The sequence below is a fragment of the Thermocrinis ruber genome (assembly GCF_000512735.1).
GTDB classification, from domain to species: domain Bacteria; phylum Aquificota; class Aquificia; order Aquificales; family Aquificaceae; genus Thermocrinis; species Thermocrinis ruber.
Genome location: NZ_CP007028.1, coordinates 775630 through 888287, shown reverse-complemented (window position 1 = coordinate 888287; position 112658 = coordinate 775630). Strand labels below are relative to the sequence as shown.

Genomic DNA, 112658 nt, shown 5'->3' with positions numbered 1-112658 from the left:
CTCCGTATCCTTTGCCTTCAGGTAGTTCTTTAGGCTTTTTATAAAACCTATCATCTTTAAAGTCCACCTTGGCAAGCCATTCTTTTACCCACTTGTAGTACTTTACAGCTTCGTGCATCCTTGCAAGGACTCTTACCATAACGCTCGGTCCTATCTTGCTGACTATGTTCTTAAATAGTGGATCTATGGCGTGTTCTAGGCGTCCTGCTGCTGGACATGCCAATTTTGCTTCTTCATAGCCTGCAACTACCTGTCTTGCCAAAGGTCCGGCTTCTAAGGGCACTGGCTTACCATCTATTAGGTACCTTGGGGCTTTTGCCCATGAATACTTACCTTGACGCTTTGCTACCTCTGGGTCAAGGGGCACTGTTTCACCTTCCCAAGGATGTAGCAGAGAAGAACCTTCATAATAAGAATGTGTAACATCCTCCCTTATGTTCATTTGGTCAAACACATAGTATTTACCGTTATAAACCACACCGGAAGGTGACTGTAAGGCTTGGTTCCTTCCTTCAATGGTAGAGAGACAGGGTAAAACTCTGGATCTATATAGGTACCGCATGCTATAAAAGCATTTACACCTGCACCGTACTTATCAAGACCGTTTTCCAAACAGAACCTTATAAACAGTCCACAATCTGAGTTTCTATGGCTTTCACTCTCGTCAAGCCAATTGAGTATGTCATCCCATGTCTTATTCTCTAACCATCTGTCTACAGAACAACCAAGCCATACCTTTTCAAGCCACTCAGTTCTGTATCTTTCAAGAAGAGCGTAAGCCCGCGTTATATGATCAAGCTGAGGCGCACACATTACACCACCAGGAACCATAAAGCTTGAGTGAGGCCACTGACCACCAAACATGGCGTACACCTTTACGGGAAGTGCAGATATCTCAAGCCCTATCTTATACGAGGTTCCCACGAAAGGCGCCCAGCGTTTTACAACTTCATCGTAAAGCTTGCTCTTGGCATAGTTTTTATTTACGAAATCTATAGCAAATATAGCATAGAACCACCTGGGAACAGATTGAAGTGTCTCACAAGCTTGGGCTATATTCCTTATATGCCATGCGTTGGGGGGGACCTCCGTCCTCCAAGCTGTGTCTAAAGCCTGACATGCTTTATAAAGGTGGCTTCCTCCGCATATACCGCACACCCTTGGTGTAACTATAAGTCCTGCGAGAGGATCCTTTCCTCTAAGGATAATCTCAAAACCCCTGAACATGACCGCCTCTACTTGAACATCTACAACGTGTCCGTCCTCTACGAACACGTCTGCTCTCACATCACCCTCTAGCCTGGCTAGAGGGTCTATAACTAAGTGTTGCTTAGTAGCCATGGCACACACCTCCTTAATTTTTTTTCAAACTACAAACATATCTTCAGTAGCCCACTTGGGTGCAGCTATCCTTGCAGTTACCGCATGAAGCATGTAAGTGAATTTATCAGCTTCGTATACTGATTCTTTTGGTATAACTCCAGCAACCTTCTGTGTCTTGAATATGGTTCCGGGTGCCAGGTCAAACCACGGGAAGGCAAATTCTGTACAACCTATGCATGGATGCCCTGACCGCTGTTTTGAGCTAACACCGTTCCAGAGTATTCTATTACAAGGTGCGTGTGTAAGTGGTCCTCTGCACCCAAGCTCGTAAAAAAGACAACCCTTCCTTGTGCCTTGTCCAAACTCTTCCGCAGAGATCTTCCACTCGTGAAATTGAACTCTGGTGCATCCTGTTTGAGAAAAAGTCTTAAAGAATGTAAGGGGTCTTTGGTATTCGTCTAACTGTATGTCCTTAGCTCTTCCTACAGCTAAAGCAACTAGCACTTGCGTTATCCAATCGTAATGTGCAGGGCATCCGGGTATATTTATTACAGGTAGTCCCCCACGAGACACAAAGTGTTCTCCCAAGAAACCGCCCTTCTTTGTTTTGTGAAACTGGAGCCCGGTAGATTCTGTAGGATTAGGTGGTACAGCAGGTATGTTTCCTTGGCAAGCGCAGTTCCCAACAGCCACTACATACTTTGCCACATGGGCAAGGTCATATACCCAATCCTTCATAGGTCTTCCGGCGAACATGTTATACCTACCAGTGCCATTGGGACCCAGTACCACTGTGCCTTCAAAGACAAAAATGTCTAAGGGAATTTTCTCCGCCAGTATGTCCCTCAAAAGTGCCTGCACCTGATTACCCATCTCAAGCCCTGCAGATGGATGCCAGAGGATCTCTATGCCGAAATCAGTAACCAGGTCGCAGACAGAAGGATACTCAGCGTTTAAAAAAGACATGGTGTTACCATTGCAAGCACCACCGTGTAGCCAAAGCAGTGTAGCCATGATACATACCTCCAAATCATTTTTAAGAAAAAAAATACCCATCTACCAAATGAATGTCCATTCAATTTACTTATACCCTCTATAAGGAAAACTTATAGACAGCGAACGATTGTTTGTATATATTTGTAAGAAAAATGGATTAAGGAGGTTAGCCATGAGCTATCACGAACCTACGCTTTTGGAAGGTTTAACAGTAGGTGAAGCAAAAGAACAGCTCAGCCAACTTATAGACAAGCTTGAGATGGTCAATTTTCTACTTTCCTCCCTTGAGGAGTTAATACAAAGAATACCATTCATTCTTGAATCTATAAGTTCTGAGGTTATTCGTTTTAGAGAGAAGTTTAGAGAGTCGGAAGACGGTATTAAAGGTGTGGTCGAGCTTGTTTACAACCTTATGGAATTTCTCGAAAAAGAGAATGTTGCCTCCTTTCTGAACGGGGTGCTTGAAGCTTACAAAGAGGTCAAGGAACATGATTATAGGACAAGCATCACGGGTATAGTAAGAGCTATGACAGACCCAGATGTACAAAGAGCCTTGGCTTTTGTACTTCTTGCCCTTAAAAAGATGGGATCTTCTATGAGGTGAGGGCATGAACAATCGCTATGTCTTTTTGAGAAGACCAGAAGATGAACTTGTGGAAGCGTACTTTAAGAAAGAAGAAAATATAAGGCATCTTACTACTTTCCTAAACAGCATGGATGCGCTCGCGTATTTTGCAGAGATACTACACGTATATGTGGAAGCGAGAGAAGATCTGAGAGTATACATACATGAAACTAATAGGGAAGAGAGAGAAAAGTCTGTAAAGGCTGGAGCAGAGAAATTAGACTTTCTAGTTAAGGAACTTGTAGGCACCCTTGAGCTTGGTAATCTTGCAGACTTTGCAAGGGCTAACTACGAAGCTTACCAATACACAAAGAAAAATCCTAAGAAGGTTGGATTACTTGGCATTTATAGAGAGCTAAGGGATCCAGATGTACAACTCGCCTTAGGTTTTGTATTTACGCTTTTAAAACAAGTTGCTCAGCTTTTCAATGGTAAAGAATAAGCAAAAACTTATAATGGGTTTTTAGAGTATTAGTTAATTGGGTTGTAAAAGAGCATAACAGGGTGGAGGATTATGCAAATTTTCAAGCCAAAGGCTTTATAATCTCCTTTTAATACGTCGGGTGAGAAATTACCCCCATATTTGAGACTTCCTGAAAAAGCTACGAGCCTATAGCGTAGCCATAAAGGTAGGCAAGTAAGGTAATCCCCTTCCTCCACCTGCTTACTCGGTTGAAAAGCTTTATCTGAGAATTTACACCCTCTACCACCTGCCTTATACTATTTTGTTCCTTGCTTTTGCAAACCTCTACATACTCACAACCCCTGTATCCCCTGTCTCCCATAAGCCCAAAACTATCCACTAAAAACCTAAGCCACTTACTCTTTCTATACCTTATCCTCAAAGACCTCAACTCATGATAGCTCGCAGGATGAAACCACAGGTCATACACCATCCCTTCACTATCGCAAACTACCATAACCAAAACGCCATAATACATCTCCTCAAACCTTACCTTCTCTTTGTAATGCTCACTATAAAGGTTTCTCTTTTTCTTGCCCCAAAAGGCTTTACCAGAAAATCGCTTTATCCTTTGTGTCCTTGCCCTGTTTAGGTTTGCTACCTCAAGAATAGTTCCACCCACTATAAGCTTTACCTTTTTTTTCCAAGCAGCAGTTTAGCAAACAAAATGCTAAGAATTCTTCTGTTTCTGTATTCTTTCAAAAGTCTATACACTTTTTGGGTTCTTGTTTTTCGGAAGAGATGATAGGACTTGATATTGGGGTCAATCAAGGATTTAGCCAATGTGAAGACTGGAGTGTTTGTGATATAGGATAGGATGAACAAGGCACAGAGTTGGAGGTCAGAGACTTTAGGAGGTCTGCCTGCCCTTTTCTTTTCCTGATCAACTCCAAGGTAGGAGGTTATGGACTTTAAGACCATTTGGTATAAACTATAGATGTGATTTTTCATGTTATTGCCTCTTTGGTGGGTGTAGTATAAATTATAAGAAATATAAAAATGAATAACTATTCGGAGGTAAACCATGTGTAAAGAATGCGGGTGTGGTGAGGAAAACCACAGAGCAGACAGGAAAGTAGTTCAGGCTTTAACCAAGGTCCTTGACGCAAACGATAGACAAGCTCAGGAAAATAGAGAACACTTTGAAAAGCATGGAGTTTATGCCATAAACCTTATGAGCTCTCCGGGTGCGGGAAAGACAAGTTTGATAGAAGCTACAGTAGAAGCTCTTAAAGATCAGGTAAGAATAGGAGTTATAGAAGGGGACCTTGAAACAGACCTGGATGCACAGCGCATAAAAAATAAAGGAGCTCCAGCTTATCAAATAACCACCGGGGGTGCTTGTCATTTGGATGCCTTTATGGTTCATGAGGGAATTCACAACCTACCTTTGGAAAATTTGGACATTGTGTTTATAGAAAACGTGGGAAACTTGGTATGTCCTGCCTCCTATGATGTAGGTGCCCACATGAATGTGGTCCTTCTGGCAGTTACAGAGGGGGATGACAAGCCTGAGAAATATCCCGTAATGTTTAGGAACGCAGACCTACTTGTTATAACAAAAACAGACCTCTTACCCTATGTGGATTTTTCCATAGAGAGGGCGGTAAAGTCCGCAAGAAAAATAAAGCCAAACATAGATTTTATAGCCCTCTCCTGTAAAACTAAGGAAGGTTTAGAAGATTGGCTTGAGTATATAAAGCTTAAGGTTAGAATTGCTAAGAAGAGCTTTATGGCATGAAGCTCGTTTGGGTTCATGGAATAACCTGCTGTGGAAACACACATTCTTTCCTGAATTACGAGTATTTAGATAGTCTTTTGAAAAAGATAGACATCCTTTATCATCCATCCCTTTCCGTCGAAGAAGGTAATGTCCTTGATGCTATACTAGAGGAAAAAATAAAGCTGGATGTGTTGATAGTGGAAGGAGCGGTTTCTAAGGAAGATGAAAAGATAAAAAAACTTTGTCATTTGGCAGACTTTGTTATAGCAGTGGGTAACTGTGCGTGCTACGGGAATATACCAGCCCTTACAAAGGCTGATGTTGGCGGTTTGCAGTTTAGGTTCAAGATTAAAGGCGGTTTGCTCGGAGAGGATTTTGTGAGCAGAGGAGGGTATCCGGTTATAAACCTGTCGGGATGCCCAGCCCATCCCGATTGGATTGTTGGTGTTTTGCTCTCTCTATACAATGGAGAAAAACTTGAATTGGATCAGTGGAACAGACCTAAGACTTTTTACTCATCCTTAACCCATTGGGGATGCACAAGAAACGAATACTTTGAATGGAAAATCGAAATGGAAAAGTTAGGTTCAAAAAAGGGATGTCTTTTCTACTACTTTGGCTGTAGGGGACCTATGACATATTCTTCCTGCAATAGGATCCTTTGGAACGGCGTCAATTCAAAGACAAGGGCAGGAACTCCGTGCTTTGGATGCACTGAGTTTGACTTTCCTAGAATAGGGCTGTTTGAGACAAAGCTGTTTGCTGGTTTGCCTGTGGAACTCCCTATTGGTGTTTCAAAACGAGGTTACATAATGCTTGCAGGAATTGCAAAAACCTTTGCTCCCGAGAGGCTAAAACTTGAGGATTGAAAAGAAAGTTCTTTTGAGAGTTGAGGGACATGCCCAGTTAGAATTGGAATGGAGGGATGGCGTAATAGTAGATGCAAGGGTTCGTGCATTAGGTTCAAGGGGAATAGAGAAAGTTTTAGAAGAAAGGCCCTTAATGGACGCCATGGTTATAACTCCAAGGGTCTGCGGAATATGTGGTCATGCCCATCTGATGGCAAGCGTCAAAGCGGTAGAAAATTTGCTGGGTTGGGTTGAAATACCCGAAAAAGCCAAAATAGTGCGCGAAATAACCCTTTCCCTGGAAAGGATACAAAATCACATCAAGTGGTTCTATCTTTTTTTGATGCCTGATTTTATTAGGCTTGGAGAAAATTTGCCAGACCTTGAACCTTATCGCGGTTTAACATGGAAAAGGGCTATTCACGTATCTTCTGAGGTGGCGAAGGCTATCGCCCTCTTTTCAGGGCAATGGCCCCACTCCTCTTACGCGGTTCCCGGCGGAATAACGTCCCATCCCGACAATTATCAGGTTAATTTAGCCCTCCAGATTATAGGAAAGGTTAAAGACTTTTTCTTGGAAAAAATGGTGGGCATGAAAAGGGATGAATATGAAAAAATAGAAAAATTGGGACTTTGGGAGAGATTGAAAGGAGACATAGGCACCTTTATAGAGCTAACCCTTGAGCACGGTTTAGACAACAAGGGTAAAAGCTACAACAGAATGCTAACTTCTGACTATGTTATACCTTTTCCTTCCGAGAAGAAAATCTTACCAATTGAATACAGCAAAATACAGGTTCATTCCAACAGTCTATATTCGGAAACTAGCATAGTCAGATACAAAGGACTTCCTTATGAGACGGGACCGTTGGCAAGGATGTGTCTTGCAGAAAACCAGATAGTAAAAAGGCTTTTTAGAAATTATGGTTCAACCTTTTTAAGTAGAGTGTTGGCAAGGGTTTTGGAAATATGGAAACTGCTACTTGAAGTAGAGAAGCATCTAAACAGCCTTTTGTCTATAATAGATGAACCTTCCTGTGTGGATTTAATAGACAAGGTTAATAAGTTGAGCGGAGAGAGTATAGGCGTCGTAGAAGCATCAAGGGGAACGCTAATACATAAGGTAAAAGCGGAAAAAGGTAGGATCGTAAAATACAGAATAGTAACTCCTTCCATGTGGAACATAGGACCAAGGTGCAAGAAATTCTTAGGAGTTGCAGAAAAGGCTATGTTAGGCATTGATAATCCTATACATGCAGAGATGGTGCTAAAAAGCTTTGATGTGTGTTCTGTATGCACGGTTAGGTAGGAGGTGTGTTATGGAAAGGGTACTTCTTTTGCATGGCGGAGGAGGAGAGGGCACTTGGAAACTTATCAGGAAAGTTTTCCTAAAGTACTTTGATAACCAATATTTGAGTAAATTGGAAGACGCCGCCATACTTGAGTTAAACGGCAAAGTGGCCTATACCACCGACGGATTTACCGTAAAGCCCATATTTTTTAAGGGAGGAAACATAGGGAAGTTGGCGATAGCAGGAACAGTCAATGACCTTGTGGTTATGGGTGCAAAACCTCTTTACTTGTCAGTTAGCTTTGTAATAGAGGAAGGATTCCCTTTGATGACTTTGGAAAAAATAGTCCAAAGCATGAAAGAGGAAGCCCAGAAAACTGGTGTAGTAGTGGTGGCAGGAGATACTAAGGTGGTTCCAAAAGGAAATTTGGACGGTATATTCATAAGCACATCCGGTATAGGAAAGGTAATATATGAAGGGCTATCCGCATCAAACGTTAAGCCGGGCGACATAATAATAGCTTCGGGAAGTTTGGGTGACCATGGAGCCTGTATATTAGCGGAGAGAGAGGGCTTTGACATAGAAATAGAAAGTGATTGTGCAAGCTTATGGGATTTGGTGAAGAATGTTCTTTCTGTTGGGGCGGAAATTCATGCAATGAGGGACCCCACAAGAGGCGGACTTTCTGCAGTACTGCACGAGTGGGCAAGCTCTTCAAAGGTCTCCTTTGTGATAGAAGAGGAAAACATACCTGTAAAAGAGCCCGTTCGTGGGCTCTGTGAATTTTTGGGCTTAGAGCCTTACCATTTAGCTTGTGAAGGTAGAGTAATAATAGCGGTTAAGGAAGAGGACGCGGAAAAAGTCTTACAAGCCCTTAAAGAGCATCCCCTGGGAAGGGACAGTGCTATTATCGGTAGGGCAGTGCCCGTTGAAAAAAGACCAGAGGTTCTGTTAAAAACAGCCTACAACACACTCAGACATTTGGAACCTCCAACGGGAGAGCTTTTGCCGAGGATTTGTTAACATGCATGAATTTTCAATAGTGCAAAGCTTGATGGGTCTCATTGAAAAATATGTAGAAGAATATAACGCAAAACGTGTTAGTAGAATAGTTGTGAGTGTGGGAGTCCTCTCTGGAGTGGAGCCTCATCTTCTTAAAATTGCCTTTGATACCTTTAAGGAAAATACCGTAGCCGATTCCGCAGAACTTATTTTAGAAATAGAAAAGCTAACCCTTAGGTGTTTGGACTGTGGTATGGTCTCTCAAAAGGAAGAGCTTAATGTGATATGCCCGTGCTGTGGTTCTTTTAACACAATTATAGAAGGTGGTCAGGATTTACTTTTGAAAAGCTTGGAGTTAGAGTATGAGGATGAAGCTTGAAATAATCGGTGCAGTTCAGGGTGTAGGTTTCAGACCCTTTGTATATAGGTTGGCTAAGGAACTTGACCTTAGGGGATGGATTATAAACACACCGGAGGGTGTAAAAATAGAGGTTGAAGGAGAAAACTTAGATGTCTTCCTAAAGAGGCTCCAAGAAGAGAGACCACCTTTAGCCTATATTTATTCAATTTCTTTTGAGTACGCAGAAGAGGTGGGCTACACCGACTTTGAAATAAGAGAGAGCCACTCGGAAGGTAAAAGGGAAGTTTTTATACTGCCCGATGTGGGAACCTGTGATGAATGTCTGAAAGAGGTCTTTGACCCAAAGGACAGAAGATACATGTATCCGTTCACAAACTGCACCCATTGCGGACCAAGGTTTACCATAATTGAAAAGCTTCCTTACGATAGACCAAACACCACGATGAAAGTTTTTAAGATGTGCCAAGAGTGTGAAAGAGAATACAACGACCCAACCAATAGAAGGTTCCACGCCCAACCAAACGCATGTCCCAAATGCGGTCCACGGGTTTTTCTTTACGACAAAGAGGGCAATTTGCTTGGGGAAAGTGAAGAGGCTATAGATTTAGCTATCCAAGCTGTAAAAGAGGGAAAAATAGTGGCGGTAAAAGGTATAGGAGGCTTTCATCTAATATGCGATGCCACCAATGAAAAAGCGGTTAATACTCTAAGGATGAGAAAGAGAAGGCAGGAAAAACCCTTTGCGGTAATGTTTAAAAGTTTGCAACAGCTGAGAGAATATGCTCGCCCAACCAACCTGGAGGAAGCCCTTCTCTCTTCACCGCAGAGGCCTATAGTTCTTATTGAAAAGGTTCAAGATAGCTTGCCAGAGACCATAGCGCCCGGGCTTAAGAGAATAGGTGCCTTTCTGCCCTACTCTCCATTGCATTATATAATTCTTTCAAAGCTTGATGTTCCCATTGTTGCCACATCGGGAAACTATTCAGAAGAGCCTATAGTAAAGGACAATGAGGAGGCGTTGAACAAACTGTCGGAGATCGCAGACCTAATACTTGTTTATAACAGAGAGATAAAAAGAAGATGTGATGACTCTGTAGTTAAAGTGGTTGGAGGCATCCCTTTACCGATAAGAAGGTCAAGGGGATATGCACCTTTGCCTGTAAAGCTCCCTTACAAGTTAAAGAATAAAGTTTTAGCAACGGGCGGTATGCTTAAAAACACCTTTGCTATAGCTTGGAATGACAAAGTGTTTATTAGTCAGCATGTGGGAGATGTAGAAAACTATCAAACCCTAAAAAGCTTTGAAGAGATGGTTTTTGACCTTATGAACCTTTACCAGTTTGAGCCAGAGGTCGTCGTTTGCGATATGCATCCCCGGTATGAAACAACAAAATGGGCAGAGTTTTTCTCGGAAGAGAGAAATATTCCATTGTTAAAGGTTCAGCACCATTATGCCCATATACTTTCCTGCATGGCGGAGAACGGAATAGAAGATGAAGTGTTGGGTATAGCTTGGGATGGAACAGGCTATGGAGAGGATGGAACTTTATGGGGTGGTGAGTTTTTAGTATGCCACTACAGGAACTACAAACGTGTCCACCATTTTAAACCCTTTAGACTTATAGGTGGAGAAAAGGCGATAAAGGAACCAAGAAGGGTCGCATTATCCTTGCTATTAGAACTGTTCGGAGAGAAAGCCCTTGGCTTTAACTTACCCTTTGATAGAAAAGAGCTTGAAATGTTGTTCAATGCTTGGAGTAAAGGAATTAACTCTCCTTTCTCCAGCTCTGTGGGCAGGCTGTTTGATGCTGTTTGTTCCCTTTTGGGCATTAGACACATCAACAGCTACGAGGGTCAATCTGCCATGATTTTGGAAGACTTATACAACCCAACTATAAAAGATCATTATTCTTATTCAATCGAAGGGCAGATTATAGACTGGCGTACAACGATATTAGACATACTGCAGGATAAGGAAAGAGAAAAGGTACCTTCAAGGTTTATAAACACCTTGGCAAAGATTGCGTTGGACATAGCAAGAAGAGTAGGCATAGAAAAAGTGTGCCTTTCGGGAGGCGTGATGCAAAACGACCCATTGGTAAGCAAAATAAAAGAAGAGCTTACTAAGGATGGCTTTTTGGTATATACCCATCAAAAGGTGCCAGCAAACGATGGGGGGCTTTGTCTAGGGCAGGTAGCCTACGTTATTGGCCTAAGTTAGCATTGGGAATGACGCTTTTTATTCTATCTTCAAGGGTTTTTATGGCTTCTTCTACATCTTCCCTTTGGCTCATTGCAAGCATGGGAAAATCTGTTATCTCTATTGTCTCCAAGATTGGTTTTTCATCCCTATCAAAAAACACACCTATCCAAACACCGCTTATTCCCGTCTCTTTCCACTCTACCTTTTGGCTTGCAGATTTGAGAAATATTTTCACCTGACCGTCCCTTAGAACATCCAGTATAACATGCTTATCTTCTTCGGTGAGAGGCAATTTGTTTATATAAATAATGTGTCTTTCACCTTTGTTGTAAAAGTCCTTCAAGGCTTGTAAGATCTCATACAGTATGGCGGGCGCGTTCATCAACATGTTTAACCTCTATATTCCACTCCTTGAGTTGTTCTATTACTGATTTTATCAATTTTTCTAAGTTATCTTTTACAGTCTGCGAAAGTTCCAAAGATACCTCTAAACTTTCTGGCTCCATACCTATGACCACCACCTCTTTGGGATACCTATCGGTTAATTGGGCTATGCCTAAAACCTCCTGAATACCAAGTTCATGGGCAGAGATCTTTCCTTTAAAGTAAGCCTTCACCTCATCCCCGGAAAATTTGTAGAGGGTCCCCGGGGGACCCCCGCCCTTTATCGCATCCACTATTATGAGCTTTTCTGAACCTTCAAGAAAGTAGAGAAGCTCTATGCCAAGAGTACCACCATCCAGTAACTTCACATCTTCCGGAAGAACATAGCCCTCCTTGATCTTTTCTATCACCCTTACACCCAACCCCTCATCGGAAAGTAATATGTTTCCCACTCCTAAAACAAGTATGCTCAAGCTACATCCTCCACATCCACAGGTGTTTCCTTGAAGTTCTTCATTCCATTGAACATAGAAGACACTTCACCTTCCTTTTCTATTGCATCAAACCTTATAACAAGATACACATGGAGGATCACAAAAAATACTATAAGCCAGGCAAACCAATGGTGCCACATATGAACCAAAAACTCTCCACCAAGAAGAGGAACGATCCAGCCAAATAGCTTTGCCCAGAAACCCGAGGGTTTAGAAAGCCCATACATTGCAAAGCCTGTTATTACCATAAAGATAAGGACCAAGTATAGCAGAAAGTAAGCGAGCCTTGCCAATGGGTTCCTTATGTAGGTTTTGTGCCATGGCTTAATAAAAAGGTAGTGAAGAACCATCTCTCCAATGCCCTTCCAAAAATCCGCCCTCCATACCTTGGGAATGATCAACCTGTCTCCCTTGTTAAAGAAAAGGAGGAAAAAGCGGAAGAGGAGCATAACCATTAGCACATAACCCGCCGAAAAGTGGATGAACCTTATAAAGTCCATTGTGAGATTGTGGGCATAGGCGTAAGTGGCTTCAAACCCCTGGGAACCTATGAAGAAGGGATTGCCTATGTAAATACCAGTTATGAACAGAATAGTTATGCATAAGGCATTAATCCAATGCCATATACGCAGTGAGGGACTAAATATATATATCCTTTTTACAAGCTCTTCCCTCATGGCTCAACCTCCTGTAAAGCAGACTGGCACACTACCTTGAACTTTTATGTTGGTTATCTCTTCTCCCTTTGCGTTGTAAATGTGCGTAGAGCACGCCAGGCACGGGTCAAAGGAATGTATCCCTCTTAAGACTTCCAAAGGTTTATCTACCACTTTAAGTGGTGTGTCTTTCATACATTCCTCAAAGGCACCTTGCCCACCCATCGGATCCCTTGGACTACCGTTCCACGTAGTAGGAACTACGCATTGATAATTGGCGATCTTTCCGTCCTTTATTATCACCCAGTGTCCCAAAGCACCCCTTGGAGCTTCCGTAATTCCTACACCTTTTGCCTCTTTGGGCCAAGTGGATGGATCCCACTTTTCCATGTTGGCTACCGAGGTATCCCCCGCCTTTATGTTGTCGTAAAGTTTTTTGAGGAAGTATAGGTTTGCAGCTGCGCCCAGCTGTGCTTCAAGACCCCTTGCAGCAGTCCTACCAACTGTGGTTGTAAGCCATACATGAGGTGGAATATCAAGAACCTTTGACACAAAGTCTATCTGTTTCACAACCATTTCGTCCATCCAGGATGGTTTTATATGACCTTGCTTCACTGCGGTATAAACCACTATGTATCTTGCAAGTGGACCAACCTCACAGGGCTTTCCTCTCCATCTTGGAGACTTTATCCAAGAGTATTTACCCTGCTCGTCTAAATACTTCCAATGAGTCTTTGTTCCTTCCTTCGGTCCTGTGTAGTTTGGTTCAGTTATACCATCCCAAGGATGCAAGCCTTTTTTCTCATCGGGATACTTATACCAAGAGTGTGCCACGAACTCTTGGATAACTTCAGGGTCCGCAAAATCCTTACCCACAAGAGGATAATACTTAGCCTTTTCAACGCCCTCTACAAAGTTTTCTACAACACCGTTAGAGTGATATAGGATTTTGTTGTGATAATCTCCGGTCTTTATACCCTTATAGGGTTCGTCGGGGAATTCACCGTAGCCTATTACCCTTCTCTTTGCAAGACCACCTCCATAAACCTGCCCTTTTTGAACATATATGTGTCCTATTGCCAAAAGGTCTGTAAGGTAGAACAAGTTAACCGCTTCAACCTGGGTATATATTGCATCCTCAACAACCGCCAAGCGCTCCGCGTTGACAGGAGCGTTCATATCATCCAAAGATATGGAGCAGGTCATTCCTCCTACTATGTAATGAGGATGCGGGTTTTTCCCACCAAACACTACCTGTGGAATGAAAAATTCTCTTTGAACATCAAGCATATTGAGATAATGGGCTACAGCCATGAGATGTACTTCTGGAGGCAACAGTTTATAATCGGGATGGTCCCACCAATGAGCAGCGAATATACCAAGTTGTCCGCTTTCTACAAGCTTTTTTATTTTTTCTTGGAATGTCCTGAAGTATCCCGGCGTAGCCTTGGGAAACTTTCTGGGATACGCCCTATGTCCTACGGGATCTGGTAATAGGTCTGCTATAGCACCGTATTTTTCAAGAATTTTGTTCTGGAGTACCGCAGTTTGAACAGGGTCCGCCTTCAAAGCTTCCACGGGAGATACCCAATCAAGGGCGTGAAGATGGTAAAAATGCACTAAGTGGTCATGAACCTGTAAGCTTCCGTACATTATGTTCCTTATATAGTTGGTGTTCTTAGGGATCTGAATTTCAAGGGCATCCTCTATGCACCTGACGGAAGCCTGAGCATGAATAGATGTACAAACTCCACAGATTCTCTGTGCAAAAGCCCACGCATCCCTTGGATCCCTTCCCCTGAGAATGAGCTCAATACCGCGCCACATAGTGCCGGAAGAGACGGCATCCACCACTTTTCCAGTCTTTTCATCCACAATAAGCTCAATTCTTAGGTGTCCCTCAATTCTTGTTACTGGGTCCACCACAATCCTTGCCATGTTTATTCACCTCCTTTATTGTTTTTGCTTCTGAATTTAGAAATAACGCCATGGGCTATAGCACCCGCCGCGGCTGCAGTTGCCACAGCAATTCCAACTTTATCTGCGTTTGCCTCCACATTCGGCACGGGAATTGTGGTAAGCCTTTGATAGAAGGGTCCATTGTCCCAGAAGTTTTCTTCGGAACAGCCTATACAACCATGCCCCGCTTGTATTGGATAAGAAAGTCCGTTATACCACCTTATATTTCCGCAGGAGTTGTATGTCGTTGGTCCCCTGCATCCTACCTTATACAAACACCATCCCTTTTTGGCACCTTCATCGTCAAATCTTTCTACAAATTGTCCGGCGTTAAAGAATGCCCTTCTGTAGCATGTATCGTGTATCCTATTTCCATAAAATTGTTTTGGTCTCCCCTGAGCATCCAAAGGAGGAAGTGAGTCAAAAAGGGCAATGTGCATTATTACTCCAGTCATAACCTCCGCTATAGGAGGACAACCGGGAACTTTTATGATCGGCTTATTCTTTATTACCTTATCAATCGATACAGCAGTCGTTGGGTTTGGCTTTGCCGCCTGCACGCACCCCCAACTGGCACACGAACCCCAGGCAATAACAGCCTTAGCCCCCTCCGCAGATTCCTTTAGGTGTTTTAAAAAGGGCTCACCTGCTACTATACAATACATTCCATCCTCTCCCAAGGGAGGGTTTCCTTCAACAGCCAAGATGTAATTCCCCCAATACTTTTTAATAATTTCCTTTCTGTGGTTTTCTAAAGCTTCCCCAGCTGCAGCAGACAGTGTATCATCGTATTCAAGAGAGATCATTGAAAGTAGCACATCTGAAGCCAAAGGAGTTGCAGACCTTATAAAAGATTCAGAACAGCAAGTACATTCCAGTCCATGGATCCAAAGCACAGGAACGCGCGGTTTTGTCTCCAATGCCTTGACCACCTCCGGAAACATAGAGGGAGACAATCCCATAAGTCCTGTGATGGTAAAGGCAAAACGCAAAAAGTCCCGCCTATTTACACCCTGCCTTTTAAAAGCCTCCCAGAAGGTTTCCATCTTCACACCTCCTTACTTTATTGAATATTCATTCAATATGGTAACACCAGTAAAGATTTTCGTCAAGAAAAAAATTCCTATAATTTCATAAGTATTTCTTATAATCTACAGCACGGTGGCGGTTTTTATTAGCTTAGCAAACTTTACTCCCTTTAGCCCACCTATGCTTATGGATAAAGATTCTATCTCCGTAGGTTTTCCTCTCAGGACGATAACTTCAAGGCAGTTGTGATGGTCTAAATGTATATGGGTGCTACACAAGATTTTTACATAGAATTTGTGCTGAATGTCAAGCATCCTTCTAGTTAGCTCCCTCTGATGATGGTCGTATATTATAGCCAAAACGCCCATGACCTCCTGCCCCTCATCCCATTTTTCTTCTATTAGAAGCTCCCTTATTAGATCCCTTATCAACTCAGACCTTGAGGAGTATCCTTTTTTTATTATCCTTTTATCCAGTTCTTCTAAGAGGTCCTGTGGCAAAGACACACAGAACCTAGCAGTTTCTTGCTTCATAAGTCTTATATTAACGCAGAAGGTTGAAATTTTTCATAACCCTTGACAAACGAACGACTAATCATTAATATTATTTCTATGAAAAAAGTAATACTCAAAGGAGGATGGCTATGAAAGGTATAAAAGGAAAGCTCGGACTTTTTCTCTTTAGTGTATGCTTAGCCTTTTCCCATGAGCTGTGGGTAAAGAGGGAGGGTAACTCTTATACGCTGTATTATGGGCATTTGAACCCAAAGGAAGGAGAGGAGAAATTTATTAAGTATAAGCCAGAGGATGTTTTAAGGATTGAATGCTTTGACCACTTCGGAAAGAGCATACCATTGAAACTTGAAAGAAATTATCCGATAAAGTTCAATGCTCAATGTTATGCGGTATATGCGGTCTATTCTTCGGGCTACTGGACTAAAACTGTGTATGGCTTGACAAACAAACCAAAAAACGAAACAAAGGAACCGTTGGAAAGTTGGTTGTCTTATGAAAGTGTAAAGAGGATTGATGGATGGACTGAAGCCTTCAAAAAACCCTTAACCGACGACTTGGAAATTGTGCCACTGAATAACCCTTTAACGCTAAATGTAGGAGACAAAATAACATTGGTAGTCTATCAAAAAGGAAAACCTGTTAAAGATGTACCCGTAGCATACGAAGATAAAACAGTGGGGGCAACTGATGAAGAAGGGAAAATTAATGTAAGAATAAAGCACAAAGGAATGCAAATTATTAAAGCTTCTGTGAAGGAAAAAGGAGATGGAACTAAGGCTGATTATGTTGTGAAAACCACGAGCCTTGTCTTTGAGGTGAAGTAGGATGTGGTTTTTGAGCTTTTTCTTTTTTATTGGTTTAACTTTCTCTCACGATTTACAGCATAAAATTTTCACGGAAGGAAAATGTGTAATTGTTCATTTTTATTTTCCAGATAATACAAAATTCTCATATGAGAGCTTTGAAATATACAAAAATGACAGTAAAACTCCATTCCAAGTCGGTAGAACAGATGCCTTGGGTAGGGCTGTGTTTTGTCCTGATGAAAGCGGTGAATGGATTGTAAAAGCTTTTTCTGAGGATGGGCACGGCAAAATGGTAAAAGTGTATGTTGATAATGCTACAGCTACTGCCACACCTTCATTGTTCGATCGTTATGAAAAACTCTTTGTTGGAATGGGTTTCATACTTGGCATATTTGGGCTTACAGAAATCTACTTGAGGAGGTTTATAAAATGGTTAGGAAAGCGATCCCATTAAGCCTTCTTATTATGGGCTTTTCTTTTGCTCATCATGGAGTTGCTTCTTTAGGGGCAGCGGGTCTTGAGGGACCTGGGGCTCCCTTGGAGACTTCAAGCTCCGCTACACTACCAGAGGGCAGTTGGCTTTTCTATCTAAAGTTGGACCATGTAAAGTGGAAAAAATACAGCTTTGACCATTTTCCGGACCAAAAGGATAGCTATGACTTTTGGATGTACGGAATAGGATACGGAGTAAAACCTTGGCTATCTGTTTATCTCTTTATTCCCTACTATGTTAAAAAAGAAGTTAAATCCATAAACAACGACCCGAGCCAGGGACAGTATTTTTATACAAACTCTGGGTTTTCAGATATATCCCTTATGGCGGTGTTGGGCTTCAAATACGACAGAGGTTTTAAGCTTGTGCCAAAAAACGAAAGCCTCGATGATTTGATGGATTGGCATTTTACTGTATATGGTGGAATGACCTTGCCCACAGGGGACTCCAATAAGTATGACAGGGCGAGAGATCCAAAAGGTGAGTTTGAGCCAGATATGGCAACCGGTTTTGGAAAGCCTTCCTTTACATTTGGCTTTACCGCCACAAAGCAAATTGTTAGCTTCCCGCGTTTAACTTTTGTCTTTGATGCAAACTATATAAAGTTCTTGGAACACACTTATAATTTTAGGGAAGATCCTAATGGTCCTAAAAAGAAGTTTAAGTTTGGAGATGAGCTAAGACTTAATACTGCACTTGCCTATAGGCTTTACACAAATTTGGAAAGAAAGTTTAGAGCGGATCTGCTTTTGGAAGCGAACTTTCAATACAATCAGAGGGATAAGGAGGATGGCGTAAAGTTAGAAGGTTCCGGTGGGAAAATCCTTTACGGGACAGTTGGCACAAGGTTATATTACAAGAACATCTCCGCAGGTGTAGGAGTAAAACTTCCTGTTTGGAAACGTTTAAACGAAGAAGAACAGCAACAAGGTGCGGAGGGAAAGGAAAAGTATAGACTAATTTTTACACTCTCAACGCTATTTTAGGAGGCTAAACATGCATATACCCGATGGCTTTGTAGCTCCACAGATATACCTACCGGCCTACATATTGGATATTTCACTCTTAGCATACTCTATTAGAAGGATAAAACGTTCGCTAAACGAGAGAGCGATCCCATACCTTTCTTCTGTTTCGCTTCTTTCCTTTGTTATTTCCTCTATAACTATACCTTTACCCGGCGGAACTTCCGTTCATGGGACTGGAATCCCTATCCTTTCAATACTCTTTGGTCCTTGGGTTGCTTTTGTTAGCTACTCTTTGATCCTCTTTCTCCAAGCTGTCCTTTTTGGAGAGGGCGGAATAACAACTTTCCCAATAAATTCTATATCTATGGGCTTTGTTGGTTCTTTTGCAGCTTTTTTTACCTATAAAGCCCTTAGCATCTTTAAAGAAGAAGTTTCTATCGTAATTTCAAGCTTTGTGTCTGTAATGTTATCTGCACTTTTGATAGCTACGATATTGGGAATACACCCTTACCTTTTCAAAAAAGCAGACGGTTCTCCGCTTTATTTTCCTTTTGGTTTATATATTACGATTCCTGCTATACTTGTTCCACACATCTTCGTAGGCTTAGGAGAGGGATTGCTAAGCTCCATTGCGATAAAGGTTCTGAATAGGAGGTTAAAAGTTGAAAGATAAAGCACTTTTTAGCTTCTATCTTTTGTTTATTTTTCTCCTTTCCTTTGGTTCTTCCTTAAAAATATTGGCAATGAGCACATCCCTTCTTCTACTGGCACTTTTGGTTTTACCCTTAGAGAAAAAGATAGATATATTGAGGAAAGCATTTTATGTTTGTTTGCTTTTTAACCTCTTGGTCTCTTTCACATACTTTCTAATAGGTCTATTGTCCGGCCAAAATAGATGGGAATACTTAGTCATGATATCTTTAAGATCTTTTTCCATAGCCCTTGCTACGTTTATTGCTTTTAGACTTATAAACATTTATAAAGTTTTTGACTTTTCAAAAAGTGTTAGTTTTTTAATGATAATAGTCTCAAGTCATATTTTTACTTATCTAAGGCTTTTTGAAGAATTCAAGAACGCTTTAAAAAGTAGGACCATAGGGCACATAGGCAGTAATGTAAAGATGGTATTCATTAGCAGGTTGCTAGAGTTCTTCTTTGAGAAATCCATTCGCACTTCCGAGGAATTATATCAAGCTATGAAGTCAAGGGGTTTCTATGATTGAGTTAAGAAATGTTTGGTTTAGTTATGACGGTGAATTTGTGTTAAAGGACATAAACCTGAAGGTAGAGAAAGGAGAAAGGATTGTGGTTTTGGGAATAAATGGATCTGGGAAAAGCACACTACTTAAGCTTTTAAATGCACTTTTATTCCCAACTAAGGGAACATATCTTTACAAAGGTAAGAATATAGAAAAAAATGCGTTCAAGGATAAAAACTTCATCAAGGCTTTTAGGAAAGAGGTTGTTCTTCTTTTTCAAAATCCTGATGCCATGATTTTTAATCCAACGGTTTATGATGAGATAGCCTTCGGGCTGAGGCAGTTAGGCTTTGAGGAAAAAGTTGTAAAAGAGCGTGTTCTATACTGGGCTGAAGTCTTTGGACTTACACAATATCTTAACAAACCACCCTTTATTTTAAGCGGTGGGCAAAAACAGAAGTTATGTTTGGCATGTTTGCTGGTGCTTGAACCGGAGGTTTTACTCCTTGATGAACCTACCGCTAACTTGGATCCTAAAAGCACAGGATGGTTAATAGATTTTCTAAACGAGCTGAAAGGGGTAACAACGATAACCTCAACGCATAATTTGAGCTTGGCACCTGAGTTAGGGAACAGGTTGATAGTGCTAAGAGAAGGAGGGAGCATAATATACGATGGCGAGGCGGAGGCTTTCCTTAAGGATCAGGAAAAACTCATAAACGCAGGGCTTGTGCATAAGCATAAAGACAAACCATACTATCATTTGCATTGAGTTGGTGGAATGTTATAAGTCTCTTCTATCATCAGTGTGTTTATAAACGTGTATTGCGTGAGCAAGACATGGATCAAAGGAATACGAGAGGTAAGAAGTTACCTTCATACTTGAAACTTCGGTTATGTACAATTCCTCCGCTATCGCAAACTACCATAACCAAAACGCCATACTGCATCTCCTTAAACCTTACCTTCTTGCCGAGACTTCTTCCTAAGAGACTCACAGCTTATCTGAATTTCTCACCTGGCGTGTAAAGAGTTATAATATAAGATATTTTCTTATGGGAAGAAGATTGTTAAAAGAGAAGAAGAAGCTAGATATCATAAGAACCGCTTGTAGGCTCTTTGCGGAGAAGGGATACTACAACACGGTAATCCCAGATATAGCAAAGGCCTTGAATATGAGCGTGGGGAATATTTACAACTACTTTGAGTCTAAAGAGGAACTTGCAAAGGAAATTATGATAACAGTTTCAAATTGGGTTGCAGAAAGGCTAAGAAAGATAAACCAAGAGAATATAAGCACCAAGGAAAAGATCTATAAATATACGGAGGAATTTTTCAAGATTGCCTTAGAAGAACCAGAGCTTATAAATTACTTTCTGAGGGTATTCTTGGTAAATAGAGAGATTTTTAAGGAAGGTTGTGAGGGCTTTGCATGCGTTGGTGAAGTGGTGGCTGAAGTTATGATCCTTTTATCAGACGGTATAGAAAAGGGTGAGTTAAGAAATCAAAGCTTCTTCCCAGCTTTTACAACTATAATGGGTACCCTTGGTGGTATGGTGTTTTTACATAACGAAGGTCTTTTGGAAAAACCGCTTATGGAATACACCCATGAAGTTGCAACTAACATATGGAATGCTCTTAAGGCTTAGATTTTAGTCTGCGATGAATAGCAAGGTATGGAGGAGTTCTAAAGGGTGGTATTCTTCTAACAAAATAGTATCGTGCCACGTGATAGCTTGGGTCAAAACCGTAAAAGTTTAACTTCATCATTTCAAGCTCTTCTTTCCTGTATTCAGAAAGAGGTTTTTGTAGTTCATCCTTTAGTCTTTGAGTTTTTTTATTTTCTATGAATAGTTCATAATCCCTTGAGTCGATAAAATCTTTGAGTTCTCTGATAACCTTTTCCCTAAATTCTTTTTGCGTTCCTTTAAAGACCTTGTCAATCAAACCTATTTTAAAAGCCTGCTTGGCACTTATTGGCATTCTGTTATCCATAATTTTCTTTCCCATTTCCCAACCAACCCTTTTGGGTAGAGTGTATGTCCAAAACTCCGAACCATAGAGATTCCCTATGTTCTTATAGTGAGGGTTCAGCACTACACTTTCCCTTGCATACACAAGGTCGCACGTTAAAGCAAGGAATACGCCACCAGCTCCTGCATTACCTTGCATACAGGCTACTGTTAGCTTATCCGTTGTTCTGAGTATTTCTTCGCATAGATCATCCATGGCGTTTATGTTTCTCCAAGATTCATCTGCGGGACTTTCCGCATTTTCAATGGTATTTAGGTTCATGCCGTTTGAAAAGAAGTCCTCCTGTCCCCAAAGCACTATGGCTTTAACTGGTCTTTTCTTGGCGTACCTAAAGGTTTCCAAAAGTCTTTCACATTGTTCCGTGGACATGGCACCATTGTAAAAGTTAAAGAATATGTGTCCTATCCCTCCCTCTTCTTCGTAGATTATCTCTCTGTAAGTAGCAAAATCCACAATCTCCCAGGGTTTTATAGACTCCTCTCTAATATTTTTCAGAAGATGCCCTATGACTCTTGCTGCCGGGAGTTTTATTGAATCTTTACCTTTTTCTCTTAGATGTGTAATCCAAACCGCACCGTCCAAAGTGCCTATGCATATAGCTTCATCGCGTACCGCTATTATTTCTCCCGGCTTTCCCTTTAAATAGTCTTCTCTATAAGCATTAAAAATATAGTATTCATCATCCCCTAACCGTGCCAAAGCACCGGGTTGGCTGTCTGATGCATAAACTTTCCTTAAAATTTCTCCCGTTGGGTCCTCGGACCAATTTACATACCTATAAGACTGGTCCATCCTCGGATTCCATATTCCTTTTGGATAAAGTTTTTTAGGTTCTTTTCCTTCCAATAGTTGTTCTATGATTTCCAACACAGATTCAACCGCTCCATCTGTTGTTTCATTCCTGTATATACTGGATTTTCTGGCTTTCCTCATTGGAAACGTTCTGTAGCTCCATACCGGACCTGCATCGTATTCATCTACTGCTTCCAAAAGGCTTACTCCCCATTCTTTTTCCTGTCTAAGTATTGCCCAATCCAACGCAGAAGGACCCCTGTCTCCGGGAGGTCCTGGATGTATTACCAGGGTTTTTACCCTGCTCCATACTTCGCGAGGAATTTTGCGTTTCAAAAAGGGTGCAATTATTAAGTCAGGTTTGTAATTATTAACTGCTTCTATTGTAAGCTCAGGATGGACGTCTAGCTCTATGGACACCTCATGTCCCCTTTCAGTCAGTTCACAATAGAGTCGTTGGGACAGGGAGTTGAACCTGTAGCAGAGGAAAAGTATTCTCATAGCCTTTTATATTTGAAGTATGCCGCGCAAGCCCCTTCGGAAGATACCATGCATGAGCCTATTGGGTTCTGCGGTGTGCAAACCGTTCCAAACAGCTTACATTCGGTGGGAAGTGCCACACCCCTTATAACCTTTCCACATATGCAGGCTGGATGCTCCTTAGGTGGCGGAAGTTTTACATCAAAGGATTTTTCTCCGTCAAAGGCTTCAAATTCTTTTCTTATCTTTAAGGCGCTGTAGGGGACAATTCCCAAACCTCTCCATTCAAAGACTTTCCTAAGTTCAAAAACCTCTGATACAAGTTTTTGGGCTTTTATATTTCCTTCTCTGCTAACAAACCTTGTGTATTGATTAACTACATACGCTTCACCTCTTGCTATCTGATTAACAACCAACCACACTCCTTGCATAACGTCCAAAGGCTCAAATCCACAAATAGCAACAGGTTTTAAAAACTCCTCTGAAAAATATTCGTAAGGTCTTGTCCCTATTATAGTGCTTACATGCCCAGGGCCCAAAAAGGCATCAATTTCAACCTTTCCAATATCCCTTATCTCTGGAGAATTAAGTATATGCTGTATTGCTGCGGGTGTTATAACATGGTTTGATACTACATATAGGTTTTTTAGACCCAATTCTTTAGCCTTTAGTAGTAATACCGCGGTTTGGGGAGTTGTTGTTTCAAAGCCTATCGCAAAAAATACAACCCTTTTACCTTTCTCCGAGAGCGCAATGTTTAAAGCCTCTAAGGAGGAATTTACCATTCTCACATCGTATCCTTCCGCCCTCAGGTCTAAAAGGGTTTTTCTGTTTGAGCTTGGAACCCTAAGAAGGTCCCCGTAAGTGCAAAGAATGGTATCCTTTTGTCCTGCAATTTCTATGGCTAAGTCAATCCTTGAAGAGGGTATTACACACACCGGACATCCGGGACCGTGTATGAACCTAATATACCCCTCCAGAAGCTGGTCTATACCATACTTTATTATGGTATGAGTGTGTCCTCCGCAAAATTCCATTATATTGATTGTCCTTCCAATTTTTTCCACGAATTTCTTTATGCTGTATTCTAAACCTTTTAACTTTTCACTATCCCTGAACGCTTTCAGATTAATAGTTTTCATACTGCTCCTCCATTTCTAAAATTTCTTCAAAAAGCTCTAAGGCTTTTAGCGCCTCCTCTTCGTTTAGCTTTGAAATTGCAAAACCTACATGAATTAGTACCCAATCGCCTTCCTTTACTGGTTCTCCAAGAAGTTCTAAGGAAACTAGACGCCTGACGCCCATTGTATTAACTATTGCTGTGTTGTCCTCATTTATCTTCTCTATCTGGCTTGGTATTGCTAAGCACATCACACACCTCCTAAAAGATCATTTTCTTTTATCCTTAAACAGTTTACCCACATACTTCGTCGTTCCTTTGCCTTGCCTACTGTTAAGCCTTCCAAAATAGTAGGTTTATGACAGCGCATAACTACCTTCCTCAAGATAAAAAATATAATGAACAATTGTTCGCTGTCAAGGCGCCGCCTTGGCGGGTTATTATGGTGCTGCAATGCTTTGCTATGTGACGCCCAAGGAGCACTTGGGACTTCCCAATGTGGAGGACGTAAAGCAAGGAGTTATTGCATACAAGATAGCAGCTCATGCGGCAGATGTAGCCAAACGCTTCCCCGGTGCCAGGGATTGGGACTTAGAAATGTCCAAGGCTCGCTTTGCCTTTGACTGGAACAGGCAGTTTGAGCTTGCCATAGACCCAGAGACCGCAAGGGCCTACCACGACGAAACCCTACCCCAAGAGGGCTACAAAACTGCCAAATTCTGTTCTATGTGCGGTCCTGAGTTTTGCGCCTACAAGATATCCCAGCATGTTTCCGATAAGATGGAGGAATTGCTCCAGCAGGAAAACTGGATTGCACCCTGATCAAACAACCCCAAAGGGCTTCCAGCCCTGCGGGGCATTCTAATATTCCTTAAGTCAAATACTTCTCTATCTCCTGCTTTATGGATGGGTCTATGCCCAGCTTCTTGAGGTGTCTGTCCTCCGCCTTTAAAAGCTCATATAAGTTCTCAAAGTTGTTGTAAATGATCTTCTTTTTGACCTCTCCTATGCCCTTTATTCGGTCAAGGATGTCCTTTAGCCCCTCCTTTAGTCTGAGCTTTCTGTTGTAAGAAAGGGCAAAGCGGTGGGCTTCATCCCTAATCTGTCCGAAAATTCTATAGAGTATAGGATGTTCCTTTAGTCTTACCCTCTGTCCCCATTCGGTTAGCAGAATTTCCTCCTCCTTGGCGAGGGAAACTACCTTGATGGGCAAGCCAAACCTGTCCCTTACCCTAATGGCTACGCTCAATTGTCCGAGTCCTCCGTCAATGAGCCACAGGTCTGGCATGGTCTCCTCCCCTTCCTTAAGCCTTCTTGCCCTTCTGCTCAGCACCTCCTCCAGGGAGGCGTAATCGTCAATCTGATTTACCGTTTTTATCCGATACCTTCTGTATCTCTTTTTATTCATAGTTCCCTCTTCCCAAACCACGCAGGATGCCACCGTATAGCCTCCATAAAAGTGGGAAACATCAAAGCCCTCTATGATCCTTGGTGGAGGAATTTTTAGCACTTTCAAGAACTCCTCCTGCCAAAGTTCTGGTGGCATGTAGTGGTGGAGATTTTCTTTGACAAGCTCTTCCAAGCTCTGGTCTATCTTTTGAACGATCTCAACCTTCCCTCTTTCCGAGAGCCACCTTTTGACCTCTTCCGAGAGCTCAAAGTTCAAGAGCAAAACCTCCGGCAATGGATTGGAGTAGTAAAAGCCTATAATGGTCTCTTCCAACTCTTCCTCCGTCTCCAAAAGGAAAACCTCCTTATCCACCAGCTTGAAAGACCTTATCAAAAAGACTCCCAAGAGCCTGCCTATTCTGTAAAAGAGGTCTGCTCTCTGGTAGGGGAGTCCGCTTACACTCTGACCCAAGGAGAGTTTTTCCAAAGCCCTTATTTGGTCTCTGATAAGGGCGCATTTTTCAAACTCAAGCCTTTCCATATGTTCTTCCATCCTCTGGTATAGCTCTGGTAGAACCTCAGAGACCTCCCCCGAGAGCATAGATTGGGCAGATTTCACCGCCAAGGAATAATCCTCTTTGCTAATCAGACCTGCACAGGGACCACTGCATAGCCCCAGGTGATAATCCATGCATGGGCTGGCTCTAGTAGGCATTGGGTCGCAGGTGCGAAGTTTAAAAAGCTTATGGATGAGCCTTTTTACCCTGTAGGCCCTCTTGGCGGTGAAGAAGGGACCAAAGAGCTTCCCCTCATGCTCGGAGCCTCTAACCACCTTTATGGTTGGAAATTCATCCTCCGTTAGCAGGAGGACAGGATAGCCCCCACCGTGCTTGTGCAGGACGTTGTATTTGGGTTTATGAAGTTGTATTAGGTCCACCTCTAACACCAGGGCTTCGTATTCGTTGCGGGTTAGTATCCAATCTATACGGTCCGAACTGTTAACTATGGCATACTCCTTTTTGTTCTCTTGGGCTTGCTTGTAGTGTTGCAACAGCCTCTCCCTTATGTTCTTGGCTTTTCCCACATAAAGGACCTTGTTGCCCTTCTTGAAGAGATAAACTCCACACTGGGTGGGTGCAGACTTTATAAGCTCAAGCATATATGTATAAGATAAACTGATTTATCCTCCCTTGAGATTTGGCTCCAGCCTCTTGGCATAAATGATCGCACCCAAGAGGAAGGAAAAGGTAAGCTCAAGCCATACCAAGAAAGAGAGCAGAGAACCCAAAACTGCGTACAGTGGATTAAGACCTATCAGCTTGATGAAAAACTTACCAAAGATGAAGTTTAAGAGCATCAGGAAAACAAGGAAAAGCACGGAAGTTTCCAGTATACGCATTGGCTTTAGGGTGTCTCTCAAAAAGAACCAGTACATAAAGTATATAAGGGGCAAAAATAAGAGCAGTTTAGAAAGACTAAGGGCAAAGCTTAGGCTCTTGGGAATAAAAGACTGAAGAAGGGACAGGACCGCAGAACCTACCAGTATGAACACAGAAAAACCCAAAAGATAAACTGGAATAAAAATCCAAAGAAGAGTTTCTTTGAGTTTTATATCTTCCTTTAGAACACGAGAAATTGCTTTAGCGAGAGTTTTGGCGTAGCCTACCAAAAAGAAGTAGGAGATAAAAAAGGAGAACACAGAACCTATTTCTCTGTGTTTGTATATTTTCAGAAGCTTGTTGATAAGCACCTCTGCATACGTTGGAGTAAGCTGGCTTATAACCTGCGTAATCTTCTCTTGGTTTAGAAAAGGGAAAAAGCTCGCCAAAAATCCAAAAAAGAGCAAAAGAGAACTGATTACCATCAAAAACCTTAAGGTCAATGCGGAAGCATAGAGACCAACATCTCCCAAAAATATCTCCTTAAGGGAGTAAAACAGTGCCAAAAGCCTACTTTTTACCATCAAAACTCTTGTATATCATACTCTACGAGCTCACCCTGCCAACTCCTAAAAACATGCCTTGTTCCTTCCTTTGCCAAAAGATACTGAGGAAGTAGAGGCACTTTTCCTTTACCACCGGGTAGGTCTATGGCATAGGTGGGTATGGCGTATCCGGAAATTCTACCCCTTAGGTAATCCATTATTTCTAAGCCCTTTTCTACGGTAGTCCTAAAATGCACTGCGCCCTTTATAGGGTCGCAATGGAAGAGATACTGGGGTTTTACTTTGATCCTTATCAAAGACCTCATAAGCTCAAGCATGGTTTGGGGGTCGTCGTTTACACCTTTTAAAAGAACTGTTTGGTTTAAGACGGGTATGCCTCTGCGAAGTATGTTCTCCACTGCTTCCTGTGCCTCTGGGGTGATCTCTTTGGGATGGTTAAAGTGGGTGCTGATCCATATGGGAGAGTATTTTTCAAGGATGTCCAAGAGTTTCTGGTCAAAAAAGCGTTGGGGTGCCAAAACAGGAAGTCTTGTGCCTATGCGTATGATCTCCACATGGGGGATTTTTCTGATTTCTGAAAGTAGTAGTTCAAGCTTTTCGTAGCTTAAGGTCAAAGGATCTCCGCCAGAGAGTAGCACTTCTCTAATCTCTGGATGTGCCTTTATGTATTGGGTGATTTGTTTTATCTGCTCTACGCTTATAGCTCTTTCTCCCTGAGAGAATATTCTCTTTCTCATACAGTGTCTGCAATAGACTGCACAAAAGGTGGTAGTTTGCACCAAGACCCTGTCGGGGTATCGGTGGGTAAGCCCGGGGATCTCTCCCTCCTCCCTTAGGGCATCGGGCTCTCCATGACACTGAACCCTTTCATCCACCTCCACCGCCCTTGGGATAGCCTGAAGCCTTATTGGGTCCTGCGGATCTTGGGGGTCAATCAAAGAAAGATAGTAGGGAGTTATAGCCATAGGATATATTCCCTGCGTTCTTTTTATGCCCTCAATTTCCTCTGGCAAAAGCCTTAAGAACCTTTCAAGCTCCTCCTGAGTTTTAACTCTATTTTGAATTTGCCAATGGTAGCTCCTCCAAAGCTCCTTTTTGACTCGCATTTGAAAAATCATATCAAAAACCGCATACCCACAGGTGGCTGGAAAAGGATAATCACGCTCCACCCATCACCAAATAACCTTTCAACTCCACACGGTACATTAGGAACTCGTTGATGTTATAGACTTTGGCGTTTTTGCTACTTACTTTCAACTCCACACGGTACATTAGGAACCACAATAACCTTAGCAAACACGGGGCACACTGTTCAGGTTGACTTTCAACTCCACACGGTACATTAGGAACACGTGCTTGAAGCAGCAGAAGGAACACTTACGAACCTGACTTTCAACTCCACACGGTACATTAGGAACAAACTGCAGGCTTGAAGGTGCAAAGATGGTTCTATGCTCTTTCAACTCCACACGGTACATTAGGAACATTACGGGTAGGGTAGCCGGAGCAAAGACTACGAAAAATAGCTTTCAACTCCACACGGTACATTAGGAACGAGTGATGAATTATCGTTTTAAGGAGGGTTTAGCTACTTTCAACTCCACACGGTACATTAGGAACTGCTTGCCTCCCCCGTTGGCTGGATTGCTCTTGCTGCTTTCAACTCCACACGGTACATTAGGAACAATGTGAGGGTCTTTATTGAAGCCCTTGATGATTTTATCTTTCAACTCCACACGGTACATTAGGAACACCTGAAAGATACTTACCACCAAAACCTGTATAAAGTCTTTCAACTCCACACGGTACATTAGGAACACCTGAAAGATACTTACCACCAAAACCTGTATAAAGTCTTTCAACTCCACACGGTACATTAGGAACTACCTTCTACCATTGCCAGAAGAAAGCAACAGTCTGTCTTTCAACTCCACACGGTACATTAGGAACTTTTTGGAGTGCCCGGATCAGGGAAAACATATTATGCTGTCCTTTCAACTCCACACGGTACATTAGGAACCCTTTAAGGCTTTTCGTTATCGTGTTCTCCATCCCTTTGATACTTTCAACTCCACACGGTACATTAGGAACCCCAAACGACCACATTAACTAAAATAAGACATATCAATAATTTTGTCAAGAGGGCACCCTTTTCAAATGAAGTTAATTTTCCGAAATCCGAGATCATGCAAAATTGAGTCTGTTATTATCAAATTTAAACCCTTGTCTCCCAATGCTTCCCGCCGCTGACCATAATTACGGCATTACGGCATTACATAATTACGGTTTTACGGTGATACTGCCTCCCAAAAAGCCTGAAAGTCAAGACTTTCTCCCTCTCAAAATTGAAACAGCCCACCGAAAGGACACACTAACCCATATTCAGTTGCCAAGTTGACAAGGGTCCCAACTGGAACCCTCAAAAACCTTGTTTTCTATTATAAACCAGTTTTTGGCTGTTCGGTGGTATAAACTTTTCGTATGGGTGCCTCCATCCCATCCGGTGGATAAGGAAGGTGGAGAAATTTTACCCCTTGACATTTGATAAGAGCAGACTAAATTTTTTTCATAGAAAACCTATAAAGGAGGTGATAGCCATGAGGAGAGGACTTTTGGTGTGGCGTCCTTTTGAGGAGCTTGAGAGGATAAGGAGAGATTTTGACAGGCTTATGGAAGAATTCTTTGCCAAGGAAGAGCCTGTGGAGAGGGTTTTTGCCCCCGCGTTGGATGTGTATGAAACGGACAGTGAGGTGGTGGTAAAGGCAGAGCTGCCCGGTGTGAAAAAGGAAGATGTGGAAGTGCTGATAAGGGACAACAGCCTGATCATCAAAGGAGAAAAGAAGGAGGAAAGGGAAGAAAAGACAGAAACCTACCATAGGGTAGAAAGGGTCTATGGAAAGTTTGAGAGGGTGGTGGCACTTCCGGCGGAGGTCAAGCTTGAGGGTATAAAGGCAGAGTTCAAGGATGGTGTTTTGGAAATAAGGCTTCCCAAGGAAAAGACCTCCAAAGAGGTAAAGATAGAAATTCAATAAGCTCCACTCCCCGCGTCCGCGGGGGCTTATAATTTTCCTTCATGCTAATAATTGCCGGTCCCTGTGTTATAGAAAACGAGGATGTAGTTTTTAGGGTAGCAGAGGAACTCAGCAGGCTTTCCTTGGAGTTTCCTGAGTTTGATTTTTACTTCAAATCCTCCTTTGATAAAGCCAACAGGTCTTCCATAAGGTCCTTCAGGGGTCCCGGTTTGGAGGAGGGGCTTAAGGTCCTTGAGAAGGTAAAAAAAGAGTTTGGGTTAAAAATTACCACCGATGTGCACGAAACTTGGCAGGTGGAACCTACTGCCCAAGTGGTGGATATGTTGCAGGTTCCTGCCTTTTTGAGTAGGCAGACGGATCTGGTTTTGGCTTGTGCTAAGAGTGGAAAGCCTGTGAACGTGAAAAAGGGACAGTTTATGGCACCTTGGGATGCAAAGAATGTAGTGGAAAAGTTAAAGGCGGGTGGTGCGGTGGATTATTACATCACTGAGCGTGGCGTATCCTTTGGATACAACAACTTGGTGGTAGATTTCAGAAGTTTGGTGATCATGTCCCAATTCACCAAGGTGATCTTTGATGCCACCCACAGTGTGCAACTGCCGGGTGGTGCTGGCGATAGGTCTGCTGGTCAGAGGGAGTTTGTTTTGCCTTTGATAAGGGCAGCGGTGGCGGTGGGATGTGATGGTATCTTTATGGAGGTGCATCCAGACCCAGACCGAGCCCTTTCGGACGGACCAAACATGCTTCCCTTAAAGGACCTGAGAAAAGCCCTTGAGACCATAAGAGTTATAAAGGACGCGGTATCTACCTTATCCTCTGAACCTCCTCTTTTACCTCCAAAGGATACTGCCCACTAAAACAGGCGGTGCAAAAGTCCTCTGGGTCTTCCACACAGCTTTTTAGCCCCTCCAAAGATAGATACTTAAGGGAGTCTGCACCTATAAACTCTGCGATCTCTTGGACGCTGAACTTTGTAGCTATGAGTTCTTCCTTTGTGGGTGTGTCTATGCCGTAATAACAGGGACCGATAACCGGAGGAGATGCTATACGCATATGCACCTCCTTTGCCCCTGCCTTTCTTAACATGCTCACGATCTTTTTGGAGGTGGTTCCCCTGACGAGGGAGTCATCTATTACCACCACCCTTTTTCCTTTTAGGACTGCCGGGTTTGGGTTAAACTTCATGAGCACTTTTATGTCCCTCAGCTCTTGGGTTGGTTCAATAAAGCTCCTTCCCACGTAGTGGTTTCTGATCAGTCCAAGCTCCAAGGGAATACCCTTTCTCTGAGAGTAGCCCAGGGCTGGCACTACGCCCGAGTCTGGCACAGGCACCACCACGTCCGCAATCAGCTCATCCTCCTGTGCCAACACCTCGCCCATCTTCTTTCTTACGTTATAAACCCACTCGTTGAATATGTAGCTTTCTGGCTTTGAAAAATAAACAAACTCAAAGATGCACATAGCCCTCTTTGAGGAACTAAAGGGAAAGTAGCTCCTTATACCGCTTTTGCTTACTACCACCACCTCCCCCGGCTTTACCTCCCTCCAGAATTCCCCGGAGAGAATGTCAAAGGCACAGCTCTCAGAGGCAAAGAGTATGGCATCCTTCAACCTTCCCATAAGCAAAGGTCTAAAGCCGTATGGGTCCCTTATGGCTATGAGTCGGTCCTTTAAAAGGAAAAGCACGCTATAGGCACCCTGTACCCTTTTTAAAACATAAAAAAAGTATGGTAAAAGCTGTTCATCCTCGGGATGTAGCTTTAAGCCCTCGGGTGTGTATGTCCCCTTGCAAAGGAGGGAAAGAAACAGCTCTGTGTCGGAATCGTACTCAAAAGCCTCTCCCTCTCGCAAAAGCTCGTCCTTTAGCTCTTTGAAATTTATCAGGTTGCCGTTGTGGGCTACTGCCACTTCACCTATGGGTGTTTTTTTTAAAAAAGGTTGGGCGTTGAAGGCTCCAGACCTGCCTGCGGTTGCATACCTAACGTGGGCTATGGCAAGGTAGCCCTTGGCCTGTTCTAAGTCTTCCTTCTTTATGGCAGATAGCACCAATCCTTCCTTTTTTACCACCTTTATGTTTTCAAAGTCAGAAACCGCAATGCCTACGCTTTCTTGTCCTCTGTGTTGGAGGGCGTATATACCAAAAAAGGCGTACTTTTCGGCGTTCTCCACTCCAAAAATTCCAAAAATACCGCACATAGGGATTAATTTAACTCAAAGGTTCAGTTTATCCCAAATAGCATCTATGCGTTTTTTCACTTCCTCCGACATCTCAATAACCTTGGGCCACTGCCTTGTGTAGCCCTCCTCCTTCCACTTAGTTGTTGCGTCTATTATCATCTTTCCACCAAAGCCCACTTCGTTGGTGCTGTGGTCCAAAACATCTATAGGACCCTTCAGAATTTGCACATCCCTTGATGGGTCCACGTTGTTGCCCCAAGCCCACAGAACCTCTCCAAAGTCATGGACGTTTATATCCTCATCAAAGACCACCACATGCTTTGTTAGGGACATGAGACCAAGCCCGAGCAAGGCGTAGGCTACCTTAAAGGCATGCCCCGGATATCTTTTCTTTATAGACACAAAGCAGAAGTTATGAAAACATCCTTCCGCTGGCAGGTGATAATCCACCACCTCGGGCAGGTTGAACTTGATAAGGGGCAAAAATATCCTCTCTGTTGCCCAGCCGATGTATTTGTCCTCTTGGGGTGGCTTTCCCACTATGGTAGCCACGTATATAGGGTCCCTCCGGTGGAGTATGGCGGTGATGTGCATCTTGGGGTATTTATCCACCGGGGTGTAAAAGCCCGTGTGGTCTCCAAAAGGTCCCTCATCCACCAATGGCTCCTCTGGGTCCACGTAGCCTTCTATAACGATCTCCGCGTGGGCTGGATACTCCAAATCCACCGTTATGCCCTTTATGAGCTCCACGCCCTCTTCCCTTATTAAACCCGCAAATAGGTATTCATCCACCTCCGGTGGAAGTGGTGCGGAAGCCACATAAGAGAGCACCGGGTCTCCACCGATGGCTATGGCCACCTCCAGCTTCTTTTTTAGCCTCTTTGCCTTCCAGTAATGATGGTTTCCGTCCTTGTGGATCTGCCAATGTAGGGCAAGCTCGGTGGGAGAGAGCACCTGAACCCTATAAAGTCCCACGTTTCTTATTCCACTCTCTGGGTCCTTGGTAATCACCTGCCCAAAGGTTATGTACCTTCCGCCGTCTTCAGGCCAGCATTGCAAGATGGGAAACTCAAGGACATCTATCTTTTCCCTCCTTACCACCTCCCGGATGGGACCATCCTTTACCACCTTTGGGAGGGCATCGTTTAGCTTTTTTAGCTCGGGCAGTTTCTTTAGCTTATCCAAAAAGGTATGTGGAATCTCCGGTCTCAAAAGCTTGTATAGCTTCCAGCCTATGTCCTCAAGGTTCTCATAACCAAGGGCTAACTTTACTCTTTTTTCGGAGCCCAGCATGTTGGTTAAAACTGGGATGGAGTAGCCCTTTACCCTTTCAAAGAGAAGAGCCTTTCCGCCCTTGGGCATCTTACAAACTCGGTCTGTGATCTCGGTGATCTCAAGGATGGGAGAAACTTCCTCCCTGATCCTTGCCAGCTCTCCTTCCTTCTCAATCCTTCTTAAAAATTCCCTTAGGTCCTTGTAGGGCATGCTTTACTCCTTCATAAAATTTCTGATGGATTGCCTAACCTTGTATAGCTCCTTTACCTTTTCAGATAACTCCTTTGCCTTTTCCATATCTCCGCCTTGCAGATGGCACTCAAGCCTCCTTATGAGCTTTTCCACCGTCTCATCACAATGCACCAACGCCATGGCGAGATGCTTTAGGGAACACCAAAGGCTCTCAAGCTTTGTGCGGAATTCTTCCTTTTCCTTTTCCCCCTCTATCCTCAGCACTGAAAAGAGCACATCCCCTACCACCTTCCTTTTGTTCCTCAGCCCGTCTATTATGGGCATTAGGTCCTCCAACTTTGTCTCCCCCTCTATCTCCATGAGATGCTGTTCCGATTGGGCAAGGTGGGCTATTAAATAGATGGCTTCTTCCACTAAGGCTTCTTCCCAAACACCAGCCATGTTTTAATTATAAAGTTGAAAGATTGAACATGAGCCCATGAGATATGGTTCCCATCAGTTTGGCATAGAATCTTGCCTTGGCTTGAATAATAGAAATTGTTTAGGTACGGTTTATAATTTTAAACACCATGCATATAAGGATGGCGGAATCTCCCACGGAGGGACATCCGGACAAGGTGGCAGACCTCATTGCAGACGCCCTTTTGGATGAGTTCTTAAGGAAGGACCCTTACAGCAGGGTTTCTTTGGAGGTGATGGTAATATCGGGCATGACCTTTGTGGCGGGGCATGTATCCACCGAAGGCTACGTGGATATTCCGGGAATCGTTAGGAGCACTATAAAGGAGGTAGGCTACAACAGACCGGAGCTTGGTTTTGATGCGGATGCTTCCGCAGTGATCATATCCATAGAGGAGCAAAGTCCAGAAATAGTGCTTGGGCTCTCCCAAGAGGGTGCGGGAGATACTGCGGTGGTGATAGGTTATGCTTGCAACGAAACGGAAAGCTACATGCCACTTCCAATAAGCTTAGCCCACTTTCTTTCTAAAAAGTTGGCAGACCTTCGCAAAACGGGAAGGGCACCCTTTTTAAGACCGGACGGAAAAGCCCTTGTTACAGTTGCTTATGAAGGCACGAAGCCACTCTTTGTGAAAGACATCATACTCTTTGCCCAGCATGACCCAGATGTGTCTTTGGAAAAGCTAAAGGAATACCTGGTAGAGGAAGTGGTAAAGAAGGTGGTGCCAAGCAGGTATATAAGCAAGGAAACCAGAATTCTTGTTAATCCCTCCGGCAGGTTTGTGCTTGGAGGTCCTGTGGCTGACGTAGGGCAGACAGGGAGGAAGATCGTCTCCGACGCCTACGGAGACACCGCCTACTCGGGAGGAAGTGCCTTTTCGGGCAAAGACCCTACAAAGACCGACAGGAGCGCATCCTACTTGGCAAGGATGATGGCAAAGCATGTGGTGGCTGGAGGCTTTGCGGAGCGTTGCCTTGTTCAGTTGGCTTATGCCTTTGGCGTCAGCGAGCCCATTGCCTTTGATATAGAAACTTACGGCACCGAAAAGGTGGAAAAGGAGAGAATAAAGGAAGCCCTGCGGGAAATTTTCCCATTAAACCCAAGGAGGATGATAGAATTTTTGGACCTGAGAAAGCCCATCTACAAAAAGACCGCCTGCTACGGACACTTTGGCAAAGAGGAGCTCCCCTGGGAAAAGCTAACTAAGCTGGAGGAACTAAAGGAAAGGCTTGGAGGAGGTATTCAATGAAAACGGGCATAGTCTATGACAACATATATCTGGAGCACAACGAAAGGGGACATCCCGAAAACAAAGATAGGCTTATAAGCATAGTGCAAGAGATAGAAAACAGCGGGCTTTTTAAGCATCTACAGAAGATCAAGCCAAGAAGGGCAACGGTGGAGGAAGTGAGCTTAAACCACGACATAAGTTACATCCAAGAGATCCACGATTTTTGCGCCTCAGGAGGAGGATATTTGGACCCAGACACCTACGCCAACAGTATGTCTTATGAAACTGCCCTCTATGCGGTGGGTGGAGTGCTTGAGGGCATTGACCGGCTTTTGTCTGGGGAGGTCTCTGCAGTCTTTTGTGCCATAAGACCACCGGGGCATCACGCAGAAAGGTCAAGGGCTATGGGCTTTTGTCTTTTTAACAACATAGCCATCGGCGCCCACTACCTATTAAAAAAAGGCTTTGATAGGATTTTCATAATAGACTTTGATGCCCATCACGGCAACGGCACCCAAAAGAGCTTCTACGAAGAAGACAGGGTCTTTTACTTCTCCACGCACGAATATCCCTTTTATCCGGGCACAGGCTCTGCAGAGGAAAAGGGCGTAGGAAAAGGCTATGGCTACACTTACAACGTGCCCTTGAGCGCAGGGACAGGGGACGCAGAGTATGAGGACATATACACCAACTTGGTACCCAAGCTAATTTACGAGTACTCCCCCCAATTTCTTTTGGTCTCCGCGGGATATGATATCCACAAAGATGACCCGCTAACCTTTTTGAACGTTAGCACACAGGGTGTGGCAAAGATCGTGGAAAGCATTCTAAAGACCGCCAAGAGAATGGACCTGCCCGTGCTTTTTGCCCTTGAGGGAGGCTACAACCTAAAAGCTTTAGGAGAGTGCGTTGCGATAACCATTGAAAAAATGCTGGAGGCTTGAATGCTAAAAAAGGTCAAACACTACCTTTTTCAATTTTTATCTTTCGTGCTGGTGGCCTACGGCTTTTATCTGCTCTTCCTTTTACTCCTTGACACATTTTTAAGGATAAACAGAACCTTGGCATTTCCCATTTCTGCTCTGATAACCTTAGTTTTAATTGCCCTTACAGTTCTCTATTACGTAAAGCACAAGAGGTTGCCCTTATAAGAACATTCAAAAATCCTTATATAAGTCCTTGTTATGCACACTTAAGAAAAAATTAAGATAAGACTGCTAACCAATGCTTATACTTTATTTGTATGATAAACAAGCTCATTAATAGCCTTTTCCTGTTGCTCTTTGCGTGGGTGGGCTTTGCCCTTGCAAACCCAGTAGAGCAGACTATTCAAAGGGCGGTATCCGAAAACAAGCTAATAGCCTTCTACTTCAAAAGTCAGTTTTGCCCATACTGTTCTCAAGTAGAGGAATTTGTTTTCTCTGATGAAGAAGTATCAAAAAAGCTAAGGAACTTTCTCTTTGTGGAACTGGACATTAGGTCCGAGGAAGGGAGCAAGTTGGCAAGAAGGTTTGGCGTGCCCGGAACTCCCACTCTTGTAATATACGACCCAAAGCAAGACAGGGTAGTTAGCCTTATCTTTGGTAGCAGACCCAAAGGAGACTACCTAAACACAATAAATAAAGCTTGCAAACTTTATAGCATAAAAACCTGTTAGGAGGTATAGCCATGAATAGGAGGAAGTTTTTACTGCTCAGCGCAGTAGCAGTAGCGGGGCTTACCTTTGCCCCAGCCATTAAGCCTGCCTTTGCCGCTTCCAAGCTTGAAGAGGAAATCAAAAAGAGGCTTGGAGTGGAGCTAAAGGCAATTAAAGAAACAGCAGAGATCAAGCTAACCGCTCCCACCATTGCAGAATCTGGTGCCAATGTGCCCATCACCGTGGAGGCGGACATACCAGTAGACAAAGTGGAAAGGCTTTGGATCTTCGTGGACAAAAACCCTATTCCTTGGGTAACGGACGTGAAATTCACGCCCCAAAATGGACAGGTGTTCCTGTCCACAAGGATCAAAATGGGAGAGACATCCAACGTTAGGGCTATTTTGCAACTAAAGGACGGCACCTTTGTAATGGCAACCAAGGAGGTTAAGGTAACCGCCGGTGGTTGCGGATAAAATAAGCTAACAAACTGAAAATCCTATAAAGGAGGTGTCCGAATGGCTACAGGAACAGCTATAGTCCGTGTGCCAAAAGAAGTACAGAAGGGACAGGTTATTAGGGTGCAAATGGTCATCACCCACCCTATGACACCCACAAGGAGGGATCCCCAAACCGGTCAGGAAACTCCCGGGCATTTCCTGACCAAGCTCCAGCTCTTTTACAACGACCAGCTTGTAAGCGAAATGAACATGGCAGCAGGTATTAGCGCCAATCCGTTCATAGCTCTGCCCTTAAAGGTGGAGAGCTCTGGAGTGATAAAGATCGCTTACGAAGACAACAGGGGCGGAAAGTGGGAAAAGACTGCGGAGATAACCGTTAAATAAGGAGGTAAAAACCATGAGGAAAATATTTTTGACCTCCGCGGTTTTTGGGCTCGCTTGTGCGGGCCTTTTGGGCTACCAAGCCGTTAAAGCCCAGGATCAAGAGCTGTCTCCCGAAGAGGAGATCAGGCTTGTGCAAGAGTTCAACAGGATGATGGCGGAGGGAATAAACCCCGGTGAGATATGGGCGGAGATGGGTAAGGAAGCCTTCAAGAAGTACAACCTTGATAAGTGCGACTTTGGGCTTGGACCGGGTAAAATAGAGGGTGCGTTGGCACAGCTGCCGAGGTATTTCCCTGACGCCAAAAGGGTGATGGACCTTGAGACTAGGATCGGGTGGTGCCTTCAGCAGTATGCGGGCATGACGCCAGAACAGGTTAAAAAGTTTGTCACACAGTGTTGGGGTAAGAGCCAATGTATGAGTGAATACGACGCCATAGTTATGTATGTGTCTATGGCTTCTAACGGATACAAGATCAACGTTAATCTCAAAGACCCACAAGTTAAGCGTATGTATGAGATAGGTAAGCAGATTTACTACGCAAGGCTTGGACCTTGGGATTTCAACTGTGCTACCTGCCATGCGGGTCAAAAGGAAGTTAGAATAAGGGCAACAGTGCTCTGGAGTGCGGACAGAGGGGAGGCAGGAAAGGCGGTAGGAATATTCCCAAAGTATTTGGTGCGGTGGGCTCAACCCATGACCCTGCACTACAGGTATGCGGAATGTATGAGACAGATGAGATGGCCCACCTTTGAACCCCACTCAGACTTGGCGGTTGCACTGTCTACCTTTTTGTATGGCAACGGCAACGGCACAGAGATAAAAGTTCCAGGCATAGGGAGGTAAAAGAAATGAGAAAAGCACTGTTTTTAGGACTTTTAGCCATTGGCTTGGTTGGTATTTCCCCCGCCCAACAGAAAAAACAACCCACCAAAAAAGAGGCTGGAGTGAAGCCGGAAGAGGTTAGGCAAGTGCTCCTTTCTGGCTTTGAACAGGACCCAAGGTTCCTATGGAAGTTAGAGCAGGACGAGTCCCAAAGGATATGCTCCCAGTATCCCTCAAGGGAAGCCATGCCTGCCCAAGCAATACAAAGAGTTATAGAGCTTGAAAACAAGAATATAAAATATCCTCAGTGGGGCATCGCTTGGGGAGATTGGAAAGAAGGTAAAAAGCTGGTGGATAGCGCAAGGGGTGGAAGGTTTGCGAGCTATGGTTTTTCCGACAAGCCCACCGACAAGGGCGGGAACTGCTACGCCTGCCACCTTATAGAGAAGGGCGTTCCCGGTGGAACCATGGGACCACAGCTAACTGGTTATGGGAAAAGGTATGGCATAACCAAGGAGAATATGAACAGTCCTGAGGGTTTGGAAAAGCTAAAGACGGTCTATAAGATCATTTATAACGCTTGGCATGCCTATCCCTGCTCCTCTATGCCTCGCTTTGGCTATCATGGAGTGCTGTCTCCCGAGGATGTTATAAACATAGCCACATACCTTTTACATCCCGAATCGCCCGTCAATAAGTAAAAGCTTGGGGGCTCTGCCCCCTCTATTTTTCGTAGGAGGGAAAAATGCTATCAAGAAGGGAATTACTCGGATACTCAGCGGTAATAGCCCTTGGCTTTAGTGGGTTGTCCTTTGGCAAAAAGCCAAGCTTTGAGAGGCTTTTGGATACTAAGCCCTACGGTAATGTGTCTTTGATCTTTACTTCAGACATCCATGGGCACCTAAAGCCCGTCTATTTCCCCGAGCCGATGAACCTTATTGCCCCCGAGAACCTAAAGGGAACACCCGGCTTTTTGACGGGTATGGACTTTCTCAGGTATTACAACCTAAAGCCCAACACAGTGGAAGCCTACACTATGACCTGCATGGGCTTTTTGAGGTTAGCCAAGGAGTATGGAAAAACGGGCGGTGCCCCTCAGATGGCAACGGTTATAAAAACATTGGTCAATCAGAGGGGAAGGGACAGATGCCTAATACTTGACGGTGGAGACACTTGGGTGACCTCTGGCATAGCCCTAAAAACCGACGGAATGGCAATAGTGGATTGGCTAAACTATGTGGGCTACGACTACATTGTTGCCCACTGGGATTTGACAGTAGGAAAGGAAAAGTTTTTGGAGATCGTCAATAAACACTTAAAGGCTAAATTTATCTCTTACAACATAACCGACGATACCTTTGGTGACCTCATATTCCCACCCTACGACATAAAAGAAGTTAATGGTGTAAAAGTGGGCATCATAGGAAGCTCTTTCCCATTTACTCCCTTGGCAAACCCGAGGGTTTATACAGAAGGCTGGCGTTTTGGCGTAAGACCGGAGGAACTACAGAACTATGTGAACGAACTCAGGGAAAAGCACAAGGTGGACCTGGTGGTGCTACTTTCCCACGACGGCTTACCCCTGGATATAGCCCTTATGAAGATGGTAAAGGGTATAGATGTGGTGATCTCTGGGCACACCCACGATGTAACGCCCACTCCGGTAAAGGTGGGAGATACCCTAATTGTCTCCCCCGGAAGCCACGGAAAGTTCGTGGGAGTGATGGACCTGGAGGTCAGAAACAAAAGGCTGGTGGGCTATAGGTTCAAGCTTGTCCCCATCCTTGCGGATGTTATCCCCGAAGACAAGGGTGCTAAGGAACTGGTGCAAAAATGGTATAAACCTTACGAGAAGGAGTTCAACGAAGTTATAGCCACCACAAGGACGTTCCTCTACAAGAGAGATACCTTATACAGCACTTGGGACAGGCTCATAGGCGAAGCCTTGGCGGACTATTTCCACGGTGTGGATGCGGTAATGAGCTTGGATGTGGCGACCTCCCCCGGCTACAGGTGGGGACCGGCAGTTTTACCGAACAGTCCCGTAAGGGTTGAGGATGTTTATAATGTGCTCGGAATTACCTATCCTCAAGTATTCTTGCTCAAGAGGAAGGGCAGAGACCTTTTGGTGCTCTGGGAGGATGTGGCGGACAACGTGTTTAATCCCAACCCTCTATACCAACAGGGCGGAGATATGTCAAGGATATACGGCGTAGAGTATGAGCTAAAGGTAAATGCCAAACAGGGAGAGCGTATCAGGAATGTAAGGATCAAGGGCAAACCTTTGGAAGAGAACAAAGAATACCTGGTGGCGGTTTATGGAGGACCACCCCCACCCGGAGTGCAACCAGAGAAGGCGGACATAAGGGAGATTGTAATAAACTACATTAAAAAGAAGAAAGAGTTGGTGGTGGAAAGAAAGCCCAATGTGAAGGTTTTAGACCACCCATACAACACAGACTGCTACTGGAGGTAAAAAATGGCAAAGTTTCTTGTTCTTTTCCTCTCCCTCTTTTTCTTTTCCTTTGGAATGGACCCAATAAAGGTGATGTACCTTACCTACCCTCTGAAGGAAAGGGACTTCAAGAAGGCGGTGGATGATGTAAAAAAAAGAATAGAGGAAAAGGGAATAAAGGTTATAAGGGTCCTTACCATCTCTGACGCCATAAGGGCACGGGGCTCTGAAGACTTTCCTAACTACTATGTGATCTTTGGCTGTGAAATGCCAGAGATGAAAAGCATTCTCCTTAAGGCTCCTGTCCTCAGCAATGTGGTGCCCTGTAGCGTAGTGGTGCATCAATCAAAGGATGGAAAAATCTACGCAACCCTGATAAACGAAAATGTTTTTCTCTCTAAGTATGGCAACAGGCTAAACAAAGAGGAAAGGTTGGCAGTAAGAAAAACCTACGGACAGCTCAGGGCGGTACTCTCCGAAAAGAGCGGGAAAAAGCTAAAGGCGGTTAGAGTGCCCCCACCAAAGGAGGAGCTTGTGTATGAAGAGGAGGTAAAAGGCTTAGGATACGATGAGTTTAAAACCCTCTTCAAGACCTCCTTGGACGGGGTAAACATGAACGTGCTGGATGTGATAGAGGTATCCCAAGAGAGCCCCAAGTTTTCCATATTCTTGGCGTGCAACCTCTCTTACGGAGAGGCAATCCTTAAGGATATTCCTCAGTTTGGCACCTTGGCACCCTGCCGGGTCTATACTTATGAAAAGCCTAACGGGACGGTGGGCGTAGGCTACATAAACATCCCGTTCCTCCTACAAACCTACAGCAAGTACCTCAAAGAGGACAAGGCAAACATCTTCCGCAAGGCGGACCAAGACATAAAGTCTGCCATAAAGGAGGCAAGGGGTGAGTAGGCTTTTTAGCCTACTGCTCCTTTTTCTTTCTATATCTTTTGCAATTCCCAAGCATGTTAAAGAAACTTTAAAGGAGCTTAGCCCGGGCATATACGGGGTCTTTGGTGTTTATGAACAGGTAAGCCCAAAAAACAGAGGCTTTATATCCAACGCCTACTTCATCATCACAAGGGATGGAGTTATAGTCTTTGATGCTCTCAGCACTTACAAACTGGGAAAAGAGCTCGTAGAGACCATACAGACAAAGACCAAAAAACCCATAAAGTATTTGATCATATCCCACTATCACACAGACCACTTTTACGGAGCAAAAGCCTTTAAAGAAAAGGGAGCCATCATCATAGCCCATCCCTACGCCTTGGAGTATTTGGGTAGTGATGAAGCCCAAAGGATGTTCAACGCAAGGTTGGGCGTGCTCGGAAAGGATTTAATGAAGGGCACCGTGCAGTTAGCCCCAGACCTCTTGGTAGATAAAAGCTTGGTGATACTGTTGGGAGGAGAACGGTTTGAAATCCATCACTGGTGTAAGGCGCATACCAATGGAGATTTGGTGCTTTGGATTCCCTCAAAGAAGGTTCTCATATCCGGGGACATAGTCTTTGGTGGAAGGGTCCCCTTCCTTGGCTCGGGTAATTCTAAAAGTTGGATAGAATGCTTGGACAAGATACTTGAGCTGGAGCCAGAAGTTCTCCTGATAGGTCATGGAGAGCCTCTCTTTGGAAAGGAAAACATCAAAAGGCAGGTAGCGTGGACTAAAAAGTACATCCAAGACATAAGGAGCGTGGTGAGAAAGCTCTACGAAGAGGGATTAAGCGTGGAAGAGGTTCGTGCAAGAGCCAACGAAGAGATGCTAAAGATAGACCCAGCTTATTCCCAATTGCCCGTTTTCTTTGATGTTAATCCGGTCAATGCCTATCACCTTTACTTTGAGATAGAGAGGGAAGTGCTCTTTGAGAGCAAATAATTTAGTTCAGCATTGCTAATATCTGATGCCTTAGTATGTGGGCTGGTCTATAGTCTGGGGCGATCTTGATGGCGGTTTCCAGCTCCTGCAGGGCGTCCTTGAACATACCCTTTGCCAGATAGACACGGGCAAGGTTTATGTGTGGATAGTGCCTTGGTTCGTAATTTTTGGCGGTTATAGCCTTTTTCAGCCAAGGAATAGCTTCGTCATACCTTCCCAAAGCGATAAGGTATGAGCCTATATCATTGTAGGGATTGCCAAAATCTGGGTCCAGTTCTATAGCCTTCAAGCACAGTTCTATGGCGGTTTCGTAATCTCCCTTCATGCTGTATGCCCAACCCATAAAGGTGTATATTTGAGCGGTTGGATAGATTTCCGCAGCCTTTTCGTAAAGTTCTATTGCCTTATCAAGCTCGCCCGCCATGTGAAGTATGTAAGCCTTCTGAAACAGTTCTTCTGCAGACCTCTTCAGGTCTTCCATGTTTACTCCTCCTTCTGGATTAAATATAATCTGGCTAATAAAATTTGACAATGGGAAACTAAAATATCTCCAAAGCAAAAGAGCCTAGCTACCACCTCTGCACCAAATGGGTGTTAAATTATTAAGCTGGCAATTGCTTTATCTTTAATATTTTTCCTAAGCTCAACCACCTTACCCACCACCATAACCGCAGGAGGTTTAACATCAGGAGGCTCCTTTGCGAGCCCTTCTAAGGTGCATACCACAAGCCTCTCCTCAGAGGTGGTGCCCTTTTCAATAAAAGCTACGGGCTCCTTTGGGTCCCTTCCCACCTCTAAAAGCCTTTGGGCGATCAACTGCCTCCTTGAAACCCCCATCAGAAAAACCAGTGTATCTATGCCCTTTAAACACTCCCAGTTTATGCTGGACCTCCCTTTCCTTGGGTCCTCATGCCCCGTTATCACCGCAAAGGAGGAAGAAATTCCTCTGAAGGTCAAGGGTATGCCCGCAGAGGTTGGCACTCCTGTTGCTGAGCTTACGCCCGGAATAACCTCAACCTCTATACCATGTTCAGCAAGGAAGAGCATCTCCTCTCCTCCCCTTCCAAAGACGAAGGGGTCTCCACCCTTCAGCCTAACAACCACATCCCTTTTTTGGGCATACTCAAGCAAAAGTTTATTTATTTTTTCCTGTTCTAATGTGTGGTAGCCCTCTTCCTTTCCCACGTACATGAGCTCGCACTCGGGTTTTGCGAAGGTAAGAATTTCTGGATTTATGAGCCTGTCGTAAATGATAACATCCGCAGATTTTATTAGCCTGAGGGCTTTTAAGGTCAGCAATTCTACATCTCCAGGTCCTGCCCCCACTAAATACACCTTACCCATCGCTGAGGACCCTCTCTAAAATGTCCAGGGCGTAAATTAATCTTTCCTTTTCAGGATATAAAACCTTTAGAACTCCATATTTGAATAGCCTTTCCGCGGTAGTATGTCCCATTGCAATTACAGGAAGTTGACCCAAGGCTTTAATAAGCTCTGATCTTTTAGAGTTTTCTTCAGCCCTTTTGAACACATAATCCACCTGATAGGCTGAGGTAAAAAGGACAGCAGAATAAAAGCCATTCATCAACTTTTCTATGAACGCATCCATCTTAGTTAGGTTCACCTGATACTTGTAAACCCAAACTTCAAGCACAGAAGCACCTTTACTTAAAAGAAAGGCTTCCAAATCGGGTAGCTTTTCACCATACATCTGAATAAAGACCCTCAAGTTGGAAAGGTTGGCATCCTTTAGCTTTTCTATTAGATCGTGAGTGCTTTCAACATAAATAAAGTTTTTAAAACCTTCCGATAAAAGGACACCTCTTGCCTTATAGCCCCTTACAAACACTTTACCAGATTCCATTAGAACCTTTAGCCTTTTGTCTAAATTGAGCTCCTTAGCTTTCTGAAAGATTAACTGGGTCCCCTCTCCCGTGGTGAAATAAAACACATCCGGCTCCTGGTCCAGAGCTTTTTTTATGTTCTCCGCCATCACATTTTCAGGCAATTTTTCCATAATAACCACATCCTCTATAAAAGGCTCAAAACCAAGCTCAAGGACCTTTTTGGCTATATCGTCCGCCCTCCTTGTAGCACATATGGCTACCCTTTTATTTTTCATGGCATTTTTACCTCTACTTCTATAAACTTCAGTTCGGGCTCCTTTGAAAAGGGATCTGATTCATCTCCTATTAACGCGTTCACACCTCCGTATCCAAAGGGTGCAAAAAGGTGTCCCCTTTTTACATCTCCAAGGCGCACCCTTAACTGCACCTTTCCTTTATCAGAACTAACCTCAACCACATCATCCTCCGAAACTCCGAGCGCCAAAGCATCCTCTTGGCTCATAAGTAAAAAAGGTTCTTCTTCACCTTTTAGTAGTTCTTCACTTTTTCCTGTCCTTGTCATTGTGTGCCACTGATTTTTTGTTCTGCCAGTGATAAGTATGAACTTTGCGGGTCTGTGCTTATAGGGAGTTGGATACATCTTAGCCCTTCCGTTGTCTGTGGGAAACTTTAGGTCCCAATAAAGCCATCCTCTTCCCCATCTCTTTGGTAGAACATCGTAGGAATAACTTGAAATATCGCACAACCTTCCTTCTGTTAGTTCCTTAAGCTCTTCAAAAACATCCTTAGAGTTCTCATAAGGAAAATATTTTTCAAAACCAAGATGATGGGCAAGCTCTTTAAATATCTGCCAGTCTGGTTTTGCAAAGCCCGGCGGTTCAGAAAATTTTTCACAAAAGGTTAGCGTCCTATCCGACCCTGTCATTACACCCTCCTTCTCACCCATCTGTGCAGCTGGGAGGAGCAAGTTGGCAAAGGAGCAAGCCTCATTCCAGTAGGCATCCTGAACAACCAGAAAGACTTTCTCCAAGGCTTTCTTTACCTTATTAAGGTTGGGCAATGTAAGGGCAGGGTTAGTGCATACTACCCACAGGAATTTGATTTTCCCATCCAGCATAAGGTCTATGGCTTCGGTGATGGTGGGACCTGGCTGGGCTTTGATGGTGCCCTTTTCCAAACCCCAGAAACTTTCTACAAAGGTTCTATCTTCTTCATTCCTTACATCCCTGTATCCGGGCAGTCCGTTGGATAGGTATCCCATTTCTCTACCACCCATGGCGTTTGGTTGTCCGGTCAGAGAAAAGGGACAGCCTTTATCGTTTAATCTTCCTGTGGCAAGATGTAAATTTATTAGGGCGAGGTTCGCATAAGTTCCCTGGGAAGACTGATTCAAACCCTGACACCAGAAGGATATGAGCTTTTTACTAAAGGCATAAAGCTCAGCAAGTTTGTATATATCCCTTACCTCCACATCGCATATTTTTGATGCTACCTCGGGAGGATGGTTAATACACTCTGCGATGGCATCCTCAAATCCTTCCACATATTGTTCTATAAACTGTTTGTTTATCCATCCTTCTCTGTATAGGATGTAAAGCACCGAGTTAAAGAGGACTATGTCTGTTCCAGCCCTAAGTTGTATTTGAATGTCTGCCTTCCTTGCGGTCTCCGTCCTTATTGGGTCAATTACCACCACCTTTGCACCTTCGTTTTTTCTTTTTAATACCCTTTTGAAAAGCACCGGATGGGTCCATGCGGCGTTGGAGCCTGCAAACACAAAGGCATCCGTATCATCCACATCCTCATAAGTGCATGGAGGACCATCGGAGCCAAAGGCTAACTTGTAGGCAACCACTGGAGTAGCCATACAGAGCCTTGAGTTGGCGTCTATGTTGTTTATTCCCAAAAAGCCTTTAACAAACTTGTTGATCACATAAATATCCTCTGTCATCAACTGTCCCGAGACATAGAAATAAAGCCCTTCTCTCTCTATTTCCGTTAGCTTTTGTCTCAAAATTTCGTAGGCGGTGCCCCAGTCAATTTCTACAAAGGGCTCTTTTTTATCCTCTCTATACATAGGTTTAAGAAGCCTCCCCTTGTTCATAACCTTTGGATAGTAGAGAGGCTTTTTACACACATCCCCAAAGTTTGCAGGGTGGTCTTTATCCCCCCTCACCCTCCCCTCCCCCATGAGGAGGCCACAACCCACGCCGCAGTATGGACACTGAAATTTCGCACTCATGCGGTTTTCCTAAGAACTGTAGTTAAGTAGTAGAGGAGCTTTTCTTTTGTTTCTATATACTCCCTTAGCTTTACAATCTCCGCCCTAACCCGCGGTCTTGGGATGTTTACCTCTACCACATCAAAGACCTTTGCAGAAGGTCCATTGCTGAGAACAACCACCTTGTCAGAAAGGTATAAAGCCTCCTCTATGTCGTGGGTCACCATAATGCATGTTAGCTTGCTTTCCTCCCATATACGCAAAAGCTCATCCTGTAAAATAGCCTTTGTAAGGGCATCCAAAGCACCAAAGGGCTCGTCCAGCAATAACACTTTAGGTTCCACCGCCAGAGCCCGTGCTATGGCAACCCTCTGCTTCATCCCACCGGAAATTTGGCTTGGCTTTTTGTGTCTATGCTCATAAACTCCCACCAAGTTAAGGTAATGTTTTACCCTCTCCTCCATTTCCTTTTTGCTCAGACCTTTCAAGACAGACTTTACAGCCACCATAACATTGTCCCATACGCTTAACCAAGGCAAGAGGCTGTAGTTTTGAAAGACCACCGCCCTGTCGGGTCCTGGAGAGACCACCTCCTTACCATCCAGGATCACACTGCCCGTAGTTGGCTCTGTAAGCCCTGCCACTATGGAAAGCAAGGTGGATTTTCCACATCCAGAGTGCCCTATAAGGCTTATAAACTCCCCTCTGTTTATGAGAAGGTTTATGTCCTTGAGCACTGTATAACTTCCAAAGTATTTGCTAACATTAAAAATTTCCAAGTATGCCCTCATATTTGAACCCTCCTTTGGAGATAGCTAAAGAAGTAGTCAAGGATAAAGCCCACAACCCCTATTAGCAAAATGGCAGAGATCACATTATTTAGGTTCAAGGCGTTCCAAGAGTCCCATATGTAAAAACCTATGCCAGTGCCACCAGCCAACATTTCAGCGGCTACTATCACCATCCACGCTATACCTATGCTGATCTTTAAACCTGTTAGCATGAAGGGTAGCGTGTAGGGCACCACCACATACCTGAGGTATCTTAGTGTTGAAAACCCAAAGACCTTGGCTACATTTTTGTAATCCTCTGGCACAGAGGAGGCACCATAGGCGGTGTTCAGTAGCGTAGCCCAAAGGGAGGTTATGGCAATGGAGAAAACCGCAGCTTTGTCGGAGGCTTGAAACACTGCAAGACCAATGGGAAACCATGCGAGAGGAGAAACAGGTCTGAGAATTTGAATTATAGGATTGAACATAGCACGGAGCTTGCCGGACATACCTATCAAAAAGCCAAGGGGAATGGCAATAAGGCTACCGATAAAAAAGCCCGTAAGCACTCTCCTGAGGGAATAGTAGATCTGCCAGCCAATACCTTTATCGTTGGGTCCCGCATCGTAAAAAGGCTTCTTTAAAAGCTCAAAGAGGTTGCTAAATACCTGCGGTGGTTGTGGAAGCTCTTTGACAAGAAAGTATGTTAAAAGCCACCATAAGATGACAAAACCCAAGAAACCAAGCATAGCAAGGAGTATGGACTGTGAATACCTAAATAGCCTCATGTTTAAACCTCCCTAACCGCATACTTCTTTATAGAGCCCTCAGGGTCGTTGGGGTCAAAGACCACACCGTCTATAAAGCCCGTTAAGGGCTTCATGTCATCCTTCGGTATGGGTATGTTCATCTCCTTTGCCACGCTAACATAAAAGTCCTGTTTGATTATGGTATCCACAACAGCCTTGTAGTTGATCTGTTCTTTGACCATTTCCCACCTTCTGAACTGGGCTAAGAAGAAGATGCCATAAGATTTTTTGGGAAAGGGCACCTCTCCGTTTTTATAATAGAGCATATAGTCATCCTTGTAGGTATGCTTTCCAACGCCAAGGTCGTAAATACCTAAGAGCCTAGCTTCTAAGGCATCTGCAGGAGCATTTACATACTTTGCCTGGCTCAAAACCTTTGCAAGCTCTTTTCTGTTTTTCATGTCGTCGCACCATCTGGCAGCCTCCAGCACCGCCTTCGTTATAGCCTTCACCTCTTCTCTGTTCTTTTCAAAAAACTCGTTGTTAAAAGCCAGGACCTTTTCGGGATGGTGCTTCCACACATCTTGGGTGGCAAGGTGTGAGAAACCTACTCCTTCTCTCACAGCTACCGCATTCCAGGGCTCACCAACACAAAAGCCATCCATCCTTCCCACCTTCATGTTTGCCACCATTTGAGGCGGTGGGTTTGGAATAACCCTTACATCTTTGTTTGGGTTTATGCCACAGGCGCCCAACCAATACCTCAACCATATATCGTGCGTTCCTCCCGGAAAGGTCATTGCAAAGGTGCATTCACCCTCCTTTGCTATAATTTCCTGAACTGCCTGTTTTACGTTTTTAATATCCCTAAAGCCCACCTTGCCCTTGAACTTGTTGGCAAGCGTTATTGCCTGCCCGTTGAAATTTATCACCATAACTATGGGTATAACTTTGCCCTTTGGTCCTCCAACGCCCGTATAGACAGAAAGCGGAAGACTGAAAAGAGTGTGGGCGGCGGTTAGCTCACCATTGAGAAGCTTATCCCTAACATTGGGCCAACTTGCCTCCTTAGTCACCTCCACATCCACTCCATACTTTTTATACAGCCCAAGCTCCTTTGCCATAACAACGCTCCCACAGTCGGTGAGGGGTATAAAGCCGATCCTCATTTTCCCCGCACCTTTTGAAATATAAGGACCCATAAGGGTGGCACCTACGCCTGCGGCAAAGCCTTTGACAACCTCTCTGCGTGTTAGCATTGTTTTCACCTCCTACCCTATTACCTGCAAAAACAATACCAGAGGTATAGAATGTTTAAACGCTTGCCTGCCAATAATTTTGTTTAGATCTGGTCATTTTCTATTTTGTATAAATGCTAACAAAAATGTAAAAATGTTAGCAATTCTTACCATGGAACATTCCGGTATCCATTCTCCTAAGCTTTAAAGAAAACTACAACACATGGCATGCTTTTTGCAGAATGTAAGTTTGGAGGTGAAAGTATGAAGGTTGTGATAATAGGTGCAGGAATGGCAGGGAGTGCCCTTGTGGATGAGCTTTTAAGCCTTGAGCCATCCCTTGAGATCCATCTCTTTGGAGAGGAAAGGACGCCCCCTTACAATCGCATATACCTAACAGACCTTCTGGCTGGGGCAAAACTGCCCAGCCAATTACTTTTAAAGAGCCTTCAGAAGTTTGAAGAGGAAGGCATAAAGCTTCATTTGGGAGAAAGGGTAGATAAAATATTCCCAGAATCAAAGAAGTTTATAACCTCAAGGGGTAAAACATACTCTTATGACAGGCTGGTTATAGCCACGGGTAGTTTGCCAAATGTGCCTCGTATATCGGGCTACGAAAAGAAGGGAGTTTTCTTATTCAGAACCCTTGAGGATGTCTTTGGCATACTGGAGGTGGCAAGAATATCAAAGAGGGCTGTGGTGATAGGAGGAGGACTTCTTGGCTTGGAGTGTGCCAAGGCTCTAAGGGACATTGGGCTTGAGGTGTATGTGGTGCATATTCTGAACATTCTTATGGAACAGTGGTTGGATGCAACCGCAAGTGAAATGCTTCAGAAAAAGCTTGAAAGCTTTGGCATTAAGGTTCTTTTGAACAAAAAGACGGAGGAGATACTAGGAGAAAGGTGGGTAAAGGGCGTTAGGTTCGCCGATGGGGAAGTTTTGGAGACAGACCTGGTGGTTATAGCAACGGGTATAAAACCGAACACAGAACTTGCACAGAGGAGCGGACTAAAGGTCCGCAGGGGAATATTGGTAAATGATTTTCTTGAAACTTCCGTCAATTACATCTACGCGGTGGGGGAATGCATTGAGCATAGAGGCAAAACTTACGGCACACTTTATCCCATAATGGAACAGGTAAGGGTATGTGCCAAAAACCTTGTCTATGGCAATGTGGAAAGATACGAAGGGTCTTTAGACTACAGCGTGTTAAAGGTGGCGGGCGTTAGGTTGATGTCCGCAGGAAAGGTCCATGAAGGCAAAGATGATCAGGTATTCCTCTATAAGGATGAGGAAAATTACAGGAAGGCGGTTATTAAAGATGGGAAGTTGGAAGGTTTTATTCTCTACGGCAACCTTAAGGGAAGCGAAAGATTTATGGAACTCTTGCGAACAAAGGGAACCATAGACGACCCCTTCTTCCTAATAAGGGACCTGCTCATAGAAGAAAGGAAGGAATGGAAACCGTCGGACATAATTTGCAACTGCAATGTGGTGAGCTACGGAGAAATTTTAAAAGCCATACAAAAGGGCGCCAAAACATTGGAGGATATCCAAAGGGCTACAAAGGCTTCTACCTCGTGCGGTAGCTGTGCAGTTGTTGTAGAGGAAATTCTTAGAAAGCATGCAACGTTAAAGCCAGCAAGAATAAACAAAGTTGAAGAATACAAAAAGCAAAAACATCCCTTTGAAAGGGGACTTTTGAAAAAGCTTGAAGAGTGGAAGGATTGGCAGGAGAGCCCGGAGGAGGATAGAGACATTGGGCTAAAATGGTATGGCATCTTCTACAGAAAGGCAACGCCCGGCTACTTTATGGTGCGGATAAGAATAACCCACGGAAGGCTCACATCGGAGCAGGCTAAGATAATAGCCCACCTTTCAAAGAAGTTCGGCAAAAATGACGTAGACCTTACCTCAAGACAACAGGTTCAGCTAAGATGGATAGAGCTTAAGAACCTTCCCGAAGTGCTGATGGCTCTACAAACAGTTGGTCTGACAACTTTACAGACTGGAATGGATAACATAAGAAATATAACGGGAGACCCCCTCTCGGGGCTCGTAGAGGAATCGGTTATAGATACCATCCCCATAGCTAAGAACATTGAAAGGCTATTTTTAGGGAAAAAGCAATACGCGGACCTCCCAAGAAAATTTAACTTGGCTATCTTGGGCTCAAAGGTGGACGCTGTTAATTGCAAATATAACGACCTTTGTTTTTACCTAGCCCAAAAGGACGGTCTGATAGGCTTTAATGTTTATGCAGGTGGGAAGATAGGCTCCGGAGGACCCATAGCTGGCTTTGACTTGAACATCTTTGTAAGACCGCACGAAGTCTTGGACATAGCCAAAGGGATTTTTGAACTGTATTCGGATATGGGAAACAGGGAAGATAGGAATAAAAACCGCCTGTATTTTTTGATAAAAGAATTGGGCGTTGATGGTTTTAGAAAAGAGCTTGAGCAGAGGCTCATGAAAAACTTATGGAGAAGGGGAGAGGAGCTTGTCCAAAAGGTTGGTGAGAGATGCGGGATAATAAGGCAAAAGAACGGGCTGTATGCGGTGAGCCTTGTGGTTCCAACGGGCATTTTTACTGGGACCGACCTTGAAAGAGTGGCAGAGCTTGCCAAAAGGTATGGAAGCGGTGAGATCAGGCTTTCTACATACCAAAACCTTTACATAGTTAATGTGCCGGAGGAAAACCTTAACGGGCTTCTTGATGATGAATTGTTTGAAAGATATAGGATCTCAAACAGCCCTTATTTTGAAGGGCTTATGGCTTGTCAGGGAAGCAGGACATGTGCCTTTGGGGTCATAGAAAACAAACCTGACGCCATAAAGCTTGCCAACTACCTTTCGGAGAGATTACCAAGAGAGGAACCCATAAGAATGCACTGGTCTGGTTGCGCCAAGGGTTGCGGACAGCACGGTGCGGGAGACATAGGCTTTGTGGGCACCAAGGTAAAGATAAACGGAGAAGTAAAGTTGGCGGTGGATGTGTTCTTGGGAGGCGAAAAGGTTGGCACAGTGCCTCTGGATGATTTGGATGTGTATGTGGAAAGACTCTTAAAGGAGCGCTCTGTTCATTGAAGAATTCAAAGGTTTAGCAAATTGAACATAAACTCCAAGCTCAGGTCGGAGAAGGATTCGCAGATGGAGGGGTGTGTGTAGTTGTTGGAAAAGAAGAACTGGTCCCAGAGGGCACTTCCGATAATGGCAGAGGCTATGTTCATGGGCTCGCTTACGCACTCACCTAACATAGAAGAGTAAGAGAGCCTTTCTTCTTCGTCCACAATAATGCTGATCATACCGTTCCATCCGTTCACAAAGCTCTTTGTGTTGGCGTTTAAGGTCTTAACTATTCTCCTGCCTTCCTTCATACTTCCCACAAAGCCCAATTCCAATGCAGAGCATATTACTACGGGCACCAGCTCCGGTCTGTAGGGTTGCGGACATCCCATTATACACTGACAGGCACTCTTTGCCTTGGCTATGGCATGGGATGCACCCATAGGCTTTGTTATGTCTCCCACCGCATAAACATTTTGAAGGTTCGTTCTCATGTAAGGTGAAACCTTTACATAACCCTCCTCGTCCCTCTCAAGGAAGGGAAATTCCTCCTCACAGAGGTTTGGGACCCTACCGGTTGCCTTTACAAGAAGGTCTGCGTCTTCGTTGGTTGTGGTGAATTTTACACCGCACATCTCCAACTCCCTTTCAAGCTTTTCAACGAATTCTTCTTCCACTGGATAATCTTTCAAAAGCCTCCCCTCCACCTTTAAGAACACTTCAAAGCCGAAGACGGAGAGTATAAAAGACAGCTCGCAGGCGGTAGCACCAGAGCCCTCAATGAGGATCTTTCCTTTTGGCTTAACTTTGCCCGTTAGAAGGTCCTCCGCGCTTACGCCAGCCTCTTTTTGTCTTGAACCGCAGGCTAAAATAATGTGGTCTGCTTTAAGGTAAGTGTTTCTCCCAACCTTGATGACCTTTTCATCCACAAGCTTTGCGGAACCCTCCACAAGGACAATACCCTCCTTTTTGAGTAAAAACTTTGCGTTTTCTTCTATCTTATTTATCCTTTCTCTAACCTTAAGGAGGGCCTTTTCAAAATCCAAAGGGACAGAAACTCCTAGACGCTTTTTTAGAAAGTGAGCGGAGCGCGCGATCTGATACATACCCTCCTTTGGTATGCAACCCCTCTGAAGGCAAGTACCACCCAGTTTTTCCCTTTCTACAAGTGCTGTTTTAAAACCCTGTCTTGCAAGGATCAAGGCGCTGGTGAAACCACCCGGACCACTGCCCACCACAACCACATCAAAGTGCTTTATCATCCGTGGTCCTCCACTCCGTAGATTTTATGCAAAAAGCGTGCCAACATAGGGTAAAGCTTAAAGCCATGAAAAATCAAGGGCATGTCCTTAGAACTCGCTCAAGGACTGAGCACAGCTGTTCAAAAATTAAGCAATGCTCAATAAAAGCCATCACTGCTTAAGCAGACCACCTATGCCAAAACCAGAAAGCTTCATGAGCTGGGAGTAAAACTCCTTTATGGGTCCCTTAGGAATTATCACCCCTCCGCTCTGAGGAATGTGCGCACCTTTGAAAGGACTTCAGGGTCTATCATTTGGATAACTCCTAAAGTTTTTTTATACCAAGGGGGCACAAGCCCCCAGTTAGATTTAGGTTTTGAAGTCGTTTATGGGCAGTAGGGAGGTGTTCTTGAGCACATCCTGCAGGTTACCCTTTAGCTTTCTTACTGCCACCCTTGAAGCCTTATACCAGGGTATGGTGGTTTTGGGGTCTGTGTAGTCGGTGGTAAGGTGATTGAGGGAACCCTTCCAGTGATACATTATGCCGTATATCGTTCCGGGAGGAGGTGCGTCGTTCACATACACAAGGGCTATGGCGTTGCCCTCCAAGTTATATACCTCTACAATATCTCCGCTCTTAATTCCAAGCCTTTTGGCGTCTTCCGGGTTCATCTCTATGTAGGGCAAGGGTATGGTATAGACCTTCTCAGGCAGATACCTGTCGTTGTAGCCCGTTTGCCAAATTATCTGTGATCTTCCGTTGGTAAACCAGAAGGGGAATTTCTTATCATTTCCATCTTTGAAGTATTTGGTAATCTGGGGTGGGTAGAACTTCATGGGGTCGGGATCCCATGGGTCTGTGCCATACCACTTGAACTTACCATCCGGTGTGCCAAACTTGTGCACATACCTTCTCTTTGTGCCCACAAGCTCTCCCGTCTTGGGGTCTATGCGAACGGGAGTCTGTATGCCCTTTTGTCCTACCTTTCTGAGATATTCGTAGGTCACACCTTTGTAGCACTCTGCGGGTAGCATTGCCTCGTCTGCCTCCGAGACCCTGTTGTTCGGAAACTCACTTGCTCCGTCCAAGAATACTTCCTCCGCACTCTTCCAGTCCATACCCGCACAGTATTTGGCCTCTTCGCGGTTTCCTTCCGCCTCGTATAGTTCCTTCATCCTGGTAGCTATCCTTCCCCAAATCCACCAGTCGGGCTTAGCCTCTCCGGGAGGTGCCATAAATTGGTCTGCGATCCTGAGAAGCCTGCTGTTGCAGTTTATGTGGGTGGTAGGTGTTTCTCCCCAGCCCGCTGCGGGTAGTATGACGTGGGCATCCCTTGCGGTTTCAATCTCATACATGTTTATAACCACCATGAACAGACCGTCCGTCTTTTCAAGACCTTCAAGGATCCTCTTTGCCCTCTCCTCAGAGCCGGAGGGCTCTCCTGCCAGCTTTGCCTGTTCAGAGAGATATCTTGTAAGCGCAAGCGTCCTTTCGTGCACCCTCTTCTTATAGGCTTGAGAGTTTGGTGTGGAGAGATACGGGTCTGTTCCAGCCACGAAATAAACCTTCGCCCTTGGGTCGTTCTTTACATACTCGTCTATGTTGGGTGGTGGTCCTCCTGCGTATATGGAGCCCACAAGTTTTGCCCTGGATTTGCTGTGAGGTCTTACATAGCCTTCTTGGTGTCCGCCCTGCCTTCCACAGCCTGTGCCGGGCTTTCCGTAGTTTCCAGTAAGTGCAGCTAGTTGGGCAATGGCTGCAATGGTGTCGTAGTTCTTATAGCCCCATATTACACCCTTTTCGTATATGATAAGAGTTCTCCTTCTAAAACCTCCTGCTTTGGGCTTGGCGATCCACTCCGCTGCCTTTTCTATGTCTGCCCTTTTGACGCCCGTTAGCCTTTCCACCCTGCTCATAAACTCATCGTAAGGGACATCAAGCATTAGGGATTTCTTCTTGTAATCTTCAAAGGTTTTCAGATCTGTTCTCTTTTCCACAAACTCTTTGTCCCACCATCCCTTTTCCCAGACAGCCCTTGCTATGGCGTTGGCAAGCACATAGTCTGTTCCAAGGTTTGGTCTAAGGTGGAGGACCCTATCGGGTGCCACTGCTTCAGCAACCGTTACGCTGGCAGTTCTCCTGGGGTCCACGATGATCATCCTTGCGGGTTCTGCGGGCTCTCCCTTCAGATACTCTTTCTTCTTTTCCTCTATGGTTGCACCTTGGAGGTTTGGTAGCATGTGCTCTGTGTAGAAGACAGATGCGGTTTCAAAGGAGTTAGCACCCCAAAGCACGATGGTGTCCGCGAGCCTTGCGTCCTCGTAGGTGTAGTTAAGCTCGTGGGTTCCCCTTTCCCTTTGCCCCCAGACCTCGGAGTTATAGGCGGGTCTGTTGTGAATAGAGAGCATTCTGGTGCCCACAGCTACGAAGAAGAACTTTCCTACCGCCCAGTTGTCCTCAAAGCCAGCGCCAGAGTTTCCATGGTCGTGGATCTTCATCGCTATAGAGTCCGGTCCCCATTTGTCCTTGACGCCCTTCACTACCCTTGCGATAAGGTCTATGGCTTCATCCCAGCTAACGGGCATAAACTGATCACCAACCCTTATCAGAGGATAGTGTAGCCTGTTTCTGGTGGGCTTTGTGGGTGAATAGGCTGCCTGTGCGTTGGTTCCACCCCTTATGGAGTAGTTTCCTCTGTTTATGGGCGAGTCCTTCGCGGGCAGTATGAGTATGTTGTAAAGCTTGCCGTCTTCACCCTTTACTACATTGTACATAGTTTCAGTTATTGATTGGGTTTGCAGGGCTACTCCCTGCTTGGTGAAGTCTATACCCAGGGCGTTCTCCTCGGGCTTTAGACCACCCTCCTTGCCTATAGGCCACCTGTAGACATAGTAGCCACAGCCCACATTACAGTATTGGCAGACGGTGACAAATTTTTGGGCATCCTTTGGTGGTATTGGTATGCGGTCCATTCTTGGAAACAGCGCCATGGCTTACACCTCCTTTATTTTTTGGTAGTTTTTGTAGCTTTCAAAACATTTCTAACTCTTCCCCAAATAAGCCCTTCCACTCCCTCCGCGTATATGTCTCCTGTGCTTGGCTCAAAGCGTAAGATTATCTGAGGGAGCCATTCAGAAGCGTGCCCTTGATAGGTCTGTCCGTTCTTTGCGGGATCAAACATAGAGTAGTGGCACGCACACACAAACCGCTTTTTGGAATAGCTAACAGGACAGCCCATGTGGGTGCATAGGGAAGAGAATGCCACTATATCCCCATCCGGTCCCACACCGCCATAAGCCCTTTCTCCAAGCTTGATGAGCACTGCGGGAGAGTGCTCATCTGGGTAGTTAAAGCTAACAGGCTCGCCTACCCTCAGGTTCCTGATGTTTGCCACCTTTACCCTTGGGTAGGGCTGGCTCGTAAGGGCCTTCACCAGCTCCGGCGAGGTCAAGAGAGCGCCCATCATTGCGCTCCCCCCTATGAAGGTCCTTCTGGAAATCTTAGTCATAAACATCATCACACCTCCTAACGGGTTTCGCTTTTTATATACTGCAAACTTCGTGCCAGTTTTAAAACATTGAAAAATCAAGACTTTTCAAAAGGAAACCTCCCCGAGAATGCTCAAATTTTGACAATGGGTGCTCAAAAATTGAGCAGATTTTACTTGAGGTTTCTTAGTCTGCTTTCCAGGGTGTTTCTGGATATTCCCAAAAGGCTCGCCACTTTGGATTTGTTCCCTGAGTATCTTTCAAGAAGCTTTTTTATAAGGTATAGCTCCACCCTCTCAAGGAGGTTTGGAAGTTCCTCCTCTGGCACCGCATCAAGCAAAAGCTCCAAAGCTTTCTCAAAAGAAGAATGTTTTTTTTCCTCCTGAAGGGCAAAGTCCTTTATCCTTCCAAACCTTGTTTCAAGCACTGCCTTATAGACTAAGTTTTTTAGCTCCCTAACATTCCCCGGAAAGGAATAGTCCATGAGTTTTCTTAGTGCCTGCTCCTCCACTCCCTCCACGCTCGTTCCCAACTCGGCGTTGGCAAGGGCTACAAAGTATTCCACCAAGGGTTTTATGTCCTCTTTTCTTTCTCTGAGTGGTGGCACGTGTATTTCCAACTGGCTTATTCTGTGGTATAGGTCCTCTCTGAATTTTCCCTCTTCCACCATCTTTTTTAGGTCCCTGTTGGTGGCAAAGATGAGCCTTACATTTGCCTTCTCCTCCTTTGAGCTACCCAAGGGGAAAAAGCTCTTTCTTTCCACAAAAGCCAAAAGCTTGGCTTGGAGCTTGTAGGGTAAATCCCCTATCTCATCCAAAAATAGCGTTCCGCCCTCCGCCAACTTAGCCTTTCCCTTTTTATCCACCAATGCGCCCGTAAAGGCTCCCTTCACATAACCAAAGAGCTCTGCCTCAAAGAGGTCCCAGGGTATGGCTGGGCAGTGCAGTATTACAAAGGGTCCCTCTCTCCTCGGAGAGTTTTCATGGATGAGTTTGGCAACAACTTCCTTTCCTACCCCCGTCTCTCCTGTTATCAAAACATTCAGATCATTTTGACAGGCTAAGCCCACCTTTTTGAACACCTCAAACATAGCCCTTGAGGAGCCAATTACCTTTAATTCCCTGCTGTAAGAGGGCTCAAGCTTTGGAACAAACTCCAGGGCGTTTTTTACCGCCTGCAAAAGCTCTTGGCTACTAAAGGGCTTTTTTAATACATCTACCGCACCAAGCCTTGAGGCATTTACCACCGCGTCCGCATCCGCATAGGCGGTTATAAAGATCACCGGAATGTTAAAACCCTTTGCCCTCAGTTTCTCCACCACATCCGTCCCCCTCTCACCCTCCAACCTTATATCCATCAAAAGTAGGTTGCTCTCTGGCAGATACTCCTCCAAGCCCTCCGGGGACTGCAGGGCAACCACCTCAAAGCCCTTTGAACTGAGGACCCTTTTTATAGAATGCAAAACCCCAAAATCATCATCCACCACTATAACTCTCATGCCTTCACCTCCACTAAAAAGGTAGAACCTTTTCCTTCCTCGGAGAAAACGCTCAGCTTTCCCTCAAGCATTTGCACATACCTGGCTACCGTAGAAAGACCAAGCCCAGTGCTGTCCCGCTTTGTGCTAAAGAAGGGATCAAAGACTTTCTTTATGTGCTTTTTGGGTATCCCGTGCCCGTTGTCCTTTACCATAAGGATTGTCTTTTCTCCGTCTTTCCTGAGGGAAACTTCTATCCTACCTTTTTCATCTACTGCCTCTATGGCGTTTTTGAGTAGGTTGCTGAGGATGATCTCCAAAGCGGTTTTGTTGGTGTATAGTTTAAAGTCCATCACATCCAAAACCAAGTCTATGTCCTTCTTCTTTATGGCGGGCTCGTAGATCTTTAACACATCCTCCACCAACTGCCAGGAGCTAAACTCTCTTTTTTTCTCCTCTACAGGTCTGGCAAACTGTAAAAAGCTACTCACTATTTTATCAACCCTCTCTATTGAAGCCCTAACCACCTTTATATCGTCCTCGTTCCATTCGCTTACTTCAGATAAAAGCTTCAGAGGGAGGATGGCATTTTTTAGTTCATGGGCGAGGTAGGCGCTCATCTCCCCAAGCAAGGAAAAAACCTCCATCCTCTTTACCAACTCCTCGGACCTTTTTAGCTCCGTTATATCCTTTAGGGTAAAGATAAAGGCATCCACCCAAGGCACCAAGACCGCCAAGGCGTAGCTCTCTTCCCCTTTCTTGTTTCTGAGCTTTACCACGCCCGTGTAGGTTCCTTTCTGCCTTATGCTCTCCCTTACCTCTCTTCTTTCCCTCGGTCCTCCCAAAAGCACTCCCACCTTTCTTCCAAGCAGGCTCTCCACTGAAAAGCCATAGTTCTCTACTGCCTTGTTGCAAAAGTATATGGTTCCCGCCTCATCTAATATTAGAACGATCTCCTGTAGGGTGTTAAACAGGCTCTCATAAAAGTTTCTTGCAAACTCCAAGTTGGAAAAGATACCCTTAAGGTCGCTCAAGCTTTTATGCACAAAGTCTGCCAACTCGGTTAACTCATCCCTCTCCCAAAAATCCTTCTTGGTGGGCATACCTCCCCTTTTAAACTCCTCTATCATTTCCCTCACCTGCCTTAGCCTTTCATTTATTCTAAGGGAAACAAACACTCCCAAGAGCACGCCCACAAGGGTAAAGAAGAAAGTAAAAGCCAAGGTAATAAACCTAAGGGGAGATACGATACCCTCTATGTATTCCCTTTTGATCTGATAGTAGAGATAGCCTATAGTGTATGAATAGCTTTCTATGGGGATTTTTAGGTAATCTGTGCTGCTAGAAAAGTATCTTCCCACTACCTTCTCCTCTGGTTTTGAAGAAGCGATTACGCGGTTGTTGGCATCCACAAGGACCACCTCCTTTACACCTGGTATTTGAGAGAGGGCTTCAATTTTGTTAAAGGCTCTCCAGTAGTTTTCCATAAGGATAAGCTCTATGAGTTCATCCTTTTGAGATTGTACAGACTCTTCAATGGTGTTCATCACATGCTGTTTTAGTTTGTTGCTCAGATAGTTTATGGTTAGCAAAGACATAGGTAGAGAACAGAGGGCGATTACAAAAACAAAAGTGAGGGAAAGTTTTAGTCCTATGCTGGCTTTTCTGAGCCTTTCAGCAAAAGCCTTCATCTAATTTTCTTTATGTAGCTTATCATATGGGCTATGGTTTCGTAATGTTTTGGCTCAAGGTAGGTAAAGCCCAATATGCCCATATTCTTTAGGATTTTCCTTCCCTCCTCATCCTGATGCATCTCTAAAAGGGTTCTCTTTACCACTTTTACTATATTTGGGTCCAGTCTTTTGCTTGCTACAATAGGTGTGGCCGGGAAGGGTCCAAACTTCTGGATAACTTTAAGCTTGTTGGTGATATACGGTGCCACTAAACTGGTATGTTCATAGACTATGCTATCTACGCTGGCACCCTCCACAAATCCCTTATAGACCGCCATTATAGACTCGTAATGGGAGTAAGTGTATATCAAGGGTTTAAAAAACTCAGTGGGAGAGTATCCGTTTTTCAGAAGAAAGTAAGTGGGGGCAACGGAACCTGAGTTGGACTTTGGGTCCGAAAAGGCGTAAGGTTTTCCTTCAAAATCAAGGATTGACCGATAAGATCTGTCTTTTTTGGTTATAACATAGGAATAGTAGTAGGGACCATCGGAGGTAAGTGGGACCGCGACGAGGTAATAACCGTATTTTTTGTGCCCTTCCACATATGGAGCACCGCAGATGTAAGCCAAATCAACCTTTCCGTTGAAAAGATAAAAATCCATTTCATCGTAGGACCTCGCAAAGACTGGACTAAAGCTAAAGCCCGTTTTCCTTGAAAGGTAGTCCAAAAAGTCCTTTATGGTTTTTACATCTTCCCTTGTGATGACCGCGGTAAATCCTACCTTTATATCCCTACCAAAGGCTAAAAGAACACTCAGCAAGAGTGCAAAAAGGACGATCATGGTTAAAAATTAAATTTATGATGAATTTGGTGGTTTTAACGGGGGCGGGTGTGTCTGCGGAGAGCGGTATTCCCACCTTTAGGGGTAAGGAAGGGCTCTGGAAGAACTTCAAGCCCGAAGAGTTGGCAACGCCTGAGGCTTTTAGAAAAAATCCCAAACTGGTTTGGGAATGGTATGATTGGAGAAGACAGCTTATAAGCAAAGCACAGCCCAACAAGGCTCACAAGCTGTTGGCACAGATAGATGCTGTAATAATTACTCAAAATGTGGATGGCTTACACCAAAGGGCGGGCGCAAAGAAGGTCATAGAGCTTCATGGGAACATATGGAGGGTTCGATGCACAAGCTGTGGAAAGGAGTATGAGAATTACGAGGTACCCTTAAGGGAGATACCTCCAAAGTGTAAATTTTGCAATGGGCTTTTAAGGCCAGCGGTAGTTTGGTTTGGAGAGAGCTTGCCAATGGATGCTCTGGAAGAGGCTGAGCGTTTGGCAAAGTCCTGCGAAGTATTTTTGGTGGTAGGAACCTCGGGAGTTGTCTATCCGGCGGGACTTCTTCCCTTTGTGGCAAAACAGCATGGTGCCAAGGTGGTAGAAATAAACCCAGAGAGCACTCCCATATCCGAGATAGCGGACATAGTTATAAGGGAAAAGGCAACGGTGGGAGTTGAAAAGTTTATACAGACCATGTTAAATTTATAGTACAAATGAACAGGAAGGAACAGATACTTGAACTGATAGCAAAGGGATACAACAGTGTTAAAACCCTCGCGGAACACTTTGGCGTCTCCCTCATGACCATATACAGGGATGTTAGGGAGTTGGAGAGGGAAGGAAAGATCATAAGAAGACACGGGGAGCTTCTTTTGAAAAAGGAGGAAGAAAAGCAGGTTCAAGAGATAGGTGTATGTGCTTACTGTGGGAAACTATCCGACAAACGGTTGGAGTTTGTGTATAGGCTTACGGGTAAAACAGTTTACGCCTGCTGTGCCCACTGTGGGCTTCTTCTCTTTAAGGAACTTCAGGGCAATGAAGTCCAATCTTGCATGACCCGAGACTTTATATCGGGCAATCCAATTAACTGCTTTTCCGCTTGGTATGTGGTAGATTCTTCGGCGGTGCCCTGCTGTAGTCCCTCCGCCATAGCCTTTGGCAATAAAGAAGACGCGGAGAAGTTTGCAAAAGGCTTTGGAGGAAAGGTCTTTGATTTTGAGTCTGCAGTACAGGTAGTGGAGGAGCTTATGAAAAGAGGACAAAAAGTGGTATTTGAGGTAAGGTAATGGAAGGTATAGAAAGGCTTCTGCCATCTTTAATAATAGATAGCAATTACCGAATTGTGGCAGCCAATCAAACCGCAAAGAATATGTTTGGAGAAATAATTGGAAAAGAATGCTATAAAGTGCTATACAACTTAGAAACACCTTGTTATCAGCGTGGTATAAAATGCCCTGTATATGGAAAAGAAAGTGGATTTGATATAGTAGATCTTGAATTTGAATCTTATTTAAGAGGATATGGTGTTATACCATGGGGGGGAATGTTTTACGAAAGTGTGGTTAATATAACCAATATAAACAATATTAGGTCTAGCTTCATTGACAATTTAACTCAACTGTATAATAGGAAGTTTATGCTTAATTTCCTTGAAAAAACACACAACCTATGGAAAAGATACAAACAGCCTTATACTTTGCTTTTCATAGATCTGGACAACCTAAAGGAAATAAACGACAATTATGGGCATACCGCAGGAGATGAAGCACTAATAAAAGTTGCATTGTGTATAAGGGCGCACACAAGGTCTTCAGATACAGCAGCAAGATGGGGTGGAGACGAATTCTTGATGGTATTACCCAACACAAGCATAGAGTATGGAGAAAAGGTTGCTTTAAGAATTATTAAATGTGTGAGCGGTATCCAATTTTTTACAAAGTTATCTGTTAGTATAGGTGCAAGCCAACCTTCGGACAATGACAAATCATACTCGGAGGTTTTAGCAAGGGCGGATAAAGCCCTTTACCAAGCCAAGCAAAGTGGAAAATCTAAAGTTGCAGTTTTAAAGGCAGATGGGTTATCCTATCTTATAGATATTAAGGAGGAAAGTGCATGACATCTATAGTTACTATAACAGTAGATGGGAAGACCCTTGAGGTAGAAAAAGGCAAGCCCCTGCTTCAGGCTTTGCTGGATGCAGGTATAGATGTGCCTTACTTTTGCTATCATCCCAGGTTGAGAATAATAGGTGCCTGCAGGATGTGCATTGTATATAACGAGAAGACGGGAAGGCTTATAACCTCTTGCAATACACCCGTGGAAGAGGGGATGGTTATATCCACCAAGCATCCTATGGTGGTGGAAAATCAAAAATACCTCTTGCAAGCCTTCATGACAAGGCATCCCTTAGACTGTCCTATATGCGACAAAGCGGGAGAATGCGACCTGCAAAATTATGGTGCCCTCTTTGGACCTCAAAAACAAATAGTTCCCGTCTCTGCCCTTGAGAAGGAGAGGCATCAGCTGGACTGGGAGAGCGACTTTTTGGAATATTACTCCAACCGATGCGTAGTGTGCTATAGATGCACCCGGGCGTGCGACGATGTGGTGGGTGCAAGGGCTCTGTATGTGGAAGAGAGGGGCTTTCAGGCAAACATAGCACCCGCCCAAAGACCTATGGACACCTCCACCTGTGAGATGTGTGGGATCTGTGTGTATGTATGCCCAGTGGGTGCCATAATCTCAAAGCCCTTCAAGTACTGGACCAGAAGCTGGCTACTGAAAAGGGACCTAACTGCCTGCAACCTTTGCCCAGTGGGTTGTGAGGTGCAAATAGAATACGGCGTGGGAGACTGGAGGTCCAAAGAAAAGGTGTATAGAACGAAGCCTACCGATAGCTTGGATATATGTGCCAAAGCCTTCTTTGGCTACGACCTTTTGAACGACAGCAGGTTAAGAAAGCCCCAGCTTTTTGGTAAAGAGGAGACCTTTGGCAACACCGCCCAGATCCTTGCCACCTACCTAAAGGGTGAGGGCACCAACGCCATAGTTATATCTGGATACCTCAGCAACGAAAACTTAGCCCTTCTTAAGGAGATTGCCCAAAGAAGCTCCGCCTTGGTTAGCACCACATTAACCGCCAACCTCTATCCCTTCTTGCAAACCTACGGAGAGTATAAGCCCATAGGCATTGAGGAGCTCAAGAATTATTCCCAGTTTCTGTTGGTGGGAGAGGACTTAACCTCCACAGCACCGGTGCTCTCTTATTACATAAAGGGTAAGGTCTTCAAGGTGGGCAATGTGGAAAGGGACGCAAAGCTAAACCCAGAGGTGATAAGCTGGGGAGATGTCCAAAAGCTTGATGGCAAAGGTTTGCTGATCTTTAACTTAGAGGGTGTTTTTGGAGAGTCCGCCAAGGAGTGGGGTGCAAAGGTTAGAAAGTTTAAAGAGGAAAAGGGCTGGGATGTTATGCTGGTCTGCAAAGAGGCGAACTTTTTGGGCGTGCTTGGGAACTTTTCTTGGGAGGAGCTCACTCCCATAGAGAGCATAATAAGGCATGTGGAGGAGGGAAGGGTAAGAAACCTTCTGATCTTTGGAGAGGACCTCTTTGACCTTTATGGCTCAGAAAGAATTTCCAAGCTTAGGGAAAAGGTAGAACACTTTGTGGTCTTCTCTCCCTTCTTAGATGGGCTATCTTCCCTGTCCTACTTTAGGGTGCCCATGTTTTTGATGGGAGAGGAGGAAGGGACCTACTCAACCCTCATGGGTAAAAGGAAAACAAAAGGCTTTTTGCCCGAGGGTGGTAGCCTTCAGGAATTTTTAAAGGGCCTTTTGGATAGCCTTCCAAAGGGTGGAAGTATAAGCAGGCTCTCTGAGGAACTGTTCCCTCAGGAAGGTCTGGTGGAGGTGCATCTATACAGGAGCAATTGGCTAACGAGAAGGAGCGCAAACCTTTCAAAGCTTTATGAAAAGAACAACCTTTATGAGGGAGTAAAAAATGTATAAGCTCTTTAAACTTACTCTGCTCTTTGTGGTGCTTGCCTTTGCCTTTGCCCCCGAGATGAAGCTAAAAAGGGTCTCGGGGAACATCTACATGGTTAGAGGTGTGGATGCCCTGCCCTCTTTGGAAAACAGGGGGTTCATGTCCAACGCCTTTGCGGTGCTAACCAAAGAAGGATGGGTGGTGGTGGATGCACTGTCTACTCCTGAGCTTTCAAAGGAGTTTGTGGAGAACCTATACAGGGTCAAAAGGGCACCCATAAAGTATGCCATAATAACCCACTACCATCCAGACCATTGGTATGGTGCAAAAACATACAAAGAGCTTGGAGCAAAGATAATAGCCCACCATGTTTTGATGGAGGAATACAAATCCGGTCAAGCCCAGATGGCTCTGGATGGTGCCAAGCAGAGGTTCAAGGGTCTCTTTGACAATGTGGTTTTGGTGCCACCAGATATAGTGGTAAAGGAAGACACAGAACTAAAGGTGGGAGAATACACCTTTAAGCTTATTCCCCTCAAACACAGTGCCCATACTAACAACGACCTTGTGGTTTATATGCCAAAGGAGAGGGTGCTCTTTGCGGGAGATTTGGTTAGCTACAAAAGGATCATTTTCGCAGGGGACAGAAACGCCAGTGTAGGAGGATGGATAAAGGCTCTTAGGATGCTCAAAGGTATGGATGTGGAGGTTATCCTGGCCGGGCACAACGAACCTCTCAAAAAGGATGCCATAGATGATACTCTGAACTACCTTACCTTTCTTAGGGAGAGGGTAAAAAAGATGAAAGAAGAGGGCAAAAGTGTAGACGAGATAAGGCAAGCACTGGCGGAAAATCCCTTTAAGGACTACAAAATGTATAACGAATTTTACAACGCCAACATCTTTGCGGTTTATAACCAGTTGGATTACGAGGAAGATTGAGGGTCTTTTGGGTTAACGGCAATCCAAACCCAAACTTTGGAGGCACAGAGCTCCACACCGTAAGCATGTTAAAATACCTGAAGGATTTCTTTGACATAACCCTAATATGTGCCAAGGGCAGTTTTATGGATAAAAATACAGACTTTGTAAGAAAGCTTTACATACCCTTTCCCCACAGCCTAACACTGCCGAGCATGATAAAGCTGTATAGGGCAATAAGTTCAGAAAAGCCGGATATTGTAGTAGCCAACAACGGAAAGGAGTATCCAGATGTTCTTTACTGCGGAAAGTTGGCGGGTAGTAAGGTTTTTTTCTTCAGGCACATGTCCCGTATGAGAGAGTGGACAGTCCGGAAGTTTGTCTTTCCCTTTGTGGATAAATTTTTGGCGGTAAGCGAACATGTTAGGCAAAACTTAATAAGGGAAGGCGTGCCACCGCAAAAGGTGGAGGTGGTTTACAACGTCATAGAGGAGGACGGGTTCAAAGCTACTCAAAAACCAAAGAACGGCAAGCTAAAGGTTCTTTTTGTGGGCAAGCTGGATGAAGGAAAGGGTGTCTTTGACTTGGCAAATGCTTGTTTGGAGCTTTTAAAAAAGGGCTATCCCATTGAATGCATCTTTGTGGGCAACGGAAGGGCGGAGGCGGATTTGAAGGCTATGGTCCAAAACTACCGGGAAAACTTTCTCTTTGTGGGCTATACCCCAGAGGTGGAAAAATACTACGCCCAAGCCCATGTATGCGTTATTCCATCAAAGGGAGAGGAAGCTTTCCCAAGGGTTGCCCTTGAAGCGCTAATCAGCGGCTGTGCCTTGGTAGTTTCCGACTCGGGAGGGCAAAAGGAGGCGGTAATAGAAGGTTTCAACGGCTACATCTTTGAAAGAGGAAATCCAGAGGCACTTAAGGAAAAGCTCTCCTTAGCTCTGGAGAACTGGGAAACCTTCTCCCAAAACTCCCAAAAGCTATATTGGGAAAAGTTTTCCGCCCAAAGGACAATAAACAAAATTCTTGAGATTTTCACACATTGAACCTAAAGTACATTATGTCTCCGTCTTGAACCACGTAATCCTTGCCTTCTAACCTTACTAAACCAAGCTCCTTTGCCTTGCTGAGGGATGGGAGGTTTTTGTATTCTTCGTAGTTGATGACCTCCGCCGCTATGAAGCCCCTTTCCATATCCGAGTGAACCTTGCCCGCCGCTTGTGGTGCCTTTGTGCCCTTTTTAATGGTCCAAGCCCTGGTTTCCTTCTCGCCGGCAGTAAAGAAGGTTATAAGTCCAAGCAGACGGTAACCCTCCCTTATTAGCTTATTTAATCCCGGTTCTTCAAGCCCGTAAGCCTTCAAAAGTTCAAGCTTTTCTTGACTTTCTAATCCGATCAAATCTGCCTCAAGCTTGGCGCACATAACCACCACCGGCGCAGACTCTTGCTCTGCGTAAGCCTTTACCTTTTCGGACCACTCATTGCCCTCTGGCAAATCTTTCTCTCCCACATTGGCAACGTACATGATGGGTTTGATAGAAAGCAGAAATAGAGTCTTCTTTGCATACTCTATGGTTTCCTCTCCAAGCTCTTCTTTGTGCCTCCTCAGAGGCTCCATTCTGTCAAGGACTGCCTTTATCTTTTCCAAATGTTCAAGCTCCTCTTTTACCTTTTTGTCTACAAGCCTTGCCATCTTTTGAACCTTTTCTAACCTCCTTTCCACCGTCTCCAAGTCTTTGGCTATAAGCTCCAAGTCTATAATCTGGGCGTCCCTTATTGGGTCAACCTCTCCCTCTACGTGCACCACATCCGGGTCCTCAAAGCATCTCAGAACCTGAACTATGGCATCCACCTCTCGGATGTTTGCCAAGAACTGATTACCCAGACCCTCCCCTTTGCTGGCGTTTCTTACCAAGCCCGCAATGTCCCAAAACTCTATGAAGGTGGGTGTGATCTTTTTTGACCTCTCCTTTTGGGCTATGTGGTAGAGCCTTTGGTCTGGCACCTCTACCACGCCCACGTTGGGTTCGATAGTGCAAAAGGGATAGTTGGCAGACTGAGCCTTTGCCGACTGCAAAAGGGCATTAAAAAGGGTTGATTTTCCCACGTTGGGAAGCCCTACTATTCCACAGCTGAATCCCATGTCAAAGGGAGTTTATTTTATCAGAAATTCTCTTTAGAACTTCCTCCTCATGTGGGTAGGGAATGCCAAGCTCCTTTATTCTCTTTATCAGTGCCAAGGCGTCCTCAAAAAGACCCTTTCGCTCGTAAAGATACACCAAAACCTCAAAGGAGTTGATCTGTGGCAGTTTTCCACCGTTTCTTTCCTTTAGCTCTTCCGCATACTCTGGAAATAGCTCCACATCTCTTTTTGCAACTTCCTCCATCTTCTCAAAGTCTTTGAGTTTTTGATAGAGCAAAAGAAGGTCGTTGAGGATCAGATGTTCCTCGTAGGGTGTGCCTTCTTGCTTTAGGGCTTCCCAATAGAGCCAGTGGGCAGTTTCAAAGTCCTTCTCCAAAAGGGCGGTTTGGGCTAAGCTCCCAAGAAAAGTCCTCTTTGTGTAGGCAGTTTGAACATCTCCGCTGTCAAAGTGCTTAGCCTTGTAAGGAAAGTTCAAGTTCTTTATGGTTTTTAAAGAAAAGTAATACTTTACCTTCTTTTGCCACTTGGGCTCCAAAGACTCATACCAATCCCAAAGGTCCAGGGCTTTGAGTATTCCACCCTTCTCTCTGAAGATTCTAAAGACCCTGTTTAACATACTTTAAACGCTATATATTATCACCCTTCTTTATCCTGTTTATGATCCTGCTCACCTCTTTGAAGTTCTTTACTCCGTATAGCTTCATTACCACACGCCTTTGGAGGGCTGGCTCCAACTTTAAAAAGCCTTCCCTTCCTTCCTCCCTTACCTTCAAAAGGGCAGTCTGGACTAACTTCTCAAGAAGTTCATTCTCCTCCTTTAAAATCTCCCTCATCCTAAGCACGCTCTCTTCCAGGTTTGGGTTTATAGCCTTTAGCTCGGGCACCACCCTGTGCCTTATTCTGTTTCTTGCCAAAGAAAGGTCATAGTTGGTGGAATCCTCCACCCACTCAATGGCTTGCTTTTTGGCAAAATCCTCTATCTCCTGCCGAGTGGCAAGGTAAAAAGGTCTTATAATGTTGCCTTCCATTGGTTCAAAGCCCAAAAGTCCCTCAAGCCCCGTGCCCCGTGTGAGCCAAAGAATTATAGTCTCCACCAAGTCCCCCAGGTGATGGGCAGTTGCTACCAAGTCAAAGCCTTCCCTCTTTCTCACCTCCTCAAAGAGCCTGTATCTTTCCTCCCTTGCGACCGCCTCTATGTTGCCTCCCTTTTTTTTGGCTAAGCTTGGCACATCCACCCTCTCCACAAAGAGCTCTAAGGAGTATTTTTGGGCGAAACTTCTTGTAAAGTTCTCATCCCTGTAAGATTCTTCTCCCCTCAAAAGATGGTTTATGTGTAAAAGGGCTAAGCGTTTGATCTTTAAGGGCTCTCTTAACCTTTGCAGGGCTACCGCTAAAGAGGAGGAGTCTATGCCCCCGGAGAAAGCTACAAGAATAGCACTGTTGGGAGGGATCAGTTTTGTCTTCCTCTGTAGGGTTATAACCTTCCTCAGAAGGCTGTGATATGCCATTACCTTATGAAGGGATACCTTCTTAGAACTGCCCTTACGGGCTTTTCCCTAATTATAAGCTCAACCTCTGCGCCCTCTTGCAGATATTCCTTATCCACAAAGCAGAGGGCTATGCCCTTTTTTAAGGTGGGCGAAAAGGTTCCGCTTGAGACCACACCTATTTCTTTGCGGTTTATCTCTACTCGGTAGCCTTCCCTAGGCACACCCTTTTCTTGCAACTCCAGACCAAAGAGTTTTCTCTGTGGCTCCTTTGAAAACATCTCATCCTTTCCTAAAAAGTCCTTTTCCCTGCTTACAAACCTGTCTAAGCTTGCCATCAGAGGAGAGATATCCTCCGAAAGTTCGTGTCCGTACAGAGGCATACCAGCTTCTATCCTCAAAACATCCCTTGCACCAAGTCCACAGATTTGCACCTCCTTTGAAAGGGCCTCAAAAATTTCAATGCCCTCTTTGATGGGTGCGTAAATTTCAAAGCCATCCTCTCCTGTGTAGCCTGTACGGGAAATTATTACGTTCCCAACTGTCAAGAAGTTGTATCTTTTCAAACCACTAACGTCAAAATACTTCTTCAATTTTTCCTCTGCGGATTTGCCCTGAAGGGCTATTTGCACACTCTGAAAGGTCCAATCTTCCACAGTTAGACCCCAAGAGGCAAGCCAGTTTAAAACCTTCTCCCTGTTTATGCTGTTTACACACAAAAAGTATTCCCCCTCCCCCATCATATAAACAGTTATATCATCCTTTACACCTCCCCTCTCGTTGACCAATAAGTTATACTGCACTTTACCATATTTTAGCTTGTCCAAGGAGTTGGTAGTCAAAAAGTCAAGCTTTTGTTTTACATCTTTTCCCTTAACCCAAAGCCTTCCCATGTGGGATATATCAAAAAGTCCCGCAGAACTCCTGACCGCCATAACCTCTTCTACTATGGAGGAATACTGCAAAGGCATTTGGTATCCCGCAAACTCTGTAAATTTTGCCTTTAATTGGATGTGTAAAGGATGCAAAGGTGTGGTTTTCATAGAAAAATTATACTTTAAAGCTTTGATTCAACTCTGTATATGAGCCAAAATACTACCCCCAAGGCTAAAATCACAAGAGAGAGTGTTATCAACTCCTGAACCTTCTCGGGAGACAAAGAGAGTATCAATACCTTTCTTATGACTGCCGCCAAGGCAACGCCTACAAATACTTTTAAGCTAAGGGCAGAACCTTTTATGTGTTTTATTTCCTCAGAAAGAAGCTCAGAGATTGCATAAAGGATTAAGATAGAACCTAGCACACTCAAACCACCCCTTTCCAAAGGCAACACTCCCGTGAGAATGAGCCAAATTTCGTATATGATCCAAACAATGAGAAAAACACCTACCACTGCCAGGGTAAAAACTATGAAAAAGTCAAAAAACCACGATATCCTTTTAACGTTTTCTATCAGAATTTTTTGATACTTTCCCATTGCATGATATAGGCGCAACTCTTCCTCTCTGAAAGAATTGATCATTACATCAAGGTTTATGTCTAAAGCCTTGTTAATCGAGATCAGTATTCTATTGGTTTCTGCAGAGGTTCCCATCTCTTTATTTATGATGTTCATTAGATAACTTCTTACAAAGTTCATGGATGCTTGCACATAGTGAGGTGGGAGCCCTATCTTGAAATGAACCTCTCCCACACGGTATAGTCCTTTTAGGTATTGAGCATCATACTTTGAAGTGAAAAAGGATGCAAACCATCTTTTTATTTTTTCTTTGTGCCTATCCCTTATCTCTTTGCTGGAAAGATATTTGCTCGCATCCGGGAAATTTTCAAGGTGTCTGTAAAATTCTTCTACAAACTCTTCCTTGTATTTTTCACCTATCCAAGCAACCCTGCGTAGGTTCTCTTCGTCCTCCTCAGTCCAGTTGTAATGAACTTTGAGCTCTTCTATGGTTTCCATGGTGTTCCTGTTTAAGGATTATATTATTGACTTTAATATGGAGGCAGTTTATCAGCCTTCGTATAGTGTTATAAGGTATATCCAGTTTAAGTTTATTATCTCTATTCCTTACTCCTTGCTTTTTATCCTTTCTTTACCAAGCACCAAGCTAAACTTTGCTTATTGGATGCAGTCTAAAGAGCTTGTGTTAAACTTTTCCCAAGCAAGCTAAGGCTTGGCGGGGCAAAGTTTGGATGTAAGATAGACCAAACCCTTGCTTATCCACCTTGCTTAGCACTACCGCACAGCATCAAGCAAGCACTTAACCCTTGCTTGTTTGTTTGGCACCTTAAGATAGACCTACCCCTTGCCTTGCTTTTTAGCTTTGCCCATTTGCTTGGTACCTAACCAAGCACAAAGCTAAACACCTATGCCTTGCTTGTCCTTGCTAACTCTCTAACCGCTTTCTTTTCTTTCTCTTACCGCCACCACCAACTAAAGCATACTCCAAGCCTTGACCTATCTCTTGGCTTGGTTCTTGGCTTAATGTTTGGCTTGGTTCCAAGCTTTGGCTTAGTTCTTTGTTTGGTTCTTGGTTTGGTTCCTTGCTTTGGTTTGGTTCCTTGCTTTGGCTTGGCTTTTGGCTTTGGCTTGGTTCCAAGCTTTGGCTTGGTTCTAAGCAAGTGGAAGAATAAGGTAGATGCCCCGCCAAGCCCCCATCCAAAGCCAAGCCATCGGACTTGGCTCCTTCTGGGGACTTGTCGGGAATATCTTCACACCTTCCCACCTTGCTTAAAACCAATTCCCAAGCTTGTTTATTCAATGTGATGTTTTCATGTTCCCAGCCTAAAAGACTTGCCTTTTCTTGGTTCCCTTGCTCCCTTGCTTTCTCTAACTGGTTTCTTAGCCTTGCCCTTTCCCTTTCTAACTCCTTGACTTTCCAAGCCACCGCTTGGTCAAAGCTTAGCCTATACTTCAAAGCATAATAAACAAGCTCCAGCAAGTCAGTTAAAAACTTGATATACCTTTTCTTTTGATTATTCCCACCGCCAAGCCTTGACCTAAGCAAGTCAATTAATGGCTTGTATGGACTGTTATCTTTGTGGGATTGAAGGAAAAGCATAAAAAACTTGCCCTTAACTTCTGCCCTTGCCTTGTCCGTTTTCATTCTGTTAAGTGAAGTTCCCGAAACTTCAGGATTTGCACCCATAACCATATAGCCAATGAAACTATCCACATCCTTAAACCGTTCTATGTCCCAGTAATAAGCTATCAAGGTAGCAATCAGAATATCGTTCAAGCCATGAAAAGACTTGAGAATTTCATAGTCTTTATGGTTCCTTGCTATGCTTGTTATCTCTTCTTCAAGTTTGCTATGTCAATCCAACACAACCCTAAGCTTGTTTAGTTCCATCAAAGCCAAGCCACTTAATGCATGTGGAGTTTGCTTTAATTCTTGTTCTATCTCATCCAAAGCTTTTAGAAACTTCTTTCTGTCCAAATCACAGTAATTTTTAGTGGGAAAGATAACCGCTAAATACTGGCTTAATCTGTTTGCATGCTTGGTTATGTCCTTTTCATTTCTCATATGTTGCCTAATCAAAGCCCTAAGATGGGCTAACTCTTTGTTAAACCGCCAAACTCTTTTAGGTCTTTCAAAAAAGAAAAGCCTAAGGTAGTATGCATCCGTATAGTCATCTTTCTTTCTTACCGCTTGGTAGAGTTTGAAGTTCTTAAAGTCCTTGCCATCTGCAATATAGACCTTTGCTCCCAAGTCTTCTAAGACTTGCCCCCACCTAAGCCCGTATGCACCCGTTTGTTCTAAAACCACAATGCTGTTATTTACCAGCTTTTGAAGGCTTTTGAAGTTTTCAAGGCTAAGCTTGTATGCTTGATTTCCATCATGGAGTATGATATAATCCTTGCTAACATCACAGCCTAAGACTTTTTCCTTCATTGCCCCGCCTCCTTCCCCTTTTTATACCGCATTTAACCCAAAAAGTCAAGTGATTTAAAAACCGCTTGCAAATGATACTCAATCTCAAAAAGCTTTGAAAAGGACAAACTACCCCCTCGGCAAGCTAAGGCTTGTCGGGATTATAACACTTCCCGCCTATAGAAGTCGGGATAATCTATACCCCCGCCAAGCCTTAGCTTGCTTGGGAAAAGTTTAACACAGGCTCTTTAGACTGCTTGACTTTTTTAAAAGGATGTAAGATAATCTATAAAACTATGGCGAAGTGTTACGTTTGCGGAAAGACTACCAAGGTAGGAAGAAGTGTGACCTTTTCCGGAGAGAGAAACCCGAGACTTTTTAAGGCTAACCTTCATAGGGTTAAAGCGGTGCTTGAGGATGGCACCGTAAAAAGGATATATGTTTGCACTAAGTGTCTAAAGGCGGGTAAGGTAGTTAAGGCAGTAAAGTTCTCTTAGTCTGATGCCTATAAGATTTCTTACTGCTGGTGAGTCTCACGGCAGGGGTTTAGTCTGCATAATAGAGGGTATACCCGCCAACTTGGAGCTCTCCTCCGAGTATATAAACAGGGAATTAGAAAGAAGACAGAGGGGCTATGGTAGAGGGGGCAGAATGAAGATAGAAAAGGACAGGGTCCAGATCCTTTCGGGTGTAAGGTTTGGCAAAACCCTCGGTGGTCCCATAGCTCTCTTCATTGAAAACAAAGATTGGGAGAACTGGAAAGAAAAGATGGCGGTGGAGGGGGAAAGACCGGAAACAGCAGTTCCCTTCACAAGACCAAGACCGGGGCATGCAGACCTTGCGGGTGGTATAAAGTACAACCAGCGGGACCTTAGGAATATACTTGAGAGGGCCTCTGCCCGAGAGACTGCCTGTAGGGTTGCCTTGGGAGCGGTGTGCAAGAGATTCTTGGAAGAGCTTGGAGTATTTGTGGGAAGCTATGTAGTTAGCATAGGTCCATTGTGTCCTCCTATAGAAGAGCAGGACTTAATAAAGAGGCATCAATTGGCGGAACAGTCGGAGGTTAGATTTCCAGATCCAAGCAAAGATAAGGAGTTTATGGAATTGATAGATAGGGCAAAGGAAATGGGTGAAAGCTTAGGGGGTGTTTTTGAAGTTTTTGCGGTTGGTGTGCCCCCTGGGCTTGGCAGTCATGTGCATTGGGATAGAAAGCTGGACGGAAGGATAGCCCAGGCCATGATGAGCATTCAGGCTATAAAGGGGGTGGAAATAGGGCTCGGCTTTGAGGCAGCCAAAAGGTTTGGCTCTGAGGTCCATGATGAGATCGGTTACAGAGAGGGCGAAGGATACTTTAGGTATTCCAACAACTTGGGAGGTTTGGAGGGAGGTATAACCAACGGTATGCCTATAATAGTACGATGTGCCATGAAACCCATACCCACCCTAACCAAACCTCTTAGGAGCGTGGATGTTTTAACAAAAGAGGAAGTAAGAGCGGGAAAGGAGAGAACAGATGTGGTGGCAGTACCTGCTGCGTCGGTGGTGGGTGAATCCGCCTTAGCTTTAGTCTTAGCAGATGCCTTTCTTGAAAAGTTGGGCGGAGACTTTATGGAAGAGGTAAAGGAAAGGTACAGAATTTACTTAGAACATGTTAAAAGTTTTTGAAGAAATAGGCAAGGCGACCCTTCTAACCCTCTGGGCTATATTTTTTCTGTTTAAAAATCCTCCAAGATTGACCCACTTTATAAAACAGCTCACCTACTTGGGGGCAGAAACCACCCCAGTGGTGCTAATAACTTCTCTGTTTAGTGGTGGAGTTATAGCTTTGCAAACCTACAGCACCTTTCACAGGTTCAACGCAGAATTTCTAATAGGGGCAGTGGTGGCCCTCTCTATGGGTAGAGAGCTTGCCCCTGTGCTTACCGCCCTTATGGTGGTTGCACGTGTTGGCTCTGCTATGACCGCTCAGATAGGAACCATGCGCATAACAGAACAGATAGACGCCTTAGAGGTAATGGGTATAGACCCTCGGAGCTATCTTATCACACCCCGAATAGTGGCTGGAACGCTTGGCGTTCCAATGCTAACCGTTTTGTCCAACATAGCGGGTATCTTTGGTGGATGGTTTGTGGCGGTAAAGCTCTTTGGAGTTAACGAATATCTATTCTGGGAAAAGATGAAGGACCTTACTGAACTGCATGACTTCTTAGGCGGACTATACAAGGCTACCTTCTTTGGTTTTATCATCACCGCGGTTAGCTGTTATTTTGGCTTTTACACAAGGGGTGGCACCGAGGGTGTTGGGAGAGCCACTACAAACAGTGTGGTTGCATCCTCTATGTTGGTGCTAATATCCGACTACTTCTTGACAGCGATAATCTTTTGATATAATTATTTTTCTGTATAGAGGGGCGGTAGCTCAGTGGGAGAGCGCCTGCTTGGCGTGTAGGAGGTCGGGGGTTCAAATCCCCTCCGCTCCACCAAAAAACTACTTCTTTTTTGGCAAAAGGGCAAAGGTCAAAAAGTTTCCTTCCTTTTTTGGTGGTCCCTCAAGTTGCCCACAGTCTGAGAGTTCCTCCACAATCCTATTGACCAATCTATCTCCCAGTTCTGGATGGGCATTTTCTCTACCCCTGAACCTTATTCTAACCCTCACCTTGTCCCCATCTTCCAAAAATTCTCTCATGTGCTTTAGTTTTACCTTAAGGTCGTGTTCATCAATACGCAAGGAAAGATTAATATCCTTTACTTCCATAGAGTGTTCCCTTTGTTTCTTCCTTGCCTCCTTCTCTTTCTTTTTTAGTTCATACAAAAACTTTCCGTAATCTAATAGCTTACAAACGGGAGGGTTGGCGTTTGGGGCTACTTCCACCAGGTCCAACCCTCTCTCCTCTGCAATTCTTAAAGCCTCTTGAAGCGGTACTATGCCTATCTGCTTTCCGTCTTGGTCAATAAGCCTAACTTCTTTTGCCCTTATTTGCCTGTTTATCCTATACTCCATCTGCACCTCCAAAAGTTTTTATTAGAATGAAAGTTGAAAGCAAAAAGTTTATAAATAGAAGGGCTGTGGATAACAAAGAAAGTCTTCTGAACTTAATTCTCTTGGGATGATTGTAATCAATCTGGTCTATATCCCCCAACTCCCTTTTGAGATTTTTTAGGTAGAAAGACAGCCCTACGTTCAACGCCAGACCAACCATAAGCAGGAGCGCATATACTTTTTCATCAGCTATTAAAAGATAAAACAAAAGCGTAAAAAATGCAAGTTTATAAAACCTCCAGAGAATCCTTCCATAAAATCTACCCGCAAGGTTTTTGTCCTTTTCGGTCCGCAAAAGAATGGGTGCTACCAAAAAGACTATGGAAAACAGCGTACCTGTGTAAAGGGAAAGGATAAGCCTTTCAAACATCAAAAAGTTCCCTTACCTTTTTGGGAATAGATGTTAGTCTGCCCCCTTTAACAAAGCAGTGCTTAGTTCTTCCCTCCGCCCTTAGGCTGTCCTCTACAGACACCCGGTAGCTAAAGCTGAAAAAATACCTGTCCATACTATCCAATTTTATCTCCACGCACACCTCTTCATCGTAAAAGATAGGCTTTTTAAACCTACACTCTGCCTCCAAAAGGACCACCTCATAGCCCTCTTCCCTCAGTGTGGAGTAGGGAATTCCCAGACTTCTGAGTAGCTCGCCCCTGGCCTCTTCAAAGAGCCTGAAGTAGTTTGAATGATGCATAACACCCTGCGCATCCGTTTCGTAAAATTGTACCCTCCTTCTGTAGATCACTTTGCGAGAACCCTCTCCACTTCAGCTATATCTGTTATTCCTCTACGCACCTTCAGTATTCCCGCCTCATAGATGGTACGCATACCCTTCCTTTTAGCAAGCTCTCTTATGTCTTCGGCAGTGGCACCTCTAACGATCAGCTTTCTCATTTCCTCGTCCACCTCTAAAATCTCATGAACTGCGGTTCTTCCTTTGTAGCCAGTTCCCTTACATTCATCACACCCCTTTGGATTAGCCTTGTATATGGTTATATTCTCGTCTAAGCTTTTCAACACTCCCAATCTAACCAAAGCTTCTTTTGGAGTATCATCTACAAGCTTACACTTGGGACACAGTTTTCTTACTAACCTTTGTGCTACAACAAGTATTATAGATGAACCCACTAAGAAGGGCTCTATACCCATATCAACAAGCCTTGTTATGGAAGATGGAGCATCGTTGGTGTGCAAGGTAGAAAAAACCAAATGACCCGTGAGGGCTGCTCTTATACCTATCTCTGCTGTTTCTGTATCCCTTATCTCACCTATGAGGATTATATCTGGGTCCTGTCTTAAGAAGGCTCTTAGAACTGTAGCAAAGGTAAGTCCTATCCTTTCATTAACTTGCACCTGATTTAATCCGGGGATAGAAACCTCCACCGGGTCCTCTGCGGTCATTATGTTAACATCGGGCTTGTTACGTTCCATCAAAGCGGCGTACAAAGTAGTCGTTTTTCCCGAACCCGTCGGACCAGTTACTAAAATCATACCCCAAGGTGTCCAGATTGCCTTTCTAAACTTTTCAAGGTCATCGGGTTCAAACCCAAGGTCTTCCAACCTCACACTTAAATATTTCTCTGCTTCCTGTATTCTCATAACTATCTTTTCACCATACACTACAGGAACAGTAGAAACCCTTAGGTCTACCTTTTTATTACCTATCTTTGCCCTTATCCTACCATCCTGGGGCTTACGTCTCTCAGAAATATCCAGATTTGCCATTATCTTAAGCCTTGCAGTAAGTGCATCTTTGATATTTATGGGAAACTCATGAAATATCCTTAGCACACCATCTACCCTATACCTGACTACTAGCTTTTTTTCCTGAGGCTCTACGTGTATATCGGATGCACCTAAATTTACTGCCTCCATAATAAGAAAGTTTGCAAGCCTGACTATGGGTGCTTCTCCAGCTTCTTTACTTATAGTATCCAAAGATAGTTCTGATTCTGATGTTTCTATCTCTATTTCGCTAACCTCGCTGATTTCCTCAAGTATGTCCTGTGTTTGTGGATATAGCCTGTTTAGTATATCTTCTATTGTTTTTTTAGGCGCTGCGTAGGATACTATGTTATCAATCTTGCTGGCAAATCTTAGCTCATTTATAGCAGATTGATTGAAAGGATTGACCGTGACTATAGTTAGCTTGCCATCTTGGTAAGAAACTGGCGCAATTAGATGCTTTTTTAGGATATCCTGAGGTATTTTGTTGAGGATCTCGGCGGGTATGTTTATGCTTTTCAAGTCACCTTTCCACAGCTTTTGTGGTGTATATTTTGTGTAAAAATCCAAAAGTTTTTCATCATCCATAAAACCAAGTCTTAGAAGGGTTGTTATAATGTCTTCATTCTTCTCTTTGGAAGAGATTGCTTTTTGGACTTGGTCTTTTGTTATGTATCCGAGCCTGCTGAGAAACTCTAAGAGCTTTGCCTCATCCATAGCTTTCTTCTTCAGAAGGGAAGCTTCCACTTTCTACATCCCTTTTGAACTCTTCCAAAGCCTTTCTAAAAAGCTCCGCGGAGTTCAGGTATCTCCTGACAAACTTTGGCTTTATATCTTCCACTAACCCCACAAGGTCGTAAAAAACGAGAACTTGCCCGTGGCAATAGGGCCCCGCCCCTATGCCTATTGTTATAGATCTAGCGGATTCTGTGAGCTCCTTAGCAAGCTCTGTGGGCATTGCTTCAAGCACTATCATAAATGCACCCGCTTCTTCTAATATTTTAAAATCCTTCTTAACTCTTTCTGCCTCCTCCTCCCTACCAACCACCCTATAGCCTCCTATTGTGTTTATCTTCTGAGGAGTAAAACCTAGATGCCCAACCACCGGAATGCCTATACGTACAAGTTTATAAACCAAATCCGCTATCTCTTCTCCTCCTTCCAACTTAACCGCGTTGGCTCCACCTTCCTTTATTAGCCTACCGCAATTTTCGATGGCTTTTTCTACGCTAACTTGATAGCTCATAAAGGGCATATCTGCTATAATAAAGCTCTCCTTGGCACCCCTTCTAACTGCCTTTGTGTGATAGATCATTTCCTCTACGGTGACCTCCAAGGTGGAGTCTTTCCCCTGAAAAACCATACCCAAAGAATCACCTACAAGTATGCAATCTATACCCACCTGTTCGCACAGCTTAGCAGACAGATAATCATAAGTGGAGATCATGGTGATCTTTTGTCCTTTTTCCTTTTTATTGAAAAGGGTCCGAATGGTGGTTTTCATTAACTGCTACCCTCTTGTGTAGCTACCTCTGCTTCTATGGCGTTCAAGGCATTGACCAACTCACCAGCCAAAGCTCTGATGGATTCAAGGTTTTGCATATCTCTAAGTTCTCTTATCAAGGGAAAGAGAATCTCCAAAAGCTTGTCCTTCTGAGGCCCTTCTCCTACCTTTATCTGATAAGCCCCTGCCACCAGAGGGTTTATAATAGCCTGCGTCAACTCCTTTACTTGACGTTTATCTTCTGCTGTGCTTAGGGCTTGCAGTTCAGTGTATATTTTCTTCAAAAGCCCTATGCCAAGCTCAAACTCCTTTGACATTATACTCCTCCTCTAGGTTTCTTCTTATTGACAACTGCAACCTTTCTTTATTATACCAAGATATAGAGGTAGGCTGTTTTAAAATTTTCCACTGGGACACCTTTTAAACCTCATTTTAAAACTCAACTCTGACCGCTACACCATGAAGCTTGCCGGGAGGAAATCTGTAAAACTCCACAAAGTTTGGTATGACACGCCTTAGAAGACTAAAAAGTTTCTAGATTAACTTATCTGTGTATATGTATTCAACTCCATAGAATATGGCTCTTTCGTAAATTCCAACTGCTTTTAGCTCTATCAATGTCTAATACTTCCATGTATCCGTATCTAATCTCCACAAGCCTAAGTCCCGGCGTGATACTTCCCTTTAAGAAAGTACTTACACCAAAAGGTCCTTCTTTCTTTACCAAAGACAGAAAGACATTGTCCTTGTATAGTATGCTGTCTCTTTCTTTCAACTCCACACGGTACATTAGGAACACTTGGTATCCTGCTTATGCTTTTAGGGATAAGCTGCTTTCAACTCCACACAGTACATTAGGAACCCTCTTTCCTTGCAAAATGCCAAAACGAACTGGAGAACTTTCAACTCCACACAGTACATTAGGAACATTAGCCCACATCCTTTCCAGAATTTCCAACGAGTCAGAGCTTTCAACTCCACACAGTACATTAGGAACGGTGGCGTTCTGATGGTGTCCAGCTGTCGGCGTTTCACTTTCAACTCCACACAGTACATTAGGAACTGTCGGAACGCTTTTGGGACTTTTCACAGCAAGCTACTTTCAACTCCACACAGTACATTAGGAACGACTTTAGGGACAACCTTACCTCCATATTATTTTGCTTTCAACTCCACACAGTACATTAGGAACGACTTTAGGGACAACCTTACCTCCATATTATTTTGCTTTCAACTCCACACAGTACATTAGGAACCTCAGGGTTCAGAGTTTGGCGTTTTTGTGGGTATTTCTTTCAACTCCACACAGTACATTAGGAACCTTCAGGTCTGGGAAGGCTACGCACGAGAGATAGAGCTTTCAACTCCACACAGTACATTAGGAACTGGAGGATGAGGTTATGAGGGACTACATAGTTAAGACTTCTTTCAACTCCACACAGTACATTAGGAACCTTTTAATTGACCTTGACCGCTATGGAGGTCGCTTTGATTTTACTCGTGCTTCTTTCAACTCCACACAGTACATTAGGAACCCCTTTAAGGAATACCTTGCTTTCCTCACTGAAGAGGCTTTCAACTCCACACAGTACATTAGGAACTTTCTTTTTGACCTACGCTTGAAAATTGAAAAAATTGCTTTCAACTCCACACAGTACATTAGGAACCTTTAGCTATACTACTGAAAACCAAAGCTATAAGCTCTTTCAACTCCACACAGTACATTAGGAACCACCTACGATCCGCAGATCTGCAGAGGGTTGAAGTGGCTTTCAACTCCACACAGTACATTAGGAACGAACCCTAAAGCAATTCGGCGTGGCTGGAGAAACCGCTTTCAACTCCACACAGTACATTAGGAACTGGATATGCCCGCCGAGGGGGTAAGTGTTCCCCTCTACTTTCAACTCCACACAGTACATTAGGAACCCCAAACGACCACATTAACTAAGATAAGACATATCAATAATTTTGTCAAGAGGGCACCCCTTTCAAATGAAGTTAATTTTCCGAAATCCGAGATCATGCAAAGTTGAGTATGTTATTGTCAAATTTAAACTCTTGTCTCCCAACGCTTTCCGCCACTGACCATAATTACGGCATTACGGCATTACATAATTACGGCTTTACGGTTTTACGGCGAGAGTATATAATTAAAACCTATGGGACGCAAAAAGAAGAAAGTGGTAAAAACCACAATTTTGCTACCTTCCGATGTACATCAAGCCCTACGCATAGAAGCCATAACCAAGAAAATGTCCATGGGAGAACTCATTGTCCAAAAGCTGAAGGAGTTGGAAGAATACAAGCAAAAATACGGTGGAGTTGTAAATGCAGAGGACTATCTCATTTAGGAAGACTACACCCTCCTTATTCAGTTGCCAAGTTGACAAGGGTCCTTGCGGAACCCTCAGTTCCCCAACGAGGCAAGAAAATCATAACACACTTTCAGTCTAAGGTTTCCAAGTAGCCAAAGCCCTGCCCGGTTCTGACGCCCAAGCCATACTGATAGACAAACCTTAAAAGCTCCTTGCTTTCTGTGTGAAGCCTGAACCTTCCCAAAAAGCTCCTAACATAACCACCGTAGTGCTTTATGAACTCTTCCTTTACGCTTATTGGCTCAATCTCAAGGATTTTTACATTTAAATCTTCTCCTACCAAAGCCCTGTAGCGTTTCTGTGTGTTTTCTAATAGCCACCATTTAAAATCTTTGTCCCTCGGAGTGGCGTATTTTTCTTCGGGATTTTTTGAATTTGTTGACCTTTCCACCACCACAGGAGAAAGCGTTTTAAAAAAGCCCGTTGGTTCGTTCTCCTTTTCAATATTCACACTGACGATTCTAAAATACACATTCTCAAGCTTTGGGTTCATGTTGTGAAGATGGTTTTCTTTGATGAGTTTTAAAACTCCGTTGTAAAAGGATATGGCTGTCTGTGGGTCTCCTGTAGAAAACCTAAAGTTTATACTTTCCACTCCCAGTATGTACTCTCCTTGTATCTTTGCGTTTTTTCCAAGATAGACCGCAAAGGTGTAGGGCTTTGGGCTTTCCTCGTCAAATTCTTTTTCAAAGATCTTCTTTAAAAGGGATATGAACCTTCTCCTGTAGTCTATGCTTATGGGAGAATTGTCCTCCACAGCCCTAACAAGCTTCACCTTAAACCGCATGGGATTATCATAACAGGTTATCCGTAGGGTCTTTGACGTTTGTTAATATTTCCCTTTTGTAATTAGCATTGTCATCAAGGATATAAATTATCAGGGAATCCTTTTCCTTATCTACCACTCTTAGCATTTCGTGTTTTAGTCTTTCTATGCTCGAAATGTTCAGATTTCCCTCAAATACTGATTTTTGAACATGGTTTAAATACTTTCTTGCGGTTTTTAAAACCCTCTGAAGTCTTCTTTGTCCTTCCTTTTCTGTGGTGTCTATATCGTAAAAGAGTATTACCCTCATTTCTTCAAGCTGTGGTAATTCAAAGGTATGTATGGCTCGTTTTCCGTCAGGTGCTTTACTAGTTTATAAAGCTCAAGCCTAATCAGTGTTCTTATTGATACTTTCCTCTTTAGCTTTGGGTAGTACACGGTGGATTTTAAAAGGTTGTCAAAGGCTCTTAGGAATTTTCTCCGTCCATCTAAATTTAGATAGCAATATTCTGTCTCCTCCAAAAAGTCATTTTCCGTTATGGTTCCCGACCTTATAAGCTCAAGGATCAAGCCCTCCGTTAGGATGGGCTTAAAGACTTCTGCTACATCCAAGCAAAGGGAATGCCTCTTTTCCGACGGTTCATGCAAATAGCTAACTGTTGAGTTTAAAGGAGTGTGGTATATTTCCCCAAGCACTTTGGCATAAACCAAGGAGTTTCCAAAGGAAATTAATGCGTTTAAAGGGTTCTGTGGTGGTCTTTTTGTCCTTGTTTCAAATTCCCAACCTGTTAGCTCTTCAAGGGCTTTGTAGCAAAGCTTTCTAAAACTCCCTTCCACTTGCATAACTTCCTGGACGTTGGAAGCCTGCTTTAGTTTTTCCAAGTGCTCGCTTGCGTCTATTTGGTAGAGTTTTTCAGAGTTTATGATGGAACCAAGCACAAAGGTCTTGGCAAGGTAAAGCCTTTTTTCTTTATCAAGATAATGTTCTACTTGCTTTATAAGAACATGTCCAGATGGGTTGCCTTCCCTCGGATAAAAGCTCCCTATGTAATAGCCATAATAGTTAAAAAAGTGGGCAATTATCCCATTTTGGGACAAAAGGCTAAGGAACTTGGTGTTGGTGCTGACCTCTGCCACAATAAAAAGCTCGGAAGTGTTTTCTATGGGTATTTTCTTTTTTATCTCTCCGCTTTCAAACATTATGGTGTTTTCGTCCCTTCTTAGGGTGCCGTTGGTGGTTATGTAGTAAATCTCAGCCATAGCAGTATTCCCAGTAGGCACACTTTTTGCAATACGGTTTATTTATAACCTTTGGTGGTATCTCCTTTCTGACAACCTCATCCATCTTTCTGACAACTTCATTTATAAGTTCCTCATCCTTCTCGTCAAATTCAACCTTTAAAAGCTTTTTCTGTTTAGGATAGTGAATTATTCCATGGGAGACCTTTATTCCTTTTGTTTTTAGGTAGTATATGTAATACTTCACCTGAAGGATGTGGGCCTGCTCCAACGCGGATGAATGCTTTATCTCATGAACCACCAAACCTTCACCTGTGCTAAAAAAGTCTATGCTGACGGGTTCATAAGCAAACTCTTCCCCTTTTTCTCTTGAAAAGCTAATCTCGTCCAAAAGTTTTCCAAGTTGAACATATTCAGATTCTTTTTCAAAGCTTATCCCTTTTGTAAAAAGCCAGAGTTTCCTTTGGCAAACTACATAATAGGCAACCTGTGTACCCCTGAATTTTAGCTCCCTTAGATCCATGTTATATAATGTTCTCCACCTCCTCTGTGTCTGCGGTAGGCTTTAGCACAAAGCCCGTGTCTTCGTTGTAGTCTCCCTCTATATAGTATATGCCAAGTCTATCGTGGATCTTCTGTTTTTCTAACTCTCTAATAGACCATGCGGGAAGAGAAAAGCTGTATTCAAGGATGTCGCTTAAAAGCTTTGCTCTCCTTACGAAATCTCCCTTAGCCTTTTCCCACTCTTGAATTAGGCTTTCTACCTTTTCTCTAAACTTTTCGGGAATAACCTGCACTGCGTTTATATCCCTAAAAAGATCTTGTGCCTCCGATTTGCTCCTTATAAGACTATCCGCTCCCTCCCAAAGGCTCTTTATGTAGTTCTCTGCCTTTCTAAACTTCTCCCAATATTTGGTGCCATACAAAGCGGACTTTGAATAAACCTTTTCCACAAGATCCCATTTAAAATTCCAATCCCACAGCCCGTCTTTAAGGTTCCTTAAAGTGCTCTCGTGCAGATGTTTGTAATACACAGGACCCACCCCTGAACAGTCTTTTGTGAATATAAACACGTTAGGTTGATTGGTTGGTTTTTGTCCTTTTCTGTTGCACCTTCCTATCCTCTGTATCAAGCTGTCCGCAGTGGAAAGTTCCGTGAAAAGATAGTCCGCATCAAGGTCCAAAGAGACCTCCGCAAGCTGAGTGGTAATCCACAAGCCCTTTTCTTGGCTATTAAAGAATTTCATTATCTCTTTTTCCTTTTCCTTTCTGTCTTTGAGTATGAACCTGCTGTGTAGTAGCTTTACGTTTTGAAGTCCAGCCTCTTTAAATTTTTTCTTTAACTCTATTGCCTTTCTTACAGTGTTTACCACCACAAGCACCTTAGCCTTCTGGGAAAGCTCTATCATTTTCTCCACATAATTGTCTATGCTATCGTCTATAACCTGAACATGATGGTATGGTTTTTTCTGGGTGTTGAAAGTTTTAAACTCCACTCCCATTCTTTCAAACCTTTCCCTCAAAAACTCAGGGAATGTTGCTGTCATAACCAAAAACTTTCCACCATTTTGGGCTAAAACCTCCAAACCTTGCACTATAAAAGCTAATGTGATAGGGTCGTAGGATTGAAGTTCATCAATCACAAGCCTTGAGTAAAGGGCAGTTGCATAGTACTTTTCAAAGCCCTTATACCTAAAAACAAAGTGCATAAGTTGGTCTGGAGTGGATATGATTATGGGCTTGGCAAAGTTGCGAGAAAGGAAGTAGTTAAGAAAAGCTACGCCTTCTTGATTATTTTGGATGTCCTCTCTGTCTTCTTCCCTTTCAAACACGTAGCTTAAGGCACTTGAGTGTAAAAGTCCTGCATAATTTCTAAACATTCCCTCTGCCCTCATATAGATGCCATTGGCTGAAACTCTGTAAGGCAACATAAAAAAGCCTTTCTTTTGAATATAGATAAAGCCCGCTTCCGTCTTACCTGCACCTGTTGGTGCTATTATCACAAGATTTTTGTCTCTGTTTTCTCGGACAAAGGTTTGCATCTGATTGGGAGAACTACCCTTTTGTCTGAAAAACTCATCCACAAAGCTTAATGTATCATCAGGCGGTATATCCTCTACGTCCTGCGCATGTTTTGAACTGCTTGAATGGTCTATACGAAGAAGTAGTCCTTTTAAAAGGCGGTAATATGGGATAAGCCCATCCACGGGAATTTTAAACATCTTTGCAACATTGTCCCTTAAATAATCCTCCTCCTTCTTTCTCAGCATAAACCTTATAGGGTTGTTCTCAAATTTAAACTCCTCTTTTAACACTCTTTCCACACTTTCTATAGAAACCTCTTCCACTTCCACAGGATGATGGTGCAAAACCAAAAGCCTAACAATTTTTCGGATAAGTTCATCCTCCACATTCACAAACACAGGAGATAAAAGATTGTGCCTTACCTCCGGAAGTCCCTTTATAGGTTTTACGCTTTTGTTTCCAAGCTTTTCCTGAAATTTACAGTGTATTTTGCCATAATCGTGATACTCACAGGCAAGCTCTAAGATTTCCCAGAATTTTTCTTTTAGCTTAGCAGGAAGACACTTTGGTATAAGCTCTTCTATTTCCTTTCTGTAGTGATCCCTGAGTTTTTGTAGGTTTTCTAAAAGCTTATCTGTGTGCTCTCTTATGTTGGTTCCGTCATCCTTTGCCCAAAGTTCTTTAAGCAGATTCTGAATTTTCTCCATAATCGTTAGCTTGTTCTTCTTTGTTTTTCTCCTCAGAGTTTAGTCCTATCAAAAAGGCGTAGGCAATCATGCTAAAGTTTTTGTCATCCAAAGCTTCCTTGAAAAGATAAGGAATTTCTTTTTCCACCTCAAGGTATGCCCTTATCAGGTTGTGGATGAAGTATTCTTTATCCTTTCTTCTTATAGCTTCAAGCAGTCTGTATGTAAGTGGTTCAAGCTTTTTCTGTGTGCTTTCGTTTTCTTTGTAGAGTTTCTTTAGTTCTCTTCCTGCCCAAAAAGCCCGATCAATGTAACCTTTTTGCTCGTTCATGTTTAGCACCTCCTGAAAGTTTATAAAGAAAAGCAAATTTTGACTTATGTATTTCATATTTCTTCCAGCCTGCAAAATTTTGCTTTCAATGGTTCCTCCTTGTAATTTTTTATAACTTTCCTTTCTGATAAATCCTGACAGCATAAGAAATAGAAATTCATAAAGGGATCGCCCCGTGTAGATGTAGAAAAGAAATTCAGAAAAGATGTCTTGAAGGTTTTTGGGATAATGGTCTATCAGTTTACGGATGGCTTTGGCTAAGTTTGGGCTTATATGAAAGGAGTATATGTTTGCAGTAGCATCTCCCACCATTTCTATCTCCACAAAGTAAATGTTTTGTAAAACCCAACTGCTCTTTTGTTTTTCCAAGTCTAAAACATACCTTACAACGCTCCATACTTTACTAAGTTTTTCCTGTTCTATCTCCTTTTCTGTGCTTAAAATTAGGTTTAGCCTGTAAGTTTCCAAAAGATCATCAGGAACATAGACGAAAAGATACTTTCCTACGTACCTGTAAAATCCTGCACTTGCAAAGTAAAGTAGAAATTCACACTCCTTACATATGGGTATTGGATCCCATATAAAGTTTCTGACTGTTTCAAGGCTTGCAAACAGTGGAGTAAAAGTAGTAGCATCTACATAGTTTTTGGCGTGTCTTTCATGACAGAAAAAGCATATGCTTGAAAGGTCTTTGGTTGTAGCGAGTAGTTTTTTGTAGGCTTCTAAAAAGCTTTCTTTAACTTTTCCCAAGACTTCTTCAAGATTTTCTGAATAAACCCCTTTAAGCCTTTTTATATATTCGTGAGATTGGTTTGTAAACGGGCTATTGCTATGAAAATCTCTTAATCTGCTGTATATAAGTGTATTGTATGGATTGCTATCAGCAGCCTTTTGTCTGTATGAATCTTCCAACGATCTCTTAACACTTTCCTTGTCCTTTAGAAGATAATCCGCGTAAAGCTCAGGCAGATTTTCCCACAAGCTTTTTGGTATTTTTAGAGTTCTCTCTTCCACGTATTTTTTTATATCCTCCCCTGCATTTTCCAAAACCTTCAAAACTCCCACGCATGCACTTGCCATAAGCCAATTTCCTGCATAAAACCTAACGTATTCTTCTCCTTCAGACTTTTTTATTTCCTTTGTTGTCGGCTCAGCCAAGAAAACTGGATTGTTATCTTCATCAAGGATTAAAGAACCGCAAATTTCAGTTCCCTTTTGAAGGTAGTAGGCATCAATCCAAGAGTAGGTTTTTGGCTTTTGGGAATTCTTGTAAAAGTAAGAGAGGCTAAAAAGTACTCCTTCACCGGTGCCTGAAAGGCTAATCTTTTCCTTAAACTCCTTTGGTATGTATGCGTTATAGTTTAGTGTTATTGTTTCTTCTTCAGAAAGACGCTTTTCAAAGCACTTTACCCTTTTTACCTCTTCCACCTTCACCGGATACTCTCCTCCCGACAGAAAGAGAAGTTCCTTTGGCTCTTTTAAACCGTTCTCAATTTCATTCAAAAGTTCTTCGCTTGCCTTTATGTGGATCAAAAGCCACAGGTTATAGAGAATTGGAACCTGTAATGGGAGTCTGCTAAGCTCTTTGTCTTTGAAGTTATGTTTTTTAAACCACACATAGTCCCGGTATATAGCTTGATAATCCCCTTGAATAGAGATTTGGAAATACTCTCCGTTCCACTTTCTTCCCATCGCCCGGTAAATCAGCCCTATTATGGTGGAGTAGGGCGGAAGCGGATAGATCTCTATACCCTTTATGGAAAGAGGGTTTTTGAAAATCCCCGTGGGAGTGTAGAGTTTAACCCTTAGACACTCCATAGATCTCCCCCACCTTGTTCTTTAGCTCTTCAAAGACCTCCTCTACACTCTTGCAATTTAGCTTTTCTCTTATCTCCTGCTCGTTGGCAAAGAATCCAGAAAGCAATCCGCAAAGGGTGTTAGCTCTTTCCTCTTCAGGTATTATTCCCTTGCAGTCAAGAAGTCTGTTAACGTCTAAAAGCAGTTTGCCGTCCTCAGTTTCTTTTGCACTTACGCATCCCATAAAGAACGGATTTTTTACTTTATAAATCCCACCTATAACAAAGATGGGAGAGAGATTTTCATATCTCCCTCTTATTTGCCTTGAAAGGGTTCTTATTATGTCCAAAAGGTCCTTCACTCTTTTTGCCTTTTCTTCTGCCGGAATCACTTCCTCAGTTCCATTTTCAGTTTCCCATACTCCTATTCTGTCCAAGTCTATGGCTATAGTGTAGTAATAGTGTGCGGTATGCTGTTCGGATTGGGTTATTACTTGGGCGTCTTTTTGTTCTATATGCCTTATGTATCTGTTGTAAGCTTCTATGTTGTTCATAAAGTCCATGTCTCCTTGGAATTTTGAGGTGGAATACGCGTAGGTGATTTTAACGGGTGCGGTTCTTTTGACGCTGTCTCCGTAAGATAGTCCTATGCTTTCACCATTTGCCCTTATGAGATTAGTAAAAAGCCCTCCAAACAAGTCAAACTCTTGGTATTCACGTATTAATTTTTTTGCAAATTCATCAACATCCAAAACGTCTTGCATTTCGGTTTCCGTGGATTCTTTTGATTTCTTTTTCTTACCTTTTGTTTCTTTAGGCACCTGAACAATTGAACCTTCAATGAGCTCCTTCACCTTCTCATCCAAAAGTCTCCATCCTTTCTCTTCCTTACCTTTTCTCCTTATGTCGTATTTGAGTGCCTTGTCGGACACATAGGTAATCTGAGAATTGTCTCCTAATGAAAGCTTTTTAAGGATAGATACATTCCCTATGTTTTCTCCGTAGTTTAGGCTTGTAGCCCTCTGGGTTATGAGAGTTAGTGTTAGCATTCCTTTCATGTTTCACCTCCCTACTTTATTATAATGACTCCCCGAGACCTTAAAACCTGACAGTCTTTTTTACTTTTTGATATACCACACCCTCACCCCTACCGAAACGTGGCTGTTTCTCTCCCAAAGGGTTTCCACATTTATAACCTGAATATTGTTTAACCTTATCCACTGATTAACCTGATTTTCCAAAATATCCTCTAAACTTTCTTCTCTGAAGGGTGCCATTTTTCTGTGAAAGTCTTTGTATGCTATCTCCATTGTTTATCTTGTTCTTTTCCTTGTTGGAGTTTTGGGAGTTTTTGGAGTTTCCTTTTTAGGTAGTGGTTCGGGCTCTATTGTTATCTCCAAGTCCTTTACCTTTACGCTTACCATCTCAGCTTTACCCTGTTGAACAGTAAAGCCCTTTATGTTGGACCTGCTCAAAAATTCTCCGATTTTATCGTCCACCAAAACCCCCGCAAGGAAGCCAAGCCCTAGGGTGGAAGGATGCACTATAAGGTTTGCCCTTTCAAAACCAGAAGCCAATATTCGCAAGTCTTGGTTTAATGCCCCTTGAACCTCTTCGTATGGTCTTTCTCCAAAGTATGCAAGGTATATCCAATTTGCCCCCAGGTTCCTTATCTTTGAAGGAAGGTCAGGGTCTGCGCCCTTAAGGTAGTATGCTTCTACGCCCAAGGTCTTTAGGCTTGCCACCAAAGATGCTGCGGTCAAGGCACAGAGGTCGGATGTGTTCATATAAACCACCGCTATCTTGTCGTAGCCCCTATCTTTTAACTGCTTTGCTATCTGGACTGCCACGTTTATACGCATGTTTGCCCTTTCGGGCACGAGGTAAATGTTTTCCTGAGACTTAACCACTGGTGTAGCTATAAAAAGTGCCATAATCAACATAAGTTTTTTCATAGCAAACCTCCCTAAATAGATTATGGAATAGATTATAAACCAAGCTTAGCTATCCCAACTGGAACTGCTCCAGCTGTCCCACGAACTACTTCCCCAATCATCAGACCCACTTGAAGTCCAATCATTCCAGCTAGAACTGCTCCAGTGGTTGTCAAAAATGCTTGACTTATCATTGTCATCGTGGCATATATGGTAGTATATGTTTCCCGGAAGATGGCAATAAGACGGATCTGTGTAAATATCGTCGTCAGAACTGCTTGACCTATCATCATCATCCAAAAAGCTTGAACTGGAGAAACTATCAGCGAACCAGTCATTGTAGCTATCATCTGCCGAACTATGCTTTCTCATCCTGTCTTCTTCATCCTCAGTAGGAACAAAATTAGACTGGTCTTCTTGCTGTTTTTGAATTAACGGATGGCTTAACGGTTTAATGGCAGACATCTCGCTGTTTATCCTCCATGCAAGGAGTATTATGGCAATGATTAGAAGGAGTAGTAGTTCCATTTTATTACTCCTTAATCCATTTCTCCATACCTAAGCAACACACCTTTTACAATCTTTTCCTTGAAAATTTCTTTTGAATTAGTATATTCTTTTATTTTTTCTTTTCCCTTTTCTTTTACAATTTCTTTATAGTAGCTCGTATATTTTATTAAGAATATCCCCATCATCAGTCTTTCTCACCTCTGTTATGTTCCTCTCAAAGCCACAGTGCGCTAAAACATTGCGTGGATGGATTTGTGTATCTTTCTCGTTAGGTTTTTCTTCTAATATATATTTCAACAGTTTCCACTCATTTGTAATTAAATTCTTTTCGTCTTTTTCTGTAAAGTTATTCCGAATTTCTTGGTGTAAATACGGAACGTTAGTTTTAAGCCCAAAATATCCGTAAATACTACTTTCCTCCTCAGCAAATAATCGTCTTATATCCTTCAAATTCACTTCCACTTCTTCTTTAATCCCTTTACATATCTCACGTTTCTCCAACACCCTTATAATTCCTATAGCTAATCCTAAAATTATAAACAATTTTCTTAAATCTTCAAAATTTAAATCAGTGGGTGATTCCTTCAGATTTTCGTCTAATCTTCGCTTTAAAAGATTTACTATTTCTTCAAGCAAGTTTTTAACATCATTTTCTGTATATCTATATTCTTCAAGGGTGCATAAATAGTAAACTACCAGTGGCAAATTGTTCCTGAGGGCTGAATAGAACAAATAGGTTTTGTAAAGCATGTTCATTATCTTTCGTTTAAGTTCTCTATCCTCTTTACCTTTAATAGTCTCACTTAATTTATTAGCGTATTTTGAGAATGCATTTTCGCTGTTTTCTTGTGGCTTTTCAGGAAAGTAGAAGAATCCCTTAACATCTAATTGAAAATCCTTGAAGATCTTATAATACTTTTTATCTTGACTATTTTTATCTTGACCAGATCCTGCGGTTATTGGCTCAGATATAGCTATAAAAACTTTTATATCTTTCTCCTTTAGGAAGTCTTCAAGCTTCATAAGAGTTAAAAACAATCTACCGGCTTCAACCAAAGCATAGGTGTATATGTTATGCCCACTTGAAATATCTAAATACATTTCATCAAAGGGTTCATTTTTATATCTTTCAATCATATCAATTAAGATCCTTAGGACTATGTTTCCTAATGGAGAAGAAAATTTCTCTCCTGAGAATTCACCAATGCTCGGAATTACTATAAAATCATCAGCTTTTTTGAGTGTGGATGTTCCTTTAGATATTCCCAGGGATTTTTTTTATATATTTTTCCTTTTCTCCAGGTTTTTTTACAATACCTTCTATTTTTTCATAAAAGCTTTTAAGATCCTCTTCATCCTTTCTTTCTCCCGCAAGGTTCTTATTTAGTTTATTCTCTATTCCTTTTAAGGCTTTTTCATTTAGTAAAATACTAACAGGATAAACAAGGATAACTTTAGTAGATTCTCCAAAATACTTCTTGAGTGCAAAGGAAGATAGTTCACATGAATAGGGTTTATCATTAATTTCAATTTCAAAGTTTACTTTTTCATCAATAGAACTCTCAAACCTTCCAATTTGATAAATTATCCTTTTAACACTCATGGCTTACCTCCCTACGGTTTTATCTGAAAACCATCCGTATCCTTTACGCTTTTTACTTCCTACTCCAAAGTTTTCAAGCCCCACTTCAAGCAATTTCCTTGCAGTTTCCAATAAAAGTCTCTCTTCATTATCTTCCATCAGTTCAAGAGGTGCAAGCCCCAAGTTGAACTCAAAGACTATGCCCTCTTTTAACGCTAAAAAGTGTATGGGAGTAGGACTTAGCCAATCAGAAGGTGCTTCCTTTTCCGATTGGGATTGGTAATACTTTCCGTAATGAGGGTTCATGATGTCTGCTTCAAAATGTTCTGATGGATTAAAATCAACAGGATAAGCATCAAAGAATATTACCTGCCCTCTTCTTTTCTTGGAACCAAAGATTTTTCTAAAGGTCTCCACTGGGTTTTCTATGGTGTAATCGTCTAAAATTATGTTAATTTTCTCTGGGATTTGATGGAGTATACCTTTGGCTTCCTCTGAAATTTCTTTCTCGGCTTCCTCTGAAAGCACTTCCTCTATCTTGGAAAGCTTAGTTTCTCCTTTTATAGCCTCTACCACTGAGAGTATAAAAACAGCTCTTGCAAGTCCTTTTAAGGTCTCCCCGGGAATGTAAGGAATGCCATAAACATGGTGGAACAAAAAGCCGTTTTCAATAAAGGATGGATAACCTGCCCCGATTACAAGCCTGTAGGCGGTTTTAAGCTTAAAGCTCTCTTGTATAACACAATCCAGCTCGGGTGGTTGAAAAGGTCTTTTTCCCTCAAGATCATCAAAAGGGTTTTTTCCATTAAAAGTTTCTATGAAAGATTTTATATATTCTTGCTTGCTTACATCTTCATCTTTTTTGTCTTTACCTTTGTCTTTACCTTTCTTATCTTTACATTGCTCTGTTAGATCCTGATTTTGGAAAAATTTACATATGTATTGCAAAATCAAAAGCTTGTTAAAAAGCAGTGCGGGATTATCAACCTGAGATGAGGATTTTTTGTTATCAACATTAGATGAAAGTTCTTTATTATCAACTTTAAACAAAAGATCTTTAATCTCCCTTACCTTCATCTTCTATCTCCCCTTCTGCTATTCTTTTTAACCACAGAGAAAAGTCTAAAACCCTCTTGGTTATAAGCCTGTATTCTTGAACTTCAAGCTCCGAAAGGAACTCTATAAAATCCTTATTTTCCTGCTTTATTCCTTCTTCATTAAGGAACTTTTCCAAATGCCCCAGCAACATTTTCCAAGCCAGTGCTTCAACTTTTTCTCCTTTTTCCCTTTCACCCTTTTTTTCTTCTTCAACTTCAGCTTTCGTAGATGCTTTTTTAGCTTTAGCTTTTGCAAAGGTAACCGTTGTCAAAAGTCCATTGTAGATTATCATGGATGGCAATTTTTTTTGCGTAAGATAAATATCTTGATGCAAAATCTTTGCCCTTTTTGTCCATTTTTTCAGCTTCGTCTTTTACTTGCTTTACACACTTGTAAGCCAACTGTGCCAGCTCTTGAACTTTGCTCTTCATTGTTATACCTCCAACTTTTGAACCTTTACAAAGCCCTTGCCGGTGGTAATATCTCCTCCAAGGTGGAAAGTGGGAGGTGGACTATAACTAATTTTCTCACGACCATAATTAATTTCTTCATTAATTTCTTCCAAGAATACAAGGCTAAAGGCAAAAACAGACTCCGCGGGCACATACTCCTCGGTCCATAATGCCCCCTTTTCTTTTTCTATAGTGCCAGTATCTAAATTTATCTTTATGTGAGTTCGCACTTCCGTGTAGTTGCTTACAAAGTCCATAAAGTCCGTATCATTCACGCATACGATCCTTCGTTTATTCTCTTCTCCTACAAAAACGCCCACAAGTTCTACAAATTTTTTAAGCTCTTCAGATTCTTCTGCTTCAAACACGAACTCCTCAAGCAATAGTTTGTTGTTGTTTATTAGATTTTTGTGATCTTTTGTGTTCAGAACCTTTACCTTACCCTCGGGCACATCTTCCACTCTTTGATCAATACCCAAAAGTTCAAAAAACCGGTTTATAACATAAGGGCATGTAGTTAAAGAGAATATCCCCTTTGCAGATTTGACAGGGAAAAGCACGATAAAAGCGTCTGAAAATAGGACTTTACCTGCCCCTACTTCCTTGCCTTTCTCTAATGCCTCTTTGTCTCGCTCTGCTACTTCTCCTGCAGTGCCAAAGATCTTTGCAAGCCTGAGAATATCTATATCTTTCGGATCAAATTTATCTTTGTCTGTTAGCCTTTCTTCCACTTGAGATGGTTTTTCTCCTCTTGCCCTTGCCACTTGTTTAATCTCCAAGTTCCTCAAAGCTCCCTTTAGGCTCGTGCCGGGAATGTAGGGAAAGTTTGTGTGGGCTTCTCTAACTATTGGCAAATCTACATGCCCAAGCCCTTGACCCGCACCTATGTGCAGTGGAGTTAGCACCTTAAGTAAATAATACTCTTTTCTCATCATTAACCCTCCTATACCTTTATTTCACCGTTTTTTATTTTTTCGTAAAACTCAAAACTCATTGTCCCACCTCCAAAAGTATTCCACTATTCCAACCTCTTTTAAGTAAATCCTTTGTTCCTCCGTTGTACTTAATAACCTCACTACCGGAAGAAACCTGACACAACCTTTCACACATCCCATCCTCCAAAGCCCTAAGCCACAGCACTGTTCCCGGTCTTAGCATGTAAAGGAAAGGTTTTTTGTAGCCGGATACCCACTCGGGTGGCAAGGAGGATACCCATTCAACCTTGAACTTTATATTTCCGTTTAGCTTGATTTCGCTTTTCAAATCTGCATAAAGGTGCGTGGTGGAGTAGAATTTGTAAAGTTTGTCTCTTTTGATATCAACAGACTCTTTCAAAAAGTTTATAAGTTCGTCTTCAGCAGGCTTGATTTTGGCATACTTTCTTTCTCCTCCTACAGTAGAAAAGAAAGCTTTATTTATATCATCTTCCACCAAAAGCACAATGTGGGAGTTTTTAAACCTAAGGTAAATCCTTGAATATAAATGCCTATCCTCCGAAACCCTTTTGTCGTAATTTAGCTTTACCCCCACCCTTTCCTCCTCTTGGAAAATCTCTTTGTATTTTACCTCAAAGTTTTCACCTTTGGCATAGTGCTCCCGAAAGTCCGAAAAACTACAAAAACCCTCTGCCTGTTCAAGGTTTAAAAGTTCCACCTTATCCTTTTCTCTTTCAAAAGGTTCTATAAAGGGTCTTTTTAGTTCTTCATCCCATTTTGGCACGTAGATTTTTTCTGTTTTTTCCTTTCTCTTTTTCAAGCAATCAGCTGGCAATGGGAGAAATAGCTCTTCCTGATGCTTTATAAAAACCCCCGCAATCTTTAAAGGCTTTAAGCCTTGTTCTTTACCCAAGGAGAAAAACCTCATTATGGGCGGTGGGAAGGTGGTTTGTTGATAGTGGGACTCACCGGCAGTGAAGTTTTTCAAGCTCCCAAAAGTTAGTGCGTCCTCAGGTGTTAGCTCCAACAGTTTCATGTTTCTTTTCCCTCCTTTCCTTTGCTACAAAGCGTGCAGTGTAGAAAAGGCTGGCAAGGTTTTCAAGGTCTGAAATTTTTAAAAGCTCCCTCAATCGTTCCAAGTATTCCTCAATAAAAACCCTTTTTTCCTTTCTTAAGTGTTCCTCTAGCTTATTTTCATCTACCCTTCTTTTCAGCATTCCCCTCAAAAGGGCTAAAACGATTTCTATAGGCTTTTCTTTACTTACTTCAAGTTTACCAGCTATATCCTTTATGTCGTAGACAGTCCTGTCTCCTATGATTTCCCTTTCAAAGTACTCAACCGTATCTTTAAATAGGCTCAAAAACTCCCATTTTGCCCAAAAGCTTACGGGTCCTCCTCCCCTTGGGATGATGGTTATACAAAAGGCGGACTTCCCTTCTACGCTTTTTGCCTTTTTCTCTGCCTTTCTTGCTTCATTTAACAGGTAGGCAAGATTGTCCTTTTGGTGCCCTATAACTATTCCTGCGCTGACGGAAGCATCCTTCCCTACTTTATTCTTAAAGGTGGGATTTAGCTTTTCCGCAAAGTCTAAAAACTCTCTCAAATCTGCCACTGCAAGCACATCATCCCCACCTGCATAAACAATTTTTAAGCCAAACTTTTCTTTGCTCTCCAAACTTTTTATTTCCCTTGCATAATCGGAAAGGGCTTTGGAGAATTTTTCGTGAAAGGCTCTTTCTAATTTATCTTTCCTTCTTTCACTCTTCAGTCCAAGCCAATCTCCCATGCTGTCCCCGTCGGAAATGATAATGGCAAAGTAGTTTTTGGAAGGCTTGCTCAAAAGCTCGTTGTTGTATATCCAACGAAGTTCTCTAATTAAATCATCAATCATAAGACTTAAGTCTTCTTCTTCTCTTTTTATTCTCTCAAGTTCTTATATATCAAAAAGCTCTGCGTTGTATTCCCAGAGGTGATCTCTCGGTTTTTCTTCGCCCATGTACTGTTGAAGCAAGGACTTTAGCTCACTTGCACGGTCTTTATGCCTTTGTTCAAAATCTTTCAGTTCCTCTTTAAACTTTGCGTTGGCTATATCATGAACTGATGGAAAGGTTTGTCTTTTAAGGCAGTAAAAAGCAAATCTTTTTACAAGACATACGCCGCAGAGTCTTTCGCCTTCCTTCAGGTAGTGTTTTATGTACTTTATGCGGTCTTGTTTTTGGAGGTTTTCTATTAACTTTTTCCAATCTACCGCAAGGTGTGCCCTTTCTCCACAAAGGGTGCACCCGTCGGGATACTCTTTTCCGTTGTAGGTATAAGCATCCATCAAAGGCTCATAATGCTTTTTAGACTTCAACGCTCCAAGCTTTCTTTCTGTCCAATCGTAAGCAACTGCGTAATCATCGTAGTCTTTTCCCAGATTTTGCTTTAGCTTCTCTTTCCACTTTTTTACCTCTTCGGAATTTGTGCATTCGCAGTAAGCCCTAAAGTAGTTTTCAAGGTGCAACTTTGCTTGTTCTTCGATTTTTTCTTTCTCTTCCTTTGAGATACCTACCTCGTCTAAAACTTTTCTTAAGACGGTTTCATATACCCCTTCCCAAAGTTCTTGAAAGTTTTTTATCACGTCCTCACAAATACATTTATCTGCCAAAAACACTATTCTGTTGGGATAGTTTGCCAAACCTTGCCCATCTTCAACGAGAACTGGATATATGATTTCTGTGTTTAGGTCTTTTATAACCTTTATAAGATTTTCCGTAAGGGTAGAAAGCAAAAGGCTTGAATGATATAGGTCGGAAAGCCTTCGGGAGTTTGAGATAAAACCCTGAACGGGTGAGAATGTGAAGATGTGCAGCAATTTATTCATTTTTACCCTCCTCTTTAACCTCTCCTCCAAACTTTTGGAAAAACTTTTCAATTAGGTTGAAGGATGGTAATTTGGTATATCCTCTAAATCTAAGCTTTGCTCCATCTGGCAAAAACTTCCCCCAGAGTCGCAAAGCCATCCACTTGTATTTGCCGTTTGGAGTTTTTATCACTTTTATGATCACAGGGCTTGAACGTCTTGTTATAACTTCTTTCGTATTCTCTACCTTTACAGCTTCGCCTTTGCCATATCTAAGAGGGAGACCAAAAACTGCGATATCAAGGACCCATTCTTCATTTCGTTTGTTTTGTTCGTTTTTTTGCTCGTTTTTTATCTTTCTAAACTTCATAAACTCATTTCCTATGTCGTTTAAAGCTTCAATCCAATTGTTGAATTCTTTCGGGCTTAAGATTAATACTGAATTAAAGTCAATATTTCTAGGATCGGGAAGAGTAGAATATTTACCATATTCACCGCACGGAGTCTTTGGAGAACCTACTAATTCTTTAGCCCTTTTTAGGTTTTCCTTAAGCCATTCGCGAAGGTTGTCAGTGGGAGTAAAAGAGATTTTAAAATCTTCTACCAAATCTTTTGGCTCGTAGCCTACAACCGCTAAGTTTCCCCCGCCCCTTCTGCTCCGGGCACCAACTCCACCCAAGAATACCAAAGCCCAAAAGGATGCAATGTAGTGTTTTAAAAATTCATCCTTCCCAATAAGGGTTAGCTTTAGTCTTGAATCAGGCTCTATAAACTCTCGCTTTCCTCTGACTGTTACGAAATGGTATAGGTATACCACCCCTGCATTAAGCCTGCATTGGTTTATTAGATTATTACCCTTTCTGACATCACCCTCTACCCTCAAATACACCGGTGAAGCCATTTTCCCATCACCGCCAAAGATTTTTATTTCTTCTTCCCTTAGTCTTTTGATATCACACTCTCCTTTTAATGCCCTCCACCACCAACGCAAAAGTCCCACAAAGCTGGCAGGTCTTAACTCTGCCTGTTGGTTTGCACCCCCTATAAAGGCGGGAGTTATAAACTCAAGCTCAAAGGTTAGCCTTTTCACGGCCCCCTCCTAATAAGGGATTTTATAACAGTGAAAACCTCAAACTTCTGACAGAACATACTTCCCCTCCCTCAGTGCTTTGAGAAAGGAGAAGGATACAACAGGTTCGTAAGTTCCTCCGGCGTAGTTATAGATGTAGCCTTCGCCGTAGTGCCCAAAGCTCAAGCCCCCCATAAAGGCAATGGGCACGGGAGTGGAAAGGAAAAAGTGGAAGTCTTCAAAACTGTGCTCTCTTCTAATGTTTTGGATTACGCTTGCGGTTTCTGTTGCTACTTCTTTCATATCTTCCACCGCAATGTTTCCACTACTTTTGGCTCGCAAAAGGAGATAGGACGGATTTTCTACTTTCCGGGAGATGTAATTTTTCACATCGCTTTCCATCTCGTGGTGGGCAAAGGATAGCATTACTACAAGGCTTTTACCTCCCTTTTGAAAGTGTTGTTCAATTTTTTCAAGGCTTTCTTTCCTTTCCTTTAATTCCCTTACATTTTCCACCGTTATAGGATGGTAGATATTGTTTTGATAGTGGTAAAAGACAAAGGGTTTTTGGCTTCCAAAGAGAACTCCAATGGCAAAGGCAAGGGCTACTGGACCATTTATGGCTATGTGAAATCTCTCCTTGTTGTGAAGTTTTTGTTCGGTTTCTTTGAACCTTCTCCAAAATTCTTCTAAAACATTTTTCCAAACATCACCTGCAAGTTGCCCAGTTATTATAGGCTTTGTTTCTAAACCACTTAGCACCTCAAGCTTTGTTAATTGTTCTTTCGAAATGCCCGTTGCTTTTAGAAAACTCTTAAACTCTCCTTCCCATCTATCTTGGGTTTTTGTAATGTACAGTGGAACATCGTAGCTTTCTGCATCAAACCAAGCTTTTAGGTCATCAACTGTGCTAAGATAGTATGGTTCCACAAGCCTCAAGCCTAACTCTTTTGCCAACTTTTTCTTTTCCTCAATGCCGTCTACCGATTTTATGTTTCCCTTTTTGTCTATGGCTCCGATAAATAGGGCATCCTGTGGAAGATTTTCTACATAAAGGTTCAAAACCGTGGGCAATTGAAAGCTTGCTCCAGCAAATTCCCTATCAAAGAATACTGCAAAGCCAGTCTTGAGAAATTCTTTTATAGGATTGAAATGTCTTTTTATGTTCTTTAAGTTTGTGATAACTTCCTTAAGATTTTTAATCGCCACAGCTTTTATTAGCTCTCCCTTGCCATCACTCGATACCACAGGGAACTCAAATGTTATGTGTTTCTCTTTGAAAAACTTTACTGCGGTCTCTTCGGAAACCTTAAAGACTTTTCTAAAGGTTTGGATGGAAGGGAAAACCTCTTTCTCCTTTGAGTATTTAACAAGCTCATACTGATGGGATGGTGGAAGTTCCCAAAATTGGCTATAAAGCCCTTCTATATGGTCGTCAAGCTTGCCACTTTCTAAGAGAGTTTTAAAATGTTTCAGCTCAATCTCCCAAAACTTCCACATGTAAATGCTCCTCCAAGTATTCGTGGGATGGTAGGTTAGGAAGGTTTTCAAGCACTACCTTTGTGCTTGCAGTTCCTTCGTAAATAACATCTTCAAAGAACTTTATCCGCACTTTTTTGCCTTCATACTCCGCCGGCAAGTATATTACAGCCTTACCCTCCTCTACTACACCAAACCAATTTTTGCCCTTTAGTGCCTTTGTCTGTGCTGCGCGTTGGTAGGCTTGCAGCTGGTGTATGTATTTTTGTATAACATAGGGTAAAAGCTGGATCACCAATCCCTTTGTTGCTTCTTCCTGTTTTTCCCTTTGAATATGCGTGTAGAATAGAGAACTTAGGGTTATATCTTCGTATCTTTTCCAAACAAGCTTTAAAAACTCCCGTTTTGGTTTTATTGCGGACCAAGTGGGCGATCTATCTACAGCCCTTAGTACTTTTTCTATAGTTTCTTGCCTGACCATTGCAATAGGATAACTTTCTTGTTCTAATATCTCTTTTCTTAGATAGACTACAAAGGGCAAAGGTGCAAAGATTCTGTCCTTTATGTACAACCTTAAAGAACATGTGGTAAGGCTAACCCACACAGTCAGAGGGACTGCGTGAACAAGTCCCTCGTCTTCAATGTGATAAATAAGAACATACTCGTTAGGCATCCAAAAGAGGACTCTAACCTGACCTATCTCAACGGGTTGTCTTTTATCTTCCTTGACCTTTAACCTCTCCTCTCCTAAGCTCTCCTTGTACAGTTTCAGAGACATTTTCAATTCCTCAATAATCCTCATATCCAATCACCTCTTAGGTTTATATATAACCCTGCCTTTGGCAAATTTCTGACAGGAACCTGTCAATAAAGTATTTCACCGCATCTGCCGAAGGCTCGTAGGGCAGATGGTCCTTTAGCTTTTTTTTGAACCTTTCCCAACGCTTATACAGGTTTGCCTCCGAAATAACTTTGGGCTTGTTGCAGTTTTTTTGAACTTCCTTACAAAGGTAATAGCAAACCACAGGATAGTCCTTTTTGTCCATTAGATCCAGCATAACCTCGTAAAACTCTGGACCTTCCGCCTTTTCCTCTACCCTATCTTCGTAGGCAAAAATTTTAGTTTCTTCTATATCTCTTTCGTCCTGTTCTGTTTTGGGCTTTGCCACCTCGTAAGGGATCTCCTCCGATGGTCTGATTTTGCTATAAAACTCCTCCACGCAAGACCTAACTATGCTTAGAAAGTACCGCCAGCTTATAAAGCTTTTTTCTTCTATGAGACTTTTCTGAAGGATCATTGTTTTTCTCAGTTCCGAAAGAACATCCTCTAAGTAGTCATCTCCCCAATTTCTTCTAAAGATCTCATCCTTCCTTGCTTGCCTTATAAACTTTGCGATGGAGTTCTTTATGAACTCCCTTTCCTGCGGAGTTTCTCGTCCCTCCGCAAATCTAATTAAAAGCTCTCTGTAGTCCATCATCTTTCACCTCTATAACATCTAACTTATCTATATGCTCCAGGTCTTTACAAAAACCGCAGAAGGTATAGTCTTTGATAAGGTCTTTGGGAAGTCTATACAGGTAAAAACCTCTCCTTTTTCTATCCTGAAAGATGTATGATATGTTTTGTAGCTTACTACACTCCTTTTTCTTGTTGCAAAGGGATAGATCCACCCTCATAACATTACCGTGGTTTTCTCTTGTTAAAAAACATACAAAAAGCCATTTACTGTAGAAATAACCAACAAAAGGTCTGCGCTCTCTTTTGTGGGTGCCAAGGTCTGTTTTTAATAGTTCCTCAATAACCCTGAGATTAGCTTTGTCAAATATTCCCAAGAACTTTTTACCCTCCAGTTCTTTTCTTTGTCTGACTAATTCCTGAAGCTGTTGGAAAAAACTATTAGAAAATCCCACCTCCATTGCTTAAATTATAGCGTGGACTTTTAAATTTTTTCACCAATAACTTCCTTTATTCTCAACTTGTCAAGGTGTTCTAGACCCTCACAATAACCACAAAATACGTAATCTTTTACAAGGTTTTTGGGCAATTTGTAAAAGTAAAAGCCCTGACGTTTTGAGTCGTAGAAGAGATAAGACTCCGGTGCAAACCTGTATCTTGGACAGCCTCTTTTCTTACACAGGCTAATATCCACTCTATAGGCCCTTCCCTTCTTTTGGGAAGTTAAAAATAACACAAAAAGCCAATTGCCCGACGTGTAGCCTATAAAGGGTCTTGTATTTCTTTTGTAAGCACCAAGGTCCATGCCTATGAACTCCTCCAAAAACTTTAACCGCTCTTGCCTGAAATACCCCAAAAACTTTTTGCCCTCCTCTTTCTTGCCGAGAAAAATCTCCTTGATATGTTCAAAAAGGCTCTTTAAAAACCCCATTTTCTACCCCTCTCTTAATTATAGTAAAAAACTTGCACTTTCGTCTGTTAAGCATATAATTATATTTGAATATTCTTATTAAGGAGGTTCTGCTATGACTATGGATAGAGCTCTTAGACTTACATCTGGCGTGTTTCTACTTCTGGTGCTTCTAATTGGTATACTTCCCTCCAATGTTCATTGGTTTTGGAAGTTCTTTTTGCTGTTTATGTCCTTAAATCAAATACAGTCTGCCTTTACCAACTGGTGCCCTGTTATGGTCCTTTACAGAAAGCTGGGATTAAAGGAGTGTGAGTAAGGTTTAGGGCTATCTTCTGTGTAAAAAATACAGGGCTATAAGCCCATAGAGGGCGGAGGAGAGGAGTAAAAAGCTGTGAAAGACAAAGGCTACCTTCATACCCTCCTTTAAGGATTCTCCAAAGAACTTTTGAGGTAAAGAAAAGCTCAGCTCGTAGGTGCCAAGACCTCCAAAGCTGTGAATGGGCAAAACTGAACTTAGCTCTCCTCCCAAAAAACCTAGAAAGAGTTCCACTGAGGGAACCAAGCCAAGAAGCAAAATTAAGCTCAAAAACTTCAGAAGACTTGAAATCACAGAAAGGGAAGATGCAAAGGTGGATGTTAAAAGGTTACCCTTAAAGTTTTTGAACTTAGATACTGGAATGTGAATAAAAAGAGAGATAAAAAATAAAAAAAGGGATAATATGTAAAATCTAAAATCTCCTCTATGAAGGGCATAAAAAAAGGTTAAAAGCACAAAGAGGGCAATAAGGTCTAAAATCCTACCCCACAGAAAAATCCCCACAGATTTTTGAAGACTCACACCTAAACGTTTTGAGTAGTAAAACCAGCTTAACTCTCCAGTTCTTGCAGGTAATAGGTTGTTCAAAAATACATTTGCGCTGTTTATTAAAAAGCACTGGAAGAAAGAAAGCTCCTTAAGAAGGATCTTCCACCTCAGGCTTCTGCTAAGATGGCTCAGCCCATAAAAAAGGCTTGCCCAAAGGAAGTCCTTTAAGGAAACCTCCGCAAGGAGGGAGAGAATTTCCTTGGGTGGAAGAAAGTAAAAAAGGAGGGAAAGGAAGATTAAAGTTAAAAGAAGAGGAAGTAATCTTTTCAATCCTGTGGCACGTCGTGGATCACGATCCTTTTGCCCGCCATACGAGACAGGATTTCTATGGCAACCTCTACACCGGAACCCGCGCAGGAGGTAAAGTGGGAACTAAGGCCTGCCAATGTGCCCACCACAAAGAGGTTTGGCATCGCCTCAAAATCTTTGTGCTTTATCATAACCCTTCCCGGTTTTGGAGATTTGGGATTTTCCCCCACTTCAAGCTCCAAGCCCTTTATGGAAAATTCCTTAAAGCCTCCAGCCAAAACCACATACTTGGCACTGTACTCTTTACCTGTTTCTGTATATACCTTGTAAATTTCTCCCTCTTTTTTTATCTCAACTACTTTTTCCTCGGAGAACTCCACACCGCCCCAGTCCTCTATCTGTTCCCTTATAACCTCCAGAAGCTGAGTGCCAGCTATGGGTTGGACGCCCGGTACATTCTTCAGATATGCCTTGCGTAGGTCCGATTTGCCCGTGTCAAATACCAGATAAGTTCTACCTTCTGCCCAGTCCCAATTCCTTCCTCTTGAAGAAGCTAAGGTGAGGGCACAGGCTAAACCACTCGCTCCTCCACCTACAATGATCACGTCATACATGGCTAACATTATACCTTAACAAAGACAAAGTTTCCATCGGAATAATCCACGCGCACCCTATCTCCTTCTTTGATCTCTCCTCTTATGATCTTGTCCGCCAACGGATTTTCCAAGTATCTTTGAATAGTCCTTTTGAGAGGTCTTGCACCGTATGCGGGCTCATAACCAAGCTTTACAAGTTGCTCTTTGGCTTGCTCTGTGAGTTCAAGGTGTATGTTTTTATCTGCAAGGCGTTTATTGACGCTCTGGACCAAAAGATCCACGATCTGAAGCAGTTCCTTCATGGTTAGAGGCTTAAAGACGATAATTTCGTCTATTCTGTTGAGAAATTCTGGCCTGAAGTGGTATTTTAGCTCCTCAAGGACCTTTTCCTTTGCCTTTTCAAATTCCCTCTCTATAGCCTTTTCATCTCCGTCAAAGGGTATGCTGAGCAAATACTGGGAGCCTATGTTGGAGGTCATAATTATCACTGTGTTTCTAAAATCTACCGTTCTGCCGTGAGAGTCCGTTAGCCTTCCGTCGTCTAAAACCTGCAGGAACAAGTCAAAAACCCTTGGGTGTGCCTTTTCCACCTCATCCAAGAGGATCACCGAGTAGGGCTTCCTTCTCACCGCTTCTGTAAGCTTTCCACCCTCCTCGTAGCCCACGTATCCGGGAGGAGCGCCTATGAGTTTGGCTACACTGTGTTCCTCTTTGAACTCGGACATGTCAAGCCTTATCATAGCATCCTCTTCGCCAAAGAGGAGTTCTGCAAGAGCTTTGGAAAGCTCTGTCTTACCCACTCCCGTAGGTCCCAAAAAGAGAAAGCTGGCAATGGGTCTCTTGGGATCCTTCAGACCTGCCCTTGCCCTTCTTATAGCTTCCGCTACCGCCTTTACTGCATGCTCTTGGTCTATAACTCTCTTGTGAAGCTCCTCCTCTAACCTTAAGAGCTTTTCCATTTCCTCTTCCCTTAGCTTGGAAAGAGGTATGCCTGTCCACTCGGAAACCACTTGGGCAACGTCCTCTTCTGTAACCACCAGCTCTTGGCTCTTTTTAGCTTCTAATTCTTTAAGCTCCTTCTCAAGCTTTATTTTTTCAATCTTCAGGTTTGCCTCCCTTTCGTAATCTCCCCTTTCAGAAGCCTTTATGATTTCCCTGTCTAACTCTTCCATACGCCTTTTGAGCTCTTGAATTTTTACATCGGTGGAACCTATCCTTGCTAAAAGTTCTTGCTTTTCTTTTTCAAGTTGAGCCTTCTTTATTTTGAGCTGGGCTTCCTTTTCGTAGTTGCCCTCAAGGAAGGCTTTTTGGATTTCCTCATCCAAAGCTTTTATTTTTCTTTCCAGCTCTTGAACCTCTGGTGGGACAGAAACCGCCGAGAGCTTTTTCCTTGCACAGGCTTGATCCAAGGCATCTATTGCCTTGTCGGGAAGCTTTCTGAAGGTTACGAACCTCTTGGTTAGCTTTACCGCAGCTTCTATGGCAGAGTCGGAGATTTTAACCTTGTGATGGTTTTCAAGCCTTGGGCGTAGTCCCTTTAGGATTTCTATGGTTTCCTCCTCGCTGGGTTCATCCACATATATGGGCTGGAACCTTCTTTCTAAGGCTGGGTCTTTTTCTATGTGCTTTCTGTATTCATCTACCGTGGTGGCACCTATGAGCCTTATCTCCCCTCTTGCCAGGGCAGGCTTTAGCATGTTGCCCGCGTCCAAGGAGCCCTCAGCCCTTCCTGCACCTACTACAGTATGAATTTCGTCTATGAAAAGGATTATGTTAGACTTTTGCTTTACCTCCTCTAAAAGGGCTTTTAGCCTCTCTTCAAACTCACCCCTGTATTTGGAACCCGCCACCAAGGAACCCATGTCTATGGCTATGATCTCTTTGTCTTGCAACTCCGCAGGAACTTCCTTGTTGACGATCCTTTGGGCTAAACCTTCCACTATGGCGGTTTTACCAACGCCCGGGTCTCCCACAAGCACTGGATTGTTCTTGGACTTTCTGAGAAGAACCTCTATAACCTGATTGATTTCCTTTTCTCTACCTATGACTGGGTCCAGTTTCCCCTCTCTGGCAAGCTGGGTAAGGTTGGTGCCAAACCTTTCCAGAGGAGACTTTTCTTCCTCTTTTAGCTCTTGGCTTACATCCTTCATCTTTTCACCTCCTATGGTTTCCTTTAATAGTTTATTACCTATGGACTCCTCCACCTCCAACAGGGCTCCCGCTATATGGTATGGTTCCACCTGCGGTGAACCCTCTGCCACCGCTTTGTCTTGAGCCCTTTCCATAACCTTTATTAAGTTTTGGGAATAATCAAAGGTGGGACTCTTACCAAAGACTTTCTTTGCCACCAAATCTATGAACCTTTCAGGAGATAGTCCGATGTCCTTCAGCTGTTCCAAAACAGGAGAGTTTTCCAAGGCTTTTCGGACGAGTCCATCTATGGAGAGCTTGTTTTCAAGAAAGGCCCTCACGTCCTCCCGCTTGAAAACTTCCGAGAGACTCCTTTCTACCCCCTCCAATTGGCTCCTGTATTGGGCTTCTAGGCGTTCAAGCCTTGAATACTCTATTTCAAGCTCTCTCAGGGTCCAGTAATCTCCGTATCTTTTTGCCCTCTCTATTTCTCTTTTGAGCTCTTCCTTTGCCCTTTTTATTTTGTCAAGTTCTATTTGTACCTGTCCTATGTCGGACTTTATTTGCATTATCTTGCTTCTCAGGTCTATTAGATGCTTAGCCTCTTGGTCTGCCACCTTTTCAAGCTGAGCCTTCACCTTTTGCAGATAATCTCCCACCCTCTTTAAAAACTCCTTCGGTTCTATACCTCTTTTTTCCAAATACTTTCTCAGGGCAGACTTCTCATCGGAGAGCATCACAAATAGCAGGTGGTCTGTGTCAACCTTGGTATCCCCTTGAGCTTGTGCCAGCTCCTTTGCCCTGTTCAAATACTCTAAAGCCTTGGCAGACAGCATGTTTTCACTAAACATCCTTCACCTCCAAGATTGATATGGATGTTAATAATAATCTTTAGTAAGATTTTGTCAAGTTTTAGTGGGAGTCAGAAACAGTGGCATGGTTGGATAGGTAGTCCGGACGAACTTCTTTTACCCCTTGACTGTTCCAAAGATTTTTGGTATAATAAAAAATATCAATTGTGCCCCCGTCGTCTAGCCCGGTCAAGGACACCGCCCTTTCAAGGCGGAGAACGCGGGTTCAAATCCCGCCGGGGGTGCTTAAAAAACACCATGGGTAAAGAAAAGCTCCTCTCCGAAGAATACAAAGCAGAAGATATAAAAGCAGTAACCGGTTTAGAGCACGTCAGAATAAGACCTTCTATGTATATAGGGGATGTGGGAGAGAGGGGTTTGCACCACCTCATCTGGGAGATCCTGGACAACGCAGTAGATGAGCATATGGCTGGCTATGCGGACAGGATCTCCATCATTATCCACGAAGACAACTCCGTAACCGTAGAGGACAACGGAAGGGGCATACCGGTAGATATCCATCCTGAGATGGGTATTCCTGCGGTGCAGATGGTCTTTACCATACTGGGTGCGGGTGGAAAATTTGACAAGAAGGCATACAAATACTCAGGGGGACTTCACGGAGTTGGTGCATCTGTGGTCAATGCCCTTTCTGAGTGGTTGGTGGTGGAGGTTTACAGAGACGGAAAGATCTACAAGCAGGAGTATATAAGGGGTGTGCCAGTCACTGAAGTGCAGGTGGTTGGTTCCACCACAAAGAGGGGCACCAAGATAACCTTTAAGCCAGATCCAGAAATTTTTGAGACAACCAAAATCAAATTTGATATAGTAGAAAAACGCGTAAGGGAGCTTGCCTATTTAAACCCAGAGTGTAAGTTCTTTTTAAAGGACGAAAGGTCTGGCAGGGAGGTCTTTTACCACTTTACCAAGGGCATAGAGGAGCTGGTTTCCTATTTAGCCCAGGGAAAGGAACGCCTCTTTGAAAAGGTTATAAGAATAAAAGGAGAGCAGGAAGGAGTTTTGGTAGACATAGCCTTTACTTACACAAGGGATTACAAAGAGATCACAGAGAGCTTTGTGAACAACATAAAGACTGTAGATGGGGGCACTCACGTAACGGGTTTTAGGTCTGGGCTTACCAAGGCAGTTATGAGGGCTCTGCCCAGCCTAAAAATTCAAAAGGAGTTAAAAGAAACCATTACGGGGGATGATCTGAGGGAAGGTTTGGTGGCGGTCATCTCTTGCAAGGTGCTAGAACCTCAGTTTGAGGGGCAAACTAAAACAAAACTGGGAAATCAAAACGTAAAGAACATAACAGAATCCATAGTTTATGAACAGCTTTCTGATTTCTTTGAAGACAACAGGGATATCCTCCGGCTCACAGTGGAAAAGGCTATTGAAGCGGCGCTGGCGAGGGAGGCGGCAAAGAAGGCAAAGGAACTGGTCAGGAGAAAATCTCCCCTGGAGGATACCACACTGCCCGGTAAGTTGGCAGACTGCTCTGAAAAGGACCCAGAAAAATGCGAGCTCTTTATAGTGGAGGGCGAATCTGCAGGAGGTTCCGCCAAACAGGGAAGGGACAGGAGGTTTCAGGCTATCCTTCCTTTAAGGGGTAAAATCCTCAACGTGGAAAAGGCAAGGCTTGACAAAATTCTATCCAACGAGGAGATAAAGGCGATAGTTAGCTCCCTGGGTACAGGCATAGGGGAAGATATGGACCTTTCCAAGCTCAGGTATCACAAGATAATACTCATGACGGACGCAGACGTGGATGGTTCTCACATTAGAACCCTTCTCTTGACGTTTTTCTATAGATATATGCCAAAAATAATAGAAGCGGGTCATCTTTACATAGCCCAGCCTCCTCTCTACAGGGTCAAAAAGGGGAAAATGACCGTCTATCTTAAGGATGACAGAGAGTTGGAAAACTTTTTGATGGAACATATAAAGAAGGATGTCCTTCTGAGGGATGCGGAAGGAAAGGAGTATAGGGGAGAAAAGCTCTTGGAGCTTTTGAAAACCCTGAAGGAAACGGAGGAAGGATACAGGCTCTTAGTAAAGAAGAAGGGAGAGGAGATTTTGGAAGGCTTGCTAAAGGTTAAGCTCAGGGAAGAAGACCTGAGAGATCCGAGTCTGCTGGATGAAAAAATACGGATGTTGAAAGAGCACCTCAAAAATTATGAAGTATCCACAAGGTTTAACGAGGCTGAATCTGCCTATGAGCTGGTGTTCGTTGATAAAGCCATGGGTAGAAGAGTCATAGTGGATGCGGACCTACTCTCTTCTCTTACATACAAACATCTGTTGGAAGGCATTCCAATAAAGGCACCCGTGGAGGTGACCTTTGATAAGAGAAGCAAAATCATAGACAATCTTCACTCTCTCTTTGATGGAGTTATGGAGCTTGTAAAGGGTAGCTTTGAGATTCAGAGATACAAGGGTTTGGGTGAGATGAACCCAGAACAGCTTTGGGAGACCACTATGAACCCTGCCACCCGGAGGCTTTTGAAGGTTTCTATAGAGGATGCTATAGAGGCAGACAGGATCTTTAACATACTCATGGGAGAGGAAGTGGAGCCAAGGAGAGAGTTCATAATCGCCTACGCGAGGGAGGTCAAAAACTTAGATGTTTAACAGAATATTAGTGGGATTGGATGGTTCTCCCACCAGTTGGAGTGCGGTCCACTACGCCTTTGAGTTTGGAAAAGGGTTGGATGTGCCGGTGGTGGGCATTCATGTAATAGATGAAAGGTTCTTGGAGGAGGGTTTTTTGGAAGATATAGCGGGGGTTTTGGGCTTTAACTATTATGCGGGCATATCGGGAAAGCTCAAAGAGTTCTTTGAAGAGCAGGCAAGCGTTCTTTTGGACGAGTTTTTAGCTTTGGGTAGGAGCAAAGGTGTAAAGGTTTCCTCCTATCAGAGCACTGGCAAGCCCTACCATGTGATTTTGGCCCAAGCGGACCCAGAGGACCTGATTATGCTGGGAAAGAAATCTCACAAGCCGGTGTCTGGTTTTCTTTTGGGTTCAACCACCGAGGTCGTAGCCCGAAGGTCTCCGTGTCCCGTCTTTGTAGCAGTGGAGCAGAAAAAAGACATAAAGAAAATTTGCGTAGCATACAATGGCAGTGAGCCCTCCAAAAGAGCACTACATATGGGTAAGCTAATAGGAAAGCTCTTTGATGGAGAAGTGTATGCGGTCCATGTGGGAGAAGGTGATCTCTCCGCAGAGGTGGGAGAGGGTGTGCGTTATGTTAGGCTCTCTGGCATTCCGGAGGAAAAACTGGTAGAATATTCTAAGGATATGGACCTAATGCTATTAGGAGCCTTCTCCAAGGGGAGGATAATGGAGCTCTTCTTAGGAAGCGTAACAACCTTTGTTATGCACCATACTAACATACCTCTACTTTTGGTGAAGTGAGATGGGAAAGCTTTATGTGGTAGGAACACCTATAGGTAACCTCAAGGATATAACCTTTAGGGCTATAGAGGTCCTTCAATCTGTCAATTTTATAGCCTGCGAGGACACTCGCAGAACCTCTATTCTTCTCAATCACTACAAGATAGAGGGTAAAAAGCTCCTCTCTTATTATGAACCGAAGGAAAGCGTGCAGGTGCCAAAGATCATCAAACTCCTTGAGAAGGAAGATGTTGCCTTAGTGACGGATGCGGGAATGCCTTCTATCTCGGACCCAGGATACAAGCTCATAAGGGCGTGCATTGAAAAGGGTATACCGGTAGAAGTGATCCCGGGTCCCAGTGCGGTTTTAACCGCCTTAGTAGGCTCCGGATTACCCACAGACCGCTTTACCTTTGTGGGCTTTTTGCCAAAGAAGGGCTTGAATAACTTCTTGGAGGAACTAAAGGCATACAAAGACAGCACTATAATAGCCTTTGAATCTCCCAACAGAGTGCTAAAGTCCTTGGAAGCCATAAAAGAAGTGTACGGAGAAAACACCACCGTGTGCATAGCGAGGGAGCTAACCAAATTGCATGAAGAGTACATAAGGGGTAGGGCGGTAGAAGTTTTGGAGGAGCTGAATAAAAGAGGAGAGATAAAGGGAGAGATCGTTATTCTGTGGCGTATGGTTGAAGATTGAGC

The 112658-nt window shown here is 43.2% G+C and carries 119 protein-coding genes, 2 tRNA genes and 2 CRISPR repeat arrays (2 of these 123 only partly in view); of the genes, 46 read left to right on the top strand and 75 right to left on the bottom strand.

Annotated features, from left to right (window positions below; translation table 11 throughout):
* The 3 genes in view from THERU_RS08820 to THERU_RS04825 are tightly spaced (at most 24 nt apart) and all read right to left on the bottom strand, a layout consistent with a single transcriptional unit that may run on beyond the window.
* Window positions 1-442 carry the 5' portion of a nickel-dependent hydrogenase large subunit gene (locus tag THERU_RS08820; RefSeq protein ID WP_245565797.1) on the bottom strand. It extends 296 nt beyond the left edge of the window, so the window shows 442 of its 738 coding nt (coding positions 1-442); the start codon lies at window positions 440-442; the stop codon falls past the left edge of the window.
* On the bottom strand, window positions 439-1341 hold the full coding sequence (locus THERU_RS08815; protein ID WP_245565796.1) for a nickel-dependent hydrogenase large subunit: 903 nt from the start codon (window positions 1339-1341) through the stop codon (window positions 439-441). The genes THERU_RS08820 and THERU_RS08815 overlap by 4 nt, the downstream gene beginning before the upstream one ends.
* Before the next feature lie 24 nt (window positions 1342-1365).
* Window positions 1366-2337 (bottom strand): NADH-quinone oxidoreductase subunit B family protein, encoded by a 972-nt coding sequence (locus THERU_RS04825; RefSeq protein WP_025306150.1) that lies wholly within the window; start codon window positions 2335-2337, stop codon window positions 1366-1368.
* A gap of 154 nt (window positions 2338-2491) precedes the next feature.
* Here THERU_RS04825 and THERU_RS04820 point away from each other — a divergent pair, with 154 nt between their 5' ends.
* Both THERU_RS04820 and THERU_RS04815 read left to right on the top strand, forming a co-directional pair.
* The gene (locus THERU_RS04820; protein ID WP_025306149.1) at window positions 2492-2923 is read left to right on the top strand and encodes a DUF1641 domain-containing protein; all 432 of its coding nucleotides are present in this window, start codon (window positions 2492-2494) and stop codon (window positions 2921-2923) included.
* A 4-nt stretch (window positions 2924-2927) separates the two neighbouring features.
* Entirely contained in the window at window positions 2928-3386 is a 459-nt protein-coding gene (locus THERU_RS04815; RefSeq protein ID WP_025306148.1) for a helical membrane plugin domain-containing protein, read from the top strand.
* A 160-nt stretch (window positions 3387-3546) separates the two neighbouring features.
* On the opposite strand, the gene THERU_RS04810 is transcribed toward THERU_RS04815, so the two are convergent.
* On the bottom strand, window positions 3547-4029 hold the full coding sequence (locus tag THERU_RS04810) for a hypothetical protein (RefSeq protein ID WP_025306147.1): 483 nt from the start codon (window positions 4027-4029) through the stop codon (window positions 3547-3549).
* Window positions 4030-4037: 8 nt separating this feature from the next.
* On the bottom strand, window positions 4038-4358 hold the full coding sequence (locus tag THERU_RS08600; RefSeq protein ID WP_025306146.1) for a hypothetical protein: 321 nt from the start codon (window positions 4356-4358) through the stop codon (window positions 4038-4040).
* Between the two features lie 73 nt (window positions 4359-4431).
* Here THERU_RS08600 and hypB point away from each other — a divergent pair, with 73 nt between their 5' ends.
* Genes hypB through hypF form a run of 6 tightly spaced genes read left to right on the top strand, consistent with a single transcriptional unit; the run spans window position 4432 to window position 10854 of the window.
* Window positions 4432-5148 (top strand): hydrogenase nickel incorporation protein HypB, encoded by a 717-nt coding sequence (gene hypB / locus THERU_RS04800; RefSeq protein ID WP_025306145.1) that lies wholly within the window; start codon window positions 4432-4434, stop codon window positions 5146-5148.
* Window positions 5145-5999 (top strand): NADH-quinone oxidoreductase subunit B family protein, encoded by an 855-nt coding sequence (locus THERU_RS04795; protein ID WP_025306144.1) that lies wholly within the window; start codon window positions 5145-5147, stop codon window positions 5997-5999. The genes hypB and THERU_RS04795 overlap by 4 nt, the downstream gene beginning before the upstream one ends.
* A complete protein-coding gene (locus THERU_RS04790) occupies window positions 5989-7287 on the top strand; it encodes a nickel-dependent hydrogenase large subunit (protein WP_025306143.1) in 1299 nt (432 codons plus the stop codon). The genes THERU_RS04795 and THERU_RS04790 overlap by 11 nt, the downstream gene beginning before the upstream one ends.
* A 10-nt stretch (window positions 7288-7297) precedes the next feature.
* On the top strand, window positions 7298-8293 hold the full coding sequence (gene hypE / locus THERU_RS04785; RefSeq protein WP_025306142.1) for a hydrogenase expression/formation protein HypE: 996 nt from the start codon (window positions 7298-7300) through the stop codon (window positions 8291-8293).
* Window position 8294: 1 nt separating this feature from the next.
* Window positions 8295-8651 (top strand): hydrogenase maturation nickel metallochaperone HypA, encoded by a 357-nt coding sequence (gene hypA, locus THERU_RS04780; protein WP_025306141.1) that lies wholly within the window; start codon window positions 8295-8297, stop codon window positions 8649-8651.
* Entirely contained in the window at window positions 8635-10854 is a 2220-nt protein-coding gene (gene hypF / locus THERU_RS04775) for a carbamoyltransferase HypF (protein WP_025306140.1), read from the top strand. Before hypA ends, hypF begins: the two co-directional genes overlap by 17 nt.
* Here the strand turns inward: hypF and THERU_RS04770 are convergent.
* From THERU_RS04770 to nikR, 6 genes are all read right to left on the bottom strand, one after another.
* The gene (locus THERU_RS04770; protein WP_025306139.1) at window positions 10838-11224 is read right to left on the bottom strand and encodes a hydrogenase expression/formation protein; all 387 of its coding nucleotides are present in this window, start codon (window positions 11222-11224) and stop codon (window positions 10838-10840) included. The genes hypF and THERU_RS04770 overlap by 17 nt on opposite strands.
* A complete protein-coding gene (locus THERU_RS04765) occupies window positions 11193-11693 on the bottom strand; it encodes a HyaD/HybD family hydrogenase maturation endopeptidase (protein ID WP_025306138.1) in 501 nt (166 codons plus the stop codon). The genes THERU_RS04770 and THERU_RS04765 overlap by 32 nt, the downstream gene beginning before the upstream one ends.
* Window positions 11690-12391 carry a Ni/Fe-hydrogenase, b-type cytochrome subunit gene (cybH, locus tag THERU_RS04760; protein WP_025306137.1) on the bottom strand — a complete coding sequence of 234 codons (702 nt, stop codon included), beginning with the start codon at window positions 12389-12391 and terminating at the stop codon, window positions 11690-11692. The genes THERU_RS04765 and cybH overlap by 4 nt, the downstream gene beginning before the upstream one ends.
* 3 nt (window positions 12392-12394) lie before the next feature.
* Window positions 12395-14308 (bottom strand): nickel-dependent hydrogenase large subunit, encoded by a 1914-nt coding sequence (locus THERU_RS04755; RefSeq protein ID WP_025306136.1) that lies wholly within the window; start codon window positions 14306-14308, stop codon window positions 12395-12397.
* Between the two features lie 2 nt (window positions 14309-14310).
* On the bottom strand, window positions 14311-15375 hold the full coding sequence (locus THERU_RS04750) for a hydrogenase small subunit (RefSeq protein ID WP_025306135.1): 1065 nt from the start codon (window positions 15373-15375) through the stop codon (window positions 14311-14313).
* A gap of 105 nt (window positions 15376-15480) precedes the next feature.
* Window positions 15481-15891: a nickel-responsive transcriptional regulator NikR gene (gene nikR, locus THERU_RS04745; RefSeq protein WP_025306134.1), complete on the bottom strand. Its 411-nt coding sequence runs from the start codon at window positions 15889-15891 to the stop codon at window positions 15481-15483.
* 110 nt (window positions 15892-16001) lie between these two features.
* Here nikR and THERU_RS04740 point away from each other — a divergent pair, with 110 nt between their 5' ends.
* The 7 genes from THERU_RS04740 (at window position 16002) to THERU_RS04710 (ending at window position 20988) form a co-directional block, all read left to right on the top strand.
* Entirely contained in the window at window positions 16002-16697 is a 696-nt protein-coding gene (locus THERU_RS04740) for a DUF4198 domain-containing protein (protein ID WP_038532133.1), read from the top strand.
* 1 nt (window position 16698) lies between these two features.
* Complete coding sequence (locus THERU_RS04735) at window positions 16699-17133, top strand: hypothetical protein (RefSeq protein WP_025306132.1); 435 nt, start codon at window positions 16699-16701, stop codon at window positions 17131-17133.
* Window positions 17109-18158, top strand: a complete 1050-nt coding sequence (locus THERU_RS04730) for a transporter (RefSeq protein WP_025306131.1) — start codon at window positions 17109-17111, stop codon at window positions 18156-18158. The genes THERU_RS04735 and THERU_RS04730 overlap by 25 nt, the downstream gene beginning before the upstream one ends.
* A 10-nt stretch (window positions 18159-18168) precedes the next feature.
* Window positions 18169-18813: an energy-coupling factor ABC transporter permease gene (locus THERU_RS04725; protein WP_025306130.1), complete on the top strand. Its 645-nt coding sequence runs from the start codon at window positions 18169-18171 to the stop codon at window positions 18811-18813.
* A complete protein-coding gene (locus THERU_RS04720; protein ID WP_025306129.1) occupies window positions 18803-19363 on the top strand; it encodes an energy-coupling factor transporter transmembrane component T family protein in 561 nt (186 codons plus the stop codon). The genes THERU_RS04725 and THERU_RS04720 overlap by 11 nt, the downstream gene beginning before the upstream one ends.
* 37 nt (window positions 19364-19400) lie before the next feature.
* The gene (locus tag THERU_RS04715) at window positions 19401-20111 is read left to right on the top strand and encodes an energy-coupling factor ABC transporter ATP-binding protein (protein ID WP_245565793.1); all 711 of its coding nucleotides are present in this window, start codon (window positions 19401-19403) and stop codon (window positions 20109-20111) included.
* Window positions 20112-20394: 283 nt separating this feature from the next.
* On the top strand, window positions 20395-20988 hold the full coding sequence (locus THERU_RS04710; RefSeq protein WP_025306127.1) for a TetR/AcrR family transcriptional regulator: 594 nt from the start codon (window positions 20395-20397) through the stop codon (window positions 20986-20988).
* Here THERU_RS04710 and THERU_RS04705 read toward each other — a convergent pair.
* Genes THERU_RS04705 through THERU_RS04695 form a run of 3 tightly spaced genes read right to left on the bottom strand, consistent with a single transcriptional unit; the run spans window position 20978 to window position 24016 of the window.
* Complete coding sequence (locus THERU_RS04705) at window positions 20978-22666, bottom strand: hydrogenase maturation protein (RefSeq protein WP_025306126.1); 1689 nt, start codon at window positions 22664-22666, stop codon at window positions 20978-20980. The genes THERU_RS04710 and THERU_RS04705 overlap by 11 nt on opposite strands.
* Window positions 22663-23787, bottom strand: coding sequence for a hydrogenase formation protein HypD (gene hypD, locus THERU_RS04700; RefSeq protein ID WP_025306125.1), 1125 nt, complete (start codon window positions 23785-23787; stop codon window positions 22663-22665). The genes THERU_RS04705 and hypD overlap by 4 nt, the downstream gene beginning before the upstream one ends.
* Window positions 23774-24016, bottom strand: coding sequence for a HypC/HybG/HupF family hydrogenase formation chaperone (locus THERU_RS04695; RefSeq protein ID WP_025306124.1), 243 nt, complete (start codon window positions 24014-24016; stop codon window positions 23774-23776). The genes hypD and THERU_RS04695 overlap by 14 nt, the downstream gene beginning before the upstream one ends.
* Window positions 24017-24170: 154 nt before the next feature.
* On the opposite strand from THERU_RS04695, the gene THERU_RS04690 reads away from it, so the two are divergent.
* Entirely contained in the window at window positions 24171-24587 is a 417-nt protein-coding gene (locus THERU_RS04690; protein WP_342666013.1) for a phosphomethylpyrimidine synthase ThiC, read from the top strand.
* 49 nt (window positions 24588-24636) lie between these two features.
* Here THERU_RS04690 and uvrC read toward each other — a convergent pair whose 3' ends face one another.
* From uvrC to THERU_RS04675, 3 genes are read right to left on the bottom strand one after another with little or no spacing between them, the layout of a single operon-like run.
* Window positions 24637-26313 (bottom strand): excinuclease ABC subunit UvrC, encoded by a 1677-nt coding sequence (gene uvrC / locus THERU_RS04685; RefSeq protein ID WP_025306122.1) that lies wholly within the window; start codon window positions 26311-26313, stop codon window positions 24637-24639.
* 21 nt (window positions 26314-26334) lie between these two features.
* Window positions 26335-27117 carry a YhjD/YihY/BrkB family envelope integrity protein gene (locus THERU_RS04680; RefSeq protein WP_025306121.1) on the bottom strand — a complete coding sequence of 261 codons (783 nt, stop codon included), beginning with the start codon at window positions 27115-27117 and terminating at the stop codon, window positions 26335-26337.
* Window positions 27117-28205 carry a KamA family radical SAM protein gene (locus THERU_RS04675; protein ID WP_025306120.1) on the bottom strand — a complete coding sequence of 363 codons (1089 nt, stop codon included), beginning with the start codon at window positions 28203-28205 and terminating at the stop codon, window positions 27117-27119. The genes THERU_RS04680 and THERU_RS04675 overlap by 1 nt, the downstream gene beginning before the upstream one ends.
* A gap of 78 nt (window positions 28206-28283) precedes the next feature.
* Window positions 28284-29190: a CRISPR direct-repeat array (repeat unit 29 nt; unit sequence CTTTCAACTCCACACGGTACATTAGGAAC).
* 506 nt (window positions 29191-29696) lie between these two features.
* Between THERU_RS04675 and THERU_RS04670 the strand changes: the two genes are divergently transcribed.
* Both THERU_RS04670 and kdsA read left to right on the top strand, forming a co-directional pair.
* Complete coding sequence (locus tag THERU_RS04670; protein WP_025306119.1) at window positions 29697-30131, top strand: Hsp20/alpha crystallin family protein; 435 nt, start codon at window positions 29697-29699, stop codon at window positions 30129-30131.
* A gap of 41 nt (window positions 30132-30172) precedes the next feature.
* On the top strand, window positions 30173-30988 hold the full coding sequence (kdsA, locus tag THERU_RS04665; protein ID WP_025306118.1) for a 3-deoxy-8-phosphooctulonate synthase: 816 nt from the start codon (window positions 30173-30175) through the stop codon (window positions 30986-30988).
* On the opposite strand, the gene purF is transcribed toward kdsA, so the two are convergent.
* From purF to THERU_RS04650, 3 genes are read right to left on the bottom strand one after another with little or no spacing between them, the layout of a single operon-like run.
* Window positions 30936-32327 carry an amidophosphoribosyltransferase gene (gene purF / locus THERU_RS04660; protein WP_025306117.1) on the bottom strand — a complete coding sequence of 464 codons (1392 nt, stop codon included), beginning with the start codon at window positions 32325-32327 and terminating at the stop codon, window positions 30936-30938. The genes kdsA and purF overlap by 53 nt on opposite strands.
* A 15-nt stretch (window positions 32328-32342) precedes the next feature.
* Complete coding sequence (locus THERU_RS04655; RefSeq protein WP_025306116.1) at window positions 32343-33794, bottom strand: menaquinone biosynthesis decarboxylase; 1452 nt, start codon at window positions 33792-33794, stop codon at window positions 32343-32345.
* Between the two features lie 3 nt (window positions 33795-33797).
* Complete coding sequence (locus tag THERU_RS04650) at window positions 33798-34217, bottom strand: hypothetical protein (protein ID WP_025306115.1); 420 nt, start codon at window positions 34215-34217, stop codon at window positions 33798-33800.
* Window positions 34218-34345: 128 nt separating this feature from the next.
* On the opposite strand from THERU_RS04650, the gene metK reads away from it, so the two are divergent.
* The 11 genes from metK to THERU_RS04595 all read left to right on the top strand — a co-directional run bounded on the left by metK (window position 34346) and on the right by THERU_RS04595 (window position 43099).
* Window positions 34346-35485 carry a methionine adenosyltransferase gene (gene metK, locus THERU_RS04645; protein WP_025306114.1) on the top strand — a complete coding sequence of 380 codons (1140 nt, stop codon included), beginning with the start codon at window positions 34346-34348 and terminating at the stop codon, window positions 35483-35485.
* Complete coding sequence (locus THERU_RS04640; RefSeq protein ID WP_025306113.1) at window positions 35482-36411, top strand: histone deacetylase family protein; 930 nt, start codon at window positions 35482-35484, stop codon at window positions 36409-36411. The genes metK and THERU_RS04640 overlap by 4 nt, the downstream gene beginning before the upstream one ends.
* A complete protein-coding gene (locus tag THERU_RS04635) occupies window positions 36412-36618 on the top strand; it encodes a hypothetical protein (protein ID WP_025306112.1) in 207 nt (68 codons plus the stop codon).
* A gap of 92 nt (window positions 36619-36710) precedes the next feature.
* Window positions 36711-37124 carry a thioredoxin family protein gene (locus THERU_RS04630; RefSeq protein WP_025306111.1) on the top strand — a complete coding sequence of 138 codons (414 nt, stop codon included), beginning with the start codon at window positions 36711-36713 and terminating at the stop codon, window positions 37122-37124.
* 11 nt (window positions 37125-37135) lie between these two features.
* Entirely contained in the window at window positions 37136-37579 is a 444-nt protein-coding gene (gene soxY / locus THERU_RS04625) for a thiosulfate oxidation carrier protein SoxY (RefSeq protein ID WP_025306110.1), read from the top strand.
* Window positions 37580-37621: 42 nt separating this feature from the next.
* Window positions 37622-37948, top strand: a complete 327-nt coding sequence (soxZ, locus tag THERU_RS04620; RefSeq protein ID WP_025306109.1) for a thiosulfate oxidation carrier complex protein SoxZ — start codon at window positions 37622-37624, stop codon at window positions 37946-37948.
* 13 nt (window positions 37949-37961) lie between these two features.
* Complete coding sequence (gene soxA / locus THERU_RS04615; protein ID WP_025306108.1) at window positions 37962-38792, top strand: sulfur oxidation c-type cytochrome SoxA; 831 nt, start codon at window positions 37962-37964, stop codon at window positions 38790-38792.
* A gap of 5 nt (window positions 38793-38797) precedes the next feature.
* On the top strand, window positions 38798-39472 hold the full coding sequence (soxX, locus tag THERU_RS08325; protein ID WP_025306107.1) for a sulfur oxidation c-type cytochrome SoxX: 675 nt from the start codon (window positions 38798-38800) through the stop codon (window positions 39470-39472).
* A 44-nt stretch (window positions 39473-39516) separates the two neighbouring features.
* Window positions 39517-41247, top strand: coding sequence for a thiosulfohydrolase SoxB (soxB, locus tag THERU_RS04605; RefSeq protein ID WP_025306106.1), 1731 nt, complete (start codon window positions 39517-39519; stop codon window positions 41245-41247).
* A 3-nt stretch (window positions 41248-41250) separates the two neighbouring features.
* On the top strand, window positions 41251-42135 hold the full coding sequence (locus THERU_RS08480; RefSeq protein ID WP_025306105.1) for a DUF302 domain-containing protein: 885 nt from the start codon (window positions 41251-41253) through the stop codon (window positions 42133-42135).
* Window positions 42128-43099, top strand: a complete 972-nt coding sequence (locus tag THERU_RS04595; protein ID WP_025306104.1) for an MBL fold metallo-hydrolase — start codon at window positions 42128-42130, stop codon at window positions 43097-43099. The genes THERU_RS08480 and THERU_RS04595 overlap by 8 nt, the downstream gene beginning before the upstream one ends.
* A gap of 1 nt (window position 43100) precedes the next feature.
* Here THERU_RS04595 and THERU_RS04590 read toward each other — a convergent pair whose 3' ends face one another.
* From THERU_RS04590 to THERU_RS04560, 7 genes are all read right to left on the bottom strand, one after another.
* A complete protein-coding gene (locus THERU_RS04590; RefSeq protein WP_025306103.1) occupies window positions 43101-43580 on the bottom strand; it encodes a tetratricopeptide repeat protein in 480 nt (159 codons plus the stop codon).
* Window positions 43581-43693: 113 nt separating this feature from the next.
* The gene (gene cobA / locus THERU_RS04585; protein WP_025306102.1) at window positions 43694-44443 is read right to left on the bottom strand and encodes a uroporphyrinogen-III C-methyltransferase; all 750 of its coding nucleotides are present in this window, start codon (window positions 44441-44443) and stop codon (window positions 43694-43696) included.
* Entirely contained in the window at window positions 44436-45221 is a 786-nt protein-coding gene (locus tag THERU_RS04580; protein WP_025306101.1) for a uroporphyrinogen-III synthase, read from the bottom strand. The genes cobA and THERU_RS04580 overlap by 8 nt, the downstream gene beginning before the upstream one ends.
* Window positions 45218-47188: a molybdopterin oxidoreductase family protein gene (locus tag THERU_RS04575; protein WP_025306100.1), complete on the bottom strand. Its 1971-nt coding sequence runs from the start codon at window positions 47186-47188 to the stop codon at window positions 45218-45220. Before THERU_RS04575 ends, THERU_RS04580 begins: the two co-directional genes overlap by 4 nt.
* Entirely contained in the window at window positions 47185-47958 is a 774-nt protein-coding gene (locus tag THERU_RS04570; RefSeq protein WP_025306099.1) for an ABC transporter ATP-binding protein, read from the bottom strand. Before THERU_RS04570 ends, THERU_RS04575 begins: the two co-directional genes overlap by 4 nt.
* Window positions 47955-48725 (bottom strand): nitrate ABC transporter permease, encoded by a 771-nt coding sequence (gene ntrB / locus THERU_RS04565; protein ID WP_025306098.1) that lies wholly within the window; start codon window positions 48723-48725, stop codon window positions 47955-47957. Before ntrB ends, THERU_RS04570 begins: the two co-directional genes overlap by 4 nt.
* A 2-nt stretch (window positions 48726-48727) precedes the next feature.
* Window positions 48728-49945, bottom strand: a complete 1218-nt coding sequence (locus tag THERU_RS04560) for a CmpA/NrtA family ABC transporter substrate-binding protein (protein WP_025306097.1) — start codon at window positions 49943-49945, stop codon at window positions 48728-48730.
* A gap of 243 nt (window positions 49946-50188) precedes the next feature.
* On the opposite strand from THERU_RS04560, the gene THERU_RS04555 reads away from it, so the two are divergent.
* A complete protein-coding gene (locus THERU_RS04555; protein ID WP_025306096.1) occupies window positions 50189-53011 on the top strand; it encodes an FAD-dependent oxidoreductase in 2823 nt (940 codons plus the stop codon).
* 5 nt (window positions 53012-53016) lie between these two features.
* On the opposite strand, the gene THERU_RS04550 is transcribed toward THERU_RS04555, so the two are convergent.
* From THERU_RS04550 to phnD, 6 genes are all read right to left on the bottom strand, one after another.
* Window positions 53017-54252 (bottom strand): FAD-dependent oxidoreductase, encoded by a 1236-nt coding sequence (locus THERU_RS04550; protein WP_025306095.1) that lies wholly within the window; start codon window positions 54250-54252, stop codon window positions 53017-53019.
* A 348-nt stretch (window positions 54253-54600) separates the two neighbouring features.
* Window positions 54601-57222, bottom strand: coding sequence for an arsenate reductase (azurin) large subunit (locus THERU_RS04545; protein WP_025306094.1), 2622 nt, complete (start codon window positions 57220-57222; stop codon window positions 54601-54603).
* Between the two features lie 14 nt (window positions 57223-57236).
* The gene (locus THERU_RS04540; RefSeq protein ID WP_025306093.1) at window positions 57237-57740 is read right to left on the bottom strand and encodes an arsenate reductase (azurin) small subunit; all 504 of its coding nucleotides are present in this window, start codon (window positions 57738-57740) and stop codon (window positions 57237-57239) included.
* 152 nt (window positions 57741-57892) lie between these two features.
* Window positions 57893-59218, bottom strand: a complete 1326-nt coding sequence (locus THERU_RS04535) for a sigma-54-dependent transcriptional regulator (protein WP_025306092.1) — start codon at window positions 59216-59218, stop codon at window positions 57893-57895.
* A complete protein-coding gene (locus THERU_RS04530) occupies window positions 59215-60888 on the bottom strand; it encodes a sensor histidine kinase (protein WP_025306091.1) in 1674 nt (557 codons plus the stop codon). The genes THERU_RS04535 and THERU_RS04530 overlap by 4 nt, the downstream gene beginning before the upstream one ends.
* Window positions 60885-61712 (bottom strand): phosphate/phosphite/phosphonate ABC transporter substrate-binding protein, encoded by an 828-nt coding sequence (phnD, locus tag THERU_RS04525; RefSeq protein WP_025306090.1) that lies wholly within the window; start codon window positions 61710-61712, stop codon window positions 60885-60887. Before phnD ends, THERU_RS04530 begins: the two co-directional genes overlap by 4 nt.
* A 17-nt stretch (window positions 61713-61729) precedes the next feature.
* On the opposite strand from phnD, the gene THERU_RS04520 reads away from it, so the two are divergent.
* The 6 genes from THERU_RS04520 to THERU_RS04495 are packed head-to-tail and all read left to right on the top strand — an operon-like array spanning window position 61730 to window position 67654.
* Window positions 61730-62413, top strand: coding sequence for an SIR2 family NAD-dependent protein deacylase (locus THERU_RS04520; protein WP_245565792.1), 684 nt, complete (start codon window positions 61730-61732; stop codon window positions 62411-62413).
* Between the two features lie 5 nt (window positions 62414-62418).
* Entirely contained in the window at window positions 62419-62991 is a 573-nt protein-coding gene (locus tag THERU_RS04515; RefSeq protein WP_025306088.1) for a DeoR family transcriptional regulator, read from the top strand.
* Complete coding sequence (locus tag THERU_RS08315; RefSeq protein ID WP_025306087.1) at window positions 62991-63821, top strand: GGDEF domain-containing protein; 831 nt, start codon at window positions 62991-62993, stop codon at window positions 63819-63821. The genes THERU_RS04515 and THERU_RS08315 overlap by 1 nt, the downstream gene beginning before the upstream one ends.
* Window positions 63818-65710, top strand: a complete 1893-nt coding sequence (locus THERU_RS04505) for a 2Fe-2S iron-sulfur cluster-binding protein (RefSeq protein WP_025306086.1) — start codon at window positions 63818-63820, stop codon at window positions 65708-65710. The genes THERU_RS08315 and THERU_RS04505 overlap by 4 nt, the downstream gene beginning before the upstream one ends.
* Window positions 65703-66629, top strand: a complete 927-nt coding sequence (locus THERU_RS04500; protein ID WP_025306085.1) for an MBL fold metallo-hydrolase — start codon at window positions 65703-65705, stop codon at window positions 66627-66629. Before THERU_RS04505 ends, THERU_RS04500 begins: the two co-directional genes overlap by 8 nt.
* Entirely contained in the window at window positions 66626-67654 is a 1029-nt protein-coding gene (locus THERU_RS04495; RefSeq protein WP_025306084.1) for a glycosyltransferase family 4 protein, read from the top strand. The genes THERU_RS04500 and THERU_RS04495 overlap by 4 nt, the downstream gene beginning before the upstream one ends.
* Here THERU_RS04495 and ychF read toward each other — a convergent pair.
* The 7 genes from ychF to THERU_RS04455 all read right to left on the bottom strand — a co-directional run bounded on the left by ychF (window position 67644) and on the right by THERU_RS04455 (window position 74130).
* The gene (gene ychF / locus THERU_RS04490; RefSeq protein WP_025306083.1) at window positions 67644-68750 is read right to left on the bottom strand and encodes a redox-regulated ATPase YchF; all 1107 of its coding nucleotides are present in this window, start codon (window positions 68748-68750) and stop codon (window positions 67644-67646) included. The two genes, THERU_RS04495 and ychF, sit on opposite strands and share 11 nt — an antisense overlap.
* A 1-nt stretch (window position 68751) precedes the next feature.
* Entirely contained in the window at window positions 68752-69366 is a 615-nt protein-coding gene (locus THERU_RS04485) for a hypothetical protein (RefSeq protein ID WP_025306082.1), read from the bottom strand.
* A gap of 10 nt (window positions 69367-69376) precedes the next feature.
* The gene (gene tilS / locus THERU_RS04480) at window positions 69377-70258 is read right to left on the bottom strand and encodes a tRNA lysidine(34) synthetase TilS (RefSeq protein WP_038532125.1); all 882 of its coding nucleotides are present in this window, start codon (window positions 70256-70258) and stop codon (window positions 69377-69379) included.
* Entirely contained in the window at window positions 70258-71280 is a 1023-nt protein-coding gene (gene gcvT, locus THERU_RS04475) for a glycine cleavage system aminomethyltransferase GcvT (protein WP_025306081.1), read from the bottom strand. The genes tilS and gcvT overlap by 1 nt, the downstream gene beginning before the upstream one ends.
* Before the next feature lie 14 nt (window positions 71281-71294).
* Window positions 71295-72194: a protoglobin domain-containing protein gene (locus THERU_RS04470; RefSeq protein WP_025306080.1), complete on the bottom strand. Its 900-nt coding sequence runs from the start codon at window positions 72192-72194 to the stop codon at window positions 71295-71297.
* Between the two features lie 427 nt (window positions 72195-72621).
* Window positions 72622-73494 carry a hypothetical protein gene (locus THERU_RS08560; protein ID WP_281168737.1) on the bottom strand — a complete coding sequence of 291 codons (873 nt, stop codon included), beginning with the start codon at window positions 73492-73494 and terminating at the stop codon, window positions 72622-72624.
* 57 nt (window positions 73495-73551) lie between these two features.
* Window positions 73552-74130 (bottom strand): IS110 family transposase, encoded by a 579-nt coding sequence (locus THERU_RS04455; protein WP_025306077.1) that lies wholly within the window; start codon window positions 74128-74130, stop codon window positions 73552-73554.
* A 275-nt stretch (window positions 74131-74405) separates the two neighbouring features.
* Here THERU_RS04455 and rpmB point away from each other — a divergent pair, with 275 nt between their 5' ends.
* The 4 genes from rpmB to THERU_RS04435 all read left to right on the top strand — a co-directional run bounded on the left by rpmB (window position 74406) and on the right by THERU_RS04435 (window position 76592).
* Entirely contained in the window at window positions 74406-74606 is a 201-nt protein-coding gene (rpmB, locus tag THERU_RS04450; protein WP_025306076.1) for a 50S ribosomal protein L28, read from the top strand.
* Between the two features lie 4 nt (window positions 74607-74610).
* A complete protein-coding gene (aroC, locus tag THERU_RS04445; protein ID WP_025306075.1) occupies window positions 74611-75774 on the top strand; it encodes a chorismate synthase in 1164 nt (387 codons plus the stop codon).
* Complete coding sequence (locus tag THERU_RS04440; protein WP_025306074.1) at window positions 75758-76495, top strand: ABC transporter permease; 738 nt, start codon at window positions 75758-75760, stop codon at window positions 76493-76495. The genes aroC and THERU_RS04440 overlap by 17 nt, the downstream gene beginning before the upstream one ends.
* 22 nt (window positions 76496-76517) lie before the next feature.
* Window positions 76518-76592 (top strand) — tRNA-Ala (locus tag THERU_RS04435).
* A 5-nt stretch (window positions 76593-76597) separates the two neighbouring features.
* On the opposite strand, the gene infC is transcribed toward THERU_RS04435, so the two are convergent.
* From infC to THERU_RS04405, 6 genes are read right to left on the bottom strand one after another with little or no spacing between them, the layout of a single operon-like run.
* Window positions 76598-77110, bottom strand: coding sequence for a translation initiation factor IF-3 (gene infC / locus THERU_RS04430; protein ID WP_038532119.1), 513 nt, complete (start codon window positions 77108-77110; stop codon window positions 76598-76600).
* Window positions 77100-77519, bottom strand: coding sequence for a hypothetical protein (locus tag THERU_RS04425; RefSeq protein ID WP_025306072.1), 420 nt, complete (start codon window positions 77517-77519; stop codon window positions 77100-77102). The genes infC and THERU_RS04425 overlap by 11 nt, the downstream gene beginning before the upstream one ends.
* The gene (locus tag THERU_RS04420) at window positions 77512-77892 is read right to left on the bottom strand and encodes an acyl-CoA thioesterase (protein WP_025306071.1); all 381 of its coding nucleotides are present in this window, start codon (window positions 77890-77892) and stop codon (window positions 77512-77514) included. Before THERU_RS04420 ends, THERU_RS04425 begins: the two co-directional genes overlap by 8 nt.
* Entirely contained in the window at window positions 77889-79589 is a 1701-nt protein-coding gene (locus THERU_RS04415; RefSeq protein WP_025306070.1) for a GspE/PulE family protein, read from the bottom strand. Before THERU_RS04415 ends, THERU_RS04420 begins: the two co-directional genes overlap by 4 nt.
* The gene (panB, locus tag THERU_RS04410; protein ID WP_025306069.1) at window positions 79582-80376 is read right to left on the bottom strand and encodes a 3-methyl-2-oxobutanoate hydroxymethyltransferase; all 795 of its coding nucleotides are present in this window, start codon (window positions 80374-80376) and stop codon (window positions 79582-79584) included. Before panB ends, THERU_RS04415 begins: the two co-directional genes overlap by 8 nt.
* Window positions 80376-80693, bottom strand: a complete 318-nt coding sequence (locus THERU_RS04405) for a hypothetical protein (RefSeq protein ID WP_025306068.1) — start codon at window positions 80691-80693, stop codon at window positions 80376-80378. The genes panB and THERU_RS04405 overlap by 1 nt, the downstream gene beginning before the upstream one ends.
* Window positions 80694-81144: 451 nt before the next feature.
* A CRISPR array of direct repeats spans window positions 81145-82305; the repeat unit is 29 nt; unit sequence CTTTCAACTCCACACAGTACATTAGGAAC.
* A gap of 233 nt (window positions 82306-82538) precedes the next feature.
* On the opposite strand from THERU_RS04405, the gene THERU_RS04400 reads away from it, so the two are divergent.
* The gene (locus THERU_RS04400; protein WP_025306066.1) at window positions 82539-82730 is read left to right on the top strand and encodes a hypothetical protein; all 192 of its coding nucleotides are present in this window, start codon (window positions 82539-82541) and stop codon (window positions 82728-82730) included.
* A 94-nt stretch (window positions 82731-82824) separates the two neighbouring features.
* On the opposite strand, the gene cas6 is transcribed toward THERU_RS04400, so the two are convergent.
* From cas6 to THERU_RS08635, 25 genes are all read right to left on the bottom strand, one after another.
* Entirely contained in the window at window positions 82825-83541 is a 717-nt protein-coding gene (gene cas6 / locus THERU_RS04395) for a CRISPR-associated endoribonuclease Cas6 (RefSeq protein ID WP_038532116.1), read from the bottom strand.
* 7 nt (window positions 83542-83548) lie between these two features.
* Window positions 83549-83830 carry a CRISPR-associated endonuclease Cas2 gene (cas2, locus tag THERU_RS04390; RefSeq protein ID WP_025306065.1) on the bottom strand — a complete coding sequence of 94 codons (282 nt, stop codon included), beginning with the start codon at window positions 83828-83830 and terminating at the stop codon, window positions 83549-83551.
* Entirely contained in the window at window positions 83827-84780 is a 954-nt protein-coding gene (cas1b, locus tag THERU_RS04385) for a type I-B CRISPR-associated endonuclease Cas1b (RefSeq protein WP_025306064.1), read from the bottom strand. The genes cas2 and cas1b overlap by 4 nt, the downstream gene beginning before the upstream one ends.
* Window positions 84773-85282, bottom strand: a complete 510-nt coding sequence (gene cas4, locus THERU_RS04380) for a CRISPR-associated protein Cas4 (protein ID WP_025306063.1) — start codon at window positions 85280-85282, stop codon at window positions 84773-84775. The genes cas1b and cas4 overlap by 8 nt, the downstream gene beginning before the upstream one ends.
* Before the next feature lies 1 nt (window position 85283).
* Window positions 85284-87491 carry a CRISPR-associated helicase/endonuclease Cas3 gene (locus THERU_RS04375; protein WP_025306062.1) on the bottom strand — a complete coding sequence of 736 codons (2208 nt, stop codon included), beginning with the start codon at window positions 87489-87491 and terminating at the stop codon, window positions 85284-85286.
* Window positions 87466-89619: a type I-B CRISPR-associated protein Cas5b gene (cas5b, locus tag THERU_RS08465; RefSeq protein ID WP_025306061.1), complete on the bottom strand. Its 2154-nt coding sequence runs from the start codon at window positions 89617-89619 to the stop codon at window positions 87466-87468. The genes THERU_RS04375 and cas5b overlap by 26 nt, the downstream gene beginning before the upstream one ends.
* Window positions 89600-90646, bottom strand: coding sequence for a type I-B CRISPR-associated protein Cas7/Cst2/DevR (cas7i, locus tag THERU_RS04365; protein ID WP_245565790.1), 1047 nt, complete (start codon window positions 90644-90646; stop codon window positions 89600-89602). The genes cas5b and cas7i overlap by 20 nt, the downstream gene beginning before the upstream one ends.
* Window positions 90647-90715: 69 nt before the next feature.
* Window positions 90716-90907 (bottom strand): hypothetical protein, encoded by a 192-nt coding sequence (locus THERU_RS04360; protein ID WP_025306059.1) that lies wholly within the window; start codon window positions 90905-90907, stop codon window positions 90716-90718.
* A gap of 3 nt (window positions 90908-90910) precedes the next feature.
* Window positions 90911-91552 carry a type 1 periplasmic-binding domain-containing protein gene (locus THERU_RS04355; RefSeq protein WP_025306058.1) on the bottom strand — a complete coding sequence of 214 codons (642 nt, stop codon included), beginning with the start codon at window positions 91550-91552 and terminating at the stop codon, window positions 90911-90913.
* A 45-nt stretch (window positions 91553-91597) separates the two neighbouring features.
* Complete coding sequence (locus THERU_RS08555; protein ID WP_156916197.1) at window positions 91598-92059, bottom strand: hypothetical protein; 462 nt, start codon at window positions 92057-92059, stop codon at window positions 91598-91600.
* Window positions 92060-92185: 126 nt separating this feature from the next.
* A complete protein-coding gene (gene csx1 / locus THERU_RS04345) occupies window positions 92186-93304 on the bottom strand; it encodes a CRISPR-associated CARF protein Csx1 (RefSeq protein WP_281168736.1) in 1119 nt (372 codons plus the stop codon).
* Window positions 93297-93644 carry a hypothetical protein gene (locus tag THERU_RS04340; protein ID WP_025306055.1) on the bottom strand — a complete coding sequence of 116 codons (348 nt, stop codon included), beginning with the start codon at window positions 93642-93644 and terminating at the stop codon, window positions 93297-93299. Before THERU_RS04340 ends, csx1 begins: the two co-directional genes overlap by 8 nt.
* A 3-nt stretch (window positions 93645-93647) precedes the next feature.
* Window positions 93648-94700, bottom strand: a complete 1053-nt coding sequence (gene cmr6 / locus THERU_RS04335; RefSeq protein WP_025306054.1) for a type III-B CRISPR module RAMP protein Cmr6 — start codon at window positions 94698-94700, stop codon at window positions 93648-93650.
* Window positions 94681-95013, bottom strand: a complete 333-nt coding sequence (cmr5, locus tag THERU_RS04330; protein WP_245565789.1) for a type III-B CRISPR module-associated protein Cmr5 — start codon at window positions 95011-95013, stop codon at window positions 94681-94683. Before cmr5 ends, cmr6 begins: the two co-directional genes overlap by 20 nt.
* The gene (locus THERU_RS08595; protein WP_025306052.1) at window positions 94964-95152 is read right to left on the bottom strand and encodes a hypothetical protein; all 189 of its coding nucleotides are present in this window, start codon (window positions 95150-95152) and stop codon (window positions 94964-94966) included. Before THERU_RS08595 ends, cmr5 begins: the two co-directional genes overlap by 50 nt.
* 2 nt (window positions 95153-95154) lie before the next feature.
* Complete coding sequence (gene cmr4, locus THERU_RS04320) at window positions 95155-96105, bottom strand: type III-B CRISPR module RAMP protein Cmr4 (protein ID WP_025306051.1); 951 nt, start codon at window positions 96103-96105, stop codon at window positions 95155-95157.
* Window positions 96106-96163: 58 nt separating this feature from the next.
* Window positions 96164-97144 (bottom strand): type III-B CRISPR module-associated protein Cmr3, encoded by a 981-nt coding sequence (gene cmr3 / locus THERU_RS04315; protein ID WP_025306050.1) that lies wholly within the window; start codon window positions 97142-97144, stop codon window positions 96164-96166.
* Complete coding sequence (cas10, locus tag THERU_RS04310; RefSeq protein ID WP_025306049.1) at window positions 97119-98000, bottom strand: type III-B CRISPR-associated protein Cas10/Cmr2; 882 nt, start codon at window positions 97998-98000, stop codon at window positions 97119-97121. Before cas10 ends, cmr3 begins: the two co-directional genes overlap by 26 nt.
* A 42-nt stretch (window positions 98001-98042) precedes the next feature.
* Entirely contained in the window at window positions 98043-98972 is a 930-nt protein-coding gene (locus THERU_RS04305; RefSeq protein ID WP_025306048.1) for a type III-B CRISPR-associated protein Cas10/Cmr2, read from the bottom strand.
* The gene (cmr1, locus tag THERU_RS04300; protein ID WP_025306047.1) at window positions 98965-100041 is read right to left on the bottom strand and encodes a type III-B CRISPR module RAMP protein Cmr1; all 1077 of its coding nucleotides are present in this window, start codon (window positions 100039-100041) and stop codon (window positions 98965-98967) included. Before cmr1 ends, THERU_RS04305 begins: the two co-directional genes overlap by 8 nt.
* Window positions 100042-100080: 39 nt before the next feature.
* On the bottom strand, window positions 100081-101520 hold the full coding sequence (locus THERU_RS04295) for an SAVED domain-containing protein (protein ID WP_025306046.1): 1440 nt from the start codon (window positions 101518-101520) through the stop codon (window positions 100081-100083).
* Window positions 101498-102301: a hypothetical protein gene (locus THERU_RS04290; RefSeq protein WP_156916196.1), complete on the bottom strand. Its 804-nt coding sequence runs from the start codon at window positions 102299-102301 to the stop codon at window positions 101498-101500. The genes THERU_RS04295 and THERU_RS04290 overlap by 23 nt, the downstream gene beginning before the upstream one ends.
* A 19-nt stretch (window positions 102302-102320) precedes the next feature.
* Entirely contained in the window at window positions 102321-102977 is a 657-nt protein-coding gene (locus tag THERU_RS04285) for a hypothetical protein (protein ID WP_025306044.1), read from the bottom strand.
* Entirely contained in the window at window positions 102949-103416 is a 468-nt protein-coding gene (locus THERU_RS04280) for a hypothetical protein (protein WP_025306043.1), read from the bottom strand. Before THERU_RS04280 ends, THERU_RS04285 begins: the two co-directional genes overlap by 29 nt.
* A 23-nt stretch (window positions 103417-103439) precedes the next feature.
* Complete coding sequence (locus tag THERU_RS08635; protein WP_025306042.1) at window positions 103440-103886, bottom strand: hypothetical protein; 447 nt, start codon at window positions 103884-103886, stop codon at window positions 103440-103442.
* A gap of 94 nt (window positions 103887-103980) precedes the next feature.
* On the opposite strand from THERU_RS08635, the gene THERU_RS04270 reads away from it, so the two are divergent.
* Window positions 103981-104184 (top strand): YgaP family membrane protein, encoded by a 204-nt coding sequence (locus tag THERU_RS04270; protein WP_025306041.1) that lies wholly within the window; start codon window positions 103981-103983, stop codon window positions 104182-104184.
* 9 nt (window positions 104185-104193) lie between these two features.
* Here THERU_RS04270 and THERU_RS04265 read toward each other — a convergent pair whose 3' ends face one another.
* From THERU_RS04265 to THERU_RS04255, 3 genes are read right to left on the bottom strand one after another with little or no spacing between them, the layout of a single operon-like run.
* On the bottom strand, window positions 104194-105003 hold the full coding sequence (locus THERU_RS04265; RefSeq protein ID WP_025306040.1) for a flippase-like domain-containing protein: 810 nt from the start codon (window positions 105001-105003) through the stop codon (window positions 104194-104196).
* Window positions 105000-105596: an FAD-dependent oxidoreductase gene (locus THERU_RS04260; protein ID WP_038532422.1), complete on the bottom strand. Its 597-nt coding sequence runs from the start codon at window positions 105594-105596 to the stop codon at window positions 105000-105002. Before THERU_RS04260 ends, THERU_RS04265 begins: the two co-directional genes overlap by 4 nt.
* 8 nt (window positions 105597-105604) lie before the next feature.
* Complete coding sequence (locus THERU_RS04255; protein WP_025306038.1) at window positions 105605-108559, bottom strand: AAA family ATPase; 2955 nt, start codon at window positions 108557-108559, stop codon at window positions 105605-105607.
* Between the two features lie 169 nt (window positions 108560-108728).
* Between THERU_RS04255 and THERU_RS04250 the strand changes: the two genes are divergently transcribed.
* The 4 genes from THERU_RS04250 (at window position 108729) to rsmI (ending at window position 112656) form a co-directional block, all read left to right on the top strand.
* Window positions 108729-108804, top strand: a tRNA-Glu gene (locus THERU_RS04250).
* A gap of 13 nt (window positions 108805-108817) precedes the next feature.
* Window positions 108818-111193, top strand: a complete 2376-nt coding sequence (gene gyrB / locus THERU_RS04245) for a DNA topoisomerase (ATP-hydrolyzing) subunit B (RefSeq protein WP_025306037.1) — start codon at window positions 108818-108820, stop codon at window positions 111191-111193.
* A complete protein-coding gene (locus THERU_RS04240) occupies window positions 111186-111977 on the top strand; it encodes a universal stress protein (protein ID WP_025306036.1) in 792 nt (263 codons plus the stop codon). Before gyrB ends, THERU_RS04240 begins: the two co-directional genes overlap by 8 nt.
* A gap of 1 nt (window position 111978) precedes the next feature.
* Entirely contained in the window at window positions 111979-112656 is a 678-nt protein-coding gene (gene rsmI, locus THERU_RS04235) for a 16S rRNA (cytidine(1402)-2'-O)-methyltransferase (RefSeq protein ID WP_025306035.1), read from the top strand.
* On the opposite strand, the gene THERU_RS04230 is transcribed toward rsmI, so the two are convergent.
* Window positions 112628-112658, bottom strand: the final stretch of a protein-coding gene (locus THERU_RS04230; protein WP_025306034.1) for a DUF3536 domain-containing protein. Its footprint extends 2006 nt past the window's final position; the window shows 31 of its 2037 coding nt (coding positions 2007-2037); the start codon falls outside the window, past its right edge — the gene reads right to left on this strand; its stop codon occupies window positions 112628-112630. The genes rsmI and THERU_RS04230 overlap by 29 nt on opposite strands.

Coding starts and splice junctions, on each gene's coding strand:
- cas2 (WP_025306065.1), bottom strand. CDS start 83,830: ATGAGGGTAATACTCTTTTACGATATAGACACCACAGAAAAGGAAGGA.
- THERU_RS08595 (WP_025306052.1), bottom strand. CDS start 95,152: ATGAAGAGCAAAGTTCAAGAGCTGGCACAGTTGGCTTACAAGTGTGTA.
- aroC (WP_025306075.1), top strand. CDS start 74,611: ATGCCTATAAGATTTCTTACTGCTGGTGAGTCTCACGGCAGGGGTTTA.
- THERU_RS04545 (WP_025306094.1), bottom strand. CDS start 57,222: ATGGCGCTGTTTCCAAGAATGGACCGCATACCAATACCACCAAAGGAT.
- THERU_RS04650 (WP_025306115.1), bottom strand. CDS start 34,217: ATGGCTGGTGTTTGGGAAGAAGCCTTAGTGGAAGAAGCCATCTATTTA.
- THERU_RS04705 (WP_025306126.1), bottom strand. CDS start 22,666: ATGAGAATACTTTTCCTCTGCTACAGGTTCAACTCCCTGTCCCAACGA.
- THERU_RS04570 (WP_025306099.1), bottom strand. CDS start 47,958: ATGAGGGCATACTTGGAAATTTTTAATGTTAGCAAATACTTTGGAAGT.
- ntrB (WP_025306098.1), bottom strand. CDS start 48,725: ATGAGGCTATTTAGGTATTCACAGTCCATACTCCTTGCTATGCTTGGT.
- THERU_RS04440 (WP_025306074.1), top strand. CDS start 75,758: ATGTTAAAAGTTTTTGAAGAAATAGGCAAGGCGACCCTTCTAACCCTC.
- cas5b (WP_025306061.1), bottom strand. CDS start 89,619: ATGGAGTGTCTAAGGGTTAAACTCTACACTCCCACGGGGATTTTCAAA.
- THERU_RS04750 (WP_025306135.1), bottom strand. CDS start 15,375: ATGGAAACCTTCTGGGAGGCTTTTAAAAGGCAGGGTGTAAATAGGCGG.
- THERU_RS04360 (WP_025306059.1), bottom strand. CDS start 90,907: ATGGAGATAGCATACAAAGACTTTCACAGAAAAATGGCACCCTTCAGA.
- THERU_RS04710 (WP_025306127.1), top strand. CDS start 20,395: ATGGGAAGAAGATTGTTAAAAGAGAAGAAGAAGCTAGATATCATAAGA.
- soxA (WP_025306108.1), top strand. CDS start 37,962: ATGAGGAAAATATTTTTGACCTCCGCGGTTTTTGGGCTCGCTTGTGCG.
- THERU_RS04670 (WP_025306119.1), top strand. CDS start 29,697: ATGAGGAGAGGACTTTTGGTGTGGCGTCCTTTTGAGGAGCTTGAGAGG.
- THERU_RS04640 (WP_025306113.1), top strand. CDS start 35,482: ATGAAAACGGGCATAGTCTATGACAACATATATCTGGAGCACAACGAA.
- cmr3 (WP_025306050.1), bottom strand. CDS start 97,144: ATGAAACTGTTGGAGCTAACACCTGAGGACGCACTAACTTTTGGGAGC.
- rsmI (WP_025306035.1), top strand. CDS start 111,979: ATGGGAAAGCTTTATGTGGTAGGAACACCTATAGGTAACCTCAAGGAT.
- soxZ (WP_025306109.1), top strand. CDS start 37,622: ATGGCTACAGGAACAGCTATAGTCCGTGTGCCAAAAGAAGTACAGAAG.
- ychF (WP_025306083.1), bottom strand. CDS start 68,750: ATGGGATTCAGCTGTGGAATAGTAGGGCTTCCCAACGTGGGAAAATCA.
- THERU_RS04520 (WP_245565792.1), top strand. CDS start 61,730: ATGATGAATTTGGTGGTTTTAACGGGGGCGGGTGTGTCTGCGGAGAGC.
- metK (WP_025306114.1), top strand. CDS start 34,346: ATGCATATAAGGATGGCGGAATCTCCCACGGAGGGACATCCGGACAAG.
- cmr4 (WP_025306051.1), bottom strand. CDS start 96,105: ATGAGAAAAGAGTATTATTTACTTAAGGTGCTAACTCCACTGCACATA.
- cas10 (WP_025306049.1), bottom strand. CDS start 98,000: ATGATTGATGATTTAATTAGAGAACTTCGTTGGATATACAACAACGAG.
- THERU_RS04280 (WP_025306043.1), bottom strand. CDS start 103,416: ATGGAGGTGGGATTTTCTAATAGTTTTTTCCAACAGCTTCAGGAATTA.
- gcvT (WP_025306081.1), bottom strand. CDS start 71,280: ATGAAAACCACACCTTTGCATCCTTTACACATCCAATTAAAGGCAAAA.
- cobA (WP_025306102.1), bottom strand. CDS start 44,443: ATGGGTAAGGTGTATTTAGTGGGGGCAGGACCTGGAGATGTAGAATTG.
- THERU_RS08315 (WP_025306087.1), top strand. CDS start 62,991: ATGGAAGGTATAGAAAGGCTTCTGCCATCTTTAATAATAGATAGCAAT.
- rpmB (WP_025306076.1), top strand. CDS start 74,406: ATGGCGAAGTGTTACGTTTGCGGAAAGACTACCAAGGTAGGAAGAAGT.
- cas6 (WP_038532116.1), bottom strand. CDS start 83,541: ATGCGGTTTAAGGTGAAGCTTGTTAGGGCTGTGGAGGACAATTCTCCC.
- THERU_RS04795 (WP_025306144.1), top strand. CDS start 5,145: ATGAAGCTCGTTTGGGTTCATGGAATAACCTGCTGTGGAAACACACAT.
- phnD (WP_025306090.1), bottom strand. CDS start 61,712: ATGATCGTCCTTTTTGCACTCTTGCTGAGTGTTCTTTTAGCCTTTGGT.
- gyrB (WP_025306037.1), top strand. CDS start 108,818: ATGGGTAAAGAAAAGCTCCTCTCCGAAGAATACAAAGCAGAAGATATA.
- THERU_RS04485 (WP_025306082.1), bottom strand. CDS start 69,366: ATGTTAAACAGGGTCTTTAGAATCTTCAGAGAGAAGGGTGGAATACTC.
- THERU_RS04635 (WP_025306112.1), top strand. CDS start 36,412: ATGCTAAAAAAGGTCAAACACTACCTTTTTCAATTTTTATCTTTCGTG.
- THERU_RS04535 (WP_025306092.1), bottom strand. CDS start 59,218: ATGAGAGTTATAGTGGTGGATGATGATTTTGGGGTTTTGCATTCTATA.
- cmr6 (WP_025306054.1), bottom strand. CDS start 94,700: ATGAAGGTAAGGGAGATTAAAGATCTTTTGTTTAAAGTTGATAATAAA.
- THERU_RS04740 (WP_038532133.1), top strand. CDS start 16,002: ATGAAAGGTATAAAAGGAAAGCTCGGACTTTTTCTCTTTAGTGTATGC.
- THERU_RS04725 (WP_025306130.1), top strand. CDS start 18,169: ATGCATATACCCGATGGCTTTGTAGCTCCACAGATATACCTACCGGCC.
- THERU_RS04415 (WP_025306070.1), bottom strand. CDS start 79,589: ATGGATGAGGCAAAGCTCTTAGAGTTTCTCAGCAGGCTCGGATACATA.
- THERU_RS04540 (WP_025306093.1), bottom strand. CDS start 57,740: ATGACTAAGATTTCCAGAAGGACCTTCATAGGGGGGAGCGCAATGATG.
- cas4 (WP_025306063.1), bottom strand. CDS start 85,282: ATGGATCTAAGGGAGCTAAAATTCAGGGGTACACAGGTTGCCTATTAT.
- THERU_RS04820 (WP_025306149.1), top strand. CDS start 2,492: ATGAGCTATCACGAACCTACGCTTTTGGAAGGTTTAACAGTAGGTGAA.
- THERU_RS04755 (WP_025306136.1), bottom strand. CDS start 14,308: ATGGCAAGGATTGTGGTGGACCCAGTAACAAGAATTGAGGGACACCTA.
- THERU_RS04285 (WP_025306044.1), bottom strand. CDS start 102,977: ATGATGGACTACAGAGAGCTTTTAATTAGATTTGCGGAGGGACGAGAA.
- soxY (WP_025306110.1), top strand. CDS start 37,136: ATGAATAGGAGGAAGTTTTTACTGCTCAGCGCAGTAGCAGTAGCGGGG.
- THERU_RS04400 (WP_025306066.1), top strand. CDS start 82,539: ATGGGACGCAAAAAGAAGAAAGTGGTAAAAACCACAATTTTGCTACCT.
- THERU_RS04655 (WP_025306116.1), bottom strand. CDS start 33,794: ATGCCCTACAAGGACCTAAGGGAATTTTTAAGAAGGATTGAGAAGGAA.
- THERU_RS04560 (WP_025306097.1), bottom strand. CDS start 49,945: ATGCTAACACGCAGAGAGGTTGTCAAAGGCTTTGCCGCAGGCGTAGGT.
- THERU_RS04260 (WP_038532422.1), bottom strand. CDS start 105,596: ATGTATGACGTGATCATTGTAGGTGGAGGAGCGAGTGGTTTAGCCTGT.
- THERU_RS04255 (WP_025306038.1), bottom strand. CDS start 108,559: ATGTTTAGTGAAAACATGCTGTCTGCCAAGGCTTTAGAGTATTTGAAC.
- panB (WP_025306069.1), bottom strand. CDS start 80,376: ATGAAAACCACCATTCGGACCCTTTTCAATAAAAAGGAAAAAGGACAA.
- THERU_RS04735 (WP_025306132.1), top strand. CDS start 16,699: ATGTGGTTTTTGAGCTTTTTCTTTTTTATTGGTTTAACTTTCTCTCAC.
- THERU_RS04270 (WP_025306041.1), top strand. CDS start 103,981: ATGACTATGGATAGAGCTCTTAGACTTACATCTGGCGTGTTTCTACTT.
- THERU_RS04590 (WP_025306103.1), bottom strand. CDS start 43,580: ATGGAAGACCTGAAGAGGTCTGCAGAAGAACTGTTTCAGAAGGCTTAC.
- tilS (WP_038532125.1), bottom strand. CDS start 70,258: ATGGCATATCACAGCCTTCTGAGGAAGGTTATAACCCTACAGAGGAAG.
- THERU_RS04505 (WP_025306086.1), top strand. CDS start 63,818: ATGACATCTATAGTTACTATAACAGTAGATGGGAAGACCCTTGAGGTA.
- THERU_RS04695 (WP_025306124.1), bottom strand. CDS start 24,016: ATGTGCTTAGCAATACCAAGCCAGATAGAGAAGATAAATGAGGACAAC.
- THERU_RS04630 (WP_025306111.1), top strand. CDS start 36,711: ATGATAAACAAGCTCATTAATAGCCTTTTCCTGTTGCTCTTTGCGTGG.
- THERU_RS04355 (WP_025306058.1), bottom strand. CDS start 91,552: ATGAAAAAACTTATGTTGATTATGGCACTTTTTATAGCTACACCAGTG.
- kdsA (WP_025306118.1), top strand. CDS start 30,173: ATGCTAATAATTGCCGGTCCCTGTGTTATAGAAAACGAGGATGTAGTT.
- THERU_RS08555 (WP_156916197.1), bottom strand. CDS start 92,059: ATGGAACTACTACTCCTTCTAATCATTGCCATAATACTCCTTGCATGG.
- cybH (WP_025306137.1), bottom strand. CDS start 12,391: ATGAGGGAAGAGCTTGTAAAAAGGATATATATATTTAGTCCCTCACTG.
- THERU_RS04530 (WP_025306091.1), bottom strand. CDS start 60,888: ATGAAGGCTTTTGCTGAAAGGCTCAGAAAAGCCAGCATAGGACTAAAA.
- THERU_RS04580 (WP_025306101.1), bottom strand. CDS start 45,221: ATGAAAAATAAAAGGGTAGCCATATGTGCTACAAGGAGGGCGGACGAT.
- THERU_RS04470 (WP_025306080.1), bottom strand. CDS start 72,194: ATGGAAACCATAGAAGAGCTCAAAGTTCATTACAACTGGACTGAGGAG.
- THERU_RS04675 (WP_025306120.1), bottom strand. CDS start 28,205: ATGCGAGTCAAAAAGGAGCTTTGGAGGAGCTACCATTGGCAAATTCAA.
- THERU_RS04730 (WP_025306131.1), top strand. CDS start 17,109: ATGGTTAGGAAAGCGATCCCATTAAGCCTTCTTATTATGGGCTTTTCT.
- THERU_RS04575 (WP_025306100.1), bottom strand. CDS start 47,188: ATGAGTGCGAAATTTCAGTGTCCATACTGCGGCGTGGGTTGTGGCCTC.
- THERU_RS08635 (WP_025306042.1), bottom strand. CDS start 103,886: ATGGGGTTTTTAAAGAGCCTTTTTGAACATATCAAGGAGATTTTTCTC.
- hypD (WP_025306125.1), bottom strand. CDS start 23,787: ATGAAAACTATTAATCTGAAAGCGTTCAGGGATAGTGAAAAGTTAAAA.
- nikR (WP_025306134.1), bottom strand. CDS start 15,891: ATGAAGCAAGAAACTGCTAGGTTCTGTGTGTCTTTGCCACAGGACCTC.
- THERU_RS04340 (WP_025306055.1), bottom strand. CDS start 93,644: ATGAGTGTTAAAAGGATAATTTATCAAATTGGAAGGTTTGAGAGTTCT.
- hypF (WP_025306140.1), top strand. CDS start 8,635: ATGAGGATGAAGCTTGAAATAATCGGTGCAGTTCAGGGTGTAGGTTTC.
- THERU_RS08815 (WP_245565796.1), bottom strand. CDS start 1,341: ATGGCTACTAAGCAACACTTAGTTATAGACCCTCTAGCCAGGCTAGAG.
- cmr5 (WP_245565789.1), bottom strand. CDS start 95,013: ATGATAATCTACAATGGACTTTTGACAACGGTTACCTTTGCAAAAGCT.
- THERU_RS04680 (WP_025306121.1), bottom strand. CDS start 27,117: ATGGTAAAAAGTAGGCTTTTGGCACTGTTTTACTCCCTTAAGGAGATA.
- THERU_RS04290 (WP_156916196.1), bottom strand. CDS start 102,301: ATGAGGATTATTGAGGAATTGAAAATGTCTCTGAAACTGTACAAGGAG.
- THERU_RS08600 (WP_025306146.1), bottom strand. CDS start 4,358: ATGAAAAATCACATCTATAGTTTATACCAAATGGTCTTAAAGTCCATA.
- THERU_RS04825 (WP_025306150.1), bottom strand. CDS start 2,337: ATGGCTACACTGCTTTGGCTACACGGTGGTGCTTGCAATGGTAACACC.
- THERU_RS08480 (WP_025306105.1), top strand. CDS start 41,251: ATGGCAAAGTTTCTTGTTCTTTTCCTCTCCCTCTTTTTCTTTTCCTTT.
- THERU_RS04405 (WP_025306068.1), bottom strand. CDS start 80,693: ATGTCAAAGGAGTTTGAGCTTGGCATAGGGCTTTTGAAGAAAATATAC.
- cas1b (WP_025306064.1), bottom strand. CDS start 84,780: ATGGCTGAGATTTACTACATAACCACCAACGGCACCCTAAGAAGGGAC.
- uvrC (WP_025306122.1), bottom strand. CDS start 26,313: ATGCTTGAGCTTATAAAGTCTGCACCCACCCAGTGTGGAGTTTATCTC.
- soxX (WP_025306107.1), top strand. CDS start 38,798: ATGAGAAAAGCACTGTTTTTAGGACTTTTAGCCATTGGCTTGGTTGGT.
- hypB (WP_025306145.1), top strand. CDS start 4,432: ATGTGTAAAGAATGCGGGTGTGGTGAGGAAAACCACAGAGCAGACAGG.
- hypA (WP_025306141.1), top strand. CDS start 8,295: ATGCATGAATTTTCAATAGTGCAAAGCTTGATGGGTCTCATTGAAAAA.
- infC (WP_038532119.1), bottom strand. CDS start 77,110: ATGGAGTATAGGATAAACAGGCAAATAAGGGCAAAAGAAGTTAGGCTT.
- THERU_RS04240 (WP_025306036.1), top strand. CDS start 111,186: ATGTTTAACAGAATATTAGTGGGATTGGATGGTTCTCCCACCAGTTGG.
- soxB (WP_025306106.1), top strand. CDS start 39,517: ATGCTATCAAGAAGGGAATTACTCGGATACTCAGCGGTAATAGCCCTT.
- THERU_RS04305 (WP_025306048.1), bottom strand. CDS start 98,972: ATGAATAAATTGCTGCACATCTTCACATTCTCACCCGTTCAGGGTTTT.
- THERU_RS04295 (WP_025306046.1), bottom strand. CDS start 101,520: ATGTGGAAGTTTTGGGAGATTGAGCTGAAACATTTTAAAACTCTCTTA.
- THERU_RS04515 (WP_025306088.1), top strand. CDS start 62,419: ATGAACAGGAAGGAACAGATACTTGAACTGATAGCAAAGGGATACAAC.
- THERU_RS04815 (WP_025306148.1), top strand. CDS start 2,928: ATGAACAATCGCTATGTCTTTTTGAGAAGACCAGAAGATGAACTTGTG.
- THERU_RS04500 (WP_025306085.1), top strand. CDS start 65,703: ATGTATAAGCTCTTTAAACTTACTCTGCTCTTTGTGGTGCTTGCCTTT.
- cas7i (WP_245565790.1), bottom strand. CDS start 90,646: ATGCTAACACTAACTCTCATAACCCAGAGGGCTACAAGCCTAAACTAC.
- THERU_RS04455 (WP_025306077.1), bottom strand. CDS start 74,130: ATGAAGGAAAAAGTCTTAGGCTGTGATGTTAGCAAGGATTATATCATA.
- hypE (WP_025306142.1), top strand. CDS start 7,298: ATGGAAAGGGTACTTCTTTTGCATGGCGGAGGAGGAGAGGGCACTTGG.
- THERU_RS04550 (WP_025306095.1), bottom strand. CDS start 54,252: ATGATAAAGCACTTTGATGTGGTTGTGGTGGGCAGTGGTCCGGGTGGT.
- THERU_RS04425 (WP_025306072.1), bottom strand. CDS start 77,519: ATGTTTGAAAGGCTTATCCTTTCCCTTTACACAGGTACGCTGTTTTCC.
- THERU_RS04375 (WP_025306062.1), bottom strand. CDS start 87,491: ATGGAGAAAATTCAGAATCTGCTTAAAGAACTTTGGGCAAAGGATGAC.
- THERU_RS04555 (WP_025306096.1), top strand. CDS start 50,189: ATGAAGGTTGTGATAATAGGTGCAGGAATGGCAGGGAGTGCCCTTGTG.
- THERU_RS04770 (WP_025306139.1), bottom strand. CDS start 11,224: ATGTTGATGAACGCGCCCGCCATACTGTATGAGATCTTACAAGCCTTG.
- purF (WP_025306117.1), bottom strand. CDS start 32,327: ATGTGCGGTATTTTTGGAATTTTTGGAGTGGAGAACGCCGAAAAGTAC.